Source organism: Fictibacillus sp. 26RED30 (assembly GCF_015903845.1).
Classification (GTDB): Bacteria; Bacillota; Bacilli; order Bacillales; family Fictibacillaceae; genus Fictibacillus; species Fictibacillus phosphorivorans.
In genome coordinates this window covers 230,687-346,029 of sequence record NZ_JACZDV010000001.1, presented here as the reverse complement: position 1 = coordinate 346,029, position 115,343 = coordinate 230,687, and the positions used below count along the sequence as shown (strand labels likewise).

The 115,343-nt window shown below is 38.1% G+C and carries 117 protein-coding genes and 1 riboswitch (1 of these 118 cut by a window edge); of the genes, 25 read left to right on the top strand and 92 right to left on the bottom strand.

The features are described from left to right. Positions 1 to 149: 149 nt before the first annotated feature. From IHV11_RS01670 to IHV11_RS01640, 7 genes are all read right to left on the bottom strand, one after another. Positions 150 to 557, bottom strand: a complete 408-nt coding sequence (locus IHV11_RS01670) for a disulfide oxidoreductase (RefSeq protein ID WP_197129755.1) — start codon at positions 555 to 557, stop codon at positions 150 to 152. A gap of 1 nt (position 558) precedes the next feature. Further along, positions 559 to 1,245, bottom strand: coding sequence for a DsbA family protein (locus IHV11_RS01665; protein WP_197129751.1), 687 nt, complete (start codon positions 1,243 to 1,245; stop codon positions 559 to 561). Positions 1,246 to 1,292: 47 nt separating this feature from the next. Further along, a complete protein-coding gene (gene ccsB, locus IHV11_RS01660) occupies positions 1,293 to 2,474 on the bottom strand; it encodes a c-type cytochrome biogenesis protein CcsB (protein ID WP_197129748.1) in 1,182 nt (393 codons plus the stop codon). Between the two features lie 48 nt (positions 2,475 to 2,522). Further along, on the bottom strand, positions 2,523 to 3,230 hold the full coding sequence (locus tag IHV11_RS01655) for a cytochrome c biogenesis CcdA family protein (RefSeq protein ID WP_197129745.1): 708 nt from the start codon (positions 3,228 to 3,230) through the stop codon (positions 2,523 to 2,525). A 141-nt stretch (positions 3,231 to 3,371) separates the two neighbouring features. Continuing rightward, complete coding sequence (locus IHV11_RS01650) at positions 3,372 to 4,571, bottom strand: murein hydrolase activator EnvC family protein (protein WP_197129742.1); 1,200 nt, start codon at positions 4,569 to 4,571, stop codon at positions 3,372 to 3,374. 182 nt (positions 4,572 to 4,753) lie between these two features. Next, positions 4,754 to 6,154 carry a sensor histidine kinase gene (locus IHV11_RS01645; protein ID WP_197129739.1) on the bottom strand — a complete coding sequence of 467 codons (1,401 nt, stop codon included), beginning with the start codon at positions 6,152 to 6,154 and terminating at the stop codon, positions 4,754 to 4,756. Beyond that, the gene (locus IHV11_RS01640; RefSeq protein WP_197129736.1) at positions 6,154 to 6,858 is read right to left on the bottom strand and encodes a response regulator transcription factor; all 705 of its coding nucleotides are present in this window, start codon (positions 6,856 to 6,858) and stop codon (positions 6,154 to 6,156) included. The genes IHV11_RS01645 and IHV11_RS01640 overlap by 1 nt, the downstream gene beginning before the upstream one ends. A gap of 432 nt (positions 6,859 to 7,290) precedes the next feature. Here IHV11_RS01640 and IHV11_RS01635 point away from each other — a divergent pair, with 432 nt between their 5' ends. Then, on the top strand, positions 7,291 to 7,485 hold the full coding sequence (locus IHV11_RS01635) for a hypothetical protein (RefSeq protein WP_197129734.1): 195 nt from the start codon (positions 7,291 to 7,293) through the stop codon (positions 7,483 to 7,485). 34 nt (positions 7,486 to 7,519) lie between these two features. Here the strand turns inward: IHV11_RS01635 and IHV11_RS01630 are convergent, their stop codons facing one another. After that, the gene (locus tag IHV11_RS01630; RefSeq protein ID WP_197129731.1) at positions 7,520 to 8,563 is read right to left on the bottom strand and encodes a flavin-containing monooxygenase; all 1,044 of its coding nucleotides are present in this window, start codon (positions 8,561 to 8,563) and stop codon (positions 7,520 to 7,522) included. Between the two features lie 30 nt (positions 8,564 to 8,593). Then, a complete protein-coding gene (locus IHV11_RS01625) occupies positions 8,594 to 9,439 on the bottom strand; it encodes a cytochrome c oxidase assembly protein (RefSeq protein ID WP_197129728.1) in 846 nt (281 codons plus the stop codon). Between the two features lie 84 nt (positions 9,440 to 9,523). Between IHV11_RS01625 and IHV11_RS01620 the strand changes: the two genes are divergently transcribed. Beyond that, positions 9,524 to 9,850 (top strand): ArsR/SmtB family transcription factor, encoded by a 327-nt coding sequence (locus IHV11_RS01620; RefSeq protein WP_197129725.1) that lies wholly within the window; start codon positions 9,524 to 9,526, stop codon positions 9,848 to 9,850. A 27-nt stretch (positions 9,851 to 9,877) separates the two neighbouring features. On the opposite strand, the gene IHV11_RS01615 is transcribed toward IHV11_RS01620, so the two are convergent. The 5 genes from IHV11_RS01615 to IHV11_RS01595 all read right to left on the bottom strand — a co-directional run bounded on the left by IHV11_RS01615 (position 9,878) and on the right by IHV11_RS01595 (position 14,181). Further along, on the bottom strand, positions 9,878 to 10,786 hold the full coding sequence (locus IHV11_RS01615) for a cation diffusion facilitator family transporter (RefSeq protein ID WP_197129714.1): 909 nt from the start codon (positions 10,784 to 10,786) through the stop codon (positions 9,878 to 9,880). Positions 10,787 to 10,972: 186 nt separating this feature from the next. Then, positions 10,973 to 12,370: a ferrous iron transporter B gene (locus IHV11_RS01610; protein ID WP_197129711.1), complete on the bottom strand. Its 1,398-nt coding sequence runs from the start codon at positions 12,368 to 12,370 to the stop codon at positions 10,973 to 10,975. Between the two features lie 2 nt (positions 12,371 to 12,372). After that, complete coding sequence (locus IHV11_RS01605; RefSeq protein ID WP_197129709.1) at positions 12,373 to 13,062, bottom strand: FeoB small GTPase domain-containing protein; 690 nt, start codon at positions 13,060 to 13,062, stop codon at positions 12,373 to 12,375. A 1-nt stretch (position 13,063) separates the two neighbouring features. Continuing rightward, on the bottom strand, positions 13,064 to 13,306 hold the full coding sequence (locus IHV11_RS01600; RefSeq protein ID WP_197129705.1) for a FeoA family protein: 243 nt from the start codon (positions 13,304 to 13,306) through the stop codon (positions 13,064 to 13,066). A gap of 164 nt (positions 13,307 to 13,470) precedes the next feature. Further along, positions 13,471 to 14,181 carry a ZIP family metal transporter gene (locus IHV11_RS01595; RefSeq protein WP_197129702.1) on the bottom strand — a complete coding sequence of 237 codons (711 nt, stop codon included), beginning with the start codon at positions 14,179 to 14,181 and terminating at the stop codon, positions 13,471 to 13,473. A gap of 207 nt (positions 14,182 to 14,388) precedes the next feature. On the opposite strand from IHV11_RS01595, the gene IHV11_RS01590 reads away from it, so the two are divergent. From IHV11_RS01590 to IHV11_RS01575, 4 genes are all read left to right on the top strand, one after another. Further along, positions 14,389 to 15,420 (top strand): multicopper oxidase domain-containing protein, encoded by a 1,032-nt coding sequence (locus IHV11_RS01590; protein ID WP_370568612.1) that lies wholly within the window; start codon positions 14,389 to 14,391, stop codon positions 15,418 to 15,420. A gap of 14 nt (positions 15,421 to 15,434) precedes the next feature. Next, positions 15,435 to 16,604 carry a ZIP family metal transporter gene (locus IHV11_RS01585; RefSeq protein ID WP_197129699.1) on the top strand — a complete coding sequence of 390 codons (1,170 nt, stop codon included), beginning with the start codon at positions 15,435 to 15,437 and terminating at the stop codon, positions 16,602 to 16,604. A 12-nt stretch (positions 16,605 to 16,616) separates the two neighbouring features. Next, complete coding sequence (locus IHV11_RS01580) at positions 16,617 to 16,790, top strand: twin-arginine translocase TatA/TatE family subunit (protein WP_197129696.1); 174 nt, start codon at positions 16,617 to 16,619, stop codon at positions 16,788 to 16,790. Positions 16,791 to 16,936: 146 nt separating this feature from the next. Then, positions 16,937 to 17,275 (top strand): helix-turn-helix domain-containing protein, encoded by a 339-nt coding sequence (locus IHV11_RS01575; RefSeq protein WP_197129693.1) that lies wholly within the window; start codon positions 16,937 to 16,939, stop codon positions 17,273 to 17,275. Between the two features lie 58 nt (positions 17,276 to 17,333). On the opposite strand, the gene IHV11_RS01570 is transcribed toward IHV11_RS01575, so the two are convergent. From IHV11_RS01570 to IHV11_RS01540, 7 genes are all read right to left on the bottom strand, one after another. After that, entirely contained in the window at positions 17,334 to 19,460 is a 2,127-nt protein-coding gene (locus IHV11_RS01570; RefSeq protein ID WP_312035281.1) for a heavy metal translocating P-type ATPase, read from the bottom strand. Continuing rightward, entirely contained in the window at positions 19,432 to 19,821 is a 390-nt protein-coding gene (locus IHV11_RS01565; protein ID WP_197129690.1) for an ArsR/SmtB family transcription factor, read from the bottom strand. The genes IHV11_RS01570 and IHV11_RS01565 overlap by 29 nt, the downstream gene beginning before the upstream one ends. A gap of 353 nt (positions 19,822 to 20,174) precedes the next feature. Next, the gene (locus IHV11_RS01560; RefSeq protein ID WP_197129687.1) at positions 20,175 to 21,446 is read right to left on the bottom strand and encodes a cytochrome P450; all 1,272 of its coding nucleotides are present in this window, start codon (positions 21,444 to 21,446) and stop codon (positions 20,175 to 20,177) included. Positions 21,447 to 21,820: 374 nt separating this feature from the next. Beyond that, positions 21,821 to 22,357 carry a thiol-disulfide oxidoreductase ResA gene (gene resA / locus IHV11_RS01555; protein ID WP_197129684.1) on the bottom strand — a complete coding sequence of 179 codons (537 nt, stop codon included), beginning with the start codon at positions 22,355 to 22,357 and terminating at the stop codon, positions 21,821 to 21,823. A gap of 211 nt (positions 22,358 to 22,568) precedes the next feature. Then, positions 22,569 to 23,630: a copper resistance D family protein gene (locus IHV11_RS01550; protein WP_197129680.1), complete on the bottom strand. Its 1,062-nt coding sequence runs from the start codon at positions 23,628 to 23,630 to the stop codon at positions 22,569 to 22,571. Further along, positions 23,627 to 24,172 carry a copper resistance CopC family protein gene (locus tag IHV11_RS01545; protein ID WP_197129676.1) on the bottom strand — a complete coding sequence of 182 codons (546 nt, stop codon included), beginning with the start codon at positions 24,170 to 24,172 and terminating at the stop codon, positions 23,627 to 23,629. The genes IHV11_RS01550 and IHV11_RS01545 overlap by 4 nt, the downstream gene beginning before the upstream one ends. Positions 24,173 to 24,190: 18 nt before the next feature. Then, positions 24,191 to 24,709 carry a PCYCGC motif-containing (lipo)protein gene (locus tag IHV11_RS01540; protein WP_312035280.1) on the bottom strand — a complete coding sequence of 173 codons (519 nt, stop codon included), beginning with the start codon at positions 24,707 to 24,709 and terminating at the stop codon, positions 24,191 to 24,193. Positions 24,710 to 25,131: 422 nt separating this feature from the next. Between IHV11_RS01540 and IHV11_RS01535 the strand changes: the two genes are divergently transcribed. Continuing rightward, positions 25,132 to 25,875, top strand: a complete 744-nt coding sequence (locus IHV11_RS01535; RefSeq protein WP_197129673.1) for a YwmB family TATA-box binding protein — start codon at positions 25,132 to 25,134, stop codon at positions 25,873 to 25,875. A gap of 181 nt (positions 25,876 to 26,056) precedes the next feature. Here the strand turns inward: IHV11_RS01535 and IHV11_RS01530 are convergent, their stop codons facing one another. Both IHV11_RS01530 and IHV11_RS01525 read right to left on the bottom strand, forming a co-directional pair. Beyond that, a complete protein-coding gene (locus tag IHV11_RS01530) occupies positions 26,057 to 26,452 on the bottom strand; it encodes a sporulation protein (protein WP_197129670.1) in 396 nt (131 codons plus the stop codon). Positions 26,453 to 26,726: 274 nt separating this feature from the next. Beyond that, positions 26,727 to 27,287: a zinc dependent phospholipase C family protein gene (locus IHV11_RS01525; RefSeq protein ID WP_197130015.1), complete on the bottom strand. Its 561-nt coding sequence runs from the start codon at positions 27,285 to 27,287 to the stop codon at positions 26,727 to 26,729. Between the two features lie 412 nt (positions 27,288 to 27,699). Between IHV11_RS01525 and IHV11_RS01520 the strand changes: the two genes are divergently transcribed. After that, entirely contained in the window at positions 27,700 to 28,584 is an 885-nt protein-coding gene (locus IHV11_RS01520) for a peptidylprolyl isomerase (protein WP_197129666.1), read from the top strand. 315 nt (positions 28,585 to 28,899) lie between these two features. On the opposite strand, the gene IHV11_RS01515 is transcribed toward IHV11_RS01520, so the two are convergent. The 16 genes from IHV11_RS01515 to IHV11_RS01440 form a co-directional block, all read right to left on the bottom strand. Beyond that, positions 28,900 to 29,343: a JAB domain-containing protein gene (locus IHV11_RS01515; RefSeq protein ID WP_197129663.1), complete on the bottom strand. Its 444-nt coding sequence runs from the start codon at positions 29,341 to 29,343 to the stop codon at positions 28,900 to 28,902. 642 nt (positions 29,344 to 29,985) lie between these two features. Continuing rightward, a complete protein-coding gene (locus IHV11_RS01510) occupies positions 29,986 to 30,435 on the bottom strand; it encodes a CBO0543 family protein (protein WP_197129657.1) in 450 nt (149 codons plus the stop codon). 298 nt (positions 30,436 to 30,733) lie between these two features. After that, on the bottom strand, positions 30,734 to 31,300 hold the full coding sequence (locus IHV11_RS01505) for a hypothetical protein (protein ID WP_197129653.1): 567 nt from the start codon (positions 31,298 to 31,300) through the stop codon (positions 30,734 to 30,736). A gap of 13 nt (positions 31,301 to 31,313) precedes the next feature. Further along, positions 31,314 to 32,402, bottom strand: coding sequence for a lysozyme family protein (locus IHV11_RS01500; RefSeq protein ID WP_197129650.1), 1,089 nt, complete (start codon positions 32,400 to 32,402; stop codon positions 31,314 to 31,316). 12 nt (positions 32,403 to 32,414) lie between these two features. Further along, a complete protein-coding gene (locus IHV11_RS01495) occupies positions 32,415 to 34,244 on the bottom strand; it encodes a CD3337/EF1877 family mobilome membrane protein (protein WP_197129647.1) in 1,830 nt (609 codons plus the stop codon). A 14-nt stretch (positions 34,245 to 34,258) separates the two neighbouring features. Beyond that, complete coding sequence (locus tag IHV11_RS01490; RefSeq protein ID WP_197129644.1) at positions 34,259 to 34,597, bottom strand: hypothetical protein; 339 nt, start codon at positions 34,595 to 34,597, stop codon at positions 34,259 to 34,261. Positions 34,598 to 34,617: 20 nt separating this feature from the next. Further along, positions 34,618 to 37,059, bottom strand: a complete 2,442-nt coding sequence (locus IHV11_RS01485; protein WP_231607360.1) for an ATP-binding protein — start codon at positions 37,057 to 37,059, stop codon at positions 34,618 to 34,620. Next, positions 37,056 to 37,472 carry a TcpE family conjugal transfer membrane protein gene (locus IHV11_RS01480; protein ID WP_197129641.1) on the bottom strand — a complete coding sequence of 139 codons (417 nt, stop codon included), beginning with the start codon at positions 37,470 to 37,472 and terminating at the stop codon, positions 37,056 to 37,058. Before IHV11_RS01480 ends, IHV11_RS01485 begins: the two co-directional genes overlap by 4 nt. Positions 37,473 to 37,508: 36 nt before the next feature. Then, positions 37,509 to 37,733: a hypothetical protein gene (locus tag IHV11_RS01475; protein WP_231607359.1), complete on the bottom strand. Its 225-nt coding sequence runs from the start codon at positions 37,731 to 37,733 to the stop codon at positions 37,509 to 37,511. A 13-nt stretch (positions 37,734 to 37,746) separates the two neighbouring features. Then, the gene (locus tag IHV11_RS01470) at positions 37,747 to 38,709 is read right to left on the bottom strand and encodes a conjugal transfer protein (RefSeq protein WP_197193534.1); all 963 of its coding nucleotides are present in this window, start codon (positions 38,707 to 38,709) and stop codon (positions 37,747 to 37,749) included. 5 nt (positions 38,710 to 38,714) lie between these two features. Then, complete coding sequence (locus IHV11_RS01465) at positions 38,715 to 40,601, bottom strand: type IV secretory system conjugative DNA transfer family protein (protein WP_197129634.1); 1,887 nt, start codon at positions 40,599 to 40,601, stop codon at positions 38,715 to 38,717. Beyond that, complete coding sequence (locus IHV11_RS01460) at positions 40,585 to 41,298, bottom strand: hypothetical protein (protein WP_231607358.1); 714 nt, start codon at positions 41,296 to 41,298, stop codon at positions 40,585 to 40,587. The genes IHV11_RS01465 and IHV11_RS01460 overlap by 17 nt, the downstream gene beginning before the upstream one ends. A gap of 517 nt (positions 41,299 to 41,815) precedes the next feature. Next, a complete protein-coding gene (locus tag IHV11_RS01455; protein WP_197129631.1) occupies positions 41,816 to 42,730 on the bottom strand; it encodes an ATP-binding protein in 915 nt (304 codons plus the stop codon). Next, on the bottom strand, positions 42,636 to 43,523 hold the full coding sequence (locus tag IHV11_RS01450) for a phage replisome organizer N-terminal domain-containing protein (protein WP_197129628.1): 888 nt from the start codon (positions 43,521 to 43,523) through the stop codon (positions 42,636 to 42,638). Before IHV11_RS01450 ends, IHV11_RS01455 begins: the two co-directional genes overlap by 95 nt. Before the next feature lie 26 nt (positions 43,524 to 43,549). Further along, positions 43,550 to 43,813 carry a group-specific protein gene (locus IHV11_RS01445; RefSeq protein WP_197130003.1) on the bottom strand — a complete coding sequence of 88 codons (264 nt, stop codon included), beginning with the start codon at positions 43,811 to 43,813 and terminating at the stop codon, positions 43,550 to 43,552. Between the two features lie 82 nt (positions 43,814 to 43,895). Then, a complete protein-coding gene (locus IHV11_RS01440) occupies positions 43,896 to 44,153 on the bottom strand; it encodes a helix-turn-helix domain-containing protein (RefSeq protein WP_312035278.1) in 258 nt (85 codons plus the stop codon). A 135-nt stretch (positions 44,154 to 44,288) separates the two neighbouring features. Here IHV11_RS01440 and IHV11_RS01435 point away from each other — a divergent pair, with 135 nt between their 5' ends. From IHV11_RS01435 to IHV11_RS01425, 3 genes are all read left to right on the top strand, one after another. Continuing rightward, a complete protein-coding gene (locus tag IHV11_RS01435) occupies positions 44,289 to 44,684 on the top strand; it encodes a helix-turn-helix domain-containing protein (protein WP_197129622.1) in 396 nt (131 codons plus the stop codon). Beyond that, positions 44,662 to 45,693: an ImmA/IrrE family metallo-endopeptidase gene (locus IHV11_RS01430; protein ID WP_197129619.1), complete on the top strand. Its 1,032-nt coding sequence runs from the start codon at positions 44,662 to 44,664 to the stop codon at positions 45,691 to 45,693. Before IHV11_RS01435 ends, IHV11_RS01430 begins: the two co-directional genes overlap by 23 nt. 87 nt (positions 45,694 to 45,780) lie before the next feature. Continuing rightward, positions 45,781 to 46,980: a tyrosine-type recombinase/integrase gene (locus IHV11_RS01425; RefSeq protein WP_197129604.1), complete on the top strand. Its 1,200-nt coding sequence runs from the start codon at positions 45,781 to 45,783 to the stop codon at positions 46,978 to 46,980. A 147-nt stretch (positions 46,981 to 47,127) separates the two neighbouring features. Here the strand turns inward: IHV11_RS01425 and sufB are convergent, their stop codons facing one another. From sufB to IHV11_RS01345, 16 genes are all read right to left on the bottom strand, one after another. Then, positions 47,128 to 48,525 carry a Fe-S cluster assembly protein SufB gene (sufB, locus tag IHV11_RS01420; RefSeq protein ID WP_137791777.1) on the bottom strand — a complete coding sequence of 466 codons (1,398 nt, stop codon included), beginning with the start codon at positions 48,523 to 48,525 and terminating at the stop codon, positions 47,128 to 47,130. Positions 48,526 to 48,579: 54 nt separating this feature from the next. Then, positions 48,580 to 49,026 carry a Fe-S cluster assembly sulfur transfer protein SufU gene (gene sufU, locus IHV11_RS01415; RefSeq protein WP_197129601.1) on the bottom strand — a complete coding sequence of 149 codons (447 nt, stop codon included), beginning with the start codon at positions 49,024 to 49,026 and terminating at the stop codon, positions 48,580 to 48,582. Continuing rightward, entirely contained in the window at positions 49,016 to 50,236 is a 1,221-nt protein-coding gene (locus tag IHV11_RS01410; protein ID WP_197193533.1) for a cysteine desulfurase, read from the bottom strand. Before IHV11_RS01410 ends, sufU begins: the two co-directional genes overlap by 11 nt. Beyond that, complete coding sequence (gene sufD / locus IHV11_RS01405; RefSeq protein WP_197193532.1) at positions 50,236 to 51,534, bottom strand: Fe-S cluster assembly protein SufD; 1,299 nt, start codon at positions 51,532 to 51,534, stop codon at positions 50,236 to 50,238. Before sufD ends, IHV11_RS01410 begins: the two co-directional genes overlap by 1 nt. A gap of 19 nt (positions 51,535 to 51,553) precedes the next feature. Then, positions 51,554 to 52,339, bottom strand: a complete 786-nt coding sequence (gene sufC, locus IHV11_RS01400; RefSeq protein WP_197129591.1) for a Fe-S cluster assembly ATPase SufC — start codon at positions 52,337 to 52,339, stop codon at positions 51,554 to 51,556. Positions 52,340 to 52,580: 241 nt separating this feature from the next. Then, complete coding sequence (locus IHV11_RS01395) at positions 52,581 to 52,721, bottom strand: hypothetical protein (RefSeq protein WP_197130059.1); 141 nt, start codon at positions 52,719 to 52,721, stop codon at positions 52,581 to 52,583. 276 nt (positions 52,722 to 52,997) lie between these two features. Next, on the bottom strand, positions 52,998 to 53,378 hold the full coding sequence (locus IHV11_RS01390) for a carboxymuconolactone decarboxylase family protein (protein WP_197129588.1): 381 nt from the start codon (positions 53,376 to 53,378) through the stop codon (positions 52,998 to 53,000). A gap of 274 nt (positions 53,379 to 53,652) precedes the next feature. Then, positions 53,653 to 54,471, bottom strand: a complete 819-nt coding sequence (locus tag IHV11_RS01385; RefSeq protein WP_197193531.1) for a MetQ/NlpA family ABC transporter substrate-binding protein — start codon at positions 54,469 to 54,471, stop codon at positions 53,653 to 53,655. A gap of 29 nt (positions 54,472 to 54,500) precedes the next feature. Continuing rightward, positions 54,501 to 55,169, bottom strand: coding sequence for a methionine ABC transporter permease (locus IHV11_RS01380; protein ID WP_197129583.1), 669 nt, complete (start codon positions 55,167 to 55,169; stop codon positions 54,501 to 54,503). Next, positions 55,162 to 56,187: a methionine ABC transporter ATP-binding protein gene (locus IHV11_RS01375; protein ID WP_197129580.1), complete on the bottom strand. Its 1,026-nt coding sequence runs from the start codon at positions 56,185 to 56,187 to the stop codon at positions 55,162 to 55,164. Before IHV11_RS01375 ends, IHV11_RS01380 begins: the two co-directional genes overlap by 8 nt. Positions 56,188 to 56,501: 314 nt before the next feature. Continuing rightward, a riboswitch (SAM riboswitch) is annotated at positions 56,502 to 56,632 on the bottom strand. Positions 56,633 to 56,711: 79 nt separating this feature from the next. After that, positions 56,712 to 57,056 carry a hypothetical protein gene (locus IHV11_RS01370; protein ID WP_197193530.1) on the bottom strand — a complete coding sequence of 115 codons (345 nt, stop codon included), beginning with the start codon at positions 57,054 to 57,056 and terminating at the stop codon, positions 56,712 to 56,714. A 120-nt stretch (positions 57,057 to 57,176) separates the two neighbouring features. Continuing rightward, positions 57,177 to 58,406, bottom strand: coding sequence for an anti-sigma-I factor RsgI family protein (locus IHV11_RS01365; RefSeq protein WP_197193529.1), 1,230 nt, complete (start codon positions 58,404 to 58,406; stop codon positions 57,177 to 57,179). Positions 58,407 to 58,496: 90 nt separating this feature from the next. Then, positions 58,497 to 59,267, bottom strand: coding sequence for an RNA polymerase sigma-I factor (gene sigI / locus IHV11_RS01360; RefSeq protein WP_197193528.1), 771 nt, complete (start codon positions 59,265 to 59,267; stop codon positions 58,497 to 58,499). A 460-nt stretch (positions 59,268 to 59,727) separates the two neighbouring features. Beyond that, entirely contained in the window at positions 59,728 to 60,075 is a 348-nt protein-coding gene (locus IHV11_RS01355) for a thioredoxin family protein (protein ID WP_197129567.1), read from the bottom strand. Positions 60,076 to 60,079: 4 nt separating this feature from the next. Then, positions 60,080 to 61,132, bottom strand: a complete 1,053-nt coding sequence (locus IHV11_RS01350) for a PQQ-dependent sugar dehydrogenase (protein ID WP_197193527.1) — start codon at positions 61,130 to 61,132, stop codon at positions 60,080 to 60,082. A gap of 3 nt (positions 61,133 to 61,135) precedes the next feature. Then, positions 61,136 to 61,483 (bottom strand): toprim domain-containing protein, encoded by a 348-nt coding sequence (locus IHV11_RS01345; RefSeq protein ID WP_066397377.1) that lies wholly within the window; start codon positions 61,481 to 61,483, stop codon positions 61,136 to 61,138. Between the two features lie 240 nt (positions 61,484 to 61,723). Here IHV11_RS01345 and IHV11_RS01340 point away from each other — a divergent pair, with 240 nt between their 5' ends. Continuing rightward, on the top strand, positions 61,724 to 62,044 hold the full coding sequence (locus IHV11_RS01340; RefSeq protein WP_197129562.1) for a general stress protein: 321 nt from the start codon (positions 61,724 to 61,726) through the stop codon (positions 62,042 to 62,044). 63 nt (positions 62,045 to 62,107) lie between these two features. On the opposite strand, the gene IHV11_RS01335 is transcribed toward IHV11_RS01340, so the two are convergent. The 13 genes from IHV11_RS01335 to pyrH all read right to left on the bottom strand — a co-directional run bounded on the left by IHV11_RS01335 (position 62,108) and on the right by pyrH (position 77,214). Next, positions 62,108 to 62,347 (bottom strand): YusG family protein, encoded by a 240-nt coding sequence (locus IHV11_RS01335; protein ID WP_066397384.1) that lies wholly within the window; start codon positions 62,345 to 62,347, stop codon positions 62,108 to 62,110. Between the two features lie 62 nt (positions 62,348 to 62,409). Continuing rightward, positions 62,410 to 62,796, bottom strand: coding sequence for a glycine cleavage system protein GcvH (gcvH, locus tag IHV11_RS01330; protein ID WP_066397386.1), 387 nt, complete (start codon positions 62,794 to 62,796; stop codon positions 62,410 to 62,412). Positions 62,797 to 62,867: 71 nt separating this feature from the next. Beyond that, complete coding sequence (locus IHV11_RS01325) at positions 62,868 to 63,227, bottom strand: arsenate reductase family protein (protein WP_197193526.1); 360 nt, start codon at positions 63,225 to 63,227, stop codon at positions 62,868 to 62,870. A gap of 628 nt (positions 63,228 to 63,855) precedes the next feature. After that, entirely contained in the window at positions 63,856 to 65,640 is a 1,785-nt protein-coding gene (locus IHV11_RS01320; protein WP_197129555.1) for an acyl-CoA dehydrogenase family protein, read from the bottom strand. A 15-nt stretch (positions 65,641 to 65,655) separates the two neighbouring features. Beyond that, complete coding sequence (locus IHV11_RS01315; RefSeq protein WP_197129552.1) at positions 65,656 to 66,837, bottom strand: acetyl-CoA C-acetyltransferase; 1,182 nt, start codon at positions 66,835 to 66,837, stop codon at positions 65,656 to 65,658. 15 nt (positions 66,838 to 66,852) lie between these two features. Further along, the gene (locus IHV11_RS01310; RefSeq protein ID WP_197193525.1) at positions 66,853 to 69,249 is read right to left on the bottom strand and encodes a 3-hydroxyacyl-CoA dehydrogenase/enoyl-CoA hydratase family protein; all 2,397 of its coding nucleotides are present in this window, start codon (positions 69,247 to 69,249) and stop codon (positions 66,853 to 66,855) included. Between the two features lie 464 nt (positions 69,250 to 69,713). Continuing rightward, entirely contained in the window at positions 69,714 to 70,631 is a 918-nt protein-coding gene (locus tag IHV11_RS01305; RefSeq protein ID WP_197129547.1) for a proline dehydrogenase family protein, read from the bottom strand. Between the two features lie 369 nt (positions 70,632 to 71,000). Beyond that, complete coding sequence (locus IHV11_RS01300; protein ID WP_197193524.1) at positions 71,001 to 71,249, bottom strand: DUF2573 family protein; 249 nt, start codon at positions 71,247 to 71,249, stop codon at positions 71,001 to 71,003. 34 nt (positions 71,250 to 71,283) lie between these two features. Next, positions 71,284 to 72,369 carry a copper resistance D family protein gene (locus IHV11_RS01295; RefSeq protein ID WP_197193523.1) on the bottom strand — a complete coding sequence of 362 codons (1,086 nt, stop codon included), beginning with the start codon at positions 72,367 to 72,369 and terminating at the stop codon, positions 71,284 to 71,286. 153 nt (positions 72,370 to 72,522) lie between these two features. Further along, the gene (locus IHV11_RS01290; protein ID WP_197193522.1) at positions 72,523 to 73,407 is read right to left on the bottom strand and encodes a hypothetical protein; all 885 of its coding nucleotides are present in this window, start codon (positions 73,405 to 73,407) and stop codon (positions 72,523 to 72,525) included. 138 nt (positions 73,408 to 73,545) lie between these two features. Beyond that, positions 73,546 to 74,634, bottom strand: a complete 1,089-nt coding sequence (locus IHV11_RS01285; protein ID WP_197193521.1) for a Ger(x)C family spore germination protein — start codon at positions 74,632 to 74,634, stop codon at positions 73,546 to 73,548. After that, entirely contained in the window at positions 74,631 to 76,154 is a 1,524-nt protein-coding gene (locus tag IHV11_RS01280) for a spore germination protein (protein ID WP_197193520.1), read from the bottom strand. Before IHV11_RS01280 ends, IHV11_RS01285 begins: the two co-directional genes overlap by 4 nt. Positions 76,155 to 76,479: 325 nt before the next feature. Beyond that, entirely contained in the window at positions 76,480 to 77,214 is a 735-nt protein-coding gene (gene pyrH / locus IHV11_RS01275) for a UMP kinase (protein ID WP_137791752.1), read from the bottom strand. A gap of 363 nt (positions 77,215 to 77,577) precedes the next feature. On the opposite strand from pyrH, the gene IHV11_RS01270 reads away from it, so the two are divergent. Then, the gene (locus IHV11_RS01270) at positions 77,578 to 78,339 is read left to right on the top strand and encodes a hypothetical protein (protein ID WP_197129532.1); all 762 of its coding nucleotides are present in this window, start codon (positions 77,578 to 77,580) and stop codon (positions 78,337 to 78,339) included. Positions 78,340 to 78,411: 72 nt separating this feature from the next. Here the strand turns inward: IHV11_RS01270 and IHV11_RS01265 are convergent, their stop codons facing one another. Together IHV11_RS01265 and IHV11_RS01260 are read right to left on the bottom strand one after the other, a co-directional pair. Continuing rightward, on the bottom strand, positions 78,412 to 79,140 hold the full coding sequence (locus tag IHV11_RS01265; protein WP_197193519.1) for a ZIP family metal transporter: 729 nt from the start codon (positions 79,138 to 79,140) through the stop codon (positions 78,412 to 78,414). A 104-nt stretch (positions 79,141 to 79,244) separates the two neighbouring features. After that, a complete protein-coding gene (locus tag IHV11_RS01260; RefSeq protein WP_197193518.1) occupies positions 79,245 to 80,984 on the bottom strand; it encodes a mechanosensitive ion channel in 1,740 nt (579 codons plus the stop codon). Positions 80,985 to 81,527: 543 nt separating this feature from the next. On the opposite strand from IHV11_RS01260, the gene IHV11_RS01255 reads away from it, so the two are divergent. From IHV11_RS01255 to IHV11_RS01245, 3 genes are read left to right on the top strand one after another with little or no spacing between them, the layout of a single operon-like run. Then, positions 81,528 to 82,556, top strand: a complete 1,029-nt coding sequence (locus IHV11_RS01255) for an ABC transporter ATP-binding protein (RefSeq protein WP_197129523.1) — start codon at positions 81,528 to 81,530, stop codon at positions 82,554 to 82,556. Further along, complete coding sequence (locus IHV11_RS01250; RefSeq protein ID WP_197193517.1) at positions 82,540 to 83,328, top strand: ABC transporter permease; 789 nt, start codon at positions 82,540 to 82,542, stop codon at positions 83,326 to 83,328. Before IHV11_RS01255 ends, IHV11_RS01250 begins: the two co-directional genes overlap by 17 nt. A 3-nt stretch (positions 83,329 to 83,331) precedes the next feature. After that, on the top strand, positions 83,332 to 84,135 hold the full coding sequence (locus IHV11_RS01245; RefSeq protein WP_197193516.1) for an ABC transporter permease: 804 nt from the start codon (positions 83,332 to 83,334) through the stop codon (positions 84,133 to 84,135). Positions 84,136 to 84,205: 70 nt separating this feature from the next. Here IHV11_RS01245 and IHV11_RS01240 read toward each other — a convergent pair whose 3' ends face one another. From IHV11_RS01240 to IHV11_RS01225, 4 genes are all read right to left on the bottom strand, one after another. Beyond that, the gene (locus tag IHV11_RS01240; RefSeq protein WP_197193515.1) at positions 84,206 to 84,805 is read right to left on the bottom strand and encodes a superoxide dismutase family protein; all 600 of its coding nucleotides are present in this window, start codon (positions 84,803 to 84,805) and stop codon (positions 84,206 to 84,208) included. A gap of 66 nt (positions 84,806 to 84,871) precedes the next feature. After that, on the bottom strand, positions 84,872 to 85,558 hold the full coding sequence (locus IHV11_RS01235) for a peptidase E (protein ID WP_197194893.1): 687 nt from the start codon (positions 85,556 to 85,558) through the stop codon (positions 84,872 to 84,874). 122 nt (positions 85,559 to 85,680) lie between these two features. Continuing rightward, entirely contained in the window at positions 85,681 to 86,994 is a 1,314-nt protein-coding gene (locus tag IHV11_RS01230; protein ID WP_197193514.1) for an ABC transporter permease, read from the bottom strand. Further along, positions 86,978 to 87,682 carry an ABC transporter ATP-binding protein gene (locus IHV11_RS01225; protein ID WP_197193513.1) on the bottom strand — a complete coding sequence of 235 codons (705 nt, stop codon included), beginning with the start codon at positions 87,680 to 87,682 and terminating at the stop codon, positions 86,978 to 86,980. The genes IHV11_RS01230 and IHV11_RS01225 overlap by 17 nt, the downstream gene beginning before the upstream one ends. Before the next feature lie 158 nt (positions 87,683 to 87,840). Between IHV11_RS01225 and IHV11_RS01220 the strand changes: the two genes are divergently transcribed. After that, on the top strand, positions 87,841 to 89,478 hold the full coding sequence (locus IHV11_RS01220) for a M20/M25/M40 family metallo-hydrolase (RefSeq protein WP_197193512.1): 1,638 nt from the start codon (positions 87,841 to 87,843) through the stop codon (positions 89,476 to 89,478). 16 nt (positions 89,479 to 89,494) lie between these two features. On the opposite strand, the gene IHV11_RS01215 is transcribed toward IHV11_RS01220, so the two are convergent. The 3 genes from IHV11_RS01215 to IHV11_RS01205 form a co-directional block, all read right to left on the bottom strand. Next, a complete protein-coding gene (locus IHV11_RS01215) occupies positions 89,495 to 90,259 on the bottom strand; it encodes a DUF4931 domain-containing protein (protein WP_197193511.1) in 765 nt (254 codons plus the stop codon). Positions 90,260 to 90,330: 71 nt separating this feature from the next. Next, positions 90,331 to 90,990, bottom strand: a complete 660-nt coding sequence (locus tag IHV11_RS01210) for a hypothetical protein (RefSeq protein WP_197193510.1) — start codon at positions 90,988 to 90,990, stop codon at positions 90,331 to 90,333. Positions 90,991 to 90,994: 4 nt separating this feature from the next. Continuing rightward, the gene (locus IHV11_RS01205; protein ID WP_231620170.1) at positions 90,995 to 91,549 is read right to left on the bottom strand and encodes a sigma-70 family RNA polymerase sigma factor; all 555 of its coding nucleotides are present in this window, start codon (positions 91,547 to 91,549) and stop codon (positions 90,995 to 90,997) included. A 373-nt stretch (positions 91,550 to 91,922) separates the two neighbouring features. Here IHV11_RS01205 and IHV11_RS01200 point away from each other — a divergent pair, with 373 nt between their 5' ends. Then, positions 91,923 to 93,248: a murein hydrolase activator EnvC family protein gene (locus tag IHV11_RS01200; RefSeq protein WP_231620169.1), complete on the top strand. Its 1,326-nt coding sequence runs from the start codon at positions 91,923 to 91,925 to the stop codon at positions 93,246 to 93,248. A gap of 63 nt (positions 93,249 to 93,311) precedes the next feature. On the opposite strand, the gene IHV11_RS01195 is transcribed toward IHV11_RS01200, so the two are convergent. From IHV11_RS01195 to IHV11_RS01180, 4 genes are all read right to left on the bottom strand, one after another. Next, positions 93,312 to 94,088 (bottom strand): protein-glutamine gamma-glutamyltransferase, encoded by a 777-nt coding sequence (locus IHV11_RS01195; protein ID WP_197129502.1) that lies wholly within the window; start codon positions 94,086 to 94,088, stop codon positions 93,312 to 93,314. A 64-nt stretch (positions 94,089 to 94,152) separates the two neighbouring features. Then, positions 94,153 to 95,013 carry an ABC transporter permease subunit gene (locus IHV11_RS01190; protein WP_197193509.1) on the bottom strand — a complete coding sequence of 287 codons (861 nt, stop codon included), beginning with the start codon at positions 95,011 to 95,013 and terminating at the stop codon, positions 94,153 to 94,155. Between the two features lie 188 nt (positions 95,014 to 95,201). Continuing rightward, on the bottom strand, positions 95,202 to 96,224 hold the full coding sequence (locus IHV11_RS01185) for an ABC transporter permease (RefSeq protein ID WP_197193508.1): 1,023 nt from the start codon (positions 96,222 to 96,224) through the stop codon (positions 95,202 to 95,204). After that, positions 96,221 to 97,078: an ABC transporter permease subunit gene (locus tag IHV11_RS01180; protein WP_197193507.1), complete on the bottom strand. Its 858-nt coding sequence runs from the start codon at positions 97,076 to 97,078 to the stop codon at positions 96,221 to 96,223. Before IHV11_RS01180 ends, IHV11_RS01185 begins: the two co-directional genes overlap by 4 nt. Positions 97,079 to 97,211: 133 nt before the next feature. On the opposite strand from IHV11_RS01180, the gene IHV11_RS01175 reads away from it, so the two are divergent. Beyond that, on the top strand, positions 97,212 to 98,039 hold the full coding sequence (locus tag IHV11_RS01175) for a hypothetical protein (RefSeq protein WP_197193506.1): 828 nt from the start codon (positions 97,212 to 97,214) through the stop codon (positions 98,037 to 98,039). A gap of 544 nt (positions 98,040 to 98,583) precedes the next feature. Continuing rightward, the gene (locus IHV11_RS01170; RefSeq protein WP_197129489.1) at positions 98,584 to 100,041 is read left to right on the top strand and encodes an NAD(P)/FAD-dependent oxidoreductase; all 1,458 of its coding nucleotides are present in this window, start codon (positions 98,584 to 98,586) and stop codon (positions 100,039 to 100,041) included. Between the two features lie 50 nt (positions 100,042 to 100,091). On the opposite strand, the gene brnQ is transcribed toward IHV11_RS01170, so the two are convergent. The 6 genes from brnQ to IHV11_RS01140 all read right to left on the bottom strand — a co-directional run bounded on the left by brnQ (position 100,092) and on the right by IHV11_RS01140 (position 104,945). Next, entirely contained in the window at positions 100,092 to 101,405 is a 1,314-nt protein-coding gene (brnQ, locus tag IHV11_RS01165; protein WP_197193505.1) for a branched-chain amino acid transport system II carrier protein, read from the bottom strand. A gap of 193 nt (positions 101,406 to 101,598) precedes the next feature. Next, positions 101,599 to 102,141 (bottom strand): YhcN/YlaJ family sporulation lipoprotein, encoded by a 543-nt coding sequence (locus IHV11_RS01160; protein WP_197193504.1) that lies wholly within the window; start codon positions 102,139 to 102,141, stop codon positions 101,599 to 101,601. A 127-nt stretch (positions 102,142 to 102,268) separates the two neighbouring features. After that, positions 102,269 to 102,883 carry a DedA family protein gene (locus tag IHV11_RS01155; protein ID WP_197193503.1) on the bottom strand — a complete coding sequence of 205 codons (615 nt, stop codon included), beginning with the start codon at positions 102,881 to 102,883 and terminating at the stop codon, positions 102,269 to 102,271. A gap of 111 nt (positions 102,884 to 102,994) precedes the next feature. Then, on the bottom strand, positions 102,995 to 103,528 hold the full coding sequence (locus tag IHV11_RS01150; protein ID WP_197193502.1) for a GNAT family N-acetyltransferase: 534 nt from the start codon (positions 103,526 to 103,528) through the stop codon (positions 102,995 to 102,997). 30 nt (positions 103,529 to 103,558) lie between these two features. Beyond that, entirely contained in the window at positions 103,559 to 104,473 is a 915-nt protein-coding gene (locus IHV11_RS01145; RefSeq protein WP_197193501.1) for a Nif3-like dinuclear metal center hexameric protein, read from the bottom strand. A gap of 52 nt (positions 104,474 to 104,525) precedes the next feature. Then, complete coding sequence (locus tag IHV11_RS01140) at positions 104,526 to 104,945, bottom strand: GNAT family N-acetyltransferase (protein ID WP_197193500.1); 420 nt, start codon at positions 104,943 to 104,945, stop codon at positions 104,526 to 104,528. 72 nt (positions 104,946 to 105,017) lie between these two features. On the opposite strand from IHV11_RS01140, the gene IHV11_RS01135 reads away from it, so the two are divergent. Then, positions 105,018 to 105,329 carry an MTH1187 family thiamine-binding protein gene (locus tag IHV11_RS01135; protein ID WP_197193499.1) on the top strand — a complete coding sequence of 104 codons (312 nt, stop codon included), beginning with the start codon at positions 105,018 to 105,020 and terminating at the stop codon, positions 105,327 to 105,329. A gap of 138 nt (positions 105,330 to 105,467) precedes the next feature. Here IHV11_RS01135 and IHV11_RS01130 read toward each other — a convergent pair whose 3' ends face one another. Then, positions 105,468 to 107,033, bottom strand: coding sequence for a flotillin family protein (locus IHV11_RS01130; RefSeq protein ID WP_197129465.1), 1,566 nt, complete (start codon positions 107,031 to 107,033; stop codon positions 105,468 to 105,470). 15 nt (positions 107,034 to 107,048) lie between these two features. Beyond that, complete coding sequence (locus tag IHV11_RS01125) at positions 107,049 to 107,582, bottom strand: NfeD family protein (RefSeq protein WP_197193498.1); 534 nt, start codon at positions 107,580 to 107,582, stop codon at positions 107,049 to 107,051. Positions 107,583 to 107,813: 231 nt separating this feature from the next. Between IHV11_RS01125 and IHV11_RS01120 the strand changes: the two genes are divergently transcribed. After that, positions 107,814 to 108,494 (top strand): DNA alkylation repair protein, encoded by a 681-nt coding sequence (locus IHV11_RS01120; protein WP_197193497.1) that lies wholly within the window; start codon positions 107,814 to 107,816, stop codon positions 108,492 to 108,494. 12 nt (positions 108,495 to 108,506) lie between these two features. On the opposite strand, the gene IHV11_RS01115 is transcribed toward IHV11_RS01120, so the two are convergent. Continuing rightward, positions 108,507 to 109,262, bottom strand: a complete 756-nt coding sequence (locus tag IHV11_RS01115; protein ID WP_197193496.1) for a hypothetical protein — start codon at positions 109,260 to 109,262, stop codon at positions 108,507 to 108,509. A gap of 208 nt (positions 109,263 to 109,470) precedes the next feature. Here IHV11_RS01115 and IHV11_RS01110 point away from each other — a divergent pair, with 208 nt between their 5' ends. From IHV11_RS01110 to thrB, 3 genes are read left to right on the top strand one after another with little or no spacing between them, the layout of a single operon-like run. Continuing rightward, a complete protein-coding gene (locus IHV11_RS01110) occupies positions 109,471 to 110,763 on the top strand; it encodes a homoserine dehydrogenase (RefSeq protein ID WP_197189728.1) in 1,293 nt (430 codons plus the stop codon). A gap of 1 nt (position 110,764) precedes the next feature. Continuing rightward, positions 110,765 to 111,823 (top strand): threonine synthase, encoded by a 1,059-nt coding sequence (gene thrC, locus IHV11_RS01105; protein ID WP_197193495.1) that lies wholly within the window; start codon positions 110,765 to 110,767, stop codon positions 111,821 to 111,823. Next, positions 111,824 to 112,738, top strand: coding sequence for a homoserine kinase (gene thrB, locus IHV11_RS01100; RefSeq protein ID WP_197193494.1), 915 nt, complete (start codon positions 111,824 to 111,826; stop codon positions 112,736 to 112,738). It abuts the gene before it with no gap. A gap of 55 nt (positions 112,739 to 112,793) precedes the next feature. Here thrB and IHV11_RS01095 read toward each other — a convergent pair whose 3' ends face one another. Further along, positions 112,794 to 113,969 carry a glycosyl hydrolase family 18 protein gene (locus IHV11_RS01095; RefSeq protein ID WP_197193493.1) on the bottom strand — a complete coding sequence of 392 codons (1,176 nt, stop codon included), beginning with the start codon at positions 113,967 to 113,969 and terminating at the stop codon, positions 112,794 to 112,796. 351 nt (positions 113,970 to 114,320) lie between these two features. Further along, positions 114,321 to 115,343: the 3' portion of an aminopeptidase gene (locus IHV11_RS01090; protein WP_197193492.1), read on the bottom strand. The gene runs 213 nt beyond the window's last position; the window shows 1,023 of its 1,236 coding nt (coding positions 214–1,236); its start codon lies beyond the right edge, outside the window — the gene reads right to left on this strand; the stop codon is at positions 114,321 to 114,323.

Below are 115,343 nucleotides of genomic sequence, written 5' to 3'. Positions count from 1 at the left end.
GAATTTCACCACATTCACTAAAACCACATACTCTGTGCAAACATTGTTCACAAACTTGGGTTTTTCTTCCGATTTCCCAACAAGTACTTGACCTTCAAAAAGAAAAAAACCTATCCGTTTTTTTGGATAGGTTTTATTTTAATACACCATTATTTATTTTTCGTTAACAGTAAAAGCAAAGTTATTAAACTAAACGCGGTTAATGCCAAGAATGGAATAGTTACAAAGCCGAACCAATTAATATATTCCGTACTACAAGGAACTCCGTTTTTGCATGGTTTGATCGCAGCAAAACCCGGCACTTTCTGTTCTAAATAATGGAAAAGAGAAATGCATCCCCCTAAAATCGATAACGGCAGAACGTAGTGCTTTATAGATTTATTATTTTGATATGCTGCAATTCCTAAAATAATGGTCAAAGGATACATCATGATCCTTTGATACCAACACAAATCGCATGGAACGAATTCCCTAACTTCACTAAAATAGAGACTTCCAAACGTGGCGAATATGGATATTACCCATGATAGATACAGCGTTGATTCACGTAGCTTCATATTATTTTCCTTCTAATTCTTGTTCGATTAATTTGGTTAGCTCTTCATAGTTAAAAGGATCAGTAAGCATTGTTCCATTAACCATAATACTTGGAGTTTGTTCTACTTTGTATTCTTTTACCAGTTCAATATCTTTACTTACTTCTTCTAAAGTGGCTTTACTCTCCATATCTTGTTTAACTTTCTCTCTATCTATTTCAGGCGTGTTTTTACTTAAAACCTCTAAGATCTTGTCTGTTGTAATCCATGCCCCATCATGGTTTTCTGCTGGTTGTTCTTCAAACATCTTTTTGTTAAAAATCCAGAAGGCTTCTTCATCTTGTGCAAATACCGATTCGCCAGCGATGGAAGCTAATTCGGACTCTTCTCCATGAAATAATACATTGATAAACGAGAATTTAACTTTACCAGTATCAATAAAATCTTTTTGTAATTTAGGGAAGATCTGAGCACTCCATGCTTTACAAGCCGGACATTTGTAATCTCCAAACTCAACAACTTGCACGTCCGCTTTAGCATCACCTATAGTCGGCTGTCCTTTAATGGATGGAGAGGATTTGTAGCTGGATTGTGTGTTCAAATCACTATCTTGATTAGCATTGGAAATTAGAAAGAGACCTAATATTATGCCGAATAGAACAAGCGTACCTAATACAATCTTCTTAAAGGGGTTACTTTTTTGTTTCATATAAACACCTCTATGATTTTTTAATTATGTCTATTGTATCAAATTCCTTATGCATATGAATGTAATCCTGCGATTACTAAATTTACTGCTATTAAATTGAACATGATGATTAAAAAGCCAACAACACTTAGCCATGCAGATTTTTCCCCATGCCAGCCTCTTGATAGACGCAAGTGTAAATAGGCTGCATAAAATAAAAATGTGATTAAAGCCCATACTTCCTTAGGGTCCCATCCCCAAAACCTGCTCCATGCTTCTTGTGCCCATATCATAGCAAATACAAGTGCACCTAATGTAAAGACAGGAAATCCAATTGCAACGCCTCTGTACGATATTTCATCCAATAACTCAGGGTCTATATGCTTTAACTTTGGTTGAATATATGCAGCTATTCGTTTACGGCAGAGCATCGTTATCAAAATGTACAATAAAGAGCCGGCAACAAACGACCACAATAAACTATTTAAATTTTTTGCTGCGTTTTTCCCATCCATCCAAGAAGGGGTTTCAAAAAGTGAGCTCGGATTATTACTGTTGACTTCTGAATCATCTGGACTTACAATAGCTGGAAGTTCGTATGTGACAGTAATCATACGTTCATTTTTATCATTCCAAATAAATGTAGTACTATAATCCATAAGATTAAACGAAAAACTGATTAAAATAAATCCAACAACAGATAGCAATGAATAAAGGATAAACTCTAACCAAAATGTCATTTTATTGAATTTTGATTGATCCACATTACGTATTAAATATATAAGTCCAGCAACAAAACTAATAGACAAAAGTCCCTCACCAAGAGCTGCTGTAGTGACATGGATTTTTAACCAGTCACTTTGAAGCGCTGGTATTAATGGTGAAATTTCTTTAGGAAACATACTTGCATATGCGATGATCAATAGTGCAATCGGCATTGTGAATATGGCTAAAATATTTGTTTTATATATTCGATAGATGATTAAAAATGCAAAAACGAGCATCATACCAAAGAAAGTGATGAATTCAAAAAGGTTGCTGACAGGTGCATGACCACTCGCAAACCATCGAGTTACAAAATATCCAGCTTGGAATAAAAATCCTAAAATAGAAACAAAATATCCGATTTGCCCCCATTTATTAGATTGTTGTTTCTTTTTTTCACTTGGCATAGCCATCGAAAAAGGAATTATTGCAATTAAATAGACAAAAAATGCACAATATAATAAGATACCGCTTACTTCTGCCAAAATTTTCTCCCCCATCTTTGCAAATTCATAGGAATTAAAATTCCAATTTTAAAAGCCAGTAAATCCCCCGAATATATTATTTGTAAGAAACGAAATGATTTTAGTCATCCAATCAAAATACAAAAAGATTCCCATTATAATCATTAGATAACCGCCAATATTCATAAAAATACCGCTGTGCACTTTGAACCATTGAATTTTTTCAACAAAGAAAGTGAGTGCAAAAAAAGGAATAGCAAATCCTAAGATATAAAAAGACATGTAAATTAACCCCGACCCAGGATTCGTAATTCCTAGAGCCATGACAGCAGCGAGTATCGGCCCTGTACATGGCGTCCACCCAGCCGCAAAACCTAATCCAATCAGGACAGACCCAAAATATCCTGAAGGACGTTTAGTAAAACGAACTCTTTTATCCTTCATTAAAAACTTAATACTTAAGTTCCCGGTTACAAGTAGCCCGAAAAATACGATGACCACGGCTCCAACTTGACGAAAAAGATCTTTATATTGCATAAACAGTTGGCTGAATAACGAAGAGGATAATCCTAATACAAGGAAGATAATTGAGAATCCAGCAAGAAAGAACAAGGTATGAAGAACCGCATGCTTTGATATCCTGTTTGATTCTTTCAAGTCCTGTAAAGATACACCAGTTATATAAGACACAAAGGCTGGGTAAAGCGGCAAGGAACAAGGCGAAAGAAACGATAAGAGTCCAGCAGTAAACGAAAAAATCAGATTTATATCATTCATAAAAGTCACCCTATACTTATCCTATATTAACAGGTAAAAACACCCGTTGAGATTCGGGTGTTTATTACCTGCAGGTTCAAATTTTATATAAACAATACCAAAGAGGGAGGTATTGGGAATGGAAATGGATTATTCTTTTTGTTATCTGCTTAGTAATGGTAAAGCATCAATTGCATTTGATTTACTTGAATTCCATTCCCCTTGATGAAGCTCAAAATGGAGATGTTGACCTGTTGATCTGCCCGTATTGCCTTGATAACCAAGCTGTTGCCCTTTTGTTACCGTTTCTCCTGAATCTACAAGGCGGCTTTTCATGTGAGCATAGACAGTAGTATACAACTGACCATTGATATAATGTGTTAGATATACTACATTACCATAGCTCGATGAATAATAAGAACGCAGCACTGTCCCATTAGCTGCAGCAACAACTGGTACGGTTCCTGCTTTAGCAATATCAAGACCCGCATGCTCTTTTCCCCATCTAGGACCAGTCTTTGAAGTAATTATACCTTCAGTTGGAAATAAAAATGAACCGCTCCCACTATTTGATTTTGGCTGAGAATTGTTGTTTTGGCTCATTGCAGATTCTCGTTTTGCACGAGCGATTTCTGCTTTCTTCGCTTTTTCTTGGTCGTCTAGAAGTTTATTTTTCTCCTCAAGATCTAAGATATAGGAGTTAATCTCACCTTCTTTATTCTTCAAATCTGATAATATTATATTTTTTTTATTCCGCTGATCGTCAAGAACTTTCATTAGCTTTTCAAGTTCAACTTTGGTTTCTTCCAGTGTTAATAGCTGATTTTCGATTTTAGCCTTTTTAATGTCCAATACATTTAGATCTGCTTTATGTTCTTCGATGATAGATCGGTCTTGGTCAGCAATCGTATTTAAAGCTATGACTCGATCTAAGAAATCGCCAAAGCTTTTTGAACCCAATACAACTTCTAAATAGCTGGTTGCACCTCCATCCTCATACATGGCAGACACTCTTTCTTTTAGAAGTTTGTCTCTCTTTTCAATTCGTTTTTCTATAATAGCAATCTCTTTCTTTAAAGTTTCTATATTTTTGGTTATCTCTTCGATTTCTTCCTTCTTCGATTCTAATTCTCGCGTTTTATCCATGATCGATAAATCGAGTCGTTTAATCTCAGAAGAAATGGTTTCTTTTTTAGTGACTATTTCATTCTTTTCTGCTAATTTCCCTTGCCGTTTTTTATCATTCTCCTCTTTTTTTTCCTTTATCTCATCCAAGGTTGTTGCGTTTACAGTTGTTAATTCATTTGCAATACCTAACTGCAAGGTAAAGAATGCAGTCATTAAAACTAGTTCTTTCTTCAAATTCCGAGCCTCCTGACACCAAAATCTGACACTATAATTGTTTATTCGAGTTTCTAGGACACACTCACTATAATTGAAAAATGTGTGGAAACTGTGAAGAAATGCACCCTTTTATTTTTCATTTTTATTACAAAAAAAAGAGAGGATACATATACCTCTCTCCAATTCTAATTTTTTTGTGTTTAGTGTACTTTTTGATTAATAGGGATACTTACTATAAATTCTGATCCCTTACCTGGATCACTTTTAACTTCTATTGTTCCATCGTGAAGTTCAACTAACTTTTTTACGATAGATAAGCCTAATCCAGAGCCACCGTGTTGCCTTGATCTTGATCGCTCCACTCGATAAAAACGGTCAAAAATAAAAGGAAGTTCTTTTTCTGGAATTCCTTTTCCAGTATCTTTGACACGAATTCCAATAAATTTTTTTGATTTGTTTATTTCCAATATAACACTTCCGTGATCTGTATAACGAATGGCATTTTCTAAGAGATTTAATAATATTTGCTCGATTCGCAAGGCATCTGCGTAAAGATAAGCTTCTTCTGTATTTTTAATAAACTCAATTCCTATATCTTTATCTCCTGCCCGCAGTTTTACTTTAACAAGGATAGATTCGGCAAGTTCAATAATATCAATTTGTTGTTTTGTTAGCTGAAATTGGTCGATATCCATTTTTGATAAATCAAAGAGGTCGTTAATCAAGCCTTTTAATTGCAAAGAAGCCCGATTAATGGTATCTAAGTATAAAACTTTTTCATTATCATCTTTATAAAGTTTATTTTTAAGTGCCTTTGAATACCCTTCAATATAGGTGATAGGTGTACGTAATTCATGCGAAATGGAAGCTAAAAAATCTTGCCTCGAATCACGGTACTGTTTTAGTTCCACTTTCAATAAATTTATTGCCTTCCCGAGTTGACCCACTTCATCATTGGAAGAATATTCAACCGGTACACCGAGATTACCTTTCGCGATTTCTTTCGTTGCTTTTTCCATTTGTAATAATGGAGCAGCCAGTTTTCGTGAAAGAAAATAAGTGAAGCCAAGCATAAGAAAGAAAGCACCGATTCCTACAAGTGTAAGTAATAGGCGAACCTTTTTTATCGATTCATGAATCTCTTCAATCGATGAAAGTACAAAAACACTGCCTTTAAAAGTGTGGTTATTCTTTATTGGTTTTCCTGCCATTAGATGATGAGCCTTCGAAATAGGTTCTTCATATTCTTTATTTATTGTCTGCCCTCTAGATAACAAATTGTTGTTTTTTGTTGAAATCTTTTTGCCTTCTTCCAAGCCCTCCACGCCAGTACTAGCAATTATATTCCCCTTAGAATCTGTGATGAATATATCAGTCCTTGTTAGTCTGGACAGAGATTCAAACATACTAATAAACTCTTTATCATTTGTGTTGTTGATTGAATGGGCATACTGCTCAGATAGTTTATTTATATTTTGTCTTACTTCATTATAATAAAAACCCGAAAATCCTTGGTAGATTACAATACCTGTAGGGAATAGCACAACTAAGAAAAGTAAAATAAAACTTCCACTTATCTTAAAGATGATACTATTCTTCATTACACTTGTTCTCCTGGTTGAGAGAATTTGTAACCTACGCCCCAAACCGTTTTTATTGGATCAAAAGAAAGTCCCTTTTCTCTTAGCTTTACTCTAATATTTTTAACATGTGTGTCTACGACCCTGCCATCATATGAGTAATATTCACCCCAAATTTTGTTTAAGAGAACTTCTCTCGTCATAACCTGTCTAGGATTATTAGCTAAAAATATGAGCAACTCTGTCTCTTTTGGCGTAAAGTTGACACTCTTCTCGTTTGCGAATACTTCTCGAGCTCTAATATTAATCGTTAAATCCTCAATTATTATTTCATTTTCTTTCTTTTCCATTGTATTTAAGTAAGACACTCTTCGCAGCAATGCCTGAACTCTAGCCAACAACTCATCAGGTTCAAATGGCTTTGTTATATAATCATCCGCCCCAATATTCAAGCCCATAATCTTATCCTGTACATCGGATAAAGCAGTAAGCATTAGGACAGGTGTTGTACTTTTCTCACGTATTCTCATACAGATTTCCCATCCGTCTATTTCTGGCATCATAATATCCAATATAACAAGATCTACTTTATTTCTTGTCAATACATCTAGAGCGCGCTGCCCATTATCTAATTCAAGAAGGTGATAATAATCACGAAGATAGATACGCAATAAGTTTCTCATGTCCCAATCGTCATCAATGATCAATATGGTTTTCTTGTACATTCTTTTTCACCTCAATTAATATGATTTCAAAATCGCTAAGATCCAATACGCACTTGCAGTAACAAATCCAAAGGCCGTCAGGAAAAGAAAAAGTTGTAAATTAGTAAGTTTCATATCGCCCACCTCCAGTACATTAAACTCAATTTTTCAATATACATGTGCATATATTCATATATTCATTCTATATGAATTCTAGTAAATTTAAATATTTGCATTGGAACAATAACGTGACAGTTCAATTTAGAATATTGTGATTAAATACATTGTCTTTAATAGAATGTGGGTTTTCATTTTATCCAGCCCTAAATTAATGATCAACATAATAAGATATACTATGGCTACTTAAAAATAACTTACCTCGATAGTATAATAATATTTTTAATGCTATTATATGAACATATGCACATAAATACCATGAAGGGAGTGATCATATTGTTTAATATTTCAAAAGAGACGATGGAGTTTGTAGGACCTACACTTTTGATAGTTATAGGAATTGTATTCTCATTTATCTTTGTCGTTTTCATAAAGAAAGTGTCCAAGAAGCAAGAGGAGCATGCAAATCGATTTGAGCAAGAAGTCTTAGCCTCTAAGTGGCTCATGGAGGAAAAGAAAAAATCAAGTTAGATTATAAAAAAACAGTGCGCTGTATGCACTGTTTTTATTGTAAGCTGTTCATATGATTCATTAGATACTCTGCATCATTTCCGACTCCATAGAGCAGCCCTGATCCTCTTCGATACTGCCAGGGCAAACCTAAAAAGTATAGCCCTTTAACTTTAGTAACGCCTCTTTGATGAATAGGTTTTCTATCGTAATCGAATAAACCCTCAATTTGTATCCAGCTAAAATCGGATTTAAAACCTGTCGCCCAAACAACATTATCAACCATTACCCTGCTCACATCTTCAAACATGATCTTGTCATTTTCTACACTAACAGATCGTGATTTTAAAATTACCTTCTTTTCTATTATCGCTTTTTTCAGTTCAAGACCAAAAATTGGATCAGGCTGACGGCTCAAAAATCGCCCTATTGTGGTATTTACGTGTGATTGTAGAAGTCCTAACTTTTGAAACCACCAAAAGATGCTCTTATTTCCGATTACTTGCGGAAAGAACTTCATTTTATGTCCTACAGACAAGTACACTTCTTTGGTCTTGGACAACTCAACGGCGATCTGAGCACCAGAATTCCCACCACCAACGATCAACACTGATCCACTTTTGAGCTGTTCTGGAGATCGATAACCTGAAGAATGTACTTGAAAAACCTCATTGGAGAACTGATGTGAAAACTCAGGTATAAATGGGACCTGAAACGGCCCCGTAGCCACAACTACATTATCTGAAAGAAAATCGCCTTGGTTCGTTTTAACTACAAATCGGTTATCCTCTTTATGCAAACTATAAACGTTAGTGTTTAATTGAAGGGGTAATGAAAATTTTTCAGCATATGACGCAAGGTAGTCTGCTACTTCATATTTTGTCGGATAAACGTCTTGATCCCCTTCAAAATAGCATCCTGGAAGTGTACTATATGACCGCGGCGTGAACAGAACGAGAGAATCATAACGCTTTCTCCAAACATCCCCAACATTCTCTTCTTTACCGATTATTAAAAATGAATGTTTTGCCTTCTTTAAGTAATAGCCCATCGCTAATCCTGCTTGACCAGCGCCAATCACAATCACATCATAATTCATGCTTATTCCCCCCAATTAGAACAGAAATGGCTATCCCTTTGGGACCCGATAATCCTCAGCTGGTAATTCATCAATGCTATATAACTTATCTTTTTTGAACCAACCGATAAAGATCCTCAACAATACCGTTCCATATATAATCTCTTGTCCGATTTTCATGATTACTCCTCCAAGTTGCTGATCATACAGAGGTGTATAGGAGAGGTAAGTGATCGACGATCTGTGTTGATACATCTGATACAATATGTCTTTTGCAAAAATGATTAACGCACATGCTGGTGTGAGCAGTACGCCCATGGCAAAGATGTATCCTGTCTTTTGAAGGCTTGATAATTCTTTTCCGGTTTGAACATTTGATATTATAGGAAACCACATCATAATTGATGTAATAAATAAAACAATATGATAAAAATCCATCGCCCAAGGGTTAGCCATCAGCGTGTCAAAAACATTTGGAAAATGATAAATCGAAAACAAGGAATTGAATACTAGTATCGCTAACAAGGGTCTTGTTGCAAAGTGGACCATTTTCTTGATGGATGATACCTGAAAGAGATAGGTAAACACCCATTCCGGGAGCCCTGCAATTAATAATGGTGGTACCATCAGATAGGTAATTGTCATCTGTACCATATGTACACTGAAGAGATAATGATGTCCGATCAGACTTAACGGACTGCCCTCTGCAATAGCCCAAAGAATCAACCCACTACAAAAAAGTGCCCTCTTCTTAATGCTTACACCATCCAAATGTGGATTTAAAATTAAAACTCTCTTAGTTACTAAAGAAAATATAAAGCCTAGAAAAACAATTAAAAGTAAAATGTCAATCTTCCAAAGCTCAAAGAATGGATAAGTTGTTAAAACGTTATTCACAAGTACCTCCTTGGTCTAAATCGTTGTTCATTAGGAAAGATTCTCTTATAATAGATTCATGTATTAATAAAGAAGGGGTTGCACATGGGAGAACAGGAACAACATAATAAAAAGCTGTTTATTGATTTAGATGAAGAAACACTTTTTATGGTCGGTCAATGTTTTAAAGCATTATCCGATCCAACAAGGTTACGCATCTTAAATTTGTTACTACATGGTGAGCAGTCTGTAAATGAGATTGCCGACAAACTCTCTCTTTTACAATCTACAGTTTCCCACCAATTACGATTTTTGAAAAATGTTAGATTAGTGAAATCAAGAAGAGAAGGCACAACAATTTATTATACTACAGATGATGAACATGTCATTGACTTGTTAAAACAAAGCATTGACCATGCAAAACATACGTAAAAACGAGCCCTGAAAAGGGTTCGTTTTTTAATTGCAATGCCCTTGGTGCTGATGCCCTTCTCTTTCTTCATCCACTTCAATCGTCGTATGATGAATATGGAATTCATCGTGCAACACTTTTTTCACTTGATTCAAAACTTCCTTGTAATCAGCTGATGTTTCTTTTACTACATGGCAGCTGAGTGCAGGAAAATCAGATGTGATCGACCATACGTGGAGGTCGTTAACTCCCTTCACCTCGGGAAGTGATAGTATAACTTCTTTTACTTTTTCTACGTCTAAATTTAATGGTGTTCCTTCCATTAAGATATGGAAGGAATCTTTTGTTACTCTCCAGCCACTTATGATGATTAATACCGCAACAATGATACTCGCAATCGGGTCAGCGATACTCCATCCCAAGAACATGATGAGTAATGCTGCAACGATTGCTCCGACTGATCCTAACATGTCGCCAAGCACATGTAAAAATGCACTACGCACATTTAAGTTCTCGTCTTTATCGCCTTTCATCAAAATATAGGCAGCTGCTATGTTTACAAGCAATCCAATGAAAGAGATGATTAACATTCCTGAGCTCACCACTTCTGGAGGATCTACTATACGGTGATAAGCTTCCCAGAAGATATAAAGTGAGATTAAGATTAAGGTAATACCGTTTAAAAACGCCGCTAGAATCTCAAAACGTTTGTATCCAAACGTCTTTGAATGGGTGGCTTTTCGTTGCCCCATCGTAAGAGCTAAAAAGCTAAGTCCAAGTGCCGCAGCATCACTCAACATATGCCCTGCATCGGAAAGGAGAGCCAAACTGTTAGTCCAAAGGCCACCAATGACCTCAACAATCATAAAGCTCGCAATTAGAAAAAATGACCATTTTAATGCGTTTTTGTTATTACTTCCATGATGGTGATGTCCATGATCGTGAGAGTGTCCCATAATTTCCACCTTCTTAAATATGAATATGTGCTCATGTATATTATGCACAATATCCGCTCAGCGTGCAATCATACAAAGAGAAAAAGTTAATACATAATTAGAATAAACAATTGTAAATAAACTTAATCCTTTGTGTCTATCGATCATTTTTTCACATTAAAAAAAGCCCAATAAAGGGCTTTTGAATTAACGAAGAAAATAAACTGTTTGAGCAATGGTGAATGTAACCGTAATTGCAATAACAGTTGGTATCAGAAAAGCTAAAAACGTCCATTTTTTACTCTTGGTTTCTTTGTATATGTTCACGAGTGTTGTCCCGCATGGAAAATGCAACAATGAAAATAGCATCATATTCAATGCAGTAAGCCACGTCCATCCGTGCTCTACAAAGATTTGCTTCAAATCTACCAGGTTATCGACTTCTGTTAATGACCCGGTGGAAAGATAGCCCATTAATAAGATTGGCAAAACGATCTCGTTGGCGGGCAATCCAATCAGAAAAGCCATGAGTATGAAGCCGTCTAACCCTAGCATCTTACCGAAAGGATCTAAGAAGTTTACGATATACATCAAGATACTTGTATCCCCAACATAAATGTTAGCAATGACCCATGTTAAAATTGCAGCTGGCGCAGCAACTTTAATTGCACGGCTAAGAACTGATAAAGATTTTGTCAATGATGATCTTATGACTGTGTCAAAGAATTTCGGTCTTCTATATGGCGGCAATTCTAGAGTATAATGCGTAGGCACTCCTTTTAGAGCTGTTTTGGAAAGAACCCAAGAAACAATAAAGGTTACAATTACACCAACCATTACAATTCCAACGATAACAGAAGTCGTCACGAGTGATTTAAGACCACCTGTATATCCTGCTGCCATAAAAAGTGATGCAAGAACAATCAGGGTACCCCAACGACCGTTGCAAGGAACGAAGTTGTTCGTAAGGATGGCAAGCATCCTTTCTCTTGGAGATTCAATGATTCGAGACGATAACATCGCTGCAGCATTACAACCGAACCCCATCGCCATTGTTAAAGACTGTTTTCCATGTGCCCCTACACTCTTGAAAATTCGATCCATATTGAAGGCAACACGTGGTAGATAACCATAGTTTTCAAGCAAGGCAAAAGTAGGAAAGAAAATAGCCATAGGAGGAAGCATTACACTTATCACCCATGTAGTCCCCCGGTATAACCCAAGTACCAATATACCATGAAGCCAATCAGGAGAATTCATATACATAAAAAAGGCAGTTAGATGATTTTCTAGCCAGCCAAAGAAAGTAGCAAGCATCGATGACGGTATGTTAGCCCCTGCGATAGTTAGATAAAACACGATTCCAAGCATTATAATCATAATCGGGAATCCAAATATCGGGGAAGTAAAGATGGCATCTAGTTTTTCTGTTCTTTTATCATTCTTCTTATTTTTATGAATGACACTAGATTCGCATAATTGTTGACTCTTTTTATACAGATTTTGAACGATCTTATCCCGCATATGATCATCAGAGATTTCTTGAGCATACGCATATAAGTTTCCCAAACTTACTGAAGTTTTCTGTTGGAATCCATTTTGCATGATTATCCCCCCTTGACCAATAAGCGTTTTTCCATCTGCTGAAATAATGAATCATCTCCGTCAAGCAAGCGTAAAGCTACCCATCTTGACGAAATACTATCTTCAAGATACTCCCGTACGAGCGGTTCGATCTGGCGAATCTTTCTTTCGATCTCTTCATCATAAAAAATAATTTCAGGAGTACACACGATCTTTCCCGTATGGATTCTATCAATCGTATCTAATAAAAGGGTAAAACCTGTTTTATTTCTCGCAGATATTTTTATAACAGGTACACCGAGTTTCCTTGTTAACGCTTTTTCATTTATAGATATGCCTTGTTTATCTGCTTCATCAATTAAATTGATACAAATGATCACATTCGTTGTCATCTCTAAAACTTGTAAGGCTAAATTAAAGTTGCGCTCTAATGATGTAGCATCTAAAACGACCAGTGTTACATCTGGCTTTTCAAAAACGATATAATTCCTTGCGACTTCTTCATCGGTTGAATTTGAGAATAAGGAATACGTACCTGGCAGATCAATTATTCTTACCGTTTTGCCTTTATGTTCAACTTTACCTTCTGCGAGTGAAACAGTCTTACCAGCCCAATTACCGGTATGTTGTTTTAAACCTGTTAACGCATTGAACAGCGTGCTTTTTCCTGTGTTTGGGTTGCCTGCTAACGCAACAGTATAAGAGTTTTTCATGTTAGACCAACTCCCCTTCTATCCTCTGGCTTTCTTCTTTTCGTAAAGCAATGGTAGTTTGGCTTACACGGAATGCCATCGGATCCCCTAAAGGACTTCTTCTTATCACTTCAACAACTGCCCCTCGAACAAAACCTAGATCCAGTAAACGTCTTCTCATCACACCTTCTAAATCAATTGAAGTGATCCGGATGAAGCTTCCGATCTTGGCATCGTATAATTTTATTACTTTAGCTTCGTCCATCCGTGTTTCCCCCTGTCCCAATTGTTTCCCATAGGCAACTTTTAGTATCATAATAAGAATGTATTCATACTTTGTCAATTGATTGCTATTAAATCACCAAATCCAAAATTATCCATAAAAAGGACTGCCTTTTATGGCAGCCGGAGAGTTCAGCATTTGTGGTTTTAGTGAATAAAAAGCAACGAGTATGGAATTAAAAAACCAAAGCTAGTGTATAAAAGCCATTCAAAAATCGTAACATCTTTACTTTTCCTTAAAAACTCATGGAGGGTTACAAAACTAAGTGTTCCTATCGATGTACCCATTAAAAGCGTATTTACTTTTATATTTTGAAGATATAAAAACGCATTGCCAATTAATGCGCTAATACCGAAGAAAAACGCAAGAATCAAACAAGTTAATGTAAAGAGATAGAAAGAAACATTTCCATATAAAGCAGATGACATAAGTGCTAGTCCTTCCGGTATGTGATGAAAAAACATGGCAAGTAAAAATGGTGAAGAAAATATGGAGTTTGAACTCTCGTTTATTAACAACCCTACACCTACGCCAGTGGGAAGGTTATGGAGGATTAAAGCAACTACTAAGAACATAAAGGATTTTTTGTTCCCCTTATGGAAAAATTGATCAGTAATTTTCATTAAAAGTGCACCAGCTATAAATCCAAGAATAATTCCCTTTGTCTCAAATAATTCAATGGCTTCTGGGATGATTTCATTTAGTAATAAACTTAGGATGATTCCTCCTGAAAACAATAAGACTAATTTCCTCCTTTTGAATACCACATCTTTTAGAAGTTGGAGACTACCACCACCAAGGAACGTGCCTAAAAACACAAAAACAAAAACCCCTAACCCAATAATGATTGAATTCATCTCGTTGTCTCCTCTTTTTTTGTCCCACCCACTTTCACCATATTCTATTGGCTTTTTGTTCATTCCAAATAAGAATTTTATAAATAGGATGTACAATAAATAACCTTACAAAAAAAAAACAATTGACAGGATACTTGTATTAGGCATAAAGTGTAGTTATTAATCATAAAAGTTGCATAAGGGAAACTTTTTAAGAGGAGGTCAAGTATGGATAAGGAACTGGAAGAAAAGGAACAAGTCTCTCGTCGTGATATTTTGAAAATGGGATCTGTCGGAGCCATTGGACTTGCAGGAAGTTATTTTTTGAACAAGGTTGCTCCATTTACAGGAACGGTTAACGCCTCATCTCACAACAATCACAAGAAAAAGAATAGTCATGCTAATCACGCGAACATGTCGGATAAATCCAAAACAAACGGCTATAAGATGGCTGAGAGATTGCTTACTGAATTTGATTATGGAAAAGTCAGCACCCTGCCGAATGGGCAAACACTAAGAACGTACGAAGTCGTTGCGGTTGATAAAGAGATCGAGATCGCTAAGGGAATCAAGTTTCCAGGCTGGACGTACAACGGAACCATCCCTGGACCAACATTCCGTTGTACAGAAGGTGACATGCTGCGTTTCAACTTTGTTAACAAAGGCAGTCACCCGCACTCGATTCATTTCCATGGCATCCATCCTCCCGAGATGGATGGGTTAGATCCGATCTATCCAGGTCAATCTTTCACGTATGAATTTGAAGCGAAGCCTTATGGATTACAGATCTATCATTGCCATGTACTCCCTTTGGCACGACATATTCATAAAGGACTTTATGGAAACTTTATCATCGATCCTAAGAAACCGAGAAAACCTGCAATAGAACTGAACATGGTGATGAACGGTTTTGACTTGGATTTAGACGGAGAGAACGAATTTTACACCGTGAACGGTTATGCGTTCGCGTTTATGAATCATCCGATAAAGATAAAAAAGGATGAGCTTGTCCGTATTTATTTGAGCAATCTAACGGAATTTGATTTGTTGAACTCGTTTCATCTTCATGCCAATTACTTTACGTATTATCCGACTGGAAGAGACGACAACCCTTCCCAGTTCACTGATACGATCATGCAATGTCAAGGTGAACGCGGGATTGTTGAAGTCCGTTTCCCATACAAAGGAAAATATATGTTCCATGCTCATGTCAGTGAATTCGCTGAACTAGGTTGGATGGGATTCTTTGAGGTCGAGTAAAAGGAGGGGTGAAGATGAAAGCAAAATGGTGGATTGCAGGACTTATTCCGTTGATTTTATTAGTTGGCGTATTAGCTTGGGTGTTAAAAAACGGGGCTGGTGTTGAACAAGATCCAGCCGCACCGATTGAAGTCTTAAACATCGAAAGAATACAAGTAACGGTTTCTGGATTCGAAGTGGATGTGAGCAACACAGGACCAGAAACCCTAAAGATTTCACAGGTAATGGTGGATGATTCGGTATGGGATTTTACGGTCTCTCCTAGTCAGACACTAAAGCGATTTGACGAAGGTACCGTCATGATCAATTATCCTTGGGTCGAAGGTGATCCTCATGCTATAAAACTGATTACGGAGAACGGCATCATCACGGAAGGTGAGATTCCAGCTGCAACGTTAACACCCAAGCCGACTTTGGAAAACTTTTTGAAATATGGCTTTATCGGATTTTATGTCGGGATCGTCCCCATCACACTAGGCTTGTTGTGGTATCCGTTCATGAAGCGTTTTAAACGTAAATGGATCAATGCAATATTAGCATTAACGGTTGGTTTATTGCTGTTCCTTTTCGTCGGAACATTAGCAGATGGATTCGAGATTGGAGCTGAAGCACCATCTGTCTTCCAAGGAAACATGGTGGTCATCATCGGAGCTGCTCTTACCTTCCTCCTTCTGATCGGCTTTGACCAGTATCAGCATAAGAAACAGGAATCTAAAGGGTATTCTCCTTATGCTTTAGCTTTACTCATGGCAACAGGGATAGGACTTCATAACTTCGGTGAAGGTCTTGCCATCGGCTCTTCTTTCGCCTTAGGTGAAGCCGCACTCGGAACCTTTTTAATCATCGGGTTCACATTGCATAACATCACAGAAGGCATCGGGATCGCTGCACCATTGTTAAAGACCAAACCACGGTTTAGGGACTTCGTACTCCTAGGATTGATCGCAGGGGCACCCGCCATCTTGGGCACTTGGTTCGGAGGCTTTGTCTTCTCTCCGATCTGGGGAGCATTATTCTTAGGAATTGGAGCAGGTGCGATCCTGCAAGTTATCTTTGTTATCACTAAGTTGCTCATCGAAGACCATAAAAAGTTCAGAGAACCATCTGTCTCTTGGTTAAACCTAGCTGCATTCTCAGTTGGGATGCTCATCATGTACTTTACGGCGTTTTTCGTAAAATATTAAGGAGGGATAGCGATGTTAGGACCAGGAAGTTTGGTATTAGTAGGAGCTGCTGCTCTCATCGTCTTCGGGCCGAAAAAACTACCCGAACTAGGTAAAGCAGTAGGAGCGACACTGAGAGAGTTTAAAAAATCTACCAATGAACTTATGGATGAGGATGAAAGAAAAACGCAAAACAATAAAGATTAATACCACTAAAAAAATAATCAAAACATTAGAGGCTGCTAAGAATTTAGCAGTCTTTTATTACAAATATAGTATAATTTTACAATCACCTAAAAGGCTAAACTTATAAAGGATTAAATAAATTCCCTAAAGAAACGGAGGATCTAATAATGTTTCGGGATTTTGGCCAGAGAATGAGGGTTTATAGAAATCAAAGTAATGTGACTTTAATGGAACTTGCATATAAGTTAGGGGTTTCTAAATCGTATTTAAGTAAACTTGAAAATGGTAAGACGACTACTATTAAACTTACTAATCTTCAATTATTACATGATGAACTTAATCTGTTTCCAAATATTCCAAACGAATGGAGGCACGATAACATTTCTTTACGATTGTTACGGGCAAACCAACAATTACATTCCATTTACAAACAGCAACCCCATCTAGTTGAATCCATTTTAACCAATCTAGAGCAAAACATTCAATTGCAGCTGGACAACGAATAATGGCTCAATATAAATAGTAAAAAAACGCTTGGAAAACCTACTCCAAGCGTTTTGTAATTTAATTCTTGTCTTTTATACTTAAAAGTCTCAAACTATTTAATGTCACGATTAGGGTCGCACCCATATCTGCAAAAATCGCAATCCAGAGAGTAAGCCAGCCTGGAACGACTAAAAGCAACGCTAACAGCTTGATGCCAAGTGAAAATGTGATGTTTTGTTTAATAATCGTTAATGTTTTTTGGGAGAGTTTCATGGCGAATGGAAGTTTTCTTAAATCGTCTGCCATAAGAGCAATATCCGCAGTTTCTAATGCCGTGTCGGTCCCTGCTCCACCCATTGCTATCCCCACATTTGCTGCTGCAAGGGCGGGAGCATCGTTCACACCATCTCCTACCATCGCTACTTTTTCATAGGATTTACGAAGTTCTTTAATAGTTCCAAGTTTCTCATGTGGTAGTAGTTCAGACTGAATATCTGTAACACCTACTAGTTTCCCGATAGCTTCTGCAGTACCTTTATTATCCCCGGTCAACATGATTGTTTTTTGGATTCCTTGAGAATGCAACTGTTTTATGACTCCAAGACTGGATTCTCTTATTTCATCTGCAACGGCGATTAGTGCTAAGATTTCATTTTCGTTTCCAAATAATATTACAGTTTTCCCTTGGTTTTGCAATTCACTGATTTGAGCAGTGAATGATTCTATTCCTGATAAGATGCGCTCTTTGCTCCAAGTTGGACTTCCAGCGAAGTATGTTATACCGTTAATGGTTCCTTGGATACCCTTACCCGTTATAGATTGAAAGTTTTCAATATCAATCTGTTGGTAAGAGCAATCTAAATCATCCGCTTTCTTTACAATTGCCGATGCTAGGGGATGTTGAGACGCTCTTTCTAGGGCGGCTACTAGAGAGAATATCTCTTTAGTGTCACTTTCAATTTTAAGATCTGTTACAACAGGTATCCCCTTCGTTAACGTACCCGTTTTATCAAATGCTATTGCTTTAATCGCCCCAAGTTCCTCTAAATGGATACCGCCTTTTATTAATACACCGTTCCGAGCAGCGTTTCCGATTGCCGTTACGATAGAAACTGGTGTCGATATGACTAACGCACAAGGGCAACCAACTACGAGAACAGCTAATCCCTGGTAGATCCACTTCTGCCAGTCACCATCAAATAGGGGAGGGAGAACAGCGACAAGAAAGGCAACAAGGATGATTGCTGGTGTATAGTATTTTGCAAACCGATCCACGAAAGCCTGAGAAGGTGCTCTTTCTGCTTGAGCTTCTTCAACCAGATGAATAATTTTTGAGATTGTCGTGTCATCGACATGTTTGGTGACCTCAACCTCTAACAACCCTTCCTCGTTTAGTGTGCCTGCAAAGACTTCATCATCCTTTTCTTTTGTAACTGGAATGGATTCTCCTGTAATTGCCGCTTGATTGACAGAAGAGATTCCCTTTATTACACGTCCATCCATGGCAATTTTTTGTCCTGGTTTTACGATCATGACATCCCCTACCTCAATGTCATCAACCTTTACCATTTGTTCTTGGTTACCACGCTTGATCAGCGCTTCTTTAGGTGCTATATCCATCAAGGATCGGATCGATTGTCTTGCTTTATCCATCGAATAGGATTCTAAGGCTTCTGAGATAGCGAATAGGATGACAACCATCGCCCCTTCTCCCCATTCACCAATAAATGAAGCACCGATAATCGCGATTGTCATCAGAGTCCTCATATCAAAGTCAAGATGGAGAAGATTCTTAAATCCTGTGATAAACAGTCGATAGCCACCGATTACAATTGATAGGACATAGGGAATTATGGAAGTGATCGATTTCTCCCCATACATCTCAGCTGCAAGCCAACCCATGATCAGAAAAATGCTAGAAGCGATTAGGGAAGCATGCCGTTTATAAATTGCTTCATTATTTTTTTCAAACTCCTCGTTCTCTGGAACAACTTTGATATTCTCAAATGCTCCTGCTTTTTCGATTGATTTAATAGTGGTTTCTCCATATACAGTCAGTTTTAATGCTCCAAAATTAACACTTGCATCTGAAACACCATCCAGGTGTTTTACGTTCGTTTCGAACTTTTTCGCACAGCCCGCTCAAGTGAATCCAGACACACGGTATACAGTTTTGTTACCTTGCTTCGTTAAAGCTTCTTCCACGATGTTCCACCTCCTCCTGGTGTGTAAAAGTAATTTTAATCAGTTGTACTACATGCTCATCATCTAAAGAATAAAAAACCAGTTTTCCTTCTTTTCGGTATTTCATTAAGCCCATACTCCTAAGATGTCTTAGATGATGGGATGCTGTTGCAGTTGTACTTCCTACGATGTTAGCAACATCACAAACACATAGCTCCTTTTCAAGTGTAAGTGCATAAGCTATTTTAAGTCTTGTTTCATCTGAGAGAGCTTTGAAAATACTTGCTACGTTTAGCGAATTTCTTTTATTGATTTCATCTTTAACTCGAACAACTTTTTTCTCGTCAAAACAAGTTACTTCGCATACGTCTTGACTTTTCAACTTTTATCCACCTCATCCCAAACATTCAAACATCCATTTGAATGTATTATATGTAAATTGAAGAGGACGTGTCAACATTCAAGAGTAACTCCAGCATTTTGAAACCCTTTAATCTCAATTTGATGTAGTTTGTCGTGGTTGCACCATCTTTTGTTTGAGTAGTTCAGATATAATTCACCATAAACATTTTCATTTTGTTGTTTGTAATAAGTATGGTTAAGGTTTTTTTTATTAATTGGACACACATAAATGGTTTAGAACGGATTGATTCCCACATAAGAAAGCCCGTTTTTAACTTATTAGCAAAAACAGGCATTATCCAATAAATTAATTAGGTTACATTAAAACCCCATTCAAGAGTCAGTAGTCAGCTTTGGTTTAACATTTTTTATTACTACTTTGCTTTTTGGAATACTCGGCATGCTCACCAAGCTGTAACTTAAATCCTGATCTGGAACTTCATATTTCATTTGATTAACCAGATAATCAAGACTTACTTTCATAACTTCAATTGTGACCCATTCTCCAGCACAGCGATGACCCATAAATTGATCACCACCACCTTGTGGAATGAAGCTAAAAGGGCTTCCTTCCCATCTGGCAAAGCGCATCGGATTGAATAAATCAGGGCTTTCCCATACTTCTGGATCATGATTGGTACCATAAAGATCAAGTAATGTTAAGGTATCTTTTTTAAACTCATAGCCCTTCCAGACAAAATCTGTTTTCACCAGTGCCGCAACACAAGGAAAAAATGGAAAGAATCGGCGCACTTCCTGTATAAACATATGAAAATATTTTTTATAGCAGGATTGAAGTTTTTTCCTTTCTTCCGGATAATGATGCAATGCGAGCGCTATGAAATTGATAAATATAGCGTTCGCGACAATTGGTCTCAAGATATTGATTACTTCAACAGCAGCGGTGTTGATATCCAGAAGCTTTCCTTCTAGATCTTTATGCCAGGTAAATACATGTAAAGCAGTATCTTCTGGAGGATTTATTTTCCCATTACGCACCTTATTAATTAACTCGACAATCCACTTCTCCACGTTATTACGTGCATGTCTACCAAGCCAATGATTAAGGCCAATTGCGGCTGGAGTCTCGAACATCGCTGCTAAGTCTTTTGTCATTTTTTTAACATCAGCATCTTCTATAGGAACTCCCGCCCATTGACACGCCGTTCTGCACATAATTTCCTTCACTTCTTCATAGAGGGTAATTTTGTCTTTCCGTTCCCATTTATTTAGAGCTGTCATCCATTGAATTTTTGTAATGTTTGTTAGTTTTCGGATTCCTTGGGTAGTCATAATGGACATAAACATTTCTTTCCGATGTTTGTGATCTTGTCCATCCAATGCCTGAACACCATTTTTCCCAAACAATGTTTGAACTGCTCGATTTGGTGCTGCACTTTTCCTTTTGAATTTCTCAGGGTCATAAAAAATTTCAGTAGCTTCCATCCCGACCATGCATATTGCTTTTTTTCCAAGTAATCGTGTCTCAAAAACATTAGAATTAAAGCCTTGACGTCTATTTAAAATGTATCTATAACCCTCTCTAATGAAACTTAATGAATGATCTATTCCTTCCTCTCGAGGCATTTTACGTATTTCTGACATATCATTTACCTCCACTTCAATTAGTAATGGTTTATTTATTAACTATTCCTTATTAACTTTTAATAAACTTACACATTCTATACGGTGCTCAAATTGATATAATTTAACCTTATTAATGATAAGGATAAGGTCTTCAAACATGAAACTTTTGCATCCAAACTTGCAGCAACGGAAAGTCTTCACAAAATAAACATTGAACCGCCACACTTTATTAACGTTTTTAAAAAGAATTACATCTTTCTATTAAAGATGGAAGATGAATGTTATCTTATAGCCATCCCTAGAACAACTTATGCAAAAGAAGCCTCCCACGAAAATTTAGTGGGAGGCTTTTTTTAATTTCTTCTCTTATTCATTTAGCTAGTAAAATGCACTTATTTCTTCTCTTTAGGTACGATTTGATTCATAAAGGAAATGATGTCTTTTTCACTTAAGCTAGCGGTAGTCTTTTTTACAATTTTTCCGTTCTTATCAATCAAAACCGTTGTGGGTATCGGTCCAATCCCAAAAGCTTTAGTTACTTCTCTATCTTTATCCATAGGAATTGGGAAAGACAAGTGGTATCTATCTACGAAGTTCTTGACTGACACGTTAGACTCAGCTATGTTAACGGCTAGAATCTCAACCCCCTGATCTTTATATTTTTGATATTGTCGTTCCATATAAGGCATCTCCCGCTCACAAGGTTTACACCAAGTACCCCAAAAATTCAAGAAAACTCCTTTGCCACGATAATCAGATAATTTCACAGATTTTCCGTTCAAGTCTTTCAATACAAAATTAGGCGCTTGATCTCCAACCTGAACGAGAGAATTTTTTTCCTTAAAAAGGTTTATATAGAGCGTGTATCCAATTACTAGTACAAAAACACCTAGAATCAGACTCCTGTAAATAAATCGATTTTTTTTCATTTTTAACCCTTCGTTATCATATTTTTTTTCTTTAAAACTAATGTGGCCAAACTTCGATCACTCCTAAATAAAATATTACCTTATACATATTGCTCATTTATTTCAAACCCTTATTGAAAATATAGCAGTTAAATTTGTATAAAGTGTGAAGAAATAAAAATTAATACACATAAATAAAAACATCCTCCGGCTTTTCAGCCGAAGGAAAACACTACAAAGTTATATTAAACATAAAACCAAAATATAAAGTCACGATAAAAGCTAGACCAAAGGACAAGGCTAAAACTGGTTTCGCATTTTTTCTAAAGCTGATTAATATCAATAGCAAGAACAATACAGAAAGTAAACCTAAAATAACACCTAACATGGTTGGTTCTAATTGAATTTGGAAAGAAGACGGTATTTTACTTCCAAGGAAGTGCAGCATCCATGGAGCGGTCTCCACCGATTCATGAGGCGGTGACAAGGTTCCTAGTCTACTTGTAAAGAAAAATACGATCAATAATATAAGGCTTTCGATCCTCATCCAAGAAAGGGGTTGAAAGGACCAATCAGCCTTTGTTTTTTTAGCCAGTATCCCGTTGATGACAGCAAACACGAGAACGGGGATTATGCTGATATGTTTAAGCAGTAACATCTGACCATATGGAATAGCCCAGGAGTTAAGATATTCGCTTGGTTCCACGACTTTAAACATGATAAAGATGCCACTCATAAAAAGGATAACCACACATCCTATGGCTACCGGATTAAACCATCTTAAGAACTTCGCCCAGTTTTTTGCTTCCTTTGAAAACCAAGCTACTTGAAGTAGAATCCCTACCCAAACGCATACACTTAAGAAATGTACCGTATGAAGGAAAAAGCCTGACCAAAAAGATAGTGAGGCAACATGGCTCGCATATCCTACAGAACCTATCAATAGGAGCAGCCAAAATGCTTGCAAGTGTTTGGAACCTTTTAAGAATAAGGTCACCCATAGCATTACAGAAACAATCGCTGTGATAATCCAGCCTTTTCCAACGTTGAATTGTGTGAGAACCAAGTAAGTGGTATGTCTAAAACCAAAATCCTCTGCAAAATAATTGATGACATAAAGTACCGGGCCGAAGGAAAAGAGTAAAACCCCTAGTGGCATGATTAGCAATAGTGTTCTAGAAGTTATGATCTTCGGCTGTTTGGATTCTGGAACGTACTGTAAAATCACATGTCCAACGAGTAACGAAAAGAAAACATAGTTTAAGAATTCAGCGAACGGAATGAAACCGGTCATGACTTCATCTTCTTGATTCTGAAGAAAAAGACGATAGTGCCAATCACAAAGCCGATGATGATAAAGAATATCGGACTAAGACCCTCATCCTTTTTTGTATTCTCTTTGGTTAACCCTTTTTCTTCATCTTTTTGTTTATCAGAATCCGTTTCTGTTTCGTTTTCCACTGGTGAATCTACTTTTTCTTTTTGTTCGACTTGAACGTTGAACGGGATTTCTCCGTCAATAGGATGACCGTCCGTTCCGATTATCTTCCACTGGATCTTGTATGAGCCATTTTCTAATGAACGAGGCAACATGCCACTCATTGACTTTTCTTTGATCTTAACGGAATCAAGTTCAATCTCTTCCCCATCATCCTTAACGACCTTCATCGTACTTAAGTTCTCAACCTTTGTTTCGAATTGAAGGGTTATCTCTTTTAGTTCCTCTTTCACTATATCGCCATCTGCAGGACTTGATGATTTTAGTCCTGTATGAGCACTTGTGAGAGTTGGTACCATAAACGTAAGTAAGCAAAGCATTAACACAAATTTTTTCATATAAAATCACCTGTTTCTTTAAATTTCTGGAGTGGGTGTTGGTTTTGCATATCCCTTTTCATACGTTGAGTCAATTTTTTCTCGAATTTCTTTTATGGATTTGCCTTTGCTGTAATCAAGTACGGATTTTGCGGCAATTTCTAAACATACTCCGCACTTTGTCCCATGATCATCCCATACCAGAGAACCATCTGATTTATTTTCATTTATAAAACAATCGTAGTTATTCTTATGACCCGCTTCTTCACCACAGCCACAATAACAGGGCATCTTCTCTAATAACTCTTTATGCATAGCAGCAGCTTTATAGATAATCTGCATGTTTTCTGGTTTTTCAGATAAAAAAGAGGGAAGCGTCTCCATGTTCTTTGTTTCTTCTCTAATATCTGAGACCCCATGATCTGACTTTTGACTGCTTGATTCAGATTTATGATTGCTATGTTCAGCATTGCTCTTCTTAGGCTCATCTTTTGAACATGCCGTAGCTAATAAAAGGCATAAAACGAGCAGATAAGGTACTATTCTATTTATGTTCACAGTTTCTCACTCCTAAACAGTTAGCGGTTTAGCTTCAACGTTATTGTAATAAAAGAAAAGCCCCTCGTATAGACGGTTCACAATATATACATATATAAACAAATAAAAAAAGCAGTGAGTTGTCTCGCCACTTTTCACAAAGTAGTAAATAAAATTCACTTATTATTTTGTTTATAATTTCAGCAATCTATAAGATCATTCCTGCACACTTTTAAATAAACATATATAATCATTGTTTTTTACTTCGATTTTCTTCTTCTCGTTTATGACCTTCTAATAACAAATGGAAGAAGAAGTCGATCCCTTTGTTAAATCCTAAATATTTCGCACAAAAATATGGAATGATTTTAATGTTAGTGAATCTAGTAAACTTGTATAATTTCATCTCTAGCTGGTAATCCTTTAATTATGGGGTGAATACGATGTTAAACAAGAAGAGAAGGAATTTATTTTTAATTGTATTTTTATTTGGTATTTTTTTATTGAATGAGAAAAATGCTTTTAGTTTCTTTAAGGAAAATCAATTGTTGGATATAATAGAAGGGGTAAAAAAACAGGAAATAGAAATAAAAAATTGGTCTATGTTAATAAAGAAACCTATTGTTCAAACGAAAAGCAAAATTGAAATTAATAAAAAAATAGAGCAAATTAAAACTGAACAAAAAGGATTTACATGGTCGATCGAACCTTCACAAGGAAAGCACTATAAAATGATAGGGATGAGGAAAAATTTTACAGGGAATGTCAGTGAGAGAATATTGATTATCTTTTATCCTGTAGAAAATAATAGATATAATTTGAGTGTCACATACGCTGTACTTGGTAAAGGCTGGAACAGAAATGAATGGAATCGCATTTCAAAGGAATACGAGTCGGAAATGAATCGCTTTTCTGTATTTTACGCCGTTGAAGGTGTTAAAAAGCTTAAGGAACCACTAAAAACGGAAGCAACAAAGTTATTAAATCGGTTCTCTGCAAATACAGTAGAGGGTTTGTATGAAAAAAACTTCATATCAGTATCTGCTTATAATAAGATTTGGAAATCAAAAATTCCATTAGGAAATCAAAAATTTATGAATCTACACATTTCTTATCGAACTTCAAACGGTAATAATAATGATACAACCGTAACGATCGGCACCCCTATTATTACATCGGAGTATTAAAGCTGTTTTTCGGTTTGCTTCATAAATTTTTAACGTGTTAAAAAACTTTTACATGTTTGATATCATTATTATAAGAACATATGATAAATAGAACTTATCCCAACCCCATTTTTGTGTAGATATAGAAAGGTCATGCCTACTTAGAGGCATGACCTTGTTGTTTACGCCGTATATAAAAAGTTTAAGATTTGAACACTATTTTAATAACATCTTCATCATCACTCTTTAATCCTTCGTTAAAAATTAATTTTGTTTTAAAGTAATAAGACTCTTCTTGTCGAGACGCTACAAGTGATGAAGGCAGTTCGAAGGTAAATGGAATCCTAGTTTCTTCGTCTGCGTTTATGATTGTAGAAGTATGAATAGTGAAAGACTTAATTACTTGCTCCGTCTGCTTATTTATATTTTGATAAATAAGATCGCAATCTACTCTTCTAATTCCTTGTTCGATAATCCCTCCGTTTATATTGAAGTGCCCGACTACAATCTCACCAGGATAATAAGTGTCCTTCTCTAACAATAAGTCAATTTTCGCTGAACCAATTCCAATTAATGCTGTGTACTTTCTAATTAACATATAGGTCCCTCCATATTAAAAGATAAATTTCCAGTTTCAATAGTGACAAAACATTAGCAACAGCCTAGTGAAAGAAAAAAGACCTATGCTATTTTGCGGCATAGGTCTTAGAATTCAAAAAAGACCTCTACCAACAGGTAAAGGTCTTGCTAACAACAGCGTGTTGCCAATACAGCCGAGAGTAAACTCCGAATTGACGACTATACTGTAAAAGCTACTCCCCTTTAGGAGAAATATATTTTTTTCTGAAATCTCTTTAGATAGATATCGGTCATTAAGCTGTTTTACTGACCGTGTTAGAATAAATTTTTTCCAGAATGAAAGTGCATAAAGCACTGCAAACATTAACTGAATACACTACATCTCTCATGTAATCGCTCTCCAATTCATACTCTGCTAACAATTCTTTCAGAAAAAAAGATACGCTTTCTTTAGAGTAATCCTTTACCGCAGGCAAGGTCAGTCGATTTACCAAATTCAAAGTCTTTACCTTATTATCTAATGTTGCTTCATACTTCACGTGAGGTATCATGTAATCTTTAAATTCCCACCTTTGATTATGTGGAACGCAAAAAAAGTCAGTAACAAAATGGCAAATGACACCCATTTCAATTTCAATTCTTTTTTGTTTTTGTTTATCTAATAAATGGATTGCTGGTGTATTAATAAGAGCAACAACTTTATCTACGACAAAATCAAAACTCTCTTCTATATAATGTTTTCGTTTGGCAAGTTCAGGAACAAAATCTGGTTTCATATTAGCCCAATAGAATGTTGATTTGTTTAAGTCATACTGAACATTTTCTTTAACATGTGTCTTTATATGAAAAGCCATCACTTTATGTGAATATGCAAACAGAATAAACAGTCCTTTCTAATAGAAACATTATTTTCATAAACATAGTACATTCGTGAAATTTAGTCAACTTGTGTAATGTTTTTATATGTTATTAATTAATCGATTACCGATAAATGTCCCGGTCTAATAAGCTATGTTAAGGAAACATGAAATGGATAACCTAAATTCGAATAAATGATAAAGTACTGTATACACCGTATTTTGGTTAATACTCATTGTAAGCTCTGGCTTCTCTATGTGTGCGTATATTGCCTTTTTGATTGAATAAGATAATTTAAAACCCTCTTTAAAAACTTTGTAATTTCTCTCATATTCCCAGTTTAGAATCCCAAAATGATTATGGTATATCTACAAACACTAAGAAAAAATGACCTTGGAGGGTTTATAATTGAAAAGATGGATGCTTTCGTTAGGATTAATGACAGGACTCCTTGCATTGTCAGCTTGTAGTTCTGGAGAAGCTTCAGATTCAGAAGCTATTGTAGAGTCGAACGTGGGAGAAATCACGAATGAAGATCTTTACGCTAAATTAAAAGCTCGATACGGAGAACAAGTTCTTAGCCAAATGGTTGACCAGATGGTACTTGAAAAAAAGTATAAGGTAACTGACAAAGAAATAAAAAAAGAAATAGAAAAGATCAAGAAAGAATCTGGCGGGGAAGATGCGTTCAAAAAGCTTCTTGAACAGAACGGAATTACTGATGAAAAAGCACTTGAAGATCGTATAAAAACTATGCTCGTCAGCCAAAAAGCCACAACAGATGGCGTGAAAGTTTCAGCAGAAGAAATGAAGAAAGCATTTGAAGAAAAATTCAAAACTGAGGTTAAGGCTAGTCACATCCTTGTTGACGATGAAAAAACAGCACAAGAAGTAAAAGAAAAACTCAATAATGGTGGAGATTTCGCAAAGCTAGCAGAAGAGTATTCAAAAGATCCTGGATCAAAAATGAAAGGTGGGGATCTTGGCTTTTTTGGTAAAGGAGCCATGGTACCTGAATTTGATAAAGTTGCTTTTACAATAGAAAAAAATAAAGTAAGCGATCCGATTAAATCTAATTATGGCTATCACATCATTAAAGTGACTGATAAACGAGAGAATACTTTTAATGATAAAGAAAAAGAAATAGAAGAACAAATAAAACAAGAAAAAGCAAAACCAATTACTGAAATCGTAGAGAAGCTTCGCAAAGATGCAAATGTAAAGGTTAATGACAAAGAGCTAAAAGGGATCTTAGAGAAGAAGCAAGAACAAACTCCTCAAATGCCTCAATAATTTTTTTTTCAAAACTCGTTTTCGTAAATAAATAGCAAAGAATTCAAAAGAGCATCTAATACGATGCTCTTTTTTGATGGGATCGTAAAGGTAAAGACCACCATTTAGTAAACATCATACGTATAAAATAAAACTTAAATTGTGCTGGTATTGCTTTTATTGTGTCAGCACATTATTGTGCGCTTCAAAGCATTTCCGATTGTGAATCACAGTAAAGATAAGGGGAGCGTTTTCTCTCCTTTAAGGTACTTGGACATTCCATTTCTGAGAAAATAAGAAATAAAGGAAGAGATTTTCATCTCCTCCTTCTATGCTTTACATGCAGCCTTTTTCTTTTAAGCTTGTATAGTCTGCATCGGCATTTACTATCAGATGATCTAATACATCAATGCCAAGCATCTTGCCGGCTTCTGCTAATCGCTTCGATACTGCAATGTCTTCTCCGGATGGTGTGATATCTCCACTTGGATGCTGGTGCGAGACGATAATCGAAGCTGAGTTGTTTAAGATCGCCGCCTTGAATACCTCTCTTGGGTGAACAATACTTGAATTAAGAGCTCCTACATGACATCGGTGGACGGCTACAACTCTATTTTTCGTATTGAGACACATCACGAGAAATACTTCCCTGTCTTCATCTCCTATGAATGCAGCTGCAATCTTTGCTCCATCGATTGGTGAACGAATCATGTGACTCTCTCCTTCTCTCACCTCTGCGATAACTTGCTTGATTTGAAGAATTTCATACAGTTTTTCCATGCTTCAACAGCTCCCTTCTTTGTTTGAAGGCCAACTAATCTTTGCGATAAGAGCTGTCAAGGGACTTGAAGTTTGTGCAAGTTTTTTGGAGTGTTATCAAAAAAGTTCACAAAGTTTGCGGAGAGATAGCGAAGCATCCCTTTACTGATCTCATGAGCGAACGATTACACTTAAGAGAACAAAGAGGAAAGAGAAAATACTTTTTATTTTTCGGTTAAAAAGTACATCTAATAATTTAATTCTTGCTATTGACCTTCAACAATCGCACCAGTTAGTTGAAAAGAAGATCTTTGATAAGGAGTAACCTACCCCATTTTAATTGGTATTTGTCAGCCACCCTCTATACAAGTTGCAGTAGAGCTCCCAACAGCAGTATTTAATTTTTCAAGAAGTATAGATAGATGTTGTTCTTCCACTAATGTTTCTAAGGATTGATTTATAATTGGGATACGATATTTATTGAAAATTTCTGCCGTCATTTCCCAAACTTCAACTATTGCTCGGGGGGACATATTTGATTGTATAACCACTCTATTCTCCTTTTGCTTAATTTTATTTTAGATCTGATTCAATAAACCTCGCCTTTTGTTCAATAAAATAGTATACTTCTCCTTTTTGAAGAATTCACAAAGTTAGTGCAATCTAATTTAAAACGTTGTTTTTTACTAAAGCTTTATAGTAAAAATACAATAAAAAATAAGGTGCAAGATATGAAAGAAAAGTCCAACCTATATTCCAATTGTTACTGTATTCAACCCTTCCAATTATTAGATAAATGAACTCTAGTCCTGTTGTTACTAAAGAAAAAACTAATATAGTGAATAAAGCTTTTTTGTATTTTCGTATTAATAATATAAGTAAGAATGCCAAGATACTGTATAAACCTAAATTGAATGGCAGCTCAGCAATGGTATCATCATCAAATGGTTTTACGTTCCAAAAACCAAAATAAAAACCGAGTTCATCAACAAAAAAGGCTAATACACTTCCGAATGGAGCTATCGTTAATAGAAGTGCTTTATTCATTTTTTTGTGAAACATTAATATTATAGACCAGGGAACTAGGAAGGCAACAAAAATGTTAAAGAACATAATTAAATAATCACCCCTATCATTTTTCCTCTTATCCTTTCTAAATTTGACTGTTTCTATTGGTAATTAACACAAACTATCCCATAAAAGAGTTATTCTTGAGTGGAGGACTAAAAAATGTAAAAATATTATTTACTCCCTGCCATAAAAGGAACTTTATTCATCCCTTATGCTTTAGGTGAACATTCTACATTATTCATTTAACATCCTGCTTTTCAACTAACCCTTATTCTAATATCTGGCCCATTGAATAAATATAAGAAAAAAGATGTCCTTTTTAGCAAGACATCTTTCATTTTTATAATGGTTCAGCATCTAATTGTTCAAATCCATTGACTAACCACTTCTCTCCTTCCTTTTGTAAAAAGACTTCCAAAGTAATACGAGAGTTTTCTTTTTGATTATTAGCTAAAGATGTTATAGTCTCCTCAAATGTAACGACAGCACTACTGTTCTCACCTTCATTTTTGATGTAAACCCTTGAATCATTGACTTCATGTTCATAGAGAAGCTTTTCCCCTTCTTCAGTAGAAAAGTACTTGTTGAACAGTTCTTGTGTTAATACTGTTTTTGCTTTTTCACATCTTTGTTCAAGTTGATCATCTTTCACATGAAACATGGACTGTATAAAAACATTAATGCTCTCTTCAATCTTTGCATTTTCAGTTTCGTTGACTTCTTTTTCGTTCATTCTAGTATTGGTTTTTAAAAATTGTATTTGATCTTCTTTTCGTTCAACTTCTTTTGTAAGTCTATTAATTTGGACAGCTTGCTGATCGATTGTTCGAAAGCCGAACCAGATAAGTAGAATTAATATAATCGTGAAACCTAATAAACCTGTCTTTACTATGAATTCCTGTTTCAAATTTTCCTCCTCCCTATAAACCCAGTAGAGTATGTGGATTTAGGTGATTACTCCATTTGGATTCTTTAATTTCAAAATGGAGATGGGGACCTGTTGAATTTCCTGTGCTACCGCAAACTCCAATATTCTGACCGCTTTTGATCGATTCACCTTTTCTAACATTCGCCTCCGATAAGTGAGCATAACCGGAATATAAGTTATCTCCATGTTTCAATATAACTAAATTCCCATAACCTGCAGCTCCGTTTTTATTTTTATGAAAACCAGAATAAACGACTTTTCCTTCACTTGCTGCATGAATAGGTGTTACATGATTGATACAACCAAAGTCGATACCTTTATGATTCTCTTTGCTACCATCAGACCAAGTTCTCCATCCGAATCCACTGGTTACGTTCTTCAAACCTTTTATAGGAGACGACCAATCCCCCTTTCCTGAAGCAGGAAGAGTGTAATCATAGTACTGCAAAACGGCATCCACATAGCCAATATCTCCATAGCAAGCTTGCTCCGCTAAAGATTCAGGGCGTACGCAGCTATAAAGTCCAGTGTGTGCTAACTTTTGATATTGTTGTTGTGAAAATGCAATCGCTAGCTCTTTTGTATACTGCCCTCCATTTTGGTTCACATAGTCGATGAAGCCACTACCAAAATTATAGCTTTGAATGGTCGTTTTCAAATCACCCTCTGCTTCCTTAAGCATTGCAGAAAAGTACTTTACACCTTGCTCAATAGATTTTTCAGTATCTTTAATACACCCAACACTTCCACATAAGCTTTCACTCGCTTGCATTGGATCGTCACCTTTTCCTCCCGACTCTTGCATCATAATAGCAAGTAGAACACTGACATATTCGCTCACTTCGTATTCTTTTGCGTATTTCTCTACCGTTGCTTTATGTTTAAGGACATTTTGACTGACATTAGCCGTTCCTTCTTCTAACGTATTGTTTTTACCACCAAATAATTGATCAGCCATCATTAATACCATAAAGGCACTTCCGAAAAGCAGTCCAATAAATAGAATGATAGGTAGCAGATATTTCAGTACCAATACCCATATGGCTGTCTTCACTTTTACTTCTACAGCTTGTCTTATCAACTGGCATCCCTCCTAATCCTTGCTAGACGAACGAAGTCGGGGTGTTCGATTTAACTTTCCATGGGTCTGCTCCAATTGATTTTCGAAAGTCTTATCTTTTATTTGGTACGGGTTTCTTGCTGAAGATTGAGTCCGTTTAGGAGAGGTCATCGATTCTATTTTTTGTTTACGTGCATTTAATTGCTCGTTCTTGTCAGGGTTAGTGATTTGATTGGATGGTGAAGTTTTCTTATTTTTCATTAAGAAATTCTGTTCATCCTTATTGAATGATTGATGTTTTAATTTCTTCGGTTTCCGGTATTGGGATGGTAAGAATGAAGAATGGGAAGATGATTGTTCCATGGCAACAGCGGTGTCTTGTTTGGGTTGGTTGGGATATTTAAAGCTTCTTGAATGGGAACTACTAGTCTTTCCATTGGGACGAATAGGATGAACGTTTCCTGAATGTCTGCTTGAAGAGCTGTCTTGATCATTGGTATTTGTATTTTTTATTGCTGAGAATCTTCTTATAGGTTGACGAAGTTGTGAAACAGCACCTTGCATACCTCGTTTTGCTTTACTAATAGATTTACGATTTAAAGTAGATGCCCCCATTTGATGAAGATTTGGTGTAGCACCCTCTAACATACTAAGAGCAAACTGACGCTTGGAGTACATGAAGACGATTGCCACACAAAACATGATTTGAATAAAGATTCTGTAATAAATGTCATCCGACATGTTTGTCATCTCATACCCCAATGAAATAAAACTAGTCGCCACTAGTACAAAGAACATCGTCACTGACTTAAAAAGAATGAGAATGGTTGTCCCTTTCAGGTATCTGCCAACCAGTGCTTCAAAACTTGGAAACAGACTGATAAAAATCATGATGGGTGCTAAAAGCAGCATCATGATAAAAGCGAACTGCAGCATCACACGAATTAATGCGATAAAGAAAAACACGACACCTTGTATAACCGTTGAAAGTATCATAACGAGAATGTAACCGGCTTGCTTCCATCCATTACCCGCAAAGATATTTTTGTTATCGTATTGATCATATTCTTTCTGAGCAATTTCTTCTCGTTGTTTTACCCCTTCCTCAATTCTTGGGTCTGCTTTTAAGTAGTCACTGATTCGATTAGTATCTTCGGCCAGTATCTTCTTTTCCTGTGTAGTCCCATACTGTAGTAGTAGGTAAGGTTTATAGATTAACGCATCAAATACTTTATTCTCAATGCCAATAGAAACATTTTTTGCTGTGTTCTTATCAAAGCTATTAAACTGAAAAGCATCATCATCATTAAGAGTTGGATTGACACTCATTACAGCATTTTCTAGTGATGTAGAAAGACCATGTGCAAGGTCGATATAATTGAACTTCTTAGATTGAATGGAAAATAGGAGAGTAAGGCTTAGTAGAATTAGAGTTAATAGTTTAAAGAACGCCTGCCAGTTTTGTTGAATATAGGATCTTACAACGATTCCAATGGAAGCTACAGACAGTGCAAACAAGCCAAAATTAAATGTAAGGGTGCCGGCAGTTCCAGCTGTTATTTCATGGACGGCATCCTTTGTCATGTCCACTACATCGAGCGAAAAGAGTTGATAAACGACCATCATCGTGATTTGTGAAAGTACAATATTGATCATCCAAAAAAAGTTTTTCACCGCAGTTGCAGTCGCCGAACCTGTTTTCGCTGCGACATCCCACCAGCCATCATCCGCGTATGACATTAACTCATACGCAGATTCATCTCGTTCTTTCGCCTTTCTTTCCGTTTCTTCTGCAAAAACCACACTCGATTGAAATATGAGCAGAAGTAAGAAAAAGAAGGAAAGGAAAAATGGATGTTTCACATCCTTCACCTCCTCTAGTAATTAACACATTGATCGGAGTTAGATTTATAATTATTTGTTCCATAGGAGATTTTATAATCTTTCATAATAAAATCTCTATTATATTTATCATCCTTCGTTTTCCAGGAAACAATATAATCGCCCTTAAATTCTGATTTTCCATTTTCGATAGCTTCACAAGCTTTTACTAGCTGAATATCTTCTGCAGAATAATTCCCATCCTTAATTACTTTTTGTTCCAGTGCTTTCTTTGAAACGGCTTCATGAGTCTTTTTTCCATCAAGTCCAAGTTCGTTTGTCCCACATCCTCCTAAAAGGAAAACCCCTAATCCTATTAAAATCATTTTTTTCATAAGACTCTCTCCTCTCATGTTCAGCGAAAAGCTTCTTCCATTTGTACGGCTTGTGATTCTTTTTCAGTCGTTTTGAATGCTTCAAACCATTCGTCAAACAGGATATCAATTGCGATGGCTTGATTGCGGCCAAGATGGTCTTGGAATAGACACATACCCGACTTCAGAGAACTGACTACTTCGATATTTGCTTGGTTTTCCTCCATATCATAAAAACGTAAGATAGGTCTGATCGAATCATCTGACTTAGGACGGAACGAAAACTTGATTCCGATCTGTTCTTTAGTGGTGTCTACATTGAAGTCATCGAATGCTTGTGTAACAAGAACAATGTCTGTTCTCAGTGATCTGCCTGTTCGTAACATTTCATCGATAAGGTTCTGTCCATCTGCTGATCGTTTGAGTGTCCATGCTTCATCAAAAATGATCATGGCTTCTTCCTCTTGATTGGTAGAAAAAGTATGAACATATTTAGAGATTGACATCATCAGGCAAAGACCGATACGTTCTTCCTCGTTCATGTTTTCAGATGCAGGCAAACGCAGCCCCTGTAGTCCTAGTACATTAATCTGCTTTTGAAAATCAAGTCCTTTAGAATCTTCCTTTCCAAATAACATTCTCCCTAGTCCGTGCCGATATTTTTCAATGAATTTCCCAAGCGTATGATCTTTCTTCTGAATTCTTTGAAGTACTCCTGTTAGAGTAGGATTACTTTCTTGGTTAACTTCGTCAATGATGGCGTCATAGATTGTTACACTTTCATCACGAGATCCTCTAACTTCTGCTAACGTATTTAAAATCATCATTGCTGTTTGAATCGCTTGGTCGCCTTTTAAAAAGACGAGTGGATCTAGAGCACCGTGATACACACTATCTTCAGAAAGATGAATAAAGTTGATACGTTCGTATAGCGAGCGAAATTCTGGAATTTCACCAAATTTCTTGAGTGCCCTTTGATAATACCGTTGAAATTCATTCTTCGGATCAATATAGAGCACTTTTGAACCAAAAAAGGTACTCCAAGTAAAGAAATTCTTAACAAGCATCGACTTTCCGCTGCCTGGGGGACCAGTTATCAGGATGTTCCCATTCGTATGATCAGCTCCTGAGATTGCCTTTTTGGTCAAAAGGGGATTAAAGATGACTACGTTATTATTGATCTCTCTCGCTTGTTCCACATGAGATAATTTCTTTCCAGTTACCACTTTCCCTAGAACCATGCCAAACCGATTTCCTACACGATTGTTCAAGTTCATCCCAGTTTGTGCCAGATAAGATTCATCGACAACTTGTTCGAAGTACTGATAATCCACATATGAAGCTGGTAGGCTTTGTGAAAAAAGAGTAAGTTGGTCTACCAGAGGTTTTGTGACTTGAAACCCCGTATTTTTAAATAATGTTTGAAGAGCTCCTATCTTTTCATCCAATCCATTTTTACTAACGTCTGAGACAACAAGCGTAAATGTCATGAACAATAGCTGCCGTTTATTGGACTTTACATCATCAAGTAAGGTTGTTAGTCTGTCAGATGCCATCTCGACAATTCGGTCATCGTCTGCGGTATGAGTGGATTGAATTTCACGATCAAAGTTTGTGAATCGACGTTTTAATTTTCTCACTTGCCGAGCATTAGATCCGTTTTCCTTAAAATGATATCGAATCTGTATTTCAACAGGAAACGAAACACTCTCTAATATATCTTGAATGAAACGATAACCTTCAATAAAAGCCGGCATTTCAATGAAAGGCAGAAACGTTAAAAATTCTTTATGATTTTCGTGTGTAACGGTTAAGTAGCCGTACTCGTTCTTAATGACACCCTCTGTTAGATTATAAGAACCTTCAGGTATCGAAAAAAGATCACTGGTCCGATGAAACATATAATAGATCAGTTTATCCATCTCATCTTCACTTAGCTTTTGGAGGTGTTTAAGATTGGAAGCTTTAGAACTAAAGGTACGTTCCAACTCTTCGTAATAGCTAAAATCATCTTCTGCCTGCGTCTGAAAAAACATCATTTTAGAAACATCTTCTCTTACTCTCTTAAAAAAGAGGGAGATTAGTTCACCTGCGTTTGCGGATACTGCATCATCTGTTTTGTTCAAATGAACGCCTACATATACATCGTATTCATGTAAGAACACTTCTTCCTGTAATACCCTTGAAGCACGGTTGAAGTACTTATGTCCGATATCTGAAAACTCACCTTGAACAATATGCTCATTTACCACTTTCGTAAATGTGTCAAAGTCAAATCTCTTTGGAAGAATCATAATGTGATAATCATATTCTTCTTGTGTTAAGAATGCAGCCGTGTTTTCCATATAGCGTTTAAAGTCGTTATCGCTGTTTAATCTGACATACTCTTCATCGAGCCGATAAAAAGCCCAAACCTGCTTGCGTTTGTTAAACGCCATATTCATATGACGGTGTGCGATTGGAAATTCCAATACGTCTTTCAATGGCTCTCACCTTCTTTTTTTAGAAGAAATGGTTCAAACGTTATTTCTTTCTCCAATTGGTCACTTGCTACTTCGATAAAATGTTCATAAGACATGTTCTTTGTTCTGTAAAAAGTAATACGGTCTCTAACAAAAGGAATAACCCCTTTATGGTCATACTTCAGATTGAAAACAATGAATGTAATCACACCTGGGATAACGGTCAAAAGTATCAGCCAGTTCTTTACGAAAAAACGAAACAGATTGGTGTCATTTTTAATCCCAACAAGTACAAAAGATAATAAAAGAACGGCTGCAAGAACGATAGCAAAGATCATCTTTCTGACTTCAAGTCCGTTGGCGAATTCAATCGACCAGATTCGGTAGATTTTGATGGGGTACTTGTATTCCTGCGTATAATTTTCTCCCTTCATCCCACTCTCCTCCATCCATTTTACGAACCAAAATGTTTATTGAAACAACGCATTTCCGAGACCTTTTGCTAGCTCTTGTAGTTGCGGACCGAAAAAGACAACGACCAAGCAGCATAAACCAAGCGTTAGACCTGACCAGAACTGACCCCAATCTTCTCTTGTATAAGCGACTAATGCCCGAATGACCATGATTAAAAGGACTAAGAAGCCAATCTGCGAGATCAGGTTTTGAGTCACTTCCTGAAGACTAAAATTTATCATCGTTTTTCCCTCCCTATTCGATTCGAGTAATAAAGAACTTATTGTTTTCTTTTTCAAGCTTTAACTCATAAGAATAAAGATCACTCATTGATGTCTCACTGTTCTGGTAATGAACATCAGCATTTACCGTGTATCCAGAATCCATTTTCACGGCTTCACGCACATTCACGTCTTGAAGTGTCTGGTCTTCTAACCCCCCAGTAACGTCAGCCATGAATGGCAACTTCTCATCGCTCACTCCATATGAAGTGAAAAAATCGTTTAAGAAAGACTCCAGGAGTTTTGTTTCAGTAGAAGTGACCGGTTCTCCTTCCGGCATTTTCCCTTCATAAGACATGGTAGTCTTTAAATCTTCTTGAATCATATTGGGGTTCTGATAGACCGCAAAACCCTCTCCGTTACTTGTTACTGGAACTATGATATCTGTTTCGTATTTAGTAGTATTCGGAATTGATCTACCGTCTTTTTCTTGAACCTCAGTAATTTCATAGACAGTCTGAAATTTGACCTTCGCTTCACGGTTACTGAGGTGTTTTGTATCAATGTATTGCAGATCAGTGACTCGTCGCTCTCCTTTAAAATCTTTCAAATCTGCGACACGTTTTAAATCAAATCCTGATACAAAGTACTCTGAGAGCTCACCTTTACGGTCTTGGCGTTCTTTTTCGTCTTTAGGTACAGTTAGATAACTTTTTAGAAAATCTTCGGTAAACACTTCGATAGAATCAGAATACAAAAGATTAGTTTTCTCTACTTCTTTTAGCTGGTCATGAACATTTTCTTCAGAGGCTTTGACGGAATTTCGGATGGCTTGATATTTCGTAAAGAAAACCACATTGAATAACAGTGATAGAAACATAACAGAAAAAAAGAGGATAGACGCTGTTTTTGCAGCGTTTTTTCTTGAATAGGATAAACGGCGTTTGTTTTTTGAAGTGGATTGTTTTTGTTTAGAAAAAAGCATAGACTGATTCACTCCCTTCAACCTTCTGCCAACGGATGGCGGACATAAATGATTTCTGGGTGAACTGATTCTCTTGATGCCTTTCTAGCAAAAATAAATTGTCCTTGACGTAAATCTCTTATTTCGTCGGGGGATATCTTAAATTTTTGAACATGCCGCAGTGTACCTTTGTCGGCTTTTAAATCAACTCGTTTTAAACGACCTTCTTGTTTTTCAGTTGTGATCGTCAGATCGATATCTTTGAATGTGCCAAGTGTGTTTGCCCAGGAATCAACTTCATCTGGATTGTTGGTCTGGCCGATGGCATACGTATTCGTATTCCCTACAACTTGCTTGGCAAGGTACGGATCATTCTTTTCAAGATCGGCTAGCGTTTGAGTCGCGATGATGCAATGAAAACCGGCAGAACGTGATTTGTTTACGGTATCTACAATTTTATCATTTGCATAGACTGAAAACTCATCATAGATTGCGAGGATGGGTTGATCTTTTAATTGATTACGGTTCCGATATGAAACCAGATAGTTAATATCTAGTATTAAAAAACGTGCGATGACTTTGATAAACTTGTCATAGATCAATCCATCAAAACTGACAAATAATGCTTCCTTCTCTTCACTGATTCGGATTAGATCCAGACTATTATCGGTCTCTTCAAAAAGATGCCCTAACTCGCTGTCTAACAAGAGATAGATCTGCGTACGAACGGATGAAGCATTTTTGAATAAATGATTCTCTCCTGCCTCTTCATGACGGTACCGTTTAAACAAACGTTCATAATTTTTTTCAGCCCGTTTGCTTCTTACTGGTTTTACTTTTTGTTTTGGAGCTTTCCCCTCTGGCTTCTTCGTATCTTTAGTTGGCAAAAATGAAGAATAGGAAGTGCTTACCACTGCCATTTCTGCTTGTTCTTCTTCTTCCACTTCGATAACATCTTGATTTAATACTTCAAGAATTTCATTTGGATCTAAATATTTTGCAAACGTCCATAAGTCCCGGGTAAATTCATAATCATCGATAAACTGAATAAGAGCCTGAACGAGAGACGTTGAAATGGAAGAATAATAATCACTCTCTGTTTCAATTAACTGCTCCAGTTTATCTTTAATAACGGTTGGTCCTCCATACTTCAAAGGATTGTATGTTAATTTCCCTTTATCAGAAAACACTTTCAAATTTCTGTCGTATCGTTTACATAAAGTTTCCACTTCTTCAATACTTTCAGATGATCCCTTCCCATCGATAAAGATAAAGGGCAGGTTCTTTATCAGTGCGTACTCTACAAAATTTAAAAGTAAAATTGTCTTCCCACCTCCTGTTGTGGCAGGAATAAACATATGTTGATTGATCTCTTTAAAATCCATGTAGTATGGCTTCCCATTTTCGGTTATTCCAAGAAGCAGCTGATCTTGTTCCTTCTGGTTCCTCCATTTCTTTTGCGCTTTTAGTGTCAGTTGGAACCGGTTCTTTTTCACTTTTTGATAGTGTGAAGACGATTTAAATGTATCCCGTTTTTCCTCTGTTGATTTTACTCGTTTTGAACGGTGGTAATCCGTCATCAGTGACCAGCCATATGAAACGAATAATCCCCCTGACATATACAAAAACAAAGAAGTATTTGTAAACTCCATCTTCTGTTTTACGATTCGCTCTAACCATGTAACATCAAAAGGCAGAACGCCATACAAACCTAAATAACTATAAGGATTAGTGTAGACGATAAAACAAAAACTGATCAATCCTAACACAGCGCATGAAAGGTGAATCCTGTTTTGTTTTACGATACGAAATAAGATAAAGAAAGGTAGAGAAAAAACTAATAAAGGAAAAAAAGCAAAAACACCTATCAACATCGCAATGCCTAATCCGAATTCTTTTCCTAAGTCTTCATTGCTTTTCGGCAAAGTGCAATAACCTCCTTATCAACTCCAGCTGCAACATATCGCTGACTATTCCTGTCTGTTGCGCATAAGAGATGACGGTATCACGGATACACTCATTCTCACACAGATACCTGACTTGGTTATACTGACCGTTAAGAATCTCATTTCGGTAACGATTCATTTTTTCGATGTAGCGCTTTGAAGATTTTCGGGTGAGTTCTACTTCACATGCGATCCTTTCACCATTCTCCAGAAGTACAAAATCCGGAATGCGATCCGCGATTCTCTTTAACAATGTTGTGTTTCTTCGGTCTGCTTTAGTAAAGTTCTGCTCGATATACTCACTCCTAAGTTCACGCTCTGTGATGAACTCAAATGGCTGGCCTGTTTTCTCAGCAATATTTTTAAGTGCTAGGATACAATCGATCATGACGAGTTGATGATTAAGGGTAGAGTAGTTAAATTTTGTAAACCGCGTTAATGAACTTCCGAGATATTCGACACCGCTTGGGCGCATGGCTAAGATCAATTGATAACCGATCTTCTCTTCAGTCAAAAAACCTAATGATAGCAATTTGCGCTTCGTTTGATAGACCGTGACATGTGAAATATTACCCTTTAGAAAAGCTGAGAGCTGAGTTGTCGTAATGACTCCAAAGCGATTGATAACTTGCAGTACTTCTTCTTGTTTTTCGGCTAACAGATTCATAGGCATCATTTCCTCTCCAAAGAAATCCTCCCTTCAATCTTTAACCAAATCGACAATTGATCAACAACTAAAAATCATTAGCTTCTTTTAAATCTCTTGACCTTGAACTTACCCACCTCCTCTACTCAAAAATCACTTCTCTTTAAAATCTATTAAATCCCTAAATTATACTGGAATAATATCACAGTCAAATATATACAACAATAGGACGTCCGCTCTATTTATACATCTGTCTTTCCACCTTGTGCTCCCGTGACCTCACAACACATGATGTTGGTGGTGTGAGGTCACGGGATTTCCACGGCGATAGCCTGGAAAAACAAGGTGGATTTTCCTTACTAGTCAATGGATACGGACGTCCTTCACCTTTAAAATGAAAATCAGGCTGATTTCGCACATTTTAAACACATTTTTAATGACCTTTGGAGAGGAATTTTAGCACAAACCTGTAATGTATTAAAAAACAAGTAAACATTTTTATAAATTATTTAATTATAAAAATAAATGAAATACACACATTTGTTTCCTAGCTTAGTCTCCGGTTCAAAATCTTCTTATCCCCTTTGATGATGACCATATAGTTCCTGCACATCTCATAGAGTCGCGATCCTAACGCTTCGTCCACTGCTTCTATTTCATCCACTGTTAATTCGGATGAAATTAATACTGGCAGATGGTTTAAGTAGCGGTAGTTGATAAGAGCATACATTTTTTCAATCTGCCATTCCGTTGCTCTTGGTCGTCTTAGTTGCCCTACTGGTTTGAATAGATCATCAATGAAGAGTACGTCTACCTTTTTCATCCGAACCATCTTTTCTTCTAGCTTTTCAAAATCGTCTTTTAGATCATCAAAGCCTTCAACATATGGAAAATATAGAACAGATATTTGCATCTTCTTGATTAAATGATTAGCTATAGCAGTCAGAAGATGCGTTTTACCCGCACCTGGTTGTCCGAGCAAGGCAATACTGTTTGTTCTCATTCTCCGGATATCACTAAAGTCTAAGATATATTCCTGGGTACATTGATAAGCATCTTTTATCAATTGATCCTTTCCTTCTGTGATAAAGTTGCTAAAGCTGTTATTACTGAATTCATCTGTGATTTCTGATGACCGAAGAAGTTTTTCAACATTTTTTTGTTTGATGCAGCTGCACCTTTCAGAATAGCTATCATGCCATTCCCATGCATTATCAGGACCACAGACTTTACCAAGATAATAATCAGACTCAGGTACTTTACTGGCAGGAACACAAGATTGTGTACCTGAGTTCCAATGCCATTCTGTATCTTTGTGTACACGATAAAAGATGATCTCTTTGTCTTTACATTTTGTACAATGATAATCATCTAGCCTTTCGGATGCGACCAACCTTTCCGCCGGTAATTGAAAATGCTTTTGACATAGAGATTCGATTATATGGTTCAGACGACTTTCCATTATTAATCTCCTTTCGATGACTTGCAAATTGAATATCCAGGGATTTCACATCATCTAAACTTTGAACATAGCTTTTAACCCATTTTGAAAGTATGCCTCTTGTATATGTCCACGAAGCTTTATCACAAGCAACAGACCTTTTTATTGCCTCTATCACTAGCTCTTCATTCAATACTTTTGTCCAAACATTTATCTCATTTATAATTTTTTGAGATGCCTTTCCTATATGCTTTTGGAAGTATTCATGCACTTTTGTAGTTTTGTTCTCATTCTTTTCTTCTTTCGTGTTCTTAAATGCATTTTCTATATTTATATCTTTATCTATTTCTATATCTAATTCTTTATCTATATCTGTTGCGTTACTATGCGTTACTGTAACGTTACATGTATCGTTACCTGCTTCAAGCTGCTTTTTTTCTCTATGTTTAGCCACACGATTTCGTGTCTGCTGCCTAATCTTATCAAGCCCTTCGACATTTTGATGCTTCTCCCAGTTACTGATAGCGATAAAGTTTTCATGACTGATTTCAATCATCCCAAAGTCTTCAAATGTCTTTAGTGCAAGTCTGACAATATTCAGCGGACGATTAAAAATGGTAGCCAGCATTTCATCTGTATAGGGAATGTTTTCGTTCAAGTAGATGTAACCATTGGCGTTTGTTTTTCCGGCTTGAGACAAAAGCTTTATCCAGATGATCAGAAGCATATCAGATTCAGGCATGTTCTCAATCAACCGGATCTTTTCATCCTCAAACATGTTCGTACTAAGTTTGATCCACTTCACTTCAGCCATTTTGAATCACTCCTTATTCAAATGATTTATCTTAATTGTAATAACCACTTGTTCAGGAATTTTTTCGTTTCCGCTGCTGGAAAATACCACTTCCCACCAACTTTGATTTTTGGAAATTCATTCTCATAAAAGAAATTATTAAGAATGGTATTCCAGCTCATACATGTTCGCCTTTTTAGTTCTTTTGTATCCCAATACACCAACTCAGTATCAAGCTTCTCCATTCTTTTTTCGATTGCATCGTAATACATTTCTTTGATTGCTTCCTCATCAACTTGTACTTCTAACAACTTAGGGGATCTTTCTAACTGCATAATACGATTTGACATTTAGAATCCTCCTCTTTTCAAAAGTCAGCTCCTGTTGAGGTAATCAAATGGAACGTTTATAATAATGACAATACGATTCTTTAACAAACCTTTTAACATTAACGTCAGCTAAATCCGGAAATAAATACTCAGGAGTTGTATTTAAGTAATTCGATAACTTAAATAATAGTTTTGCGTCAGGATTACCTCTGCCACTTTCAATATTTCTAATATGGCTTTCGCTAACATTAAGATCTATAGATAATTGGCGTTGGGAAATATTAAGCTTTTGGCGTAGTGATCGAAAACGTAATCGGCGCACATTAGCGTTCTCCAAAATATCACCTCATTTCATTTTGTGTTTTTAAATGACACTTAAAGCTTAACACGTCATTTAAAAGCGTGTCAATATATAAAACGTCATTTAAATAAACTTTTTTTAGTTGGGGGTATACTTATGAATGAAGAAAGAAAAAAAGTGATTGGATTACGAATTAAAAAGTGTAGGCAGGATAATAAGTTGTCACAGGAAGAGCTTGCACAGAAATTGGATATGAAGAGATCAAACGTAGCAAATTATGAAGCCGGAAGAGTAGTACCTCCTGGTAGTGCGTTGCTGGAGATGTCCGAAATCTTTAATGTAACAACGGACTATTTGCTGGGAAGTACAAATGATCCTTATTCAAAATTCTCATTAGAAGACAATGATTTAAAACAGATTCAAAGACAACGAAACAAACTTACCGGTAAGGACAGAGAAAGATTTGAAAATATGATAAAAATGTTAAAGCTTTCATTTCTAGACACTGAAAATGAAGAAGGTGATGAATTTGACGAAGAAGACGACCTATAAAGCCGACTTCGTTAAAGCACAGAAATCTGCAGATAATGTCTTAAAGAATAGTACTATAAAAGAGTTGCCTGTTCGGGTGAAACAAATCGTGAACAGTTTCCCAAATCTCAAAATAAGAACTTATTCTTGGTTTGCAAAAAAGAGAGGATTTTCACATAAAGAAGTTTGTAATCTCGTAAACAGTCATGAAGGATGCTGTTTATATTATGAATCCTTAGATGAGTATTTGATTTTATACAACGATAAGATACCTAGTAAGGGCAGAAAAAGATGGACTCTTGCCCATGAACTTGGACATTATGTCATGAATCATAACAAAATCAGCAATAATTCTTCCTTGGCTAGAAGTTCACTTACAGAAGATGAATACAACGAATTTGAAAGTGAAGCAAACTGCTTCGCAAGAGAACTATTAGCCCCTCCTCCAGTCTTAAACGAACTAAAGATCAATGACCCAAATGACATTTCTAATTTATGCGACATATCAAGTGAGGCTTCTATAAATGTATATAAGTTTATAAAGCAAGGTGCTCAATTTGGTATCAAGTATTCTCCAAGCCATCCTGTTATCCAATTATTTCAAGAATTCATTTTTAAGATTAAGAATACTCAACGATGCATGAGCTGTAATTATCTCTTTTCAAATGCTCAAGCAGTCTTTTGTCCAAGCTGCAACAGCAATAATCTAAGAAAGGAAGAAAATATTTACCGTAGTGATTTGAAGAATACGGCAATTATAACAAGTCAAAATTTGAACAAGACTCATAATGTGTGCCCTAATTGCGAAAATGGAGATTTACCTTCAGGTTCAAATTACTGCAATAAATGCGGTGTTTATTTAGTAAACAAGTGTTCTGGGTATGCTTATGAAGATTCACACATGAATATTAAATGGCATGATTTCCATGGAGGTTGTGGTGAATTACTTCATAAGACATCTCGTTATTGTCACAGATGCGGTTCATCCTCTACATACTTTGCAGATGGGTTATTAAAAATAGAGAATTAATCATAAAAATTAATTGCTTATTAAAAGCAAATTTTATTATTAATCAGGTCTTGTTCAGAGCAAAAATAGAATAAAGGAGATACATGAATGGCTAATTTCCGAAAATTAAGCAGCGGCATGTGGCAAGCACGTGTTTTTAAAGATGGAAAAGTAATGAGTATTGGGACTTTTCGTACCAAAAAAGAAGCCCAAATAGAGGCAAATGCTGTAGAAGAAAAAATTTATTATGGTCACACACTAAATGACAGGGATTTAATGTTTGATGACGTTGTACATGAATGGTTATATAATCATAAAAAATCCTCTGTTAAAGATTCTACTTTTCGACAATTAGAAATCATCGTAAGAATACACATACTCCCTTACTTCGGGAATAAAAAGTTAATTCGAATTAAAAGACCTGAGATTAAGAGATGGATGAATCATTATGCTGAGCTCAAAGATGAAAGCGGACATGAGGTTTACTCCTATGGATCTCGATTAAAATATTTATCAGTACTCAAAAGCATATTCCATTATTCGGTTCACGATATGGAGATATTAGATAAAAATCCAACGAACAAATTGAAAATACCAGTTAAAGATAAAATACAAATTCATAAAGATATTAAATATTATTCTTTAGGTGAGTTACATCGATTACTTGACTTTATGGAAACTTATCAGCATCAAAGGTATCAGGAGTATCGTCTGTACTTTATGCTAATTTATTTACTAAGCCAAACCGGATTAAGAATAAGCGAAGCACTCGCCTTACAATGGACTGACCTTAAGGGTGATAAATTAACGATTGAAAGACAAACTAGCCGTGATGATAACAATAACGCAATGATAACTTCTCTTAAGAATTCATCCTCATATAGAACAATTAAACTTGATGAAAGTTTAGTAGCTGAACTTAAAAAGTTCAAGCTGTTACAAAACCAGATGATTTTACAACACACTCAATTCAAACGCAATAACGACGGAATTATATTCCAAAATTTTCTTGGAAGGTATCTTACACCCTCTATAATACGTGAGACATTTCAGGGGTATTGCACAAAAGCAAATGTCAGTTACAAAGGTACACATGTTTTCAGGCATACACATGCTGTTTTATTACTTGAAGCTGGAGCAAGTATTAAATATGTTTCGCAGCGCCTCGGACATCAAACGATAAAGACGACAGCTGATATTTATTTAGATGTTACGGACAAAATTGAAGCAGATGAACTAAATAAATTCTCAGTTTATACAAAGAGAAATAAAACCACACAAAAAAGAAACGATCCATTCTCTACGTAAAAGACCTTGGTATAAATAAAATAATCCAGGTCTTTTTTAAAACTTAAAAAGCAAAAAAAATTTCGAGTTGGCACAAAGTTGGCACGACATTAATTTACACATAAAAAAGCCTTGGTATATTGCTTATATACCAAGGCTTTTCATCATTTATCCGATTGAACCTTCCATCTCGAACTTGATCAGACGGTTCATCTCTACTGCATATTCCATTGGAAGTTCTTTCGTAAATGGCTCGATGAAGCCCATTACGATCATTTCCGTTGCTTCCTGCTCAGAAACACCACGGCTCATGAGGTAGAACAACTGATCTTCAGAAACTTTAGATACAGTCGCTTCATGCTCTAATGTGATGTTATTGTTCAGAATTTCATTGTACGGAATCGTATCTGAAGTGGATTGGTTATCCATGATCAGCGTATCACACTTGATATTGGATTTAGATCCGTCAGATTTACGTCCGAAGTGAGCAATACCACGGTATGTTACTTTACCGCCATGCTTTGAGATCGACTTCGAAACGATTGTAGAAGAACAGTCTGGTGCTAAGTGCAATACTTTAGCTCCAGCATCCTGGTGCTGTCCTTTACCAGCGATCGCGATAGAAAGAATCGTCCCTTTCGCCCCGCGGCCTTTCATGATAACAGCCGGATATTTCATCGTTAGACGAGATCCGATGTTTCCATCTACCCATTCCATCGTTGCGTTCTCTTCAGCAACTGCACGCTTTGTAACCAAGTTATAAATATTGTTTGCCCAGTTTTGAATCGTTGTATAACGGCAGTAAGCGTTCTTCTTAACGATGATCTCTACAACCGCACTATGAAGTGAGTTTGTAGAATAAACCGGTGCTGTACATCCTTCTACGTAGTGTACAGAGCTATCTTCATCTGCAATGATTAGCGTACGTTCGAACTGACCCATGTTTTCAGAGTTAATTCGGAAGTATGCTTGAAGTGGCGTATCACATTTAACGCCTTTTGGTACGTAAATGAAAGATCCACCAGACCATACTGCAGAGTTAAGTGCTGAGAACTTATTATCAGTTGGCGGAATGATCGTTCCAAAATGCTCACGGAAGATCTCTTCGTGCTCTTTTAAAGCTGTATCCGTATCTGTGAAAAGAATTCCTAAGTCAGAAAGGTCTTCTTTCATGTTGTGGTATACAACCTCTGATTCGTACTGAGCAGATACTCCTGCAAGGTACTTCTGCTCAGCTTCGGGAATTCCTAGCTTGTCAAAAGTCGCTTTAATTTCAGCAGGCACTTCGTCCCAAGACTTCTCAGATTTCTCAGATGGCTTAACATAGTACGTAATATCATCAAAGTTTAAGTCCTTCATGTCTCCGCCCCATTGTGGCATTGGCATTTTATAGAACTGCTCTAATGACTTCAAACGGAATTCAAGCATCCATTCAGGCTCGTTCTTCATGCGGGAGATCTCTTCTACGATCTCTTTTGTTAACCCACGCTTCGATCTGAAAATGGAAACGTCTTTATCTCTAAAACCATATTTATATTCGCCGATATCCGGCATTTTCTTAGCCATTACAGAATCCCTCCTTACTGGATTGGCACTCTTTAACTCATTATCAAAAGGAACTTATTCTTCCTCTTCCTCATCTTTTCCTACCCCTTGCTCCATCGCCTTCCACGCAAGTGTGGCACATTTGATGCGAGCTGGAAACTTGGAAACGCCAGAAAGAGCTTCGATGTCACCTAGATCATAGGATTCATCATCATAGTCGTTCCCTAACATCATATCATAAAAAATGTTTGCAAGCTTTACAGCATCTTCGACAGGAAGACCTTTAACAGCCTGTGTCATCATAGAAGCTGATGCTAAACTGATCGAACACCCTTCACCGTCGAACTTAGCCGATTCGATCTTTCCATCTTCTACTTTTAAAGTGAGCTGGATGCGATCGCCGCATGTTGGGTTATTCATATTGATCGTCAGGGCATTATCTTCAATAACCCCTTTATTGCGTGGGTTTTTGTAATGATCCATGATGACCTGACGATATAGCTGATCTAAATTAGAAGACATGACCGAAATACTCCTTTGCTGTTGTTAAGCCTTTAAGAAAAGCATCGATGTCATCTTCAGTGTTATACAGGTAAAAGCTAGCACGTGCTGTTGCTGTAACATCTAACCATTTCATAAGAGGCTGTGCACAGTGATGGCCTGCACGAACAGCAATACCCTCAGAATCTAAAACGGTTGCTACATCATGCGGATGAACATCATCTAAGTTGAACGTTACAAGTCCTGCTCGTTCTTTTGGACCAAATATCGTAACACCCTCTAACTCCGAAAGGCGCTCCATCGCATATTCAGCAAGTACATGTTCATGTTTTAACACATTATCAAGACCTACTTCTTCTAAGAAATCAATCGCAGCACCTAGACCGATCGCACCTGCGATGATCGGTGTCCCACCCTCAAATTTCCAAGGCAGCTCTTTCCACGTAGATTCTTGAAGTCCTACAAAATCAATCATCTCTCCACCGAACTCAACAGGATCCATCTTGTTTAGGAGGGCTTTTTTTCCATAAAGCACGCCAATGCCTGTAGGTCCACACATTTTATGTGCTGAAAAGGCAAAGAAATCACAATCGAGATCTTGAACGTCTACTTTCATGTGAGGGGCGCTCTGAGCGCCGTCCACTACCATTACAGCTCCGTTCTTATGTGCGATCGCTGCGATCTCTTTGATCGGGTTGATCGTTCCTAATACGTTCGATACCTGCATAACTGAGACGATCTTAGTATGCTCTGTAACTGTATTTTCAACATCCACAAGATCAATCGTGCCATCCGGCTGTAAAGGAATGTACTTAAGCGTTGCACCAGTGGTTTTCGCAACTTGCTGCCATGGAATGATGTTGCTGTGATGCTCCATTGGAGTGATCACAATCTCATCACCTTCTGACAGGTTTGCCATACCATAGCTTCTTGCTACCGTATTGATCGCTGTTGTTGTACCACGTGTAAAGATAATCTCCTGAGTGGATTTAGCACCGATAAAACGGCGTACCTTTTCACGCGCTCCTTCATAACCATCTGTAGCACGAGTTCCAAGTGTATGAACACCACGGTGAACATTCGAGTTGTACTCTTTGTAATATTTATCTAAAGCTTCAATTACTTGTATCGGTTTTTGTGAAGTAGCTGCACTGTCAAGGTAAACGAGAGGTTTGCCGTTAACTTCCTGATCCAGGATAGGAAACAGCTTTCTCCATTCGTTTGCACTCATTAGCGCACTTTCCTTTCAATAACCTCGACTAAACGATTTTTAACAGATTCTAAAGGCATCTGACTAACGACTGGTGCTAAGAATCCGTGAATGATCAAACGTTCAGCTTCAGCTTTTGAAATACCGCGGCTCATCAAATAGAACATTTGAAGAGGATCGATTCTTCCAACTGAAGCAGCATGACCTGCTGTAACATCATCTTCATCGATCAAAAGGATCGGGTTCGCATCCCCACGCGCTTTTTCACTTAACATAAGCACGCGTTCAGTTTGCTCACCATGAGACTTTGTAGCACCGTGCTCGATTTTTGTAATACCGTTAAAAATTGAGCTCGCACTATCTTTCATTACCCCATGAGTAAGGATATAACCTTCAGAATGTTTTCCGTGGTTAAAGATTTGCGCTACGAAGTTTTGCTTTTGATCACCGCGTCCGATTGTAACAGTCTTCGTATCTGTAAAAGATCCATCACCGATCAAATGAGTTGTGTTGTCAGAAACCGTATTTCCATCGTTAAACTGACCAAGCGCCCACTCGATGCGAGCATCTTTCTCAGCACGGCCTCTACGGTTCACGTATGTTGTCATTCCTTTTGCAAGGTTATCTACGGCACCATAAACGACTTTTGCACCGCTGCCTGCATATACTTCAGACACGATGTTTGCTACTGAATCTGTAGCATCGTTCGTTGATAAGTAGTTTTCTACATACGTTACTGAACTGTTATCCTCTGCTGCAACGATAACGTGGTTGAAGATCGCTGCTTCATCGTCTTGATAATAAACGGCTTGAATTGGAGCAGAAAGTTCCACGTTCTTAGGAACATAAAGAAATGCTCCATTAACGAATAGTGCTGCATGAAGGGCTGGCAAACGGTTCTCATCAACCGCAACAGCTTTCATAAAGTACTTTTTCACTAGATCTTCATGCTCTTTTGCAGCTGTTAGAAGATCTGTGTAAATAACACCTTGATCTTTTACCGACTCTTCAAGTGCAAAATAAACTGGTGTTCCATTATGGATAACAAGAACATTCTTCGCTTCTTCTTCAGAACCAATCAATGCCTTAACATCTTCAGGAAGTTCATTGAACGCAACAGGAGTGCCAGTTGCTTCATGTTTGAATTCTGTAAAGTTCCATTTATCGATTTTAGTTTTGTCCGGTTTAGGCATTGGAAGCTCTTGAGCTAATTCCAATGCTTGCAAACGAAGTTCCTGCAGCCAAGCGGGTTCCTGTCTGCTGCTTGAAAAACCGGTTACGTAGTCCTTATCAAATCTTAGGCTCGTATCAACTGACATGTATAGTCCCCCTTAATGCTTACGCTTCTTGACCAACAGTTTCGTCTTTAATTCCTAGCTCTTCTTTAATCCAGTCGTACCCTTCAGCTTCTAGACGTTGAGCTAATTCAGGTCCACCGGATTTTACAATACGCCCTTGCATCATCACGTGTACTTTATCAGGAGTGATGTAATTCAATAGACGTTGGTAGTGAGTGATGATCAAGCAACCGAAATCCGGGTTACGCATTTCGTTAACACCTTTAGCTACTACTTTAAGAGCATCGATATCAAGTCCTGAATCGATCTCATCAAGGATTGCTAATTTTGGCTCAAGCATCATCATTTGAAGAATCTCATTACGCTTCTTTTCTCCACCAGAGAATCCTTCGTTTAAGTAACGGTGAGCGAACGCATTGTCCATCTCAAGATGATCCATCTTTTTATCTAACTCACGGATAAATTTCATTAGAGAAATTTCGTCGCCTTCTTCACGCTTTGCATTGATTGCAGAGCGAAGGAAATCAGCGTTTGTAATACCGCTTACTTCTGAAGGGTATTGCATAGCTAAGAACAGACCAGCTTGTGCACGCTCATCAACTTCCATCTCTAAAAGATCTTCACCGTTGAACGTAACTTTACCAGAAGTTACTTCATATTTAGGGTGTCCCATTAACGCTGCAGAAAGAGTAGACTTTCCTGTTCCGTTTGGTCCCATGATCGCATGGATCTCGCCACCATTTATTTCGAGATCTAAACCTTTAATAATCTCTTTATCTTCAATAGATACACGAAGATCTTCAATCTTTAAATTAGGTGCTGACATAATACAACCTCCATTAAGAAATCATTCTTAAGATTTTGATAAAAGGCACAAAATAGCCATTCTCAATTTATTCTCATTCTAATCTTATAACAAATGAAATGTATGTTCAAGGGAACGAGCTGTTTACTTTTCCATTGTTGTCATTTTAATTGTACATCAGTCACAAGATTTGAAAAAAGGCTGACTCATGAGGCGGTAGACCACCTTATGAATCAGCCTTTTGTAATTTTAAGTTCATATGTTACGGCGTATGATTTCTGTTCGCATTTGCCGCTATTTCTAACCCTTTTTTGTATTCCATATCTCGGACCTTCTCAACATCTAGGCGTTTTTCCAAATCCCTCTCATACTCTGCAAAACCACAGCCATGTGACTGGTGCATTGCTTTTTCCATCTCGGACGTATGTTTTACTTTAATGGGGTGGATAATGAATCAATCCTTTCAAAGTTAAAGTTAGTTAACAATAATAGCGTATCAGCATCACTCATTTTGCTCAATCCGTTATCCAAGTGAAATCACCTTGCATACCAGTGCATGATGATTCCTATTGAAAACAGATGTGACTTCCTATGTTATCCTGCTAAATGCGCTACATTACTTCCATTACCTTCTTAGGATGATTTCAAAACATGAAAGTGTGGAATTTTAGACTTTCTTTTAATGACGCGGGTTATTTAATTCTTTAATGCATTCTTGAACGAGGGTCACACCTTGGCTCATAGCCGCTCCTCCGCCAAATGCAGCAGAAACACCCACAGCTTCAAGAATTTCATTTTCCGAGCACCCTTGATCTAAACAACCTTTTGTATGGTAGATGATGCAATATTCATCTTGAGAATAGATGCTGATTCCTAAAGCGATCAACTGCTTATACTTCTCAGAGATCTCACCTTCTTTAAAACAATGGCGTGTAAATTCATTATAGGCATGTGTAAGTTCAGGCATATTCTCATTGTATTTCCCTAAGCCTTCTTTATAGCGGATCAGGTGATATTGCGTTGAATTCGAGCCGGGTAGCGGCTGTTCTTCTTGTTTCATTTCATTCACTCCTGTCAAAATAGTAAACAGGTTTAGTATGGGTCATTCGCAAGCTGGTTATGTAATAAATGTTCGTAAGTTTTTGTCGAAAAGCCTATAAATGACTTTGAAGGACTATAAAAAATTTTGTCGGCCTATAAATTAAGTTCAAGTGCCTATAAGTGTAATCGCAGGGTCTAAAAGTTAGTTTGAAGGACTATAAAGTGTTGTTGATCGATCTTTACTCAAAAAAAGAACTGACTTTAATATCTCAAAGTCAGTTCTTTTTATAAAATTATTCCGTAACTGGCACTACTGCACCTTCATATTTCTTCTTAATGAAATCTTGAATCTCTTTAGAACGTAAAGCTTCTACTAAAGCTTTAACAGATTTCTTATCTTTATCTCCTTCACGCACCGCAATGATGTTTACGAATGGAGAATCAGATCCTTCTAATGCGATCGCATCCTTTTGAGGATTTAATCCAGCATCGATCGCGTAGTTTGTGTTGATTAGTACGGCATCGCCTTCACCGTTCTTGTAGGCTTTTGGAAGCATACCCGCATCAACATCTGCTTTAAATTTAAGCTTCTTAGGATTTTCTACAACATCCTTAATTTGTGCTTCTGCTCCAGCACCTTCTTTAACTTTGATCAATCCTTCTTTTTCAAGTAACCCAAGCATACGGCCATGATCTGCTACTGAGTTAGACATGATAATTGTTGCGCCCTCAGGCAGCTCATCTAATGACTTATACTTTTTAGAATAGATTCCGATCGGCTCAAGGTGGATGCCACCTGCGTTTTCGAATTTGTATCCGTGATCTTTCATTTGAGACTCTAGATAAGGAACGTGCTGAAAGTAGTTCGCACCGATTTCTTTTTCATCTAAAGACTTGTTTGGCAGTACATAATCTTGGAACGTTTTGATCTCAAGTTCTACACCTTTTTCTTTCAAAAGAGGTTTTGCTTCTTCCAAAATTTCAGCATGTGGTACGTTTGAAGCACCTACAATGATCTTCTCGTCGCTGATTCCGCCTTCTGTTTTGTTCCCGCAAGCAGCAAGTGCTGCAACAAGAACGGTTAATATAAGAACAGATAATACTTTTTTCATATGAACTTCCTCCTTGTTGTCTTAAAACGTTATCTCTTATCTAATGCTGTTGTAATGCGGTCACCGATCCATTGGATGACGAAAACGATGACTAAGATAAGTGCAGTTGAAATTAATGTTACATCCGCGTTGTCTCTTTGGTAACCTTCCATATAAGCCAAGTTTCCTAAACCACCAGCACCAACAACTCCAGCCATCGCTGTATAACTTACGAGTGCAATCGCGGTTACAGTGATACCAGAAACAAGAGCCGGCGTACTTTCGGGAATAAGAACTTTAAAGATAATCTGAGCGTTTGTAGCACCCATTGATTTCGCTGCTTCGATTACCCCTTTATTAATCTCTCTCAAAGCGATCTCTACCATACGTGCATAAAATGGCGCAGCTCCTACGATTAATGCAGGGAGTGCAGCTTCAGCTCCAAGCATCGTTCCTACGATTAAACGTGTAAAAGGAATCAATAAGATGATTAAGATAATAAACGGAATCGATCGAAACACGTTAACGATTATAGCAATTACGCTGTTTAAAAACTTATTTCCCCACAAGTTTCCAGGAGAAGTTAGAAATAACGCCAATCCTAGAGCCAGTCCTAGGAAAAATGTAATCACTACAGAGATGGCTGACATATATAAAGTTTCATTTGTCGCTTCTAATAGAACATCCCATTGGACATTCGGGAACCATGTACTAAGCATTATGAATCACCTCTACTTCAACCTGTACACTGTTTAAAAACTCCATTGCACGAGCTAGTGCAGATTCTGTACCTTTAATCTGAATGAACAACGTCCCATAAGGTCCATTCTGAGTTTGCGTAATCTTTCCTTGTAGAATATTTACATCTACCTCATACTTACGAATCAGTTCCGTAATTAATGGCTGTCCTGCTCGTCCACCAATAAAAGTAAGTTGGACAATTCGGCCTTCCGGAAACTCAGAAATAAACTGTTTGATCGTGTCCACTGTTTCTTCAGGTTCTGTTACTTGTTTCACAAAATCCTTCGTGATTGGTTCTGTCGGGTTTTTGAAGACATTTAGGACATCGCCTTCTTCCACTACTCTCCCCTGTTCCATAACGGCTACACGGTGACAGATCTTTCTGATTACATGCATCTCATGTGTGATAAGAACAATGGTCAGATCTAATTTTTGATTTATCTCTACAAGCAGATCAAGAATGCTGTCAGTTGTTTTAGGGTCAAGTGCAGAAGTTGCTTCGTCACATAAGAGAACTTTCGGCTCATTCGCAAGAGCGCGCGCGATACCTACACGTTGCTTCTGCCCTCCACTTAGTTGCGAAGGATAAGAACCACCACGACCTTCCAATCCAACTAGGTCGATCAGCTCATCAACACGCTGTTTGATCTTTGCTTTTGGATAACCCGCAATTTCAAGAGGAAAAGCAATGTTTTCTCTTACCGTGCGAGACCATAATAAGTTAAAGTGCTGAAAGATCATTGAAATTTCTTGTCGTGCTTCTCTTAACTTTTTTGATGACAGCTCAGACATGTTTTTGCCGCCAATCGTAACCGTACCGCTAGTCGGTCGCTCTAGCATGTTAAGGATGCGGATCAGTGTACTCTTACCTGCACCACTGTATCCGATGATTCCGTAAATCTCTCCTTGTTTTATGTTTAAATCTACCGTATCAACAGCCTTTACTTCACCATCTTTGGTTTGAAAGACTTTACGGACTGCCTGTAAATTAATCAAGATTCTTACCTCATTTCTTATCTAAAATAATGCTTTCTTTAAGTAATCAATGTTGTTCTTGAAAGTGGCTGATCTCCGTTTCAGGTTGCTCGCTTTCCGGGGGGCGTGCGGTGAGCCACACTATGCTTCGCACTATAGGTGTCTCACCTGTCCCGCTGATCCCCCAGGAGTCTCGCACCTTCCACTACAATCAGCTTTTCAAAGATGAGAGTTTAGAGAATACCCAAAAGGAATTCTTTAGAAAACAACCAAACAAAAAAATGCCTCTCTGCTTCAATATGAGCAGAAAGGCATATTATATTCTATGCACGTTCTCCTCATCTCCCAAGACTACTTAAAGTCTTGCAGGAATTGGCACCTTTCTAGTTCATCATTCATAAGAATGCAATGATCTAGCGGTTGCCGGGTTTCATAGGGCCAGTCCCTCCACCTCTCGTGATAAGTAAAAAAGTGTTACTTTATTAAATTAAAGCGATGCATATTTGAATCACTGTGAAGAATATTATCATCCATGTCGATTCGTGTCAAATATTTTTAGCAGTTCGAACGAGTACACCAGCAGATATCTCTTCCCAATGAGAGCTTAAGTAAAAAATCGCTTCCCATTTTAAGCGTTGTCTGAGTGTTCCCTGAAATTCAATCATCTCTTGTCTCAATAAAGTACTCAGCTTCATTTTCCCCTCAAGCAGCATACATAGATATTTCGGATTCCCGGTAAACGTGACTGTTCTGTTCCGCTCTCCTTCTCTGTATTCAATGTTCAGCGTCGTTTCGTCCTTACATTTAAAGCTAGGCTTCACCGGGATATTATAAAGAGAAAGATACGGACTTTTTGCTATTTGACTTTCAAAGTAACGGATATCCAACATTAAAAATCCCCCCGAATTGGTTGTTACTTCACCGATTCTAGAGGAATATTCATATACCTTTATAAACCCTTCGACAGCAGCCAGGAATCGTAATTGGTATTACGACATGTTATCTCATAATTAGTGTTTATGTTTCTTTTCTTGCTTTCGATGTTCACCTTTGGAACGCTTATGATCATCATTAAAATGTCTGTCTCCATTCCATTGCTGTCTCTGCTCATGTTTATTACGGTCATTTTCTTTTTGTCGCTTGTTATGATTCTTATCCTGATATCTGTTTTCTTTTCTATGCTCTTTATTCTGATCGTAATCCCTATCATGGTTTTGTGTTCTGACAGGTTCCTTCATCTTTTTAGGTTCTACTCTTTGCTCTTTTTGCTGAATATGATTTCTATTGTTATTTTGATCATTCCTTTTGCCACGCTCTTTGCTTTTACGTTTTTCATTCGTATTCTTTTGAGGCTTCACAAGGTTTTTCTCGGTCGGTTTAACTGAGCTTCGGTGTTCCGATTTTTTTTCTTCATTATTTACTGGCTTTACCTTGACCTCATGAGGTGCAGCCTTTATTTTACGAGGATGCGGTACGGATTTAATATTTTTTGAAGAAGTAGTATTCACTTTTAGCTCTTGAAACTTCACTTCTTTAATCTTTTCTTCTTTAAGGTGTTTATCGTTCTTCGTTGCTTCTTGGAATGCTGTATATTTACCTGAAGATACGCCTAATTGTTTCGCCTTATCGCGAACTTCTTCGTTTGTTTCAGAAACAGTAATCGCAACAGGGTATTGAACGACAGCTTTTTTAACAATTGAATCCAATGCAAGATCCAATTCCTGCTTCGTTTTCTTATCACTGGATTTATCGGATACTGTAGTGATAAGCATGGACTGATTCTCTTCCATATAGCCTTCTCGCTGATAAGCTTTGATCAGTTGATCCGCGAATACTTCAAACGGCATACGATCATCGGTAGAAAAATTGTATTTCTTAATGATTTTTTTTGCTTCGTCATTAAAAGCATCCATTTCAACCACTCGCATATTATCATCTACGCCAACCTCAAGGCTTGGATTGATATCAAAACTAACATAAGCAGCCGCGGCAGAATGGCTGCTGTTGGGTAAAAGACCTGAAATAAAAAGAAATGCAATTAATGCTGCCACTGAAAACGAAATAGATGGCAGCACAAAAAGACTTCTTTTCTTGTGTGAAAAATAAGAAGCCTGATACTCATTACCTATAAGAGGTCTTTTACCTGCTGGTACTCTTACTGTGACAAAGGTTCCGTCCTTCATGAGAAGAGTTGCTTTTTTATTCTGAACTTCAATAACGATGCCGCTGCCGTTCTTCAATGATATCCCTCCCGCATGTAGCAGGATCAGTATAAATTACAGGCAAGAGAACATTACATTCCCTTGCCTAGTAACCTTATTTACCTCACCTTATGGCTGAATGTATGATTTCAGCGCTTGAAAATCGCCTAAATATATAAGTGATACTGCTATTATATACTTTCGATTTCTCTCTATGGTTTTACGACTACAGGATACCATATTTAATAAATCTTTTATTGGTAATTGCTTTTTTTCTTTTAGAAACGCGGCAAGTTCTTCGTTCTCAGCTAAAAGACGAGCAATTTCTTTTGCATTTTCGCGAGCATCCACATGCTTCGGACAATGCTTACTTAAGACTTTAAAGTTCAATCCGAACGATTTTAATAACTTTTGATACTCTTCGATCTCATAAACGCGATTCTCAACTTGAATCTGGTCTTCAAAATGATCCATCGCAGCTTTTTGCTCTGCATAACTTTCTTCTAAGCGACCTTCTTCATCTTCTTCATCTGGCTGTAAGAAGATTAATCTGTTCTGACGGACTTCTTTACGAATGTAATCAATAACTCTTCGTCTAATAACCATATCGGCGAAGGACAAGAAACGGCTACCTTGACCTTCTTGGTATTGATCAATCGCTTCGTTGAAGGCAAAAAGACCTACACTAAACTCGTCCATCGTACGATCTATATATTGACTGCAAACTTTCGATGTTACTTTTTTAATGAATGGTTGGTAATCACCGATCAGTTCGTTTCTTAGTTTCTCATCGTCTTTTTCTTGAATCGTTAGAACTTTATCTTCTATACTTGTTAATTTATTGTTCGATAATTTATTTTTTCCAATAGGAAATACTGCATTTAAATTTAAAGATGCCATGTTTATCAATCACCTCTGTTAAAGAATTGCTTTGCATTTTGTTTCGTTTATTAGTGAATCGTATATTTTTATCTCAAAAATAAAATCATTCTTATTTACCACAATAAGCTAGGGAGCAAACATGCAAACAAGCTCTCCTATTCATTTATACCATGACTTTTGACATTTGTAGGATACAGTTCTATAACAATATTACAGCGTCCGTAACATTTGTGACGTTATCGTTAAAGTACTGAATTTGCAAAACAAACTGATAATTGTTCAATTACCTTGATAAACCCCTCTACTAAAGTCATCAGCGTTATTTCAAAATAAAAAAAAACACCCTTTATTGTTACAAAAGGGCGAGTGAACGACATTAAATTCCCATATTTTTCTTGAGATTTAACCCCCGAAAAATAAGTTTTTTTGTAGAATTAGACGATGAAATAAAAAATGTGGGGTATATCCCACATTTTTTTCACCCTTTATATTCCTTTTCCACTAGTTTTAACATGGATTTATATATATTTCCCGCAGATTGAAGTGCATAAATACGATCGATTGCAATTCCTCTAGAAAGAATGAGTAAACATGGCACGCTTGTTACCCCATACTTGGATGCAAGCTCGGGCATCTCATTAATATTACTAACACCTACAGCGATATTTTCATCTTTTTGAACACGTATCGTTTCAACTGCTACCTCAAACATTCTTTTTCCCATTTTACAAGTTCCACAAAGCGGAGTCTCTAGGTATAGAAAGTACGGATTCTGCAGCGATTGTTCAATAACGGTGTTCCAATTTTTTCGAGTGATTTCTTTCATGGTATTACTCCATTACATTTTTTAGTGAAACTTTTAGCAGCACATCATCATCGCTCGACGGCTGTCCTCTACCATCTTTGTTATTCGTAACAACATATATGTGATTATCTTCAATAAGGATATCACGAATGCGCCCTTTATTGGAAACAATAGTGGTTATCTTCTTAGAAGACGTGTTAACCTTTATGACACTTTCGCCTCTCAATGCTGCAACAAACAGATAACCGTTTTTATAATCGATGCCTGAAGGTGCCCACGTTTCACGACCAGAGTGAACCCACGGTGATTCTAGCCCTTCCTTTTTTTCGTCACCACGAATGATCGGCCATCCGTAATTTTTACCCGGATCAATTTTATTAATCTCATCATAGTTTGATGAGCCATGTTCAGCAGCAAACATCTTACCTTCATCATCCCATGTCATTCCTTGTGGGTTCCGATGACCGTATGTATAGACCGGTGAAGGATAGAACGGGTTGTCCTCTGGAACAGAACCATCATTATTCATTCTTAAAATTTTCCCAGCCAGACTGTTTAGATTTTGGGACAGCTCTTCTTCGCCACTATCACCCGTTGTGATATATAGTTTTCGATCTGGTCCCCACTCCATTCTTCCTCCATTGTGTGTGTAGCCTCCTGGAATATCATCTAGCAGGATTCTGCTTTCTTTCCATTCATTATTTTCAAAACGCATCTCGACAATCCGATTAACTAAACGATTCGATTTTTCATATGTATAATATCCATAAGCTTTTTTATTACTGTCGTAATTTGGGTCTAATAGAAAGCCAAGAAAACCTCCTTCCCCGTCATCAGCTATAGCTTCTGAAAATTTTGGGGAATAAGAGGTCTTTTTTTGTTTTGGCCCTAGTAAAACAAGCCCCCCAGTTCGTTCACTGATCCACATTTGTTTTGGGGTGCTGTTTATTTGCCACGGAATATTTAAATTTTTGCTCACGACATCTTTAGAAGTCGTTTTTACTTCATCTTTATTTGAAGGACTGCAACCACTCACTAAGCAAAAGGTAGTTAGAAGACTCAACCAATTCTTTTTCATGGCTTATCCTAAACAATTCTTTTGAATATTAAAGTGTGCACCTACCAATACCTTTGCGAGGTACATTAGAGGTGTTTTTGCAACTTCTCTGTACATCTTATTAATATATAAATGCTCTGCATTAGGCAATTCACGTTGCAGTTGTTTTCTTAGTTTATGGCCAGCATCATCAGCATCGACCAAGATATATACATCTCGATCCTCAATGGCTAATGCAAGCTCTTCTAATTTATCCAAACCTAAAGTTCCATTCGTACAAATAATTTCAACCGGTTCATCCAAGATTGCAGCTAACTTATCCTTATCAGATTTACCTTCGACAATGATTACTTTGTTTTTGATTTCATTCATTACTCATCTCTCCTATACTTTGAAGACTATAAAATGAATGCATCGCTTAGATTATATATTTGCTTTATTTTATTAAAATCCTGCAAGAGATGTTCTTTATTACTATACCCCTTTTTCCTATTTTCCTACCTATTTCTGTTCGGTGTATGCGTTTTGTACTAATTCGCCTCAAACGTGTTTGACATCCTGTTATAAAAGGGAATTTAGGAGTCATAAAACGAATATTGGAGGAGTCATCACATGGCAAAAACAGAACCTAAAATGAGCCGAGCTGATGCAGGCAGATTAGGCGGCGAGAAAACATCCAAATCACGAGGAAAAGAATTCTATCAACAGATCGGAAAAAAAGGCGGTACCTCCACATCAAAAAAACATAGCACAACTTTCTTTCAAGAAATCGGGAGAAAAGGTGGGAGCTCTACCTCTAGTACACATAATAAAACGTTTTATCAAGAAATCGGAAAGAAAGGCGGTACGGCCACATCCCAAAACCAGGATAAAAGTTTTTATCAAAAGATCGGCTCAAAAGGTGGGAGTGCCGAACGAAACAAACAGATTTAAAATCAAAAAGAGGATGATTGCCAAGATAGATCACATTGACATCATCCTCTATTGATGCTGAAATCAGCACCAACCCTTATCACATTCATCCACATACTTTGATGGATTTGGTAATTCTACAGGTTTTTCACGTTTATAAATCTTGTCTGCATCAAATTCAAACCCCTCAGCCATCTCGTACATGTTCCCTTGATTCGTAAAGCGGATCTGGCCAATTTCATCCTTATCCAAATAAAGGGACATTGATCCACCCTTCATTTTACCAAAAACTCTTGATGTAACATCTCGTCTATCTTGGTTCATAAAAAAATCCCTCCAAAAAAGAATAGCAATATGTCTATTCTTTCCTGAAGAGATTAATTTCATTAATCTTCTTTGATTAATTCTTCGTACTGTTCAGCAGTCATTAACTTTTCAACCTCAGATGCATCTGAAAGTTCTACTACAACCATCCAAGCTTTTTCATATGGAGACTCGTTAACAAGTTCAGGGCTATCATCAAGGTCTGCATTTACTTCTACAACTTTTCCAGATACAGGCGCATATAACTCAGAAACAGTCTTAACAGATTCTACGCTTCCGAAAGGCTCGTCCGCAGTAAGCTCATCTCCAACTTCAGGAAGTTCAACGAATACGATATCTCCTAGTTCGTCTTGCGCAAATGCTGTAATACCGATACGAACTTTATTGCCTTCTTCTGTTTTAGTCCACTCGTGCTCTTCTGAATAGCGTAATTCTTTTGGAAATTCCATGTGTAATCCCTCCAGCTTTTCTTGGTTTTATAATAACTACAATAAATGAATTATCGCAGTCAGTAACATTTTTATTTTTTCCACGTGTTATCGTAATGATCTTCTTTAAATCCTACTGTGACTTGCTTGCCATCAGTTGCGATCGGTCTTTTGATCAGCATGCCATCACTTGCTAAGATTTTGAGCAGTTCTTCTTCTGTAGCTGTTTTCATCTTTTCTTTCATACCCAACTCACGATACTTCATTCCGCTCGTATTAAAGAACTTCTTGATCTCTAGACCACTAAGATCGATCAATTTCTTAAGTTCCTCAGCAGAAGGCGGGTTCTCCACAATATGTATAGGCTCAAAGGCTACATCATTTTCTTTTAGCCATTTTTTTGCTTTTTGGCAAGTTGAGCATTTTGGATATTCATACACTTTCAGTAGCATTATATCACCCCTTCTCATAGTACCACAAACTAGTGTTACCAATAAAACAAGAAATTCTGCATGTTGGGTAATTTGTTATATCAGGATGTAATGCGATGTAAAATGAAGGATATGAGAGGGAGATTTCCATGATATAAAGAGGATGAGGGTATATTCATGTGTGGCAATTGTCGAAGATTGTAGACTCGCGGATAAACTGCCAAAACTTTTGGATTGGGAGCTAAAATTCATGGATAAACTGCATACATTTGTGGATTGAAGCCGTTATTTTGTGGATTCAGTTTCAGAATACGCCTACATACCCTATTAGGTATCCTCTAAAATCCAGTTCGGCACCTAAAAACTGCAGCTTATCTGGGCATTTTTCAATATCAAAATCAAAACTTACTTTGTTAAGCTTCTCCTTAAGGATAATCGCTTTCCAATCTCATTTTTATTATCAACTGTAACAGTGGATTGAAGTGCAAGGCATGATACTCCTACCGTACACGCTGAAAGCAAGCGCTCGGAACCGAAACCATCCGCTTCCACTACAACATAAGCCTGTTTAAAACAAAAAAAGCCCTCCTACAAATGCAGGAGGAAAGATAAGATATTTTGAAGGTTAGCGTAAATAAATACAGATCAATTAAACGATATAGCGTTCTTCTTCAAGAAGCTGAACCGCGAGTTCTCGCTTCTTCTTAATCACATTAATTGGTGTATGGCGCGTTAGTTTCTTTAACGCGGACAGCATCATGCGGAGCATATCGCCTTCTTCAACGGCAATGATGGATTCTTTAGCATGTGCTTCAATGCGGTTGAATGCTTCTTGGCAATACACTTCTGTGTATAACAGTTTTTGTTTTGCCTTTTCAGCTCCAGATCTTTCGATTGCTTTTTCAGTACGCAAGAGAACAGATTCCATGTTGTACACTTCACTAATGATATCTGCTAAGTTCGACAATACTTCTTGCTCTTGCTCTAACTTAGGTCCGAACTTCTGAACCGTTAATCCAGCTGTCATCAAGAAAATTTTCTTAGCCATAGAAACAAGATATTTTTCCTGATCCAAGCTTTCCGTACCTACTTCAACAGGCATTAACATCATAAGCTCTTGTTGAAGCTGAGTTGCTTTTTGAATAAGCGGAAGTTCGTTCTTCATCGCTTTTTTCACAAGCGTTCCTGGTACTAATAAACGATTGATCTCGTTCGTTCCTTCAAAGATTCGGTTGATACGAGAGTCGCGGTATGCACCTTCAATCTCATATTCAGACATAAAGCCGTACCCACCATGAATCTGAACGCCTTCATCTACTACATAATCCAACACTTCTGAAGCTGATACTTTGTTCAGTGAACATTCGATCGCATACTCTGCGATTGCTTTCGCTAACTCACGTCCGTCTTTTTGCTTTTCTTCAGATAAAGCGCCTAGACGGTTTTCAAATAGACCTACCGTTCGGTACACAGAACTTTCAGCTGCATACGTTTGGACAGCCATGTTCGCAAGCTTTTCTTGAATTAAGCTAAAAGAACTGATTTTACGCTTGAACTGTTGACGCTCGTTCGCGTATTTAACAGATACTTCGAATGCTCGTTTTGCAGCTCCTACACATCCTAATGCAAGCTTGTAACGGCCGATGTTTAGAATGTTAAACGCGATCAGATGTCCTTTTCCTGCTTCCCATAACAGATTTTCCTTTGGTACTTCTACATCTTCTAGGATAAGTGTACGCGTTGAAGAACTCTTGATTCCCATCTTCTTTTCTTCTGGTCCTGTGGAAACGCCTTTATAATCTCTTTCAACGATGAATGCTGTGAACTGCTCACCATCAATCTTAGCGTATACGACGAAAACGTCAGCAAACGCAGAGTTTGTGATCCACTGCTTTTCACCGTTCAATACATAATGAGTGCCTTCAGCGTTAAGCTTTGCTGTCGTTCTTGCGCCAAGTGCATCAGATCCAGAACCTGGCTCAGTTAATGCATAAGCTGCGATCTTCTCACCAGTTGCTAGTTCAGGTAAGTATTTTTTCTTTTGTTCTTCGTTACCAAAAAGAACGATTGGTAGTGATCCAATTCCTACGTGTGCTCCATAACTAATTGAAAAGCCGCGTCCGCGTGCGAACTTTTCAGTGATGAGTGAAGAAGAAATCTTATCTAGACCTAAGCCGCCATATTCTTCAGGTACATCTGCTCCTAGTAGACCTAGCTCTCCCGCTTTAGTTAATAATTTTCGAGAAACAGTAAAATCGTGATCTTCCATCTTTTCAAGTTGAGGAACAACCTCTTTCACAACGAAATCTTCAGTTGTTTTCGCGATCATCAAATGTTCTTCTGAAAAATCCTCAGGTGTATAAATATCTGCTGCGGAAACATCTTCGATTAAAAAGCTTCCACCAATGATTTGTTTTTCTGCTGTATTCGACATGTTTTCTCCTCCTTGTTATCCTACTAGTTCAAATACGCCTGCTGCTCCCATGCCACCACCGATACACATCGTAACAACTCCGAATTGTTCGTTGCGACGCTTCATCTCATGTAAGAGTGTTAATGTGAGTTTAGTTCCTGAGCAACCTAGCGGATGGCCAAGTGCGATCGCACCACCATTCACGTTTACTTTATCTTCTGGAAGGTTCAGTTCACGAATGACTTGAACGCTCTGAGAAGCAAATGCCTCATTCAACTCGAACAAGCCGATGTCCGAAATTTCTAATCCTGCCATTTTTAATGCTTTCGGAATGGCCGCAACAGGACCTACTCCCATGATGTCTGGAGCTACCCCAGCTACTGCAAAAGAACGGAATTTCAATAATGGCGTTAAACCTTCTGCTTCTGCTTTTTCTCTGTTCATCACAAGAACCGTTGCAGCGCCATCACTTGTTTGTGAAGAGTTCCCTGCTGTTACAGAACCAGTTGGTGTAAATGCCGGACGAAGCTTACTAAGTACATCAACGGTTGTTCCAGCACGGACACCTTCATCTACTGACACAGCAACCTCTTTTTCAACTAACTTTGATTGCTCATCTAACCAGCGTTTCATAACATGTACAGGAACGATCTCGTCGTTAAACTTACCGTCTTTAATCGCTGCCGCTGCTTTTTGATGACTTCTTACGGCGAATTCATCTTGATCTTGTCTTGAGATGCCAAAACGTCTAGCTACTTCTTCCGCTGTATGACCCATGCCCATATAATATTGCGGCACCGTCTCAACTAAGTAAGGGTTAGGCTTTACGACATGACCTACTACAGGAACAAGGCTCATGGATTCAGCTCCGCCTGCAAGAATCGCTTCGGCTGCACCTAGCATGATTTTTTCTGCTCCGTACGCAATACTTTGCAGACCCGATGAACAAAAACGATTGATTGTAATCGCTGGTACAGTTTCAGGTAATCCTGCTCGAGCACCGATCAGACGAGCCATGTTCATCCCTTGTTCTGCTTCAGGTACAGCACATCCAATAATCAGATCATCAATCTCTCCGTTATAATCGCCTGCACGCTTCAACGTTTCTTTGATGGTTACCGCTGCTAGTTCATCTGGTCTCATATGTGCAAAAGAACCTTTTTTCGCTTTACCAACCGCTGTCCTAGCACCTGCTACTATTACTGCCTCTTTTAACATTGAGTTCTTCCCCCCTTAGTTTCTTAGCGGCTTGCCTTTAACAAGCATGTGCTGCATTCTTGCCTGGCTTTTTGGTTCTCCAGCTAGACTTAGGAATGCTTCTCTCTCCAAATCTAGTAAGTATTGTTCGTCTACCAATGTTCCTTCTGGCACTCTTCCTCCAGCGAGAACAAAGGCTAGTTTCTTTGCAATTTTTAAATCGTGCTCTGAAATATATTGGCTGAAGTGCATCGTCTGTGCTCCTAGTGCCAACGTTGCATAACCGGCTTCACCAACTACAGGAATCTTCTTTCTTACAGGCGGTGTATAGCCAATCCCTTCTAATGCAAGTACTTGTGTTTTTGCATCATGTAAGAGATGGTCACCGTTTACGGAGATGCTGTCTTCTTTTCGTAAGAACCCTAGCTTGCGTGCTTCTTGAGCTGAAGTTGAAACTTTAGCCATCGCAATCGTTTCAAAAGCTTGGTTCGCAACTTTTTGCAGATCTCCCTTAGCACCTTCTGGCAGCTGCTCTAATAAACGAAGATAAAGCTCTTTGTTTCCGCCTCCGCCCGGAATCAAGCCGACTCCTGTTTCAACAAGCCCCATGTACGTTTCAGATGACATTTGAAGTCTTGCTGCAGGAAGAGATACTTCAACTCCGCCGCCTAGCGTCATTCCGAAGTTAGCCGCAACAACAGGTTTTGCACTGTAGCGAACTCTTGCCATCGCTTGTTGGAATTGACGAACCATCATATCCAGTTCAAAGAAATTGTCATCTTGAGCTTCCATAAGGATAAGCATCAAGTTAGCACCAACACAGAAGTTCTTACCTTGGTTACCAATCACTAACCCTTTGTAATTCTTTTCAACTTCATCGATCGCCTGATGAAGCATCATGATGATTTCAGGTCCGATTGCATTGTTTGGAGAATTGAACTCAAGGCCTGCAACATCATCACCAAGATCGATTAACGCAGCCCCGCCATTCTTTGTGATCACATTGCCTTTTTCTTTTAAACGGCTTAAATGAACGACTTTTTTGTTCTCTTCCACAGGAAGATATCTGCCGTGGTGGTAATAAGAGCGATCACCGTCTGATTTTGTGTAGAAAGAATTCTTTTCTGATTGAAGAAGCTCTTCTACCCAAACAGGAATTGTCTCTCCTTCAGATTTCATTCGTTCTACAGATTGGGGTACACCGATCGCATCCCAAATCTCAAATGGACCATGCTCCCATCCGAATCCCCATTTCATCGCTTGGTCAATCGCAACAAGATCATCGGCGATTTCATAACACTTTTCCGCAGAATATAATAGAACCGGTTTAATGATGTCCCACAGCAGTTTACCTGCACGATCATCACTGTATAAAAGCGCTTTCACTTTTTGGTTTGTTGTCTTCATTTGTTTAGCTGCTTCGAGTGTAGCTGTTTTCATTTTGGAGCGCGGTTTATATTCCAACGTAGCAGGATCGAGCTCTAAGATTTCACTGCCTGCTTTACTTTTTTGTTTAAGATAGAAGCCTTGACCTGTCTTGCTTCCAGTCCAGCCTTTGTCTACCATTTCGTTTAAGAAATCAGGAATCTCGAACACTTCTTTTTCTTTTCCGTCAACTTGCTCATAAACATTTCTCGCAACATGAAGGAACGTATCCAATCCAACAACATCAAGCGTTCTAAACGTTGCAGATTTAGGACGGCCGATCAAAGGACCTGTAACCGAATCAACTTCACCGACACTATAACCTTGCTTCATCATCTCTTGCATCGTGATCATCAATCCATACGTTCCGATGCGGTTCGCGATAAAGTTAGGCGTATCCTTCGCTTCAACTACTCCTTTTCCTAGTACGTTCTCACCAAAGCTGCGCATGAATTGAACAACTTCTGGTTTTGTATCTTCGGTTGGGATGATCTCAAGAAGCTTTAAGTATCTTGGTGGATTAAAAAAGTGCGTCCCTAAGAAGTTTGCTTTAAAATCTTCAGAACGTCCTTCAGCCATCGCAGAAATCGAGATGCCCGATGTGTTTGAGGTGATAATACTTCCCGGTTTTCTATATTGATCTACTTTTTCAAAAAGCTTTTGTTTCACATCAAGGCGTTCAACAACTACCTCAATAATCCAGTCTACATCTTTTAATTTTTCAAGATCATCGGTAAGGTTACCGATCGAGATTAATTCGAGATTCTCTTTAACAGCAAGTGGAGCTGGTTTTTGCTTTAATAGTTTTTGTGTGGCAGATAGAGTAAATTTGTTGCGGAATGCAGGATGATCTTCCGTTATCCCTTTTGCTTTTTCCTCTTCACTTAAAGAAGGCGGTACAATATCCAATAGTAATGTTGGTATTCCGACGTTTGCTAGATGAGCGGCTATGCCTGATCCCATTACACCAGAACCCAGTACGGCAGCTTTACGGATTTCACGAGACAAGATGGTCTTCCTCCTTTATTGAATGAATACTCATTCATTTTTTCTCCATAAAAAAATTTGTTACCCTATATCCAATATAAAATATATTCTGAATTTTAGCAATAGTAGAGGTTTTTTTCTTTTCTAAACTTTCATTTATATCTTATGCAGGAAGGTTGCCTATAGTTTTTCTAGTGTATTTGATGTCTTTTAATAAGGCTGTTTTCGTATTCATTGTTGCTTTTGAAAGAAGTTGATTTTCCGTTCTAAGATGCTCGCTTTCCGCGGGACGAGCGGTAAGCCACTTCGCGCTTCGCGCGGGTAAGTGTCTCACCTGCTCACTCGTTCTAGCCGAGAGTCTCGCATCTTCCACTCCAATCAACAGACAAAGAAGAAAAAGATTAGAAGCAACAATCCTTAGAAAACAGCATGAATAAAATAAGAGGAGCCTGTGTTTAAGACAGACTCCTCTTGATTACTACTATTTATTTTCCAAACACACCTTTTAATACGAACACAACGTTTGCCGGACGTTCAGCAAGACGTCTCATAAAGTAACCGTACCAGTCGTTTCCATATGGTACATAGATTCGCATCTTGTAGCCTTCTTGCATCAGTTGGTCTTGTCGCTCTACACGAATTCCGTACAACATTTGAAACTCAAATTGATCATATGGGATGTTGTGTTTTTCAACCAAGTCTTTTGTATATTGGATGATCTCATCATCATGTGTTGCAATCGCGGTATAGTTTCCGTTCAATAGATGAGTTTCGATCAGCTTTTTAAAGTTATTATCTACATCGCTCTTTTCCGGGTATGCAACAGTTTGAGGCTCTTTGTAAGCACCTTTTACTAGTCGCAGATTCGGATGATATTCATCTAACGTTTGAACATCTTCTAGTGAACGATACAAATAGGCTTGAATAACAGTTGAGATGTTATCATACTCACTCTTTAGCATCTTAAACACTTCAAGCGTTTTTTCACAACGAGAATAGTCTTCCATGTCGATCGTTATAAAAACATTATGTTTTGTAGCTGCATCCATAATCTTTCTCATGTTGCTCAACACGAGTTCATCACTAATGTCTAGTCCCATGGAAGTCATTTTTAGAGAAAGCTGTGAATCAAGCTTTTCTTTACTGATGGCTTTAATTGCATCTATACAATGCTGAGTCATTTCGGCAGCTTCTCGTTCGTTGTCAACAAACTCACCAAGATGATCGATCGTAACAGGCATTCCCTTTTCGTTCAAACGTTTGATAGCAGAAATAGAACTATCAAGTGTTGCACCTGCCACAAAACGACCTGCTCCGAAACGTAGACCGTATCTTTTAGCAAGGTTGGTTAACGATTTATTTTTAGCAAGAAATAAGAAAAAATTGCGCATAAGTTGTTCCAATCCAATTACCCCCTAGTACCCTTAAAATATTAAATAAGATTGGTTAAATTCTTTCTATGTTGTAACCGCTTTAAATATATCATTTTTTTTGCGAATATTGTCGATTTTGCAATATTAAAAATATTTTTGTGAAAAGAAGTTTTAAGCATGTATTACTGATGCGGTTAAACTTATGTTTACGGTACGTGTTTTTATATTTCTTACACGTTCGCCGGTAAATGAATGAGTTTCACCTCCAACATCTTTCGTTTCACCTGTAAACGTACTCTCACCACCCGAAACTACCTTCATATCACTGATAGTATCAGAAAAAGAATGGCATGCAAAAGAAAAGACAGTCTATATGACTGCCTCTGTGTTATATCTTATTTATTTCTGTTCATTTCGGTGCTTTTCGTTCAATTCTTTAATCTCATGAACCAGATTTTTCATTGCTTCCTTGGCATCTGGATATTCTTCATTCCAATGCTTTACTAATGGAGGCATACTTTTTGCGATGAATGAATATAAAGCATACGATTTCACCATCTCTATATGTTTTGGATCTGAACTTCCTATGAGAAGCTCAGCATATTTCTCCATTAGACCATCCAACTGTAGTTGTAATTTATCATCCATGGCTAACTACCCCCTAGAATCATCAAAACATTTCTTATAGTGATACAGAAGACATGATGGCTAAATAAATCGCCATCGCTGCCAACACTGAAGCGACTACTGCAAGTATCATACTTTTGTTTCGCTTTATCGTGGCAAGTATAGATAATACAAGTACTATAGCAAATGCTAGCCAGACGAGACTCATCATCGAGAAGCTGAATGACAGCATCAGATTATCTCCTGGAATTAAACCAGTAGAAAAAGTAAACAGCTTAGATGGATCCTCCATCTTTAACGTATCTGCTACATCATGAGGTGGTGTTTGCTGAGTCATTAACGCTGTTGCTACAAATGCAGAAAACAATAAAATTCCTTCTGCTTTAATCCATTTGTTAAGTGATAATCCACTTTTTCCATGATCTAATCTCTTTTTTAACCATATTCCGTTCATGAGACTATAAATAACGATGATAAACAATAGAATGTGTTTGATCAACAGTGCTTGGCCGTAGTCCAACAAGTAGCTGTTCACATATTCAGGAACAATATAGTTCATCAACCACAATCCAGCACCGATCACGGTTGCTAAACAGGCAACAGCCAATGGCGTGAACCATTTATAAAAGGACAGGCTGGGTCCTTCTCCTTTGCTGAAATATCCGGTTACGAGTAGAACCCCCGACCATGTGATCACAGCTATAAAATGTAAAGAGTGAGCCAAGAAACCTAACGATTCTAAACTTGCTGCATGACTCGCATATCCAACGGAAACTCCCATCCCCGCTATCAAAAAGACGGCTAATCCGGCAAAGAATCGATCTTCTTTAATATCATTAAATAAAACCATAAAAAACAATAACACGGAAATACCGGTTAAGAAAAGCCAACCCTTTCCTACTTCAAAACTAAAAACGATGTTCTGAAACGTCAACCAATATCCGAAATCCTCTCCAAGATGCATCGTAAGCCTAATAAGCTCTCCAATTCCAAACAAAGGGGTTAAAGCAATTAAAAGTAGGATAAGCTTTTTTGAAATATAGATTTCCGGACGATTTCCTCGAGGAACTGAATATAGAATAAACGCGCCTATTAATAAGGCAAAACAAACATATAACATGGCTTTAGCGACAATAAACATAAAATTGAACTCCTTCACAACAATCTATGCTTATTGTATCAGGGAATCGGAAAGGAACAAAAATTAAGAATGACAATAAAATGAAATCTCCTATTAAATAAAAAAAGCTAACAGGTGAGCGCTTTCCGCGCCTCTATTAGCTTTTTAATGAAGTTATCGATTTCCTCGCTGCACGACTTTGGATAAGAATTTGACTCCATCACCATAGCTGAACTTTCTTGCAGCACGTCTAAACTCTTTCAACCCTTTACGCGTGACGTTGAAATATGGATCAATGAGTCCTTCTTCTTTTAATTGATTGGCCGTTTCAATCGTGATGGAGTGTTGTATCTCTCTCATCTTGTGATTGAACTGCTCTAAACTTGCATTTAATACAAACTCTTTTCCTAATAACTGCACAATATCTTTGGCGTTTCCAGTCTGAGTAGCTTCTTCATCTAAGTATTCTTCTTCAACATATTCTTGTTCGAAGTCTTCTTCATCTGCAGATTCTTCTAGAGGTTCTAATAATGAAGTAATTCGGATAATCTCTTGTTTTGCTAACATGATTTCTTTTTCTTTTTGCAGCAAATAGTCTATGTAATCTTTTTTATCTTCTTCATGAAGGTCTTCTGTTACTAAGCGGTTCTTAACTTCATTCTGAACTTGCTTCATTCGCTTAATCTGCTCTTCTTGAGATAATAATTCGCGCACAAGTTCTTCTTCCTCAGATTCCGTTAATATGACCTGATCAGCTTCTATGTATTCTTCCTCTATGCTCTCTTCATGCGTTTCTGGCTCAATCTTATTTTTGTTAGCTATCGGTATCACTGACTTCCCGGCAGATACAAAAGCCATGAGTGCTTCATTTACTTTTACATAAAACATACTGCAGATCCCTATCGCAAAAACTGCTACAAGGAATGCAAGCAAGTCAGAAAAATGAAACGTAAATTCAGTGATCACTAACTTGTACATAAACACTAATGATAGTAGACTGATTAAAATAATTTTAAACCAATGGTTCCTAATTTTAATTTTCTCATCTGTTGTACTCAAATCAATTGCCCCCTTTAACTCGTTATCCTATAAAGGAATAACCATATAAATATTCGCGATTGATTTATTTTTTTGTCCGCAGAAAGAAGAATACAAAGAAACAGCTTTCCATAACGAATGAAAAGCTGCTAAGATACACTATTCGATAACCCCAGACTCTACAATCTCTACTTCAGTTGATACATTGATTTTCATAGAAGGATATTGCTTCTGAAATACTTTATAATCCCAACCTTTTTCACGCCTTCTCACTTGATCCCCTAGACCAAGAGGATCTACTTTTAATTTTTGAAACTTTTTAACGACTCCCTGCGCTTCTCGTTGTAATTGTTTCGTCAATGTCTTTTCAACGAGAGCGATGTTCGCTGGCTCCTCAAGGTTCAACCAATGTGGATACTCATGAATCTCACCAAGAATCTTCATCTTTATATTAAATTGAGGGATACCATTCACTTTTTTTAGTGTATAGGTTGTCGTTCCTTTAATGTTACGGATAACAGCATGGCCCTTCCTTTTTTCTTTTTCAATCTCCACCTCATAGTTACCTGACTTTGAGCCATCCAGAAGAACTTTAAATGCAAAAGATTGCATGTGATTTAGTTTTCCTACGTATTTATCTCCTTTAAATAGAGCTACACCTTCAAGCTGAATTGATTTTTTGTGCGTTTTTACGATCGGTAAGAAAGGGTCCATTCCTTCACCGTAATAGCTATAAAGAAACACATGCAAATTCGTTTTGGGTAAATTCTCACTCTTAATATTCTGATCGAGCAAATCTGCTAAATACATAGACGGAAGAGCAGAAGCGGTATACTTCGTTGTTAAAAGTTCATTCGTGTTACCATTTACAACAGTCAGAAAAAGGCGATTCCCTACATTAGGGTCTCGATAAAGTGAATTCACGATCTCCAATATTCCTTTTTCGGCAAAACGATCATTGAAAAGAACAACACGCAATTGTCCTGTTGTGAGTGTTTTAGGTGATTGTGTATTGAGTTTAGATCTAATAAATCGACTCGTATGAGAGACTGCTGTTAATGTTTCAACTCGAACATTTCCATCCATATTAAACACAGGATAAGTGATCGTTCCTTGAATACTTTCATCTGGTTTCTTATCAAAACCAATGGCATGTATAAGCTGCACTTCATCAATGATCTCTTTAGGCACACATCCTGCCAATATAAAAATAAGAGAAAGGAGGAACAGTCTGTAATATTTTTTCATTCGTCGATATCCTTTTTCTTTCTCATTTCTTTAACCTTATCTTTGGATGGCAGATTAGTGCCTAATGAGATGGGGCGTTTCAACAGTCGGTTGTATGGAAGTCTGAAAATCGTATCCGTCATATCTAATAAACGCGGAGGATAGATCGGTTGTAGATAAGGTCTGCCTAATGACTCAAGTCGCAAAAGATGGACTAAAATAAAAGACATAGCAAGTACGATACCCACCCCGCCCCAAAGTGCCGCAAAAAAGATAAAAGGAAAACGAAGGATTCGAATCGTATTTGCCATTTTATAGATCGGTGTTGTAAACGAAGCTAGTGCTGATAGTGATACGATGATCAAGAGAATATTACTCGTTAATCCCGCTTCTACAGACGCCTGTCCGATTACGATACCTCCAACGATCCCGAGTGTTTGACCAACTTTCGTAGGAAGACGAGCTCCCGCTTCCCTCAACAGTTCAATCGTCAACTCTAAAAACAATACTTCTAATATAGGCGGAAACGGAATGTTCACTCGTGACGAAATTAATGGTGCTAGTAGATCTTTAGGAATCATCTGATAGTGATAAGTTAGAACGGCCACATAAAGCGGTGTTGCAAAGGTGGAAAAAATAACAGAAATAAATCGTATAAAACGGAACAGTGATCCTAAGAGCCAAGTCAAATAATAATCTTCTGGTGATGCAAAATATTCCGAGATGCCCGTTGGTCCGAGAAGGGCTTGAGGTGAACCTTCAGAGAGAATCGCAATTTGTCCATAATTTAACATGGACACAACCCTGTCAGGTCGTTCCGTTGTTATAAGCTGCGGAAACACTGATTTCGTATTATCTGAAATGATTTGCTCTAAGTAGGAGCTATCCGGAATAACTTCTAGTTCAATATCCTTTATTCGCTGCATGACGGTGTTCAGGTTTTCTTTATCAGCAACGCCTTCTAAATATGCGATGATAACACGTGTCTTAGAAAACTTTCCGAGTACGACTTCCTTAAATCGAAGTTCTGGAACAGGCAATCTTCTTCTGATCAAATAAAGATTGCTATCTAAGTTCTCGATAAAAGCTTCTTTCGGTCCAATAACAGAGAACTCAATTTCTGAAACAGATACTGGACGATTTGTCGAAAAGTTCTCTGCACGGATGACGGCACATTCTTCGTCATATTCACCGAGTTGAACAACTATAAAGCCACGTAACAGCTTGTTTTGAATCTCTTTTACATCAACTGTGATCGTAACGCTCTCGATCGGCAGGATATCTTTTAAGTCTTTAATGTTCCTAAAATCTTTGCTGTGTATTAAGTAAGGCAGTAGGTCTCGATGAAGCAATTCTCCATCAATCATCGCTTTATAATAAGAAATATAAATATTGTGATGAACCGTCTTTTGAGGATAATGGATAAAATCAGCAGACTCCTTGGCATTATCCACTAGTTCTTTAATGTCACTATAAGTATTATCAGAAAGATCAATCGTGTGGCTCTGCTCTTTCGGCTTCTTTTTTAACCATTTCATCATAACGTCTCACACCTCTTTTCTACTTCTTAATATGAGATGAGGTGAGTCGAAATATACAAAAAAGCATTCCAGCCAGTGACAGGAATGCTTTGTGAAAGTCGCATTTATTAACTAATAAAGCATCATTTGCTTTTATTATTCACTTCATTCGTAAGTTGGTTGAATTTGAAGATGTGTAACCTATAACATGATAAGCTTCTCGCATGGATACGACGAGAAAGCTCACTGTGACCACCGAACGTTCGTGGAAAGCAAGCATCTGCAACGGAAATCAACTACTTTCAAAAGCAACAGTGAATACTAAAAACAGCACTTAAAAACGTATTTATACGAGAGCTGTTTCTATGTTGTGACTGATGAATGTACCTACATCTTCACCGTTACAGATTTTAAGAAATGATCCTTCTTGGTTAAAATCAAAGAGGTGGATCGGCAATCCATGATCACGAGCAAGAATTAGCGCCGATTGATCCATCACTTTTAAATTATTCCTTATGGCTTCGTCATAATGCAAAGTAGCATATTTCCTTGCTTGTTTGAACCGGTTAGGATCGCTGTCATAAACACCATCAACTCCCTGCTTTGCACAGAGTATGGCATCACAGTTCATCTCTAGCGCTCTTTGAACAGCGGGATAGTCGGTCGTAACGTATGGTTGACCGTTGCCTCCAGCAAAAATGACGACATATCCTTTGTTCAAGTGATGTACCGCTCTTAAGCGAATATATGGTTCCGCTACAGCACTAATCGGAACAGAACTCATGACTCTTACTTCTTGGTCTATCTTACTTTTCAGGACTCCTCGAAGCATCAAGCTATTGATGACTGTACCTAGCGTTCCGATCTGATCAGCTTCTACTCTTTCAATTCCCCAATACTCTGCTAAATTCCCTCTAAAAATATTACCTCCACCTACAACGATAGCTACTTCAATACCTTTTTCAAGAACAGATAACACTTCTTTTGCAATATGGTTTAAAGAAAGATGATCAAAACCTGATCCTTGTTGGCCAGCCAAAGCTCCACCACTTAATTTAATCAGTACTCGTTTATAGCGCATCTGCTTTTTCCTCCTTCTTCATACACATAAAGAAAAATGAGTACAAAAAAAGAACAAATGACAATAAATATGTCATCTGTTCTTTCGATTAATAAGATGGATTGTAAAGAAATGAGTATTGTTGAATCGTGTCTCGTTCATTACAACCCCTCCTCTTTTCTTCTTTTCACCCATTATATACAAAAAATGGGTCGAGGTGAAATCTTAATTTATTTTTAGCTAAAACATCCATCAAATAAATAAAAACAAAAAAATACGCTCTAATTATTAAAATTATAGACAAGTGTCACATGCACTTTCAAATCTTGTTACATATAATGCATGGACAAGAAATAGTCAATACCATTACCAGGAGGCAATATTTTGAATTGTAAAAACAAACTCTCACCTCGAGAGCTTGCTAATTTATTATGTAAGCATGTTACAGTCAGAGCAGGGGAAGATGTAGAAGAGTCTGGCAAACTAGTCTGTGTTGGAAGAGATTTTATCGCGATCAAAACAGATGACAGAGAGGTTCTTTATTTTCCTTTAAATAATGTAAGATCCGTTTCAGTAGCAACTGACAGAAACTGTTGCAACACGGACCGTAAGAAAGTTTGTAATGATACGTTCCAAAGCATCTTACGAAAATTAATCAACTGCAAAGTAAGAGTAAATGATGGAAGTGACGATGATGGCCAAGTTGAAGGCGTTCTAACTCGTGTCAACCGTACATCCATCCAAGTGGTTGAAGACGACGAACTCGTAATCATCGCGATCGGCTCTATCAACTTTATTACACAAGCAGGCGAAATCGGCGACGACGAAAGCAGCAACTGCAGAATCTTATGCTGTAAAAAGGAAAAGCCTTGTTGCAAGAAGAAAGAAGAATGTAAAGTAGAGTGTAAGAAAGAATCTTCTTCAAGTTCACCTATCATATGGTGTAAGCCTGAATCTTCATCTTCTTCCTCGTCTTCCTCAAGTTCATCTGTACTGTGGTGCAAAAAAGAATCTTCATCATCTTCATCTTCATCATCTTCTAGCTGGTGCAAGGAGTCTTCCTCAACGCATGATCATTGGAAGAAAAAGAAGCGCAAGAAGAGAAACTCAGAGGATTTAGAATCTAGAGGCTGGTTCAAGCTTTAATTATCATAAAGCTGTTCAAAAGTAAGGATACTTACTTTTGGCAGCTTTTTTTTATCGATTCCTAGGCTCATTTTATGATAGATGAGTCAGAAGCAACGAACATAGAAGTCCCAAGGAAGTAATAAAACCAACAGCTACTCCCGCCTCTTCATGAGCTTCAGGTAACATGGTAGACGCTACCATCGCCATGATAGCACCTCCTGCAAATGCGCCGATCAACGAAAGTGAAGCTACAGATGCATTTTCCAATAAGACATATCCAAGAAACGCAGCGAATGCAGAAATAGCGAAAACAGAAAGCCACATACCAATAATTTTACGGCGTGAAAAACCTTCTCTTAACAACCCAATCGAGCTTGACAGACCTTCAGGAAAGTTACTTAAGAAGATGGCAACGACAAGAAGCCAGCTTACTTTACTATGATCGATTAAGCTCGCACCAATTAAAACAGATTCTGGTATGGCATCTAACAAAGTTCCAAGAAAGATCGCCATGCCTACACCTTTTGTTTTCTTATCGCCTGATTTCTTTCTCTCATGGCCACCCTTTTTAGCTAGAAAGCTATTTATACCAGTAAAGAGAGCTGCGCCAAAAATAAAGCCAGCAGAAGTAACCATCAAATCACTCTGCTCCACTGCCTCAATTAATAGTTCAAAAGAAACGGCACCTATTAATATCCCTGTTCCAAAAGCCATGATCCATGCTGTCCATTTTTTAGGAATTCGAAAAGCGAGGGCTGTAAAACATCCTAATAGTACAGCTGAACCTGCTATTCCTCCCCAAAAGGCGGCAAGTAGCATTCTCTTTACCTCCTTTTCCTCATTTATTATCGACATCACTATTAAAAACGACTCATAAAGGGATAGTTTCACCTCTATGAGCCGATTTCATTCTATTGTTTTCTTTAGTCATTTCGTTTTGGATTATTGTTGATGCCAAATTCATCACTAGGTGTGTTTAGATGATCAAACTGACGATCTTTTGCAGTTGTATGTGGTTTATTTATATCTACATCAATAAGATTGCTTTCCGGTTTAGAAGAGTCTGTACGGAAATCTTTTAAACTCGTCTTGTCTTTCCATTCTGCTGGGTCTGGACTTTGAATCGTTGTCTCTTCCATCTTGCGGCTCCATTTATTAAGAGTTCGTCCAGCCGCTTCACGACCACCGAGTCCGAATGCAAGACCAAACGCAATCGTAAATCCACCTAATATGAGGATGAATGCAGCATTTACGATTGTTTTCGCTACTCCTAGCTGATCAAGAGCCATAAAGAAAGCAAGTGTAATAATCGTATATTTTGCAATGTTGCCTAGCAGCTTTCCTTCTGTTTGCTGTTTGAACATACTCTGAACAACACGTTTCACAAGGTCTCCGGCGTAAAAGCCGATTCCTAGTATCAACACAGCCGTTAACACCATCGGAATATACGCAAGTATAACGATTAGTATGTTAACTAAGCTCTCTAGCTTAACAAGCTGAAGTGCTTCAATCGTAAACAACAGCACAACCACCACTTGAGCTGCATATCCAACGATCTCAGAGATCGTGAACGTCTGATTCGTCTTATGAAGTGATCCAAGACCCATCTTATAAAAGATGCCGTTGAATCCCATTCGTTCTAATACAGTGGTAACAGCTTGTTTTACCCATCTACCAAGCCATAATCCAACTGCTGCTAAAAGGATAGCAACAATGATATTTGGAATCATGTCCATGATCTGACCTAACATACCGATGGCAGGACCTGAAATTCCATTAATATCAAGCGTTTCTAGAGCTGAAATCACAACTGGAATTAAGATTAAGACATACACGATTGTTCCAACGATTTGAGAAAGAGAAGTTTTTTCAAGCGCACGTTCAGCACCAAGTTTTGAAGCTAAACGATCTGTACCAATGCTCGCTAAAAAGTTAACTAAGATCTCTTTAACGATCTTAGCAACTAACCACCCTACAAAAAGAATGATTGCTGCTCCGAGCAGTTTCGGTAAGAATGCGAAGAGACCTGTCAGCATACCTTCCAATGGTTCAGAAATGGCATCAATGCCTAAAGCAGATAACACAGCTGGCAGGAACAGTAACAATGTGAGGTAAAATACAGCTTTTGATGCAGAGAAAACCGCCATGTCGGATTGTCGTGGATCACGAGTCAGCTTCCAACGATGTAATACCCTTTCAAATCTCGTGTTCTGACCAAGTTTTTTCACCAGAATGGATAATCCTGATGCAATCAACCATGCAACTGCTGCGATAAGGGCTGCTTTTAGTAGGTTAGGAATCGCTGCCGCAATTACACCTAATGCATTTGAGATCGGTTGTGCGACATACGGAAGACTGAGCATGTTCAAGAACATGACTACGGCTACTGCCATCAGTATCCAAAATACAACTTTACTAATCACTTCTTCAGAAGAATACTTTCTAGTGCGCGTTTGTTCCACTTGATCTTCATGGATATCAGGTTTCATCCACCTCGTGACTTTATTATCAAAATCTGTTTTGTGTAATGCTTTTTTTACAGCTTTTGCAACCAATGAGGCGATCAGCCAACCAATTAATAAAACTAAAATAGCAAGAAGCAAATCTGGCAATCTTCCCAAATAGGCCATCCAAGAATCCGTAACTCCATTGTAATCGTACATGTTCGTCCTCCTTTTTCTCATTTAATAAGGCTGTTTTTCTATTCATGTTGCTCTCTGTAGTAATTGATCTCCGTTTCAGATGCTCGCTTTCCGCGGGGCAGGCGGTGAGCCACATTCGTACGTTTCACTTTTAAGTGTCTCACCTGCCCACCTATCCTAGCCGAGAGTCTCGCATCTTACACTTCAATCAATATTCAAAGAAGGAAAAGACAAAAAATAGATACAACAATTTTCTAGAAAACATAGCCTTTCATAAAAACGTCTACATTAGCTCTACTTTCCCAAAGCTTGATTTCGTTAAACTAGCGCTTTATATTCGAAAACAAGGATATATTTTACATTTGTTATAGTTTTCGGTATACTTAGTGCAACCGTTTTCAAAAAGGAGAAGGATAACATGTGGATTTCTATCATACAATCAAACTAACTTCATATCCCTTCATAACCTGACGCGTTTTTTGGTGAGCAAAAAATTACATATGCACACATATCCGCAGGTATTTGTCTGTGGTTTTTTTGTGTTCATTTTTAAGGAGATCTAACATGATTGTTGTAAAAAATCTTGAAAAACATTATAAGATTGCCAAACGAGACCCTGGCTTAAGAGGAGCCATAAAATCGTTGTTTCATAGGAAATTCGAAACGAAAAAAGCGGTTAAGAAGATCAACATGCATATTAAAGCTGGGGAGATGGTTGGGTATATTGGGGCGAACGGTGCTGGGAAATCTACAACGATTAAGATGTTAACAGGCATACTCACTCCAACATCAGGTGAGGTAAAAGTAAACGGCATCATCCCTTACGAAAACAGACAACAAAACGCAAGTCATATTGGTGCTGTATTCGGTCAGCGTACACAATTATTCTGGGATATTCCGGTCAGAGAAAGCTATGAACTTCTCAAACACATTTACGAGATTCCTCAAGCTCAGTACGAAGAAACTTTAAAAGAGTTCGTTGATGTACTTCATTTAGAGCCGCTGCTCGGCATCCCTGTAAGACAGCTTTCATTAGGACAAAAAATGCGTTGTGAACTTGCTGCCGCTTTTTTGCACCGCCCAAAAGTTGTTTATTTGGATGAACCTACTATCGGATTGGATGTTGCTGTAAAGGTTCGAATTCGCGCTTTCATCAAACAAATGAACGCTAGATACGGTACAACCGTGCTTCTTACCACCCATGACATGCAAGACATCGAAGAGATCTGTCAGCGAATCATCATTATTGATGATGGTAGTGTGATCTATGATGGTTCTATCCAAGATATCAAATCGCAGTTTGGTGATAAGCGTGTTATTCATTTTGAACTTGTAGATGCTGCTGATTCATTTGTTTTGCCGGAAGCCATTAGTGCGGTAACAGAGGTTCTCCCAATCAGTGGTGAAAACCCGCATCTTGTATCCCTCTCCTTCAGCAACAAACATATCTCTGGTGCAGAAGTCATTAACACGATGATGAACCATTATTCTGTTGCTGATTTAACCATTGCCGATGCAAAGATAGAAACGATCGTTGAAGAAATTTATGGAAGAGGTATGAAAAAGGAGGTTCAGCATGAGGAAATACTTTGAGTTTGCTAGAGTTCAGATGCAAGTACATGCTGCCTATTCAGCATGGTTTTGGGCTAATACCTTTTCCATTCTGCTTCGGATGCTCGTCATCTACTTCTTTTGGAAAGCCGTTTATAGCAGCCGTACGGAAATTGAGGGACTGCCTTTTGATGGCATGATTACGTATATCATCATTGCGATGTTTTTACAGATGTTTGTTTCAGGCGTTGGTCAGGAACTGGCGCATACGATCAAGGACGGAAATGTGGCAATTGAACTGATGAGACCTTACAACTTAATTACCCGCTTGGTCGCTATGGATCTAGGCGATAAAGTTATTCACTTTGTACGTGGTGCTCTGCCCCTTAGCATTCTTGCATTTATTTTTATGGATATTACATTGCCAACCACTTGGCAAGGCGGTCTCTTGTTCTTACTCAGTGCATTAATGGGTATTTGGATTGGTACTTTTTTTGATCTATTGATTGCGATTCTAGCATTTTGGACTATAAATCTTTGGGGTCTTCAAGTCATGAAAGAAGCGGTTATCTCCTTTTTTTCTGGCGCGCTTGTCCCGCTTATTCTCTTTCCAGAATGGTTTCAAACGATAAGTCTTTTTCTTCCGTTCCAAGCGATGGTGTATGTACCAGTTGCGATCTACACTGGCATCCTATCAGGAACAGAAGCATGGCTGGCGCTCGGATCACAAGTATTTTGGGCGGTCTCCCTTCTTGTTCTATTAAGAGTATTATGGTCAATTGCAATAAAAAAGGTAACTATTTTTGGAGGTTAGGAGGTGACGCTTATGCTATCACGGTACATAAAATTATATTATTTATTCTGCAAACAAAACTTAAAAGTTATGTTGGAGTACAGGATGGATTTTTTACTTGGCGTCCTTTCTGTTATGCTTCAGCAATTTGCAGGTATCTTCTTCGTCAAAATTGTTTTTGATCATATCCATGCTTTAAACGGTTGGACCTTTTATGAGATTTTATTTATTTACGGAATAGCTGCTACCGGCCGCTCCATTCACCACATTTTCTTTGATAATCTATGGACACTTGGCTGGCAGTATATAAGACCCGGAAAATTTGATCGACTTTTGATCAGACCGATCAATCCTCTGTTTCATTTTATTGCAGATCGATTGCAGCAAGATGGTTTTGGACAGCTGTTCATTGGCATTATCGTCATTGGTACAGCGATGCCACATTTAAGTATCTCATGGGGTGTTCTAGAGTTTTTCATACTTGTTGTCATGATCATCGCATCAGGTTTTATCTTCGTTGCGATCAACCTCTTTTTTGCAACTCTGTCGTTTTGGATGGTCGATAGTCTGCCGATCGTTTGGACGATCTTTAATTTAAGTGACTTCGCTCGTTATCCTTTAACGATCTATCATAAAGGAATTCGTCATTTTCTAACGTGGATTGTTCCTTATGGATTTACTGCTTTCTATCCTGCAGCATATTTTATCGAAGGTTCAGGATTCGAGAGGTTGGCTCTCTTAACGCCAGTTGTCGCCATCATCTCTTGCCTCATTGCGTACTGGTTTTGGAATAGAGGGCTCAAGGCATTTACGAGTACAGGTAGTTAAATTGAAAGCTGGCACCTTATCTTTAGTAGAAGATGAGGTGCCAGCTTTGTTTTTAAATATAGATATGTTCTTACTTTTTAATAACCCCACACAACACACGATCTCCTGAATTACCTGAAGGATCTGTTTTATAGTCATCTGCCTTGTCGTGGATAACAAGGGATGTACCACCATTGGCAAAAAGTGAGTTTTTACTTTCTTCAGAAAGCGTCACGAGGTTGGATAGAACTTCGTCTTTTACGACTCCGCTTTTATCAGCCTTCACATTTTGAATATCTCCTACGTGTGGTCCTTTCGGATTCAGAAATCCATGCTTCTTTTCGGTAGGATTAAAGTGTGCTCCTGCAGACTTGAAATCCGGTGGTGTACACTTTGCTGTTTCATGAAAATGAATGCCATGTTCACCTGGCTTTACCCCAGTTGCATTCACTTCGACCTTTACCCCATCTCCGGTTTGGGTTAACGTTGCTTCTCCTGCTTTATCTCCTTTTGCATTAACAAGGTTTACGATATATGAACCGCCTTTCACCTTACTAGATGCAGCTTGAGATTGCGCTTTGGACTCTTCCATATCATGATTTTTATGCTCGTTTTCTTTATCTTTGTTACCACATGATGCGAGTAAGAGCACGAGCATCATATAGAACAAAACTGTTCCTATTTTTTTCAAAGCGATTTACCTCCTGATGATTAACGAATAGTACATTTTCCGCCCAATCATCAGAACTTTAAACCTTTATTTTAAAAAAAGTGTCTCAATCTCCTGCTCGCGCACGTTCTCTCCATCAAACTTTACCAAATAGGCTTTCGCGTTTTCCCTTGAACTGACAACGGTTTGCAGTTCGCCATTAATAAAGTGCAGTCCCGCTCCATCATCTGCAGCATATCCCGCTTTCAGTCCATTCGCTACGAGTTTATGATAAGCAGGTCTTCGGTTTGCTTCACCATCATAGTGAGGACAATGACTTCCTGCTATGAAGCCTAAACAATCCAGCTTAGCTAATGGCCCGAACGAATCTGTTACACCTTCTTCAAACCAGCATAGAGATCCAGCGCTTAGTCCTGCTAATATTTTTCCTTCTTCATAAGCTTTCTTTAAAAGAACATCTAGACCCCATTCTCTCCATAAAGCTAGAAGATTTTTTGTATTGCCTCCCCCTACATAAAAAATATCTTGCTGCTCTACAAAACTCTCCAAATGTTGGGGTGGTGAAAAGAGTGAAAGATGTGCAGGCTCACAGTCTTCTGATTGAAAAGCTTTATAAAATCGCTCAATATATCCATCCGCATCGCCACTTGCTGTAGGAATAAAACAAACCCGTGGTCGACCAGCACTACTTTGCTTCAGAATATACCTATCTAATCTTTTGTTTTCAGGTTCCATGGAAAAGCCTCCGCCACCCATGGCAATAATTTGTTTCATGATGTTTTGTTTCATACTCTCCTTCACTCCTCTGTTATACCTCTTTCGATTTTGATCCAGAGTTATCCTTTCAAAGAAAAAATAAAACACCAGCCGATTTCTTAACATCGGCTGATGCTTCTTTATACATCTCTTCTTAATGCTTTTAATACATCAACTGTGGTAGCTTTGGCTGCTGGCCGCCAACCAGAAAGTAATGTTACGCTCATACAGATCGTAACAGCGATTACAGTCAGACTCCAAGGGATATAAGATAAAATAAAATCTTCAGGTGGCTTTTCGTTCATAAACTGTTCAACGATGATAGGAAGAGCGAAATTGACTCCATAGCTGATAACATACGCTAAAATGGTTCCTAAGCCCACTCCCCATAATCCGATGTATCCACTCTCTAAAAGGAAGATGCGCTTGATCGTTTTTGGTGTAGCGCCGATCGCTTTCATGATTCCAATATCTTGGGAGCGTTCCGTAACAGCCATCGTCATCGTATTAAAAATGCCAATAGAAGCAATGAGCACGGCAATACCACCAATGAAAATCAAGCCCGCTTTAAACAATGTAAAATAGATGTTCAGTTCTTTTAGTTCGCTGACAACTGAATAAGTAAGATATCCTTTACCTTTAATCTTTTCGGACACTGCTTTAACATCTTCGGCTGAAGACGTATATACTTTGACAGAACTATAAGAATCGTCACTGTTCTTAAGTTCAGGATCTATCTCACTTAATAGAGTCATAACTTCATTATGAAGATCGTCTGTAATCATTACCGAACTGTCTGTCATCCACTCCTTCTTTGGTTTTTCTTTAATTCCTACAACTTTTACTTGTACCGTATTTATCTGTGTTTTTGTTTTGATTTCCGGATCATCTACCTTCATATGATAGGTTAATGTTTTATTTAACAAATCTCCATCATAAGCTAATTTCTTCATCTTCTTTTGTGCCTCTTCTTCACTCATTCCTTCTGTAAAGTTTTCAGGCATCTCTTTTCTTAATTCTTGAGCAAAATGGTACCCGATGATGATCTCATTTTTACTCTTAGGCATTCTTCCTTTTTCAAGTTGCAATCCCGCTTTTCTCTCAGAAGGGATGTTTGCGCTGCTTACGTCAGCATACCCTGTGTATTCTCCAAGTGACAGTTCGTTCGCAGGTACATATTTCTTTCGACTAACCGCTTTAACATTCTTAATATCTTGGAGTTTTTTCACGTCTTCCTCAATCAAAGGACCGTTTTCACTCTGTATTTCAATCTCATTCATCAATCGATAACTCATCACATCATCAACTGCAGTCTTATGAATCGCAAATCCTACTGAGGCGAGCATGATCAAAAAGGCACACCCCATCGTAGATGCTAGGATTGTCATCCATACACGGGTCTTGTTTCTTTTCATATTGCTTCTTACAAATCGATGTTTATCTTTGAACTTCATGAAGCTTGCTCCCTTCTCTTAAGTAACCGTCTCTGATCTCTACTTTTCTATGAGCAATAGAAGCTACTTCATGATCATGTGTAATGATTAAAAACGTAATACCATCTTTTTCATTCAATTCTTGAATAAAGTTTAATAGCTCTTTCTCATTCTCAGAATCAAGGCTTCCTGTTGGTTCATCTGCCAAGATAAGAGGCGGATTCAGGATTAGTGCACGGGCTATACTGACGCGCTGTTGCTGACCTCCCGAAAGCTCTCCTGGATAATGGCTTTGATACTGTTCTAGACCGACTCTCTTTAACATCTTTATTGTTTGTTCTCCTCTATCTTTCTCGCTAACTCCCTTGAGTACTAATGGTAGCTCTACATTTTCATAAGCTGTCATACTAGGAATCAGCTGAAAGCTTTGGAATATAAATCCTAGATGCTCTAACCGAAATTCAGCCCACTTCGATTCAGAAAATCCGCTAACCTTTTTTCCATCGATAATAATCTCTCCTGTTTGCGGCCGAATAAAACCAGAAATCAAGTTTAATAGCGTCGACTTTCCTGATCCGCTTCTTCCCACGATCGCTACGATTTCACCTTCTGCTACATGTAGATCGACATGATGAAGAACAGGTACAATATTCTCTTTTTCTTTTTTTCCAATTTTATAAGCATAGGATAAATCACTTACAGTAATCATGCTGACACCCCTTTTGTCCTAAGTGTACTACTTGTTATAATACACATATACCATTTTCTTTTATTATCTGTCAATACATTCCAAGAAACTTTTTAAAGAAGGATTTAAAGGGAAAGAAGAGTATAGGTAACAAAGGCATACATCTAGGAGGTACACATATGTTAAAGTGGCAAACAAAAGAGGGATACAAGAAATTGTTGAAAGATCTCGTTTCTATTCCGAGCATTACTCATCATGATGGAGAATTATTTATGGCCGAGCATCTTCACCATACGCTTTCATCATTAGATTATTTTACGAAGCATCCTGATTACGTTCGCCATCATCCTCTTCCAGATGGTCGAAAACTGATCACTGCATTTGTACAGAATGATCCTTCGATCAAAGAAACCATTATTTTGCTCAGTCATTTTGATGTTGTTTCGGTTGAGGATTTTGGTGAATGGAAGCATCTCGCTTTCCGGCCAGAAGAACTGACTGAAAAGATCATTGAAAATAAGGACCTGCTCCATTCTTTTGTTCAGGATGATCTGAATAGTGGAGAATGGCTCTTCGGCCGCGGCATCATGGATATGAAAGCCGGCGTCGCTCTTCATATGTCCATGATCGAAAAAGCGACAACAGGCCATTTTAAAGGAAACGTACTCATGATTTCTGTTCCTGATGAAGAAGTGCACTCACAAGGCATGCTTACGGGTGTCAGTGTCTTACGGCAGCTTCAAGAAGAATATGATATAAAGTACATCACATGTTTGAACGGAGAACCGAGTTTCACAAAATATCCAGGAGACACAACTTCCTATATGTATACAGGATCAACGGGGAAGATTCTACCTGGTTTTCTCTGTTATGGTAAGGAGACTCATGTAGGTGAGCCACTTGCAGGTATGAACGGAAATGTGATGGCTGCTGAAATTACGAGGGAATTAGAATGGAACGTCGATTATGTAGAGAAGTTTCGAGAAGAGGCTACTCCTGTCCCAACGAACTTGATTCAAAAAGATTTAAAAGATCACTACTCTGTCCAGATTCCTCATGCAGCTGTAACCATGTTTAATCTCATGCTCTTTAATCGATCACTCTCAGATATTACGGATATGTTAATAAAAAGCGCACAAAACGCTGCGATTAAATTAGAAGAACGGCTCTTTGAAAGAAGCAAAAATGTCGCTGAGATCGTACCGTTCACTCCCAAAAAAGAGAGTATTAAAGTACTTACCTTCAATGAACTATATGAACACGCCGTAACTAAATATGGACAAGAAGAACTTGATCGCAGAGAAAACATGCTTCAGACGAACAACCCGAACGCGGATGAAAGAGAACTGACGATCCAATATGTTTTTGAGCTAGCGAGTCTTTGCAGAGACATCTCTCCGATGATCGTTTTGTTCTACACACCGCCTTTTTATCCCGCTGTATGTTCAAGCGACCACCCGCTCATTAAAGCTACATCAGATGAGGTAGTCAATCATGCGAATAACACATTTAACAGCGAGCTTGTTAATGTCCACTATTTTAGCGGCTTATCGGACTTGAGCTATATTGGGTTTCACGGAGATTCTCGTGATCTTTCATCCTTCACAAGTAACTTTCCATTACTAGGATCTCGTTATCATATTCCGTTTGATGATATGAGAGAGCTTGATATTCCCGTTATTAACATTGGTCCTCTTGGGAAGGATGCACATCAGTGGACAGAACGGCTCGAGATTAACAAAGTCATGGATGAAACTCATCCTTTAATCAGTTTTGCGATGGAAACATTATTTAATCAAGCAAAAAACCAGATCTGAGAAAGATCTGGTTTTCTTAAGCTTTAAAGTAGATATCTTTAATGCTTTGGGCAATTCCTTCTATATTATTCGCCACTTGCTGTACACCATACCCCATATAAAGTGGTGACGTTACAAAACGAGGCATGATCTTGCAATATGTCTTTTCGTTATGTTTATAAAAGAAAAGGTTGTAACTTGTACAGCTTCTATGAAAATGATTCAGCAAAAAATGAGCACCTGCTTGAATACAGTCCGCGAATAAAGAAAGTTCAGCGTCTTTTTCCCAAATGACATTCAGTTCATAAAAACCAACTCTCGGTTCAGTTGATACGGTAAACCTTACTCCATCTTTTTCTAGGATAGGCAATCCTTTAAACTGGTTTTCGGAAAAATCATGAAGACAATCTACCTCGTTTAATCCTATGATCTGCATATGAGGATGGCGAATTGTTCCACCTGATAATGGACCATGGTTCTTAAAGAACATCACCGACTTGTACTTGCCGCTGTTTAACATGTGATCCCAATGTTCAAGCCCAAAACGAAGGACTTTGTATAGATGATCCTTAGAATAGTTGGAGAGCTCTCCTTCACATTCATCTGTTTCAATCAAGACAGTTTGAAAGGCACCATCGAGAACGGTATATTTATTTTTAACAAGAATGATCGAATCTTGCTTATCCAAAACTTCCTCTAACTCATCAATACGACAAAACGGACAAGGTGTTTCTTTATTTCTAATACTATTAGGCTTTTGAGCTCCTACTTCTGTAAAAAAATTAATGTGTGTTTTTTTCATTCTTTTCACCGCTTTTGCTTGTTTCCTATCTATTTTCTAGTTGTTTTAATGAAAACCTTTTTAAGTGTGGATTAATTATTAGATACAGGTATGCGTTCCCATTTCAATATACCATCATGCTTATTGATGGAACCCTTCCACTCAAAGTTTTGGTCAACGTGCATCAGTTGTCTTAACATGTCGTCTTCAGATTCTGTTGTTGTATAGATCTTTACATTAACATAGTTCCATAGCTCTCCCAAATTCTTTTGCCCTTCGTAAGGTTCATTTAGTGTGAGATGTGATACCTCTTTTAGGTACGATTCGGTAAGAAAAATTTGTTTTTCTTGTGATAGATTTTTCGGAAACGTAATAAAAACGGTAAGGTTATCTTTCTTTTGATTAGCCATCACATCTGAGATCTTGTGATGGTTTCGCATATCATGCCTAGCTTTTGTTAAGATCGCTTGATTGGCATATGGTATTTTCGCTATAGATTGAGCTTCTTTTTTCTCATGAAGCTGTAAAGGAACACTCTCAGCAAATTGAACAAAAATAAAGATGAAAGCTACACCAAGAGCAAGACTTAAACTTTGATGAAACCAGTGATACCACATGCTTTTAGGAGCAGGAGGCTTGTGGAGATCCCTTGTTCTCTGAAGGACTTTCTGTCTATGTTCCTCTTTAAACGTTATTGTTCTCATACGGCCGTTGTTCAATATTTCAGGCAGCTGCTTGAAAGGATCTTCCATGATCTCACCTACTCTTCTCCAGTTTTCGACGCAACAGTTCTCTTCCGCGCTGAAGTAATGTTCTGATTGTCGTTTCTTTTTTATTTAAGATTTGACTAATCTCGCAAACGGTTAGCTCTTTATAATAGAAAAGAAGGATTACTTCTCGATATTTAAGAGGAAGATTTAGGATATGTTCGGCTAACGCCTCATGTTCACTTTTTTGGACGATCGATAGTTCTGGTGTTAAAACTGAAGATGGTCTCGACTTTCCGAACCGGTCCATCACATGAATGTATTTCTTCCAACCGCTTCTTAAATAATCTTTACACAAGTTAACAGTGATGGCATATACCCAAGTTTTAACAGAGGAATCATTTCTAAAGTTGTCTTTATGTATATAACATTTCACAAATACTTCTTGTGCTAAGTCCTCTGCCAATTTCCGATCCTTAACATATGTATAAGCTAGCCTTATCACTTTGTCTTGGTATATATCCATTATCTGTATAATCCACTCTTCTTGGCTGAGTGAATGAGAATCAATGCCTTCGTTATTAAATCTCCGATTGATCGTCAAGAACTTCCCCCCTTTAACAACACCCTAACTATATGACGACTGACCATGATATTTTTATTCGTTTTTTAACTTTTTTTAAATTTAGCCGATTATATAATGAATGAGATTCTATTAAACTTACTTTGTTTTCAACTTTGTAATGAAACTCCATTCTATTTACCTACTCTTTTATTCGATTACCACGCTGTTTTTACCTTTTAATTTCCTAATACAGACAAATCTCTACAGAGTTACCGTCGAAATATGTTTCAATGTGTAATATTTTGAAATATAAATGTAATATTATTTCGCAATAACTGATGATTAATCAATGGTATAATCACTTCAGTAAAGAAATTGGCAACATTTGCACTTACAAGGAGGAGTACCCATCTTGAAACGTAAGCTAGTTATGGCTACACTGTCTCTCAGTCTAGTATTCAGTACATATACGGTATCGGCAGAAACTCTGTCTTCTATAAAAGAGAAAAAAGAAAAGAATCGCTCTGAGCAAACGGAAAAGCAGGGTGAATTAAAGAAAAATCAAAATCAGCAAGATCATACGTTAGATCAAATTCAAAAATTAGAGAGTTCTATCGACAAAACTCTTAAAGATATTGGAAACAAAAAAGAATCAATCCAAGAAACGAAAGCTTCTATTGAAAAACTAAAAAAAGAAATCGATGTTCTTAAAAAGAGAATCAAAGAACGTGATGCACTTCTAAAAGAACGCGTAACTTCCATGTACGAAAGCGGCGGTGCGGTAAATTATTTAGATGTGGTATTAGGTTCTAAAGATTTCGGCGACTTCCTTGATCGCGTGTTTGCATTAAACGTGATTGCTGAACAAGATAAAGCCATCTTAGAAGAGCATAAACAAGATAAAGAGTCTGTTGAAAAGAAAAAAGGACAGGTTGAGAGTGAACTTTTGTCTCTAAATTCAGATTTAACCGAACTTGAAGGATTGAACCAAAAACTAACGGATCAGAAAAAACAAAAGAATGCGCTTCTCGCTCAATTAGAGACGGAAGAAGACCATCTACATGATCATATTATGCAGCTGGATGAGACGAACGAACTTCTTTCCGCACAAGAAGCAGCGATTAAAGCTGAAATTGAACGTGCGAAACGTGAAGAAGCTGAACGCAAGAAAAGAGAAGCTGAAGCAAGAGCTGCGGCTGCAGCTGCGGCAGAAAAAGCTCGTGAAGAAGCAGCGACTAGAGAGAAAAACAAATCTAACTCAGGTTCAGGTTCAGGCTCAGGTTCTTCACCTGCACCAACTCCACCGCCAGCACCAACACCTGCTCCAGCACCAGTGAGTCGTGACTTTATCATGCCTTCACAAGGATTCATCACTTCAGGCTTTGGTAACAGAAGCGCGGGCATGCACTACGGAATGGATATCGCTCAAGGCGGAAGTACTGTTCCAATCGTAGCAGCAGCATCTGGAACGGTTACGAGAGCTTACTATTCAAGCTCTTATGGTAACGTTGTGTATATTACGCACTATATTAACGGACAACTGTACACAACGCTATATGCACACATGAGATCTACACCTGCTGTTAGCCAAGGTCAGTCTGTCTCTCAAGGGACATTCTTAGGCTATCAAGGTAACACAGGCGCTTCTAGAGGACAGCATTTGCACTTTGAATTGCACAAAGGCCCATGGAACGGCTCAAAATCAAATGCAGTTGATCCAAGACCATACCTTCAATAATTAATAAAAAATATATAAAAGACGCAGAGATCAAAGTTCTCTGCGTCTTTTTGTCTAGGCATTTTATATGACTCCACCAAGCAATCTTCGGATTGGATGACGTGTGTATTCCGACATGAGTCGATAGTTTGGCCTTATGATCTCCGCTGTTAGAAAAGCCGAAACCGTTGCACCAGGCATTCTTTTTTGATTAAGCACATCAATAACCTCTCCAATTGTTCCTGTTCCGATGCCGTGACCGAAAAATTGTCCGTTTCCAAGGTCGATCAGGTTTTCACCTTGCCACTGAGGCGTATTAGGATGATGTTCTGGATTTTTAACATATCTCACATCACCTGGCAACGAATCCCCAGATGGCACTGCAATAATCTGTAGATCCTCATCATGTTCCGTGCTGTAGAGAAGCAACCCGTTAAACAATTGATCAAACATACCCGCTCCAATTGTTTCAAGAATCGCTTTGTACATCATGATCATGATAGCTGTTGTACATTCGAACCCGTACCGTTTTCCATTGATAAAAATATCTGAAATGGCGTCAGAAGGACGGGCATCGGATCGAAGCAAAAAACCGCCATAAGCTGTTCTTCTCCAATATTGCGGATTGCAGCGTGAATTCACGAACGTCGCAAATCCTGCTCCGCTATCACGCATAGCGTTTGCTGCTGCTACAATATTTGTACGCATGACCACTTCAAATAAAAACTGATGTGGACTTGTGTAATAAAATGATTCTCTGGATTTTTCAAGCTTTTCGCCTACCAGTTTCTGTGTTTGTGTAAGCGAATTAAAACCCGAGATTTGAGCCGTTTTTACCGGATACCCATTAACAAAAATCATTTCTCTCCCCCCTGTCTGCACAGGATATTACATAGTATGGTGAGAAGAGAAAAGTGGTGTATTTTTAAGCGCCTCTCTTGTGAACGAAATCAAAAGATGATTTCGTTTTACTCCCGAGAATTTGTTTTTCAAGCACGCGATTACGGTTCGTCCTTTTATAATGCCTCGTTTGCAGGTGATGCTGAAAGCCTTCACCTATTAGCTGAAAGGCGTAGATAGCGATTCCGAACATGATGATCGGACCGAGTGCGATAGAAGGATTTACAGTAATTAGATTATAATAATCTCCTATAAGTCCTGACCATTCATTTGACAAAGACACTGGCGGATCAGGTATTAACGGGTTATAATCTACATCAGTTCCCCCAAAGAAGAGTTTAAAATAACCTAGATGCATGAATATAATCAATAATTGAACACATTGTTGACACCACACGATCACCAACTTGGGCAGCAAATGTGGGATTACATGCTTTATGAAAATTCTCCACTTGCTAGCTCCTAAGATATGAGCGCCTACAATAAAATCTTCTTTCAGAATAAGTGCAAGAATATTTCCAATGGTTGAACCTAACAGTGGTATCACGAGGATTGTTAAGATAAAAACCTCAAGCCAAATTCGCTGATTGAAAGTGTAAATAAAATATTCTTCCCAGCCCGGCATCCTTAATTGTTCCCATAATACAGGTGTTAAGAGAAAAACAGCAATTATGGTTAAAGGAATAAAGTAGAATGAACTTAATAATTGGTCAAGTATCCTCCTTATTCGATCTGGTACGAAAAAAGCTAAAGGAATAGCGAGAACAAAACTAAATAAGATCCTGAGAAAGGCGATCACAAGAACACTAAGCAATGTGAACTTCGCTCCTTCAAGTATTTTCATACCTGTGTCATAGCCTAATGCATCCGTCCCAAACGGAAACATCAAAGATGGTTCATAAGGAGCTGCATTGATCGGATACCCATTCTCATCATATATAGCCTGTACTTGACGAATCTTACTATCAAAACTCAGTTCAAAGACAATGCTTGATAGGATAAGTCCAAAAATGATAATAAATCCTATCCAAAATTTATAACTTTTTATGATTGGTATATCCTCCTTTAATTAAATTAAGCTCCTCTTTTCTCTATAAAATCAAAAGATGATTTTTGTTCAATTTTCATTTCTCGCTCCTTATTCAAACGAACGTCTTTCTTCTTTTTAACATGCCTTGTTTGAATGTGCTGCTGAAAACCTTCACCAATCAGCTGAAAAGCATAGATGGCGATTCCGAACATGATGATCGGACCGAGTGCGATGTAAGGATTGGCATGAATCTGGGTGTAATAATCACCAACAAGACCTGACCACTCATTTGACATTGATTTTGGCGGATCCGCCATCATCGGATTAAAATCAATATCCGTCCCTCCAAAAAACAACTTTAAATATCCAAGATGCGTAAAAATTATCAACACTTGCACACACTGCTGACACCAAACAATTACAAGCTTTGGTAACATGTGAGGAATAACATGTTTCTTAAAAACACGCCACTTAGATGCACCTAACAGTTGCGCACTTTCAATAAAGTCTTCTTTCAATATTGAGGCCATCATATTTCCGATCATCGAGCCTAGCAGGGGTACTACGAGCACCGTCAAAATAATAACTTCAAGGCTTACCCTTGCAAAAAATGAATAAAGGAAGAATTCTTCTCCTTGAGCATTCAGCTGTTCCCTTAAAATTGGCCCTAGTATAAAAACTGCTACGATCGTAAGTGGAATAAAGTAGAACGAACTAAGTAGCTGATCTAAACCTTTTCGGATGTTATCTGGTAGATAGAATGCAAAAGGAATAGCCACGATAAAACTGAAAAGAACACGAAAAACACCGATTGCTATAACGGCAATTAAGGTGAATTTTGCACCTTGGAGCACTTTATGGCTGATGTCATATCCAAGTGGATCTGTACCAAGAGGAAACATGAGCGAAGGGTCAAAAGGTGCACCACCTATCAGGTTTTTCTGATCATCATAAAGCAGCTGAACTTGACGAACTTTGCTATCATAAAACAATTCGAAACCTAAGCTAGAGATGATAAATACGATTAGAATGAAAAAACCTATCCAAAATTTCACGCTCCGAATCATACCCATTCTCCTCTCTTCGTAAAATGAACAATGACCCATTCGAAAAGAGCATACAAAAGAAAAAATGGAATGACGAGAAGTATGAGACAAGCAGCAAGCATTTCTGGTCTAAAATCGCTATACATGTAATGAGTGATTCCATGGATATTAAAGATTATCTCAACAAGAAGCAAGTTAGAGATCATAAACCATAAGACTGATTTTGAAAAATGGAAGATACCTTCACTTGTATTTCTCGTGACATGTACGACAAGTACGTATATCCGTCTCATACCTTTTGCTAAACTCATCTCAACATACTGTTTGCTAAGCTCTTCTTCAGCAAGAAGTATCATCATCTTATAAAAGTAAACAAAGGGCAGAATCATCAAGCAAACAATAGGTACGATAAAGATCCTCTCTTCCGCTCCCATCGAAGCCACATTCGATACAAGTACTCCTGTCTTCTTATAAATAAGAACAATCCCCATCTGTACGAGGGCAAAAACAAGCAGATCTGGCAAGGACTCTAAAAAGGTAAGTAGATTTTTAATAGCTCCCCTTATGAACATTGGCAGCATTAACGTAACCCACGTGAGCAGTTGCGCCATACAAAAAGCAATCAACAATGCCCCAAAAAGAATGGAAAGTGAATAAATATATGGCGACCATATATCATCTAAAAATAACCTCGGCTTGCCTTGGTTGAAGTAAGTCATCTGATTCAATTGAAAGATATCTCTACAAACATCCTTGATCTTATTGAAATATATACTTACATTCTTGTTCATGATTAATTCTGGTAGTCCACTGATTAAAATAATGGAAACGATCGTTAAAATCAGTTGCATCAACAGTTTCTTAATAATCTTCATAACGCTCCCCCTTCCTCTACCTTTTAGACGTTTGAAGCCAATATTTTCATTCACTCTTTTACTTTTGGAGGATAAAAAGGACAAAACGATCCATATTAAGGAAGAGAAAATCATACGGAATTGAGGACTGACTATGTGGAATAAGATCATGACTGGAGTTCTATTAACTGCTTGTTTAAGCTTCTTCTCTCCCCTCACCTCTGAAGCAAAAGAACCCCTAACTTATTTCCCAATCGTAAAAAAGGGGGAGGTTGTAGAATGGGAGAAAGTAAACAAACTCCTTCCTAAAGGTGCTACATTTAAAGTCGTAGATCTAGAGACCGGCTTTTATTTTCAAGTACAAAGAAGGGCTGGCAATAAGCATGCCGATGTACAGCCGTTGACCCGCGATGATACAGCTGTTTTAAAGCATCTATATAACGATAAATGGAGCTGGAATCGACGAGCTATACTTATTCCCGTAAAAGGCAGGATGCTCGCAGGCAGCATGCATGGAATGCCTCATGGAGCAGGTGCATTAGAAAACGGATTTCCTGGCCATTTTTGTATACATTTTTTAGGTAGTTCAACACACCGATCACGCAATATTGATCCTTCTCATCAATTTATGATCTTAAAAGCTGGCGGACAACTTTCTAAATACGCAGCTGGAGCAAGTGCGAAACAAGCCGTTTCTATGTTTTTAGTCGGAATGAAACAGCAAGACATCAAATTAGCTATGCCTGTCCTAAACAGGACCTTGTTAGAAGATGCAACTGTTACAGAGCTGTTCAAAGGAATCACAAGTATGCAATATGAGATCAGATCTCCAAGTACTAGGTATCCTCCTGTTGTTCGAACCGAAATAAGAGCTAGAGTAAAAAAGTACGATGATAACGGATTACAAACGGATACTTTTACGTTTTTAATGGAAAGAAAATCAATGACAGACGGCTGGAAGATCATGAAGATCAGATTCTAAAACCTGAAGAAGCTTTTTCTTTAGGTTTTTTTGGGCTGTTTTCGTAAACTTTGTTGCTTTTGAGTTTTGATTTCCATTCCAGGCTGCTCGCTTTCCGCGGGGCAGGCGGTGAGCCACCACATTTGGACGTTTCACTTTTAAGTGTCTCACAAGCCAGTCTTAAGAAGTTACTTGCTCCTGCGTCTACAAGTGATGCTTCGTAGTAAGCTTCCTCGTCGCATGCCTTGCAAGAAATATCTCATGTAGTAGGCACGCACCTTCCACTCCAATCAACAGTCAAAGAGGTAGACAAAAGATATTAAAGCAACAATCTTTTAGAAGATTTGAAAATCGGTTACTCTTACCTGTTTTACATTGTAATCTTATTTCCTGATTTACTGTCAATCCTCATATCAATCACCTTCTCAATCTAAAACACGAATAAAAATATATTTTTTTATTAAATTGTTCGTATTTTAGTTGAAATCCACCTTAATAATTGTTATATTTACCAAGGGAAAAAACAATTCTAGAAAAACTACCAAGTATTTCAAGGGGGATTATTATGAATACCCATTATGATGTAATCGTTGTTGGCGCAGGTCCTGCAGGAATTTTTACGAGCTACGAACTAACAAGACAGCTTCCAGATGCAAAGATTTTGTTAATAGATAAGGGACATGACATCTATGCACGTTCGTGCCCGATTTTAGAGAAGAAAATTCAAAAATGTCCGCCTGCAGCAGGCAGAAAAGAATTTGCCGGTTGTTTACCAGCTTGTTCGATCACAAATGGTTTTGGCGGAGCAGGAGCTTATTCGGATGGAAAGTTCAATATTACGAGCGAATTCGGAGGATGGATGACAGATTACCTATCGGAAGAACAAGTGGTTGAACTTATTAAATATGTAGATGAGATCAACTTAGAGCACGGAGCCACTGATTCAATCACAGACCCTCTTACACCAGAAGTCAAGGATATTGAAAAGCGCGGTTATGCAGCTGGTTTGAAGCTTCTAAGAGCTCAAGTTCGTCATCTTGGTACAGAACAAAACCTTGAAATACTGAAAAGCATCTATGAATACTTAAAAACACGCATTGAGATGAAATATAAAGCTGAGGTTGAAGATCTCATTACCGAACGAACGGCTGAAGGATATGTAGCAAAAGGAATCCTTCTAAAAGACGGAACATCTCTTACATCAGAAAAAGTTGTTATTGTTCCCGGTCGCGATGGTTCAACATGGCTAACGAAAATTCTTAAAAAAAGACGTATAAAAATGACAGCTAACCAAGTCGACATTGGCGTTCGTGTTGAAACTTCTAACTTAGTGATGGAAGAGATCAACAAGCATCTTTATGAAGGTAAATTTGTATTTAATACATCTGTCGGCACAAAAGTAAGAACGTTTTGTTCCAACCCTTCTGGACATGTTGTCGTAGAGAACCATTCTGGTATCATGCTTGCGAACGGACACGCCTATAAAGATCCTAAGCTAGGCAGTGAGAACACAAATTTTGCACTGCTTGTATCACATCAATTCGCTGAACCGTTTGATCAGCCTACAGAATACGCTCATGAGGTTTCAAGACTTGCCAATCAGCTTTCTATGGGTGGCCTTGTCGTTCAGAAGTATGGTGATATCTTAAAAGGACGTCGATCAACGGATAAGAGAATTAAAGAAGGCTTCCTTTCTCCAACATTAAAAGAAGCTGTACCTGGCGACCTAGGGCTTGTGCTTCCTTATAACACGATGAAAAGTTTGATTGAAATGACTGAGGCATTAGATAAAGTAACACCAGGTATCGCATCAGAACACACATTGTTCTATGGTGTAGAAGCTAAGTTCTATTCTGCACGTCCAAAGCTTGATGATAAGTTCGAGTCAGAGATCAACGGCCTCTATGTTGGTGGAGATGGTGCTGGAATCACGCGTGGTCTAGCCCAAGCAAGCGCATGTGGCGTATGGATCGCTCAAAACGTTGCAGCTAAGATAAAAGAAAAAACACCAGCGTTGGTTTAAATAACATAAAAAAATGCCTTAGGATCTGATCCTAAGGCATTCGCTTTTTCTTAATTTGTAGAGAAGATGACGATTCTACCTCTTATTACGGCAATGATAAAACCTACAACTGATCCTATGATAGCAGGGAGCAGCCACCCGATTCCATCTGCATAAAGAGGGATATGCAAATAAATTTGTTCGATCGCACCCAGTTTAAGTCCAAAAGCTTTTAATCCATCTGCTATTGAGACAAGTGCAGTTGCTATGATTCCACCGATATATACTTCTTTTCTCCCAGAGAATAAATCATGTAGGAAAGAAAGCAGGATCAAAACAATCGCAATTGGATAGATCGCTGTTAAAACAGGTACAGAAACTGAGATTAACTGTGTTAATCCTAGGTTTGCAATACCAGCACTGAAAACACTCATAAGAAGTACAACTGTTTTATAGGAAACATTCGGGAACATTTTTTTTGCAAATTCTCCACAAGCAGTTACAAGACCTACTGAAGTTGTAAGACAAGCTAATGCTACAGCTAGACCAAGGAGTACGTTTCCAAACGGTCCAAAAAGTTCTGCTACAACATTTGTAAGGATCTGACCGCCATTATCCGTTTGGCCTAGTGACTGACTTGTTGCCCCTAAATAAGCTAAAATACCATAAACTGCGGCCAAACAAGTAGCTGCGATCAGTCCTGCCTTGATAACCATCTTGGTTACTTGTTCTTTTTTCATCTCTGGTCGTTTCACTGCTGTGATGACTACGATACCAAACGCAAGTGCGCCTAGTGTATCCATCGTCAAATATCCATCCATAAACCCTTTAATTAAAGGATTACTTGCATAATTAGGAGATGCAGTACCTAGTTTTCCAACCGGAGTAATGATCGCCTTAACTAAAAGAGATACGATAATGAGCAATAATACTGGCGTTAAGATATTACCGATTCGGTCTACAAGTTTTGATGGATTTAACGAAAGCCAATACGTTACGGCAAAGAATACAACTGTAAACAAGAAAAGCGTCAGACCATTGTTCATACTTTCTGGTAAGAAAGGAACGACTGCCATCTCATAAGAAACAGTTCCAGTTCTAGGGATTCCAAAGAAAGGCCCTATGGCTAAATAAAGTATGATTGCGAAAACAGAACCGAATAACGGATTAACTCGTTCCGTTAAGGTTTGTAGGCCACCACCCGTACGTGCTAGTGCGATTACACCCAATAAAGGTAATCCAACTCCTGTTATGAAAAAGCCAACCATGGACTGCCAGACCATTTCCCCTGCTGACTGACCCAATGCTGGCGGAAAAATTAAATTTCCTGCTCCAAAAAATAAAGCAAATAACATTAAGCCCACCGAGAGCGTCCGCTTCTGCATATTAAATTCCTCCTCCGTGGTCATCTATATGATTTCGTTTTTATTGTAATTATCGAATTTTGTCGAAATATTTTTTTATCCATATGTATTTGTAACACGATATGAGATTGGAGTCAATATTCAGATATAATGAATTTTCTAACAAATGTTTTCGTAAGTAAAGGACTGAGACATACTCAGCCCTTTTACTCATTTAACGATTGGTTGGGAACACACGCTTGATCGTATCGTTAAACTCTTTTACAAAACCTGAAACAGGGTTTCCTTTGTTGATCTCGTCTGCATATCCGTTCATACGATCGATGAAGTCAGGGTTCGTTGAAACAAAGACATCATTTATATCAGGATCTGTTTTACGAACGGTATCGCCGATTTTCTTTTCTGTCTCTCTCGAAAGCTTCATGCTCTCGCCGCCTTTAAGCTTTGCAGCTACATAAGCATTGTTCTCTGTAACGATAACGGTCGCATCGTCTACTTCTTTAAGATCTGTTACTTTGTTCGCTGCTTTATCTGCTACATCCATACGCGTGTTTTCGTCGTACTGATTATCCATACCCATATCCATGTTGTTGTTCATGTTATCCATATTTCGGTCAGCACGGTTGTCGTAGTTCACTTCAGTCATGTTGTTACGCGCTTCTTTTCCCATGTCCTTGTCGTTGTTGTTCATTCCACAAGCCCCTAGAAACGATGATAGCATCACGGCCATTGAAGTAACGAGAATAGTCTTTTTCATTAAATGACACTCCTTTAAAAATTTTTGACTGTCATCTAATAAAATTTGTTTGTTGAAGAGAAAATATACATAGCAATGATTTTTGTTAAAAGACATAAAAAAAGCCTTCCAGTATTGGAAGACATTATTATTTAAACCATCCATTTGAATAGGAACCTTTGTTTTTCGGCTTAAAGATGAACCAAGCAACAACACTAAGGATTACTATTGTAAAAGCAAACAGACCTACTTTATGGATTACTTCCATGACTAGAGCCCATCGACCTGCCAATTGATAGCCGATCACGATAAAGAAGGAACACCAGAACAAAGCACCACTATAAGCGTAAAGTGCGAATTGTCTCCAATTTAAAGAATACATTCCAGCGAAGTAAGCAGTCAGGTGTCTGATTCCTGGCATAAAGTAACCGAAAAACAAAGCTGATTTTCCGTACTTCAAAAAGAAATTTTGTGTCTTATCTATCTTTTCTTCAGATACCCCAAATTTTGGGCCTAACTTTTTTAACAGAGGTTTACCACAGATGTTTCCAAAATAATAGCTACCCGTAATACCTGCTATCGCTCCTAAAAACGCACTCATTACAGCAGGTAAAGCAGGAAGATCTCCTGCAAAAATGAAGTATCCTACAGTGGCCAAAAGGATCTCATCCGGGATAGGTAAGCCGATAATACCTAATGCCAATAGTAGAAAAATACCAAAATAGCTATATTGATGTATGATATTTATTAAGTCAAATTCCATGACGTCACCAACTTCTTTTTTTACACCTTCTACCATTGTAACGATAAATTGGGTAATTTGGAAAGAGGAAAATGCATTTCAGTAAAACGCAGTGGTATTTTTTCTATGTATTTAAGTCGTTTGTTCGGTACTAGTAGTCAGTATATACGTTATGTCATCCCATGCAAAGCATTCTTCAAACAAGTGCTGCTTTCCTATTGTTATCTGTTCTTCATCTATCTTTTTCCCACCTGTTGAAATATATGCTTGTTTGGATGGATTTTCTTTCAATACCCACACGATCATGCTTTTTTTCCCTATAGATGTTAGTTCTTTACAGAACGCTTTAAGCATTCTTGTTCCATGTCCTTTTTGTTGCACTGTTTTTTCTAAGTAAAAAGCATATATCTCACTCTCATATTGATGTTGTGACCTGATCGAACCTCCAGAAATAAAGCCACATAAATGATGATTCTCATCTTCTAAAACAAGAACAATGTGCGATTTCTGGACCAACCATTTACTCCATCTTTGTTCTCTTTCCGTAACTGACATCTGTGATAGATAATCGTCATCTACTAGACCTTTATACGATTGCTGCCAGCTTTTCACGTGTACTTTCGCAATTTCTGCTGCATCTGTTATTTTCGCTCGCCGAATGTTCATGTCTTCTTCCCACCTCTTTTTTTGTTGTGATCATACCCACCATTTACTTTGAGGTAATAGCGTTACACGCAATTGAAACTGCTCTTCAAACCAAGATTTCAACTGTGTAGCATGAACTAAATATTCGGAAGCAGCATGCGATACGCCGATTAAGCTCATTGTACTTTGAGCAATATAGCTTTTCATCTGTTCATACTTCTTTTTACCGTACTCATTATCGATGTGGCAATGCACCTCACCTGTCAAATAGGCTTCTGCGCCCATCTTTTCCGCCTCGATCATTGCTTCTACTTTATCACCGCATCCTGCAACAATCGCGATCTTCGTTATGTTTTTATGAATAGGACCATGCACATCAGCATAAGGAATTCCGAACAATTCGGTTGAATGATGAATCAAGTCCTCTGTAGAAGTAGGAGCTATTTCACAAAGAATACCACAAGCTCCATTATCATCCTTCAATAGTTCTCCAATCACTTTTGCGTTTAATGCTTCTCCCCACGCATCACTCGTACTGATTACCCTTGAATAATCGAGTGGTACATGAAGCGTAAATACCGATAAACGTCTTTTCTTCATCTGCTGGATAAAATGAGGAGGTATCGGCATAAAGCCTCTTCCCCATTTCCCTTTTGGATCTCCGCATTCCATCACAATGGGATGATGCATAAATAACAGATCTCCTGGATGACTTTCAGCAATGAATCTTTCTAAAATTTCTTCTGTAGGGAAAACAGCCAAAAATACTCGATTTACCTTTTCGTCTCCTCTAAGCATGAGTCCGTTGAACAGTTCTGTAAATTCAGGTTGGAACTCATTGCGCCAATCAAAATCGATCGGATCGTAAACCATCGGAATAAACCTACTGAACGCTGGATCAGTTCCAATATTTCTATATGTAAAAAGTTCATCGATCGCCTCATCTATTCTTTTTAGTTCCACCATCTTGTTTCTTCCTTTCTTTTATAGGGATGCTTGTTGAAAGCGGCCCAAACTTTTAGTAACAATTTCTATAATAAATAATCTCTGGATCTCCTTCATCTAAGTTATCGATATATCCGCTTTTCTTAAAATTGTTCTTGATAAATACCTTTTTCATAGATTCATTTGATTCATTTGTGGATGAGAATAGCTTATTTGTAGGTGAGATCCTACTCATGTGTGTTAACAAACTACTCGCCAATCCTTTTCTTTGATGAGCCGGATCAACCATGATAAGCGATATAAAACAGCAGTCAAAGAAGTGAGTATGATAGATTAAAAAAGCAGCGATCTCATCCTCCTGATAGAGGATGAGACATCTTTCCTCTTTTATCGCATGTTCGAGCTCTTCTTTCCTATGATCACTTCCTATTATTTTTTTATCTAATGCTATTATTTTTTGAAGTTGGTGTTTCTTCGCATACTGAATTTCCATAGTTATCGTCCTTTTGTTTGTCATTATGTTTGGTTTTGCTACAATAAAGTAAAAAGTTGAGGTGTTTTATTTATGGCAATTGTAGATATTACGATCATTCCAATCGGTACTGAAACTCCTAGTGTTAGTGAATATGTAGCTGAAATACAAAAAGTTCTTCAGCAAAATAAAGATAAAGTAAATTACCAGCTTACTCCGATGAGTACATTGATTGAAGGCGAGCTTCCAGATCTCTTTCATGTGATACAGCAGCTTCATGAAGTTCCTTTCTCAAATGGCATTCAGCGAGTAGCCACAAATATTCGCATCGATGACCGCCGCGATAAAAAGTCTACGATGGCAGGAAAGCTTGAGGCTGTCGAGGCTCAGATGAATAAGGAGTAATCGTTGAATCTGGCTGGTATGTGGAATCTCCGCGAACGAGCATAAATTTCGCTCAACGTCTCCTTAGCAAATATATTTACAAAAAGCTTACTCTTACAGGGGCTATTTCGCCCCATCCAGAGTAAGCTTTTTCTTTATTTATTCGCCCTTTGATGCTTTTACTTCTGCTTTTTCCTTTGTTGCTACTGCATTCGGCTCTTTTTTAGCAAATTCGATGCGAAGATCGTCGATGCTATTGCGAACGTTCCCTTTTCCAGAGAAATTTTCTAGCAGTTCTTTTACATCAATGCCTGAAGATGCTTTTAAAGATTCTTGAAGTGATGACATTAAATTCGTCGCGTAACCCGTAATACGGTTTGCTCCACCATTTTCACCGCCGCCTGTATCCACGACCGTAATTTTATCGATGTTAGAAAGTGGTGCTGCCACTTGCTTCGCGTATTCTGGAAGCATCTTTATCATCATATCCATCATCGCTGCCTGACCATATAACTCGAACGCTTCTGCGATCTTCTGTTTCGCTTCTGCTTCAGCAAGACCTTTCAGACGGATAACATCTGCTTCGGACTCCCCTTTTGCACGTTCCGCTTCTGCTCTTGAAAGTCCGTCAAGGCGTACTTTCTCAGCTTCGGCTTTTGCCATGGCTTCAACACGATACTTATGAGCATCTGCCTCAGCAACCTGTTTGCGTTTGTCAGCTTCTGCGTTTTGTTCAACTGCATAACGGTCTGCATCAGCTTTCTTCTTAACTTCTGAGTCGTATTGCTTTTCACGACGAAGAATCTCTTTTTCTTCAAGTTCGATCTGCTTTTGACGCTCGATGATCTTAATCTGCATCTGTTGTTCTGTTACTTGCTGTTTTGCGATCGCTTCTTCTAGGTGATATGCCTGGTCAGCACGGGCTTTAGCCACATCTTGTTCACGACGGAACTCAGCCACTTTCAACTGATTCATCTTTTCAGCTTCCGCTACTTCTGTCGCGCGGCCTAACTCAGACTGCTTTGCTTCTTTATCTGCTTCAGCACGTTTGATACGCGTTTCTTTTTCAGCTTCTGCCATCGCCATGTCAGCGTCGCGCTTAATCTGTGCAATACGAGGCTTACCAAGAGAATCTAGGTATCCATTCTTATCACGAAGATCTTTGATCGTAAACGATACGATGATCAATCCCATTTTAGCTAGATCTTGAGAAGCTACACGTTGAACTTCCTGCGAGAATTTTTCACGATTCTTATAGATCTCTTCAACCGTCATCGATCCTAAGATAGAACGTAAATGACCTTCAAGGACTTCACGTGCTTCATTTTCACGATCTTCCTTCAACTTTCCTAAGAACTGCTCAGCAGCAGTCGCGATCTCACCGATTGAGCTTCCTACTTTAATGATCGCTGTTCCGTCAGCCATAACGGGAACACCTTGCTCTGTATATACTTCTGGTGTTTGTACATCTAACTTACTCGTTAACAAACTAAGCGGCTTTGCTTGTTGGAAAACAGGAAGTACGAACGTACCGCCTCCACGAACGATCTTGATACGATTGCCTGCTTCATCGATATTCACGTTCTTGCTTCCTAAGAAGCTTCCCGTTACGATCAATGCTTCATCTGGGCTCGCCGTTCTATACTTTGTAATAAAAACACTAATAAGAGCAACGACTAAGAATACGGCAACCCCGATAACGATAAACAACGGTGAAAAACTCAAAATAACCCCTCCAGTTTAATGAATATATGTTTGTTCCACTTGCTCATAACGCATGACGGATACTACACCTTTTTGGATGTCGATGATCAACACTTTTTCTCCTTGAGAAATTGGTTTGTTATCCATGCTTATTGCGGATTTAGAGATCCTCCCGCTTATACCTTCGATTAGAATTTCGCCAAATCCATCTGTCGGAACCGAAGTTAATACGGTGCCCACTCTTCCCTTAAGATCTTCATCTCGATAAGCTAATGATTCTTCTGATGAACGGATCGGCATCAAGACGAAAACGTTTAAAAGAGTCACGAGTAACAGCGAAAGTAATCCACTGAAAACCATTATGAACCAGCTGTTAATTTCAGTCATGATTTCTAATAAGTAGCCCGTAGCCGTCCCGATTGTAAAAAAGGATAAGATGAGCGATGGGTGCAAAAAGTCCATTGCTGCATCAAGCATGTCACCAAAAAGGATGTATACAAAAGTGATGCACCCAAAAACGATAAAGCTTCCTAAATAGATCGTAGACAACGGATATCCGAATAGCTCCACGGTCATCTCTCCTGTCTTCATATACTTTTTATTGCAAAGCTATAAATGACCACGCCCTTTTGTCGAATTTGATATAACCTTAACAAAGTGAAACAAAAAAGATTGTAAAATTTTGTCGACAATAATTAATTTCCAATATTGGTTTTATATAGATATTTACGAGAGTTACAGAAAAAAGTTTCAGTTAGTTAACAATATTTTGTATAATTTTGTTAAAAGGAGTGAAATCCCATGTATGAAGAAAAATTGTGGCAGTATTTAAACAGACATGTGAATAAAGAAGATGCAGAACCAATGAAAAAATATATGCGTGATCAGTTCGAATTTTTCGGTATTCGTTCTCCCATTTTGAAACAAAGTATGAAGGGATTTTTTAAGGAGTATGGATTGCCTTCAAAAGAAGAACTACCATCATTGATTAAAGAAGCTTGGTCTCGGACAGAACGTGAGATGCAGTATGCAACGTTTACAATTGTTGAAAAATTAAAGAAGCAGATGACAAAAGAGGATATAGATTGGATCGAATATACCATCGTGAATAAAAGCTGGTGGGATACGGTTGATCATATTGCTAAACATATCGCAGGGTATTATTTGATGAAGTTTCCAGAAGAGATTGAACACGTTACGGAACGTTGGATCGCATCAAAAAATATCTGGCTTATGCGATCGGCCATTCTATTTCAACTCGGATATAAAGACAAGACCGATAAAGAGCTCCTAGCACAAATTATTAAGGATACAAAGTACGATCAAGATTTCTTTATCCGAAAAGGCATTGGATGGGCGTTGAGAGAATATGCCTACACTGACGCCGATTGGGTATGGGAGTTCGTTCATACAGAGGAGTTAAGTCCACTTTCCTATAAAGAGGCGATTAAAAATATTAAAAAGACAAAGCAGCCGCACTAAACGGCTGCTTCTTTATTTTTGAAGTTCTGAAACAACATAACGAATAGCATTTCGAAATGATACAAATGAACGTTGATTCGTATGTACACCAAGAGAAACCATATTTTTAACCATTTCTTTTGGAAAACCGCAGTACAATACATCTGCTCCCATCAACTTAATCGCATCTGTAAGCTTTTGAATCTCATGCCCCAGCTCAGGATCTGTGATGGTTGTTACACCTGAAAAGTCTAAGATGACATAATCCGCTCCATTGTTTAAGCATTCTTTTAATAGTTTCGTAGTCAACGTCTCGAGTCTCTCGAGTGTTAGCTCTCCAATCAGCGGCACTAACAGCGTATGGTCTGCGATTGTTTGAAGAATAGGCGTCGCTAGTTCATTAAGAAGTTCTTTTGTTTTTTCCTTTTCTTGTTCGCGCTCTGTTATATCTTTCCACGTTAACAGATATCCCCTTTTCTGATTCTGCAAGATTAGTTCTTTCACGATCAATCTTGCAACAAACCTATTAAAGAGAACAATCTGCATATCGATCGGAAACTCACCTTTCTTCAACAGCTCTTCTTGAAAAGAGCTTTTATGAAAACTTCTAATAGGTAAACCAAGAATGTCTTCGGCAGATTCTATTTTAAGGTAAGTCTTCATCATTCCTATTAAATTCTTGCTGCTATTGTTCATCCAAGAAATGTGAAAGTCTTGATCTATATAAAAGATATTCTCATCTAAACAATTCAGTGTGTCCTTAACCGTTTCTTCTAACTCATAAGCCATAAGAAGCGCTCCCCTTTTTTTACAGTCCTGTTCCTATCATATCCGAGATTATCCTATTACTCTATAAAAAAGACTAAAGAGGAACGGTTAATGTAAGCGCTATCTAAATCTTTACAAAGAATCCTGTTGTATGATGTTCCAACACCATGTAAAATGTCCATATCAAACATACATGTGTACTTTCCATAAAAACAAAGGGGCGGATAAAATGGTTACTCACGTATCAGTAGGACTTTTAGGATTAGGAACTGTCGGCAGTGGTGTTGTTAGAATGATCGAAGGGAATCGCGAAGAATTGCAGCACCGAGTTGGATGCCCTGTTTTTATTGAAAAGATACTCGTTCAGAATGTAGATAAAGAACGTCTTGTCTCCATAAATAATGAATGGTTAACACAGCATCCTGAGGACGTCATTCAAAATCCAAATATACAGGTTGTTATTGAAGTGATGGGCGGTATTGAACTAGCCCGGGAATATATCACACTTGCTCTTCAAAATAAAAAGCATGTGATCACGGCAAACAAAGATTTGATGGCCTTATACGGTGCAGAGCTTTTACAAGTAGCTCATGAGAATGAATGCGATCTATTCTATGAAGCAAGTGTTGCAGGAGGAATCCCCATTATTCGTTCACTCGTCGATGGGTTGGCTTCAGACAAAATTACAAAGATGATGGGAATCGTCAACGGAACAACGAACTACATTCTTACAAAAATGGATAAACAACAGCGTAACTATGAAGAAGTATTAAAAGAAGCTCAAGATCTTGGATACGCAGAAGCCGACCCCACATCAGATGTAGAAGGCATCGATGCAGCGAGAAAAATGGCGATTCTCTCAACACTCGGCTTCTCCATGCACATCCACTTGGATGATGTAACTGTTTCAGGTATTTCAAAAGTTACACAAGAAGATCTCGAATATGCACGCCAGTTCGGTTATACGCTGAAACTGATCGGAAACGCAAAAAAGGATAACGGAAAAGTGGAAATCAGTGTTGAGCCCACTCTTCTGCCTGACTCGCATCCGCTAGCAAGTGTTCAAAATGAATACAATGCGGTCTATGTTTACGGTGAGTCTGTAGGAGAAACCATGTTCTTCGGACCAGGTGCCGGGCAGCTACCAACCGCTACTTCAGTTGTTTCTGATTTAGTTGCTGTGGTGAAAAACATGCGACTTGGTGTTAATGGTAAAAGCGTTGTTGCTCCACAGTTTGATAAACAGTTAAAACAGCCGAACGAGATCGACGGAAAATTCTTTTACCGGTTGTACGTGAAAGATGAGGCAGGTGCTTTCTCTTCGATCACTTCTCTGTTTGCACTGCATGACATCTCACTTGAAAAATTAATTCAAAGCCCTGTAGATCATAAAGGGGTAGCAGAAGTTGTAATCGTGACACACGGAACGAACAAGCAGCAAGATAGCCACGTCTATAACCTGCTTCGCGACTCTGAAATGGTACAAGAAATCAAAAGTCACTATCGAGTGGAGGGAGCTTAATATGCATTGGAAAGGACTACTACATCAATATAGAGAATATTTGCCGATTAATGAGTCTACTCCCCTTCTATCGTTGAACGAAGGGCAAACTCCACTTATTCCACTGACACATCTATCTAAGGAATGGGGCATCAACCTTTATGCGAAGTACGAAGGAGCGAATCCTACAGGCTCTTTTAAAGACAGAGGCATGGTGATGGCTGTTGCAAAAGCGAAAGAAGAAGGCAGCAGAGCGATTATTTGTGCATCTACAGGAAATACGTCTGCTGCAGCTGCGGCTTATGGTGCAAGAGCTGGCCTCAGATGTATCGTTGTTATTCCTGATGGTAAGATCGCTCAAGGAAAGCTTGCTCAAGCTAAAATGTATGGAGCAGAGATCTTTGCGATAAAAGGAAATTTTGATGAAGCTCTTCAGATGGTACAAAAAATGAGTGAAGAAGAAGACTTCACCCTTGTTAACTCTGTAAATCCATATCGTCTGGAAGGACAAAAAACAGCTGCTTTCGAATTAGTTGATGCGCTAGACGGAGCTCCTGACATCCTAGCAATACCCGTTGGAAACGCTGGTAACATTAGTGCTTATTGGAAAGGGTTCAAAGAGTATGATGCAGTGAGATCCTCTGGACTCCCCCGTATTCATGGATTCCAAGCAGCCGGTGCAGCTCCTATCGTAAACGGATCTGTGGTAAAGAATCCTGAAACGATTGCAACTGCCATCCGAATCGGGAATCCTGCGAGCTGGAAGTTAGCTTCATCTGCATTAGAAGAATCAGGTGGGGTCATTGATGCTGTTACAGATGAAGAAATCTTAGAAGCTTATCAGATGCTTGCATCCAAAGAAGGTGTTTTCGCTGAACCTGCTTCTTGCAGTACGATTGCTGGATTGTATAAACAATACAAACAAGGTTTGCTTCCAAAAGGCGCTTCGGTTGTGGCCATCCTAACGGGCAATGGTCTTAAAGATCCTGACATTGCGCTAAAAACAGTGCAACAAGAACCAATCGTGATTCCGAATGATTTTGATCTACTACGCCAACAGCTAAAAGGATGTGTTGTATAAATGAAAGCAGAACCTTTTTCTATTCATGTTCCAGCAAGTACTGCCAATCTTGGTCCCGGCTTTGATTCTGTCGGGCTTGCACTAAATAGATACTTAACGGTTCACGTTCAGCCGTTCGCTCCGCGAAAAACAACATTTCACGGCGAAGAACTTCAAGCATTCAATAAAGATGAAAACAACTTAATCATGCAGGCTGCACATTTCACAGCAGATTCTTTTAGAAAAAAATTGCCTCCGTGTCAGCTAGATGTGGTTAGTACTTTTCCAACATCAAAAGGAATGGGAAGTTCTGCATCAGCGATCGTGGCAGGCATCGAACTCGCAAACATCCTTTTAAACCTTGAACTTTCTAAAGAATCAAAATCACTACTTGCAAGTTCACTAGAAGAACATCCTGATAATGTGATACCAGCCATATTTGGAGGACTTACGATCAGCTTTTACAATGGACAAGTGGTAGAAACAGTCCATGTTCCAGATGTTGCAGTTGAGATGATCGTTGCCATTCCAGATGGAGTTCTTCATACGAAACAGTCTAGAGGCTCTCTGCCAAACCTTCTTCCCTTCAACAAGGCGGTTGAAGGAAGCGCGATCAGCAATGTTCTTGTTGCAGCATTGATGAAGAACGACTGGAAGAAAGCAGCCGATATGATGAACCGCGATCTGTTTCATGAACCGTTTCGTTCAAAATGGGTTCCCCTCTATGCTGAACTAAAAGAAAAAGCGATTGAACTCGGTGCTTATGGTGCAGCTATAAGTGGATCGGGACCATCCATCGTCTGTTTTACGCCTCATCAAAAAGCAGCAGGTATCACAGAACAAATATCAGCACTGTTTCCTCAGTACCACTTTGAAACAGTTTTTCCAGATCGCAGAGGTGTAGTCGTCGAAAAATGTTTGTCCGCTGCTCTATAACTCAAACTTAAACAGGAAAAAGGATTAAGCACTGAAATGCTTAATCCTTTTTGTTTTATTTATGAGCAATCTCAAATTGATCTCTTAGTAGCGTCCAGTTTTCAGGGAATGGTTCTCCTAATACCCAATAACCAAGCCCTCTTAATTTATATTTCTTCACGAGTTGATTCTTTGCTTCAGCACTTTGTTCGTTCTCAAACCATACAACGTGCTCTTTGCCGCTATCATCTTTGTAATTAAAAAACGGCGCTTGAGACTCGTTATCGTATTTTACAGTCGCATCTTCTTTTAATGCCAAATCATGTGCTTCTGCTGGCGCGACGCGTTTTGCAAACTTATTTCCTTTTTTATAAGGAAGTGTCCAGTCATATCCGTATAACGGTGCACCCATCACGATTTTTTCTGGAGGGATGACAGATGTTGCATACTTCACTACTTTCTCTACTTGCTTTACAGGCGCAACAGCCATTGGAGGTCCGCCAGACCAGCCCCACTCATAGGTCATAAGAACAACAAAGTCAGCTAGCTCTCCATGACGTTTATAGTCATGTGCTCCATGCCACGGTCCTTTTTGTTCATCACTTGTTTTTGGTGCCAATGCAGTAGAAACTTTAAATCCTTCTTTTTGAACTTGTGGGATGATCGTTTCTAGAAAACCGTTATATAGCTCTCGATCTTTTTCTTTAATATGTTCGAAATCAATATTCAGTGCTTTATACCCTTTTTGCTTCATCGTGCTGATAACGCTGCCGATCAGTGTTTTTGAAGCGGTTTTTTCTGTGAAGATGTTATGTGCGATCTCAGGTGAAAAGTTTCCGTCTATAAAGTTTGTTAACACCATCATCGGCATGGCTTTAGATTTCTTCACTTCTTGAAGCGCCGCATAATCCTTAATCGGCTTAAGTGATCCATCTTTATTTACTTGATAACTAAAAAACGCTACGTAAGTTAGATCGTTTACCGATTCTTGTACATCTTTTATTGATTGTTTCGCTTCGATCGGCTCTAAGAATCCTAATGTCTCAATCTTCGTTTTACCATGATTCGTTTCAGCTTTTGAGATATCGACTTGTTTTTTCTGTGGCGAATTAATCTGTTCTAACCTTGGGCTATTTCGCGTTTCGTTACTCATGTTCTTTGGTGCGGCTTCGCTTTCCTTCAAATTATTAGAGTTGCCGCAGCCGCTCAGTACAATCGTAAACGCCGCAAAAAGCGCGACTATCTTTTTCATAAACAAACCTCCTTCATTTTCGTTATTTTTCCATGAAGAGGTTTGTCCTATTCTCTTTTTTTAAAATAGCTCTCACCATCTAATCCTCTTATCTTTCATAAGTCCCAAACTAATTGCTATTTGTGATTTATCTTCTTAAGCATCATTGCCAAGTTGATTGTAGTGTAAGGTGTGAGACTCCTGGGGGATCAGTGTGACAGGTGAGACACCTAGGGGTGCAAAGCACCGAGGTGGCTCACCGCACACCCCCCGGAAAGCGAAGCACCTGAAACGGAAATCAACTACTTTCATAGGCTGCCAAAGATTCCATGAACAAAAAAAAGACCCCAACAGCGTGGAGTCTTTTAATCTTTATATCGCCCAGTTCCCTTTTGTAAATAACGGAATACGTTTACCATCCTCATATTCAGCCTCAATTTCAAGATCTGCAGAACCGATCATAAAATCAGTGTGGCCGCGGCTGAAGTTGATCTCTTTTTCTTCCATCTGTTCTGGTGAAAGGTTTCCTGCATCCTTAACTGACATCGTGATTGATGTTCCGATCGCTAGATGGCATGAAGCATTTTCATCATACAATGTGTTATTAAATGTGATACCTGAGTTTGAGATCGGTGAATCGTGAGGAACTAATGCAACCTCACCTAAGTACCCCATTCCATCATCGATGCTAAGCAGCTGTTTCAATGTGTCATACCCTTCCTCTGCCGTGAAATCAATCACTTTTCCATCTTTAAACGTTAAGCTGAAGTTATCAATGATGTTCCCCATCGCCGAAAGTGGTTTTGAGCTTGATACTTTACCGTTTACACCATATTTTCTCGGTGTCGTGAACACTTCTTCCGTTGGCAAGTTCGGGATATAATACGTTCCGAACGTTGAATGGTGACCTCCACCAATCCACGTGTGATCTGGATGAAGATCGATGCTTAAATCCGTACCTTCTGATTTATAATGAAGCGTTTTGAACTGCTGTTCGTTTAAGTAATTCACTTTCTCTGTCAATGTTTTCACATGTTCGTCCCATGCTGCTACAGGATCATCCTGATCGACTCGGACGGTCTTAAAGATTGCTTCCCAGAGTGTCTCTACTGCTTCTTCGTCACTTTTGTCTGGGAATACGCTCTTTGCCCAACCAACCGTAGGTGCACCAGCGATCGCCCAGTGCATATCTCCTCTTAATTGACCCGCTGAGAAAGCTTGAAGTTTCTCACCGCGATTTTTTTGAACGAACATCATTCGCTCAGAAGGAACGCCTTTATAAGCATTCGGATCATTTCCCGTGATCATCAAAAAACAATCATGATTTTTCACAAGGCTGTTATATTTATCAATTTCCCATGAAGGTAGATCATTTTGAAGAACCTCTTCTGCTGC

Excerpts from the sequence above, each read along its gene's own strand:
- IHV11_RS01175 (WP_197193506.1), top strand. The coding sequence starts at position 97,212 with ATGTGGAATAAGATCATGACTGGAGTTCTATTAACTGCTTGTTTAAGC.
- IHV11_RS01170 (WP_197129489.1), top strand. The coding sequence starts at position 98,584 with ATGAATACCCATTATGATGTAATCGTTGTTGGCGCAGGTCCTGCAGGA.
- brnQ (WP_197193505.1), bottom strand. The coding sequence starts at position 101,405 with ATGCAGAAGCGGACGCTCTCGGTGGGCTTAATGTTATTTGCTTTATTT.
- IHV11_RS01280 (WP_197193520.1), bottom strand. The coding sequence starts at position 76,154 with ATGATGAAATGGTTAAAAAAGAAGCCGAAAGAGCAGAGCCACACGATT.
- IHV11_RS01285 (WP_197193521.1), bottom strand. The coding sequence starts at position 74,634 with ATGAAAAAATATTACAGACTGTTCCTCCTTTCTCTTATTTTTATATTG.
- IHV11_RS01220 (WP_197193512.1), top strand. The coding sequence starts at position 87,841 with ATGTTAAAGTGGCAAACAAAAGAGGGATACAAGAAATTGTTGAAAGAT.
- IHV11_RS01435 (WP_197129622.1), top strand. The coding sequence starts at position 44,289 with ATGAATGAAGAAAGAAAAAAAGTGATTGGATTACGAATTAAAAAGTGT.
- IHV11_RS01295 (WP_197193523.1), bottom strand. The coding sequence starts at position 72,369 with ATGTTTATTGTCGCTAAAGCCATGTTATATGTTTGTTTTGCCTTATTA.
- IHV11_RS01460 (WP_231607358.1), bottom strand. The coding sequence starts at position 41,298 with ATGATGCCTATGAATCTGTTAGCCGAAAAACAAGAAGAAGTACTGCAA.
- IHV11_RS01525 (WP_197130015.1), bottom strand. The coding sequence starts at position 27,287 with ATGGCTTTTCATATAAAGACACATGTTAAAGAAAATGTTCAGTATGAC.
- sufC (WP_197129591.1), bottom strand. The coding sequence starts at position 52,339 with ATGTCAGCACCTAATTTAAAGATTGAAGATCTTCGTGTATCTATTGAA.
- IHV11_RS01225 (WP_197193513.1), bottom strand. The coding sequence starts at position 87,682 with ATGATTACTGTAAGTGATTTATCCTATGCTTATAAAATTGGAAAAAAA.
- sufD (WP_197193532.1), bottom strand. The coding sequence starts at position 51,534 with ATGTCAGTTGATACGAGCCTAAGATTTGATAAGGACTACGTAACCGGT.
- IHV11_RS01575 (WP_197129693.1), top strand. The coding sequence starts at position 16,937 with ATGTTTCGGGATTTTGGCCAGAGAATGAGGGTTTATAGAAATCAAAGT.
- IHV11_RS01425 (WP_197129604.1), top strand. The coding sequence starts at position 45,781 with ATGGCTAATTTCCGAAAATTAAGCAGCGGCATGTGGCAAGCACGTGTT.
- IHV11_RS01095 (WP_197193493.1), bottom strand. The coding sequence starts at position 113,969 with ATGAAAAAGATAGTCGCGCTTTTTGCGGCGTTTACGATTGTACTGAGC.
- IHV11_RS01585 (WP_197129699.1), top strand. The coding sequence starts at position 15,435 with ATGAAAGCAAAATGGTGGATTGCAGGACTTATTCCGTTGATTTTATTA.
- IHV11_RS01550 (WP_197129680.1), bottom strand. The coding sequence starts at position 23,630 with ATGACCGGTTTCATTCCGTTCGCTGAATTCTTAAACTATGTTTTCTTT.
- IHV11_RS01145 (WP_197193501.1), bottom strand. The coding sequence starts at position 104,473 with ATGGTGGAACTAAAAAGAATAGATGAGGCGATCGATGAACTTTTTACA.
- IHV11_RS01475 (WP_231607359.1), bottom strand. The coding sequence starts at position 37,733 with ATGATAAATTTTAGTCTTCAGGAAGTGACTCAAAACCTGATCTCGCAG.
- IHV11_RS01395 (WP_197130059.1), bottom strand. The coding sequence starts at position 52,721 with ATGCACCAGTCACATGGCTGTGGTTTTGCAGAGTATGAGAGGGATTTG.
- IHV11_RS01670 (WP_197129755.1), bottom strand. The coding sequence starts at position 557 with ATGAAGCTACGTGAATCAACGCTGTATCTATCATGGGTAATATCCATA.
- IHV11_RS01160 (WP_197193504.1), bottom strand. The coding sequence starts at position 102,141 with ATGAAAAAGACTATTCTCGTTACTTCAATGGCCGTGATGCTATCATCG.
- IHV11_RS01380 (WP_197129583.1), bottom strand. The coding sequence starts at position 55,169 with ATGCTTAGTACATGGTTCCCGAATGTCCAATGGGATGTTCTATTAGAA.
- sigI (WP_197193528.1), bottom strand. The coding sequence starts at position 59,267 with ATGGCATCTTTAAATTTAAATGCAGTATTTCCTATTGGAAAAAATAAA.
- IHV11_RS01515 (WP_197129663.1), bottom strand. The coding sequence starts at position 29,343 with ATGGAAAAACTGTATGAAATTCTTCAAATCAAGCAAGTTATCGCAGAG.
- IHV11_RS01345 (WP_066397377.1), bottom strand. The coding sequence starts at position 61,483 with ATGAATGAAATCAAAAACAAAGTAATCATTGTCGAAGGTAAATCTGAT.
- IHV11_RS01230 (WP_197193514.1), bottom strand. The coding sequence starts at position 86,994 with ATGAAGTTCAAAGATAAACATCGATTTGTAAGAAGCAATATGAAAAGA.
- IHV11_RS01335 (WP_066397384.1), bottom strand. The coding sequence starts at position 62,347 with ATGAACCAAGATAGACGAGATGTTACATCAAGAGTTTTTGGTAAAATG.
- IHV11_RS01185 (WP_197193508.1), bottom strand. The coding sequence starts at position 96,224 with ATGATTCGGAGCGTGAAATTTTGGATAGGTTTTTTCATTCTAATCGTA.
- IHV11_RS01665 (WP_197129751.1), bottom strand. The coding sequence starts at position 1,245 with ATGAAACAAAAAAGTAACCCCTTTAAGAAGATTGTATTAGGTACGCTT.
- IHV11_RS01560 (WP_197129687.1), bottom strand. The coding sequence starts at position 21,446 with ATGTCAGAAATACGTAAAATGCCTCGAGAGGAAGGAATAGATCATTCA.
- pyrH (WP_137791752.1), bottom strand. The coding sequence starts at position 77,214 with ATGCGCTATAAACGAGTACTGATTAAATTAAGTGGTGGAGCTTTGGCT.
- IHV11_RS01605 (WP_197129709.1), bottom strand. The coding sequence starts at position 13,062 with ATGAAAAACTCTTATACTGTTGCGTTAGCAGGCAACCCAAACACAGGA.
- IHV11_RS01535 (WP_197129673.1), top strand. The coding sequence starts at position 25,132 with ATGTTAAACAAGAAGAGAAGGAATTTATTTTTAATTGTATTTTTATTT.
- IHV11_RS01320 (WP_197129555.1), bottom strand. The coding sequence starts at position 65,640 with ATGTCGAATACAGCAGAAAAACAAATCATTGGTGGAAGCTTTTTAATC.
- IHV11_RS01545 (WP_197129676.1), bottom strand. The coding sequence starts at position 24,172 with ATGAAAAAATTTGTGTTAATGCTTTGCTTACTTACGTTTATGGTACCA.
- sufB (WP_137791777.1), bottom strand. The coding sequence starts at position 48,525 with ATGGCTAAGAAAATGCCGGATATCGGCGAATATAAATATGGTTTTAGA.
- IHV11_RS01340 (WP_197129562.1), top strand. The coding sequence starts at position 61,724 with ATGGCAAAAACAGAACCTAAAATGAGCCGAGCTGATGCAGGCAGATTA.
- IHV11_RS01115 (WP_197193496.1), bottom strand. The coding sequence starts at position 109,262 with ATGGCTTATGAGTTAGAAGAAACGGTTAAGGACACACTGAATTGTTTA.
- IHV11_RS01600 (WP_197129705.1), bottom strand. The coding sequence starts at position 13,306 with ATGGACGAAGCTAAAGTAATAAAATTATACGATGCCAAGATCGGAAGC.
- IHV11_RS01210 (WP_197193510.1), bottom strand. The coding sequence starts at position 90,990 with ATGGAAGATCCTTTCAAGCAGCTGCCTGAAATATTGAACAACGGCCGT.
- gcvH (WP_066397386.1), bottom strand. The coding sequence starts at position 62,796 with ATGGAATTTCCAAAAGAATTACGCTATTCAGAAGAGCACGAGTGGACT.
- IHV11_RS01135 (WP_197193499.1), top strand. The coding sequence starts at position 105,018 with ATGGCAATTGTAGATATTACGATCATTCCAATCGGTACTGAAACTCCT.
- IHV11_RS01640 (WP_197129736.1), bottom strand. The coding sequence starts at position 6,858 with ATGTACAAGAAAACCATATTGATCATTGATGACGATTGGGACATGAGA.
- IHV11_RS01265 (WP_197193519.1), bottom strand. The coding sequence starts at position 79,140 with ATGCTACTTGCCGCCTTTTGGGGAGGAATAGCAGGTTCAGCTGTACTA.
- IHV11_RS01370 (WP_197193530.1), bottom strand. The coding sequence starts at position 57,056 with ATGTTGGATATCCGTTACTTTGAAAGTCAAATAGCAAAAAGTCCGTAT.
- IHV11_RS01355 (WP_197129567.1), bottom strand. The coding sequence starts at position 60,075 with ATGAAAGAAATCACTCGAAAAAATTGGAACACCGTTATTGAACAATCG.
- IHV11_RS01150 (WP_197193502.1), bottom strand. The coding sequence starts at position 103,528 with ATGAACATTCGGCGAGCGAAAATAACAGATGCAGCAGAAATTGCGAAA.
- IHV11_RS01235 (WP_197194893.1), bottom strand. The coding sequence starts at position 85,558 with ATGAAACAAATTATTGCCATGGGTGGCGGAGGCTTTTCCATGGAACCT.
- IHV11_RS01630 (WP_197129731.1), bottom strand. The coding sequence starts at position 8,563 with ATGAATTATGATGTGATTGTGATTGGCGCTGGTCAAGCAGGATTAGCG.
- IHV11_RS01190 (WP_197193509.1), bottom strand. The coding sequence starts at position 95,013 with ATGTTTCCGTTTGGGACGGATGCATTAGGCTATGACACAGGTATGAAA.
- thrC (WP_197193495.1), top strand. The coding sequence starts at position 110,765 with ATGCATTGGAAAGGACTACTACATCAATATAGAGAATATTTGCCGATT.
- IHV11_RS01655 (WP_197129745.1), bottom strand. The coding sequence starts at position 3,230 with ATGAATGATATAAATCTGATTTTTTCGTTTACTGCTGGACTCTTATCG.
- IHV11_RS01410 (WP_197193533.1), bottom strand. The coding sequence starts at position 50,236 with ATGAGTGCAAACGAATGGAGAAAGCTGTTTCCTATCCTGGATCAGGAA.
- IHV11_RS01325 (WP_197193526.1), bottom strand. The coding sequence starts at position 63,227 with ATGCTACTGAAAGTGTATGAATATCCAAAATGCTCAACTTGCCAAAAA.
- IHV11_RS01455 (WP_197129631.1), bottom strand. The coding sequence starts at position 42,730 with ATGGAAAGTCGTCTGAACCATATAATCGAATCTCTATGTCAAAAGCAT.
- IHV11_RS01120 (WP_197193497.1), top strand. The coding sequence starts at position 107,814 with ATGTATGAAGAAAAATTGTGGCAGTATTTAAACAGACATGTGAATAAA.
- IHV11_RS01450 (WP_197129628.1), bottom strand. The coding sequence starts at position 43,523 with ATGGCTGAAGTGAAGTGGATCAAACTTAGTACGAACATGTTTGAGGAT.
- IHV11_RS01315 (WP_197129552.1), bottom strand. The coding sequence starts at position 66,837 with ATGTTAAAAGAGGCAGTAATAGTAGCAGGTGCTAGGACAGCGGTTGGT.
- IHV11_RS01615 (WP_197129714.1), bottom strand. The coding sequence starts at position 10,786 with ATGGGACACTCTCACGATCATGGACATCACCATCATGGAAGTAATAAC.
- sufU (WP_197129601.1), bottom strand. The coding sequence starts at position 49,026 with ATGTCTTCTAATTTAGATCAGCTATATCGTCAGGTCATCATGGATCAT.
- IHV11_RS01595 (WP_197129702.1), bottom strand. The coding sequence starts at position 14,181 with ATGAATTCAATCATTATTGGGTTAGGGGTTTTTGTTTTTGTGTTTTTA.
- IHV11_RS01215 (WP_197193511.1), bottom strand. The coding sequence starts at position 90,259 with ATGAAAAAAACACACATTAATTTTTTTACAGAAGTAGGAGCTCAAAAG.
- IHV11_RS01260 (WP_197193518.1), bottom strand. The coding sequence starts at position 80,984 with ATGTACGATTACAATGGAGTTACGGATTCTTGGATGGCCTATTTGGGA.
- IHV11_RS01645 (WP_197129739.1), bottom strand. The coding sequence starts at position 6,154 with ATGAAGAATAGTATCATCTTTAAGATAAGTGGAAGTTTTATTTTACTT.
- resA (WP_197129684.1), bottom strand. The coding sequence starts at position 22,357 with ATGAAAAAAAATCGATTTATTTACAGGAGTCTGATTCTAGGTGTTTTT.
- IHV11_RS01480 (WP_197129641.1), bottom strand. The coding sequence starts at position 37,472 with ATGAAGGGAGAAAATTATACGCAGGAATACAAGTACCCCATCAAAATC.
- IHV11_RS01580 (WP_197129696.1), top strand. The coding sequence starts at position 16,617 with ATGTTAGGACCAGGAAGTTTGGTATTAGTAGGAGCTGCTGCTCTCATC.
- IHV11_RS01300 (WP_197193524.1), bottom strand. The coding sequence starts at position 71,249 with ATGGATGATAAATTACAACTACAGTTGGATGGTCTAATGGAGAAATAT.
- IHV11_RS01620 (WP_197129725.1), top strand. The coding sequence starts at position 9,524 with ATGGGAGAACAGGAACAACATAATAAAAAGCTGTTTATTGATTTAGAT.
- IHV11_RS01530 (WP_197129670.1), bottom strand. The coding sequence starts at position 26,452 with ATGTTAATTAGAAAGTACACAGCATTAATTGGAATTGGTTCAGCGAAA.
- IHV11_RS01390 (WP_197129588.1), bottom strand. The coding sequence starts at position 53,378 with ATGAAACAAGAAGAACAGCCGCTACCCGGCTCGAATTCAACGCAATAT.
- IHV11_RS01110 (WP_197189728.1), top strand. The coding sequence starts at position 109,471 with ATGGTTACTCACGTATCAGTAGGACTTTTAGGATTAGGAACTGTCGGC.
- thrB (WP_197193494.1), top strand. The coding sequence starts at position 111,824 with ATGAAAGCAGAACCTTTTTCTATTCATGTTCCAGCAAGTACTGCCAAT.
- IHV11_RS01610 (WP_197129711.1), bottom strand. The coding sequence starts at position 12,370 with ATGCAAAATGGATTCCAACAGAAAACTTCAGTAAGTTTGGGAAACTTA.
- IHV11_RS01140 (WP_197193500.1), bottom strand. The coding sequence starts at position 104,945 with ATGGAAATTCAGTATGCGAAGAAACACCAACTTCAAAAAATAATAGCA.
- IHV11_RS01255 (WP_197129523.1), top strand. The coding sequence starts at position 81,528 with ATGATTGTTGTAAAAAATCTTGAAAAACATTATAAGATTGCCAAACGA.
- IHV11_RS01155 (WP_197193503.1), bottom strand. The coding sequence starts at position 102,883 with ATGGAATTTGACTTAATAAATATCATACATCAATATAGCTATTTTGGT.
- IHV11_RS01590 (WP_370568612.1), top strand. The coding sequence starts at position 14,389 with ATGGATAAGGAACTGGAAGAAAAGGAACAAGTCTCTCGTCGTGATATT.
- IHV11_RS01195 (WP_197129502.1), bottom strand. The coding sequence starts at position 94,088 with ATGATTTTTGTTAATGGGTATCCGGTAAAAACGGCTCAAATCTCGGGT.
- IHV11_RS01180 (WP_197193507.1), bottom strand. The coding sequence starts at position 97,078 with ATGAAGATTATTAAGAAACTGTTGATGCAACTGATTTTAACGATCGTT.
- IHV11_RS01350 (WP_197193527.1), bottom strand. The coding sequence starts at position 61,132 with ATGAAAAAGAATTGGTTGAGTCTTCTAACTACCTTTTGCTTAGTGAGT.
- IHV11_RS01490 (WP_197129644.1), bottom strand. The coding sequence starts at position 34,597 with ATGAAAAAAATGATTTTAATAGGATTAGGGGTTTTCCTTTTAGGAGGA.
- IHV11_RS01385 (WP_197193531.1), bottom strand. The coding sequence starts at position 54,471 with ATGAAAAAAGTATTATCTGTTCTTATATTAACCGTTCTTGTTGCAGCA.
- IHV11_RS01250 (WP_197193517.1), top strand. The coding sequence starts at position 82,540 with ATGAGGAAATACTTTGAGTTTGCTAGAGTTCAGATGCAAGTACATGCT.
- IHV11_RS01510 (WP_197129657.1), bottom strand. The coding sequence starts at position 30,435 with ATGTTCTTTAACATTTTTGTTGCCTTCCTAGTTCCCTGGTCTATAATA.